The following is a 111,389-nucleotide window of genomic DNA, read 5'->3' as shown; positions in this document are numbered from 1 at the left end:
ACGCCGAGGGCATCACCTACCCGGCCGAACTACAGCGAAAACTGCAGGCGGCCCTCCAGGCCAAAGGGCCCGGTTACCGTCCCCGCACCCGCCACCTGAACCCCGACGGCAGCCCCCGATACACCAACCGCCTGATCCTCGAAGACTCCCCCTACCTGCTCCAGCACGCCCATAACCCGGTGGATTGGTATCCCTGGGGGCCGGAAGCCTTCGCAAAGGCCAAAAGGGAGGACAAGCCGGTCTTTCTCTCCATCGGCTACGCCACCTGCCACTGGTGCCACGTGATGGAGGAACAGAGCTTCGAGGACCCGGAAATCGCCGCCATCCTCAACCGCCGTTTCGTGCCGGTCAAGGTGGACCGGGAGCAGCGTCCCGACGTGGACGCCGCCTACATGAGCGCGGTCCAGCTGCTCACCGGCCACGGCGGCTGGCCCCTGTCGGCCTTCCTGACCCCGGACGGCAGGCTGTTCTTCGGCGGCACCTATTTCCCGCCGGGGCAATTCAAAACGTTGTTGCTGCGCGTCGCCGAGGCCTGGAAATCCCGGCGTCGGGAGATCGAGGCCCAGGCCGGCAGCGTCGCCGAGGAAGTGGCGCGGCTGCAGCAGCCGGAGGGGCAGGCGGAGATCGACGCATCCCTGGTTCATCGCGCCATCGACGAAATCGTCGCCCGCTTCGATCCCCGCCACGGGGGTTTTGGCGATGCCCCCAAGTTTCCCAACGAGCCGTGGCTGGCCCTGCTCATCGACGAACTGTGGCGCAGTGACGATCCCAAGGTGCTGGAAGTGGTGCGCAAGACCCTCGGCGCCATGGCCCGCGGCGGCCTCTGCGACCAGGTCGGCGGCGGCTTTCACCGTTACAGCACCGATGCCGCCTGGCAGGTGCCCCACTTCGAGAAGATGCTCTACAACCAGGCCCAGCTCGGCCGCATCTACACCCACGCCGCCGCGATCACCGGCGACCGCTTTTTCGAACGCACCGCCCGCCTAACCTTCGACTACGTCCTGCGGGAGCTGACTGCCCCCGGCGGCGGCTTCTATTCGGCCACCGACGCCGACAGCGAAGGGGAGGAGGGCAAGTTCTTCCTCTGGACCCCAGCCGAAATCCGCGCCGCCCTGCCGCCGGCCGATGCCGAGCTGGCCATCGAAGTCTTCGGCATCACCGAAGCCGGCAATTTCGAGGGCAAGAACGTGCTTCACCTGCCCCGGCCCCTGGCAGAAATCGCCCGGGCCAGGGGAATGACCGAAGACGAACTGCTGACCCGGCTCGACCATGTCCTCCAGCGGCTGTACCGGGTGCGGCAACGGCGGGTGCCGCCCCTGCGCGACGACAAGCTCGTCACCGCCTGGAACGGCATGATGATCGCCGCCCTGGCCGAGGCCGCCCGCCTGCTCCACGAACCCGAATACCTGCTCGCCGCCCGCCGCGCCGCCGATTTCCTGTGGAAGCACCACCGCCGCGGCGGCCGGCTGCTGCGCGCCTCCCTGCACGGCCGCGCCGGGGGCGACGGCCTGCAGGAGGACTACGCCTTCCTCGCCGAGGGCCTGCTGGCCCTCTACGACATGAGCGCCAATCCGCTCTGGCTCGACCGCGCCCGGGAGCTTGCCGCCACCATGCTGGCCGAGTTCTGGGACGGAGCGCAGGGCGGCTTCTTCATGAACCGCGGCGGGGAAGAGCCGCTGATGGTGCGGCCCAAGGACCTCTACGACAGCGCCCAGCCCTCCGGCAACGCCGCCGCCGCCCGGGTGCTGGCCCGCCTCCAGCGCCGCGCCCCCCGGCTGGAATACCGAACCCGCCTGCGCCGGCTGGCCGCCGCCCTCGGGCTTTCAGTTCGCCGCAGTCCCACGGGGTTCGCCTGGCTGCTGCTGGCCCTGCGCGAGTTCGAACAGGGCGAAACCGGCCCGGTGCAGTGGGCCGCCCGCGGCCATGTCCGTGTCAGCGGCTTTTTACAGAGAGGGAAAGGCGTGGTCTGGCTCAGGATCGCCGACGGCTGGCACCTCAACGGCCCGGAACCGGGCGAAGACCGCATCCCCACCCGCCTGACCCTGGACTCACCCGCCTGCGGCTGGCGCCTGGGGCCGATCGCCTATCCTCCGCCCTGGGGTGTCGAAATGCTTGACAGCCGCCGGCCGCTGTCGCTGTATCAGGGCCGGGTCGAGCTGCGTTTCCGGGCTAATCTCGGGCAGGGCCCGTTGCCGCTGAAGCTGCGGCTGCAGGCCTGCGATGACCGGCAGTGCCTGGCGCCGGAGGCGGTGCGGCTTCAGGTGCCGGCGGTTCCCTGAGTTTGTCAGAATTTTTTACATCCGTCCCGCAGGCAAATGCCCCGCGCCCAAGGCGCGTGCCAGTAGCCATCTCGAGTCTTGCCCTGACCCTGGCATGGGGTGGGGCGGAGGCGGTGCCTGTCGCCGCCGATGTAGTACTGATCGTCGACGAATCCGGCAGTATGGGTGGTGAACATGCCTGGATTCCAGACATGGTCTCGGCTCTGGAAAGCGCTCTGAAGAGTGCCGGAGTCGGGGCCGGTGCCGACCCCAACCGCTACGCTTTGGTGGGCTTCGGGAGCAGCAGCCATGATCAACCTGGCGGATTGGTGCAGGAGCCTCACAAGCACACGTCCGGCAGCGACGACTGGTTTGCGGCTTCTGGCTTCACCAATCTTGATACCCCGCTTGTCACAGATGGCGCCACCGAAGACGGCTGGGCCGGGATCGACTTTTTCTTCGACAACTACACCCCGCGGGCCAACGCAGCCCTGAACGTCATCCTCATCACCGACGAGGACCGCGACAACACCGATAACACTTTGAGCTTCGCCGGCATCCAGAACCAGCTGACCGGGGCCAACTCCCTTCTGAACGCCGTGGTCAACTGCAATTTTGCCGGACCTTCCGGGGCCGCCTTGGGGGTGGATTCCAAGCGCAACGCCTATATTGCCGACGGCAATGGCGGATTCACCAAGGAAGGGAACGGTAGCAAGTCAGGCTTCTGTGCTAGAACAACCTTTGATGACTATGTAAAGCTCGCCTGGAATACGGGCGGGGCCGCCTGGGATTTGCAAAAGCTCCGGGCCGGCGGGGTGACCGCTGACTCGTTCACGAAGGCTTTCGTGGACCTCAAGGTGGCCGAGATTCAGCAACAGCCGCCGATCGGTCAACCAACCGTCCCCGAACCCGCCACCCTGGCCCTGTTCGGCCTGGGTCTTGCCGGACTGGGCTTCGGCCGCCGCAAGGCTCAAGTGTAAAATTTTCTTTACACGAACCGACAGCGCCCGCCCTCCGGCGGGCGTTTTTTTGGGTGGTGCGCCCGGCATGGGTGCGCCCCTGCGGGTGGAAGTCCCGCCATGAGCGATTTTGAACAGCCGCAGGCTCTGGTCCCGAGGCGGGCCGGACGGGAAGAAGGGTTTGACGATGGTGACATTCGACACGGCAAGGCTCTTGAGCCCGGGCGACCGGGGCGAACCGAGCCGCAGGCAGGCAAGCCTGCCCGCTCCTCGTGGCCGGGGACGGATCCTGAGTGTCCGGGTCTTCCTCCTTGGGTGCATGAAAGCCAGCGGAAAATCAGGCTCACGGGGACTGCGATATAATAACCGGCTCGTTGATTTGGATCTTCGGTCATGCCTGCAACATCCCCTTCTTCCCGCATCGGCTTCGTCAGCCTCGGCTGCCCCAAGGCGCTGGTGGACAGCGAGCGCATCCTCACCCGCCTGCGGGCGGAAGGGTACGAGATTTCCCCCACTTACGACCAAGCCGACCTGGTGGTGGTCAACACCTGCGGTTTCATCGAGGAGGCGGTGGCCGAATCCCTGGAGGCCATCGGCGAGGCCCTGGACGAGCACGGCCGGGTGATCGTCACCGGCTGTCTGGGGGAGCGGGCCGACAGGATCCGGGAACGCTTTCCCGGCGTGCTGGAGGTGACCGGTGCCCACGACTACCAGGGGGTGATGGCGGCGGTCCACAAACACCTGCCGCCGGCCCACGACCCCTTCACCAGCCTGGTGCCCCCGGAGGGAATCCGGCTGACGCCGCGCCACTACGCCTATCTGAAGATCTCCGAGGGCTGCAACCACAAATGCACCTTCTGCATCATCCCCTCCCTGCGCGGGCCTTTGGCCAGCCGGCCCGTGGGCGAGATGCTGCGCGAGGCCGAGCGGCTGGTGACGGCGGGGGTGCGGGAGATCCTGGTGATCTCCCAGGACACCAGCGCCTACGGTGCCGATCTCAAGTATCGAGAGGACGACTGGCGCGGGCGCCGCTTCCAGACCCGCCTGACCGATCTGGCCCGGGGGCTGGGGGAGCTGGGGGTGTGGGTGCGGCTCCACTACGTCTATCCCTATCCCCATGTGGACGAGGTGATCCCCCTGATGGCCGAGGGAAAGATCCTGCCCTATCTGGACGTGCCGCTGCAGCACGCCAGCTCCCGGATTCTCAAGTTGATGAAGCGTCCGGCCGATGCCGAGGACACGCTGCGGCGGATCGAGGCGTGGCGGCGGGTGTGTCCTGACTTGGTGCTGCGCAGCACCTTCATCGTCGGTTTCCCGGGGGAAACCGAGGCCGAGTTCGAGCAGTTGCTGGACTTCCTGCGGGAGGCCCGGATCGACCGGGTGGGGGCGTTCACCTATTCCCCGGTGGAGGGAGCGGCCGCCAACGCGCTGCCCGATGCGGTGCCGGAGCAGGTCAAGGAGGAACGGCTGGCACGGCTGATGGCGCTGCAGGCGGAGATCAGCGCTGCAAAGCTGGCCGCACGGGTCGGCCGGGTGGAGACGGTGCTGGTGGACAAGGTCGGCGAAGAAGGCGCCATCGCCCGAAGCTATGGCGATGCCCCGGAAATCGACGGGGTGGTGGTAATCGAAGACGGCCGGGAGCTGCGCCCCGGCCGGTTCGTGAAGGTGGAGATCACCGCTTCCGGCGATCACGATCTGTGGGCGCGGCTTCTGCCCTGATACCGGGACCATCCCAGCAAGCCGAGGCCAGCGCCAAACAGAAAAGCTACTGGTGGTTCCGGAACCGGATCGACTTCGATCCAGTCGTTGGCGCAGGCCATCGTCCAGTGGACGTTGAATTTCTGTCCCCACAGCGAGGGATCGAAGACCGAAACGTCGATAGCGGTTTCAATCACATAATGATCGCCAGCGAATTTGCCTAACTGGGTGATCTCGTTGTCGTTGTAAAGGGCCTTCTGATAAACCATTCTGGCAGTTCCTTTGTGTTCCCCCGATTTGACAGTCGCCGGATGCGCGGATTTGTACGATGAGCTGCCGGATGGATCGTGGTTGTCAGGGGCGGTCCAGAGCCCGTAATTCCATTCGGTGACCTGATATATCTCGCCGGCTGAGCCCAGCCCGCCGCGGGGATTGCTCATATCTCCCAGGACCACGATGCCGTATTCGAAGCTGTCGTCGTCACCGAAATCGATGGCGATGTCGCCGGCGGGCCATTTACTGGAATACGGGCCCAACCCGGTCACGATGGCGACGTACAGCGTGCCACTGTCGAGTTCCACATAGATGGCTTCGGCATCGTAATTCTGGCCGCCATAGCCCGGGTTCAGGTAATTCGTGTTTTGATCCTCGATAGTGGACGAGGTCGTATTGCGTAGCGGCTGCCAGTCGCCGGCTTTGCCCTGGGGGGTGGCGATCCAGTCGTTCAGATCGCCATCAATTGTGATGGCCCGTACCGGCGTCTGCATCAACAAAAGCAACGCGGTCAGCCAGCGGATTATGTGATGGTGTTTCATTTGGCACTCCTAGAAATTCATCCTGAGTCTCTGAGTGCCCTCTATCCTCAAGTTTCAAATAAGCATGAATTATGCCGTCTTTACAACGCATTGGTTTGCTTGTAATTTTTTGCTGGCAAGCAAGCTGCTTGTCAATTTTTCTGACAATTCCTGTCCAGCTGAAACCACAGTCGTAACAGGGCGGAAATATCTTCTTCGTCATGACCCTCGGCCATCAGGCGGCGGTAGTCTGCCAGGGTCTTTTCGGTCAAAGGCAGCGGAACGTCCAGGTTTTGCGCCATCTCCCGGCAGATGTTGAGATCCTTGTGGTGCAGGGACAGCTTGAAGCCGGGCTCGAAGCTGCCGCGGATCATGGTCGGGCCGCGCTTTTCCAGGAACCAGTTGCCCGCCGCGCCCTTGGAGACCACGTCGATGACCTTGTCCAGATCCAGGCCCAGGGCGCGCCCGAAGGCCAGCGCCTCGCACACGGCCTGGTTGATGCCGGCGCATAGCACCTGGTTGACTGCCTTGGTGGCCTGTCCCGCACCCACGTCGCCCATGTGGGCGATGCGGCCGCCGACCGCTTCCAGCACCGGGCGGACCTTTTCCAGGGTGTCCGCATCGCCGCCCACCATGACCGCCAGGGTGCCGGCTCTGGCGCCCTCGACGCCGCCGGAAACCGGGGCGTCGAGAAAATCGCCGCCGCCGGCGCGGATCTTCGCCGCCGCCAGACGGGCGGTCTCGCTGCTGACGGTGGAGTAGTCGATCACCACCGTGCCCGGTCGCAGCCCCGGCAGCAGGGCGGCGATGCTTTCGAGCACGTCGGCGTTGGCGGAGACGCACAGGCAGACCACGTCACAGCGGCGGGCCAGATCGTCCGGATCGGCAGCTTTGGTCACGTCCAGTTCCTTCGCCAGCTCGGCCGCCTTGGCCGGGGTGCGGTTCCACACCGCGGTCAGCAGCCCGGCCCGGGCCAAGTTGCGGGCCATGGGGGCGCCCATGGCGCCGAGGCCGATGAAACCGGTTTGCAGCGTCATCTTCAGTCCTCCAGGTAGGTGTAGCCGTTGAGGCCGGAAACCAGTTCATTTTCGAAGGCGCGGCGCCGGGCCGGGGGCAGTTCGGCCTCGGCCAGTTTCTTGCGGAAGGCCCGTTGCAGGGCTTCGGGCGGAATGTGGACGTAGCGGAGCAGGTCGCAGGCCAGATCGCCCCGCAGCGGTTCTTTCAAATGCCAGTGGCCCTCTTCGTCCAGTTCCACGTTGACCGAGTGGGTGTCCCCGAACAGGTTGTGCATGTCGCCGAGGATTTCCTGGTAGGCGCCCACCAGGAAGAAACCGAGCAGATAGCGCTCGCCGGGGGCGATGGCGTGCAGGGCCAGGGTGGTCTCGACGCTCTGGCGGTCCACGTAGCGGTTCAGGGTGCCGTCGGAATCGCAGGTCAGGTCCATGATGCGGCCGCGGCGCGTTGGCGGCTCGTCCAGGCGCTGCAGCGGCACCACCGGGAAGATCTGGCCGATGGCCCAGGCGTCGGGCAGGGACTGGAACACCGAGAAGTTGCAGAAGACCTTGTCGGCGAGGCGGTCGTTGAGATGGTCGAGGAGGTCGCGGTGGGCGCGCAGGTGGATGTCGAGGCGTTCGCGCACCCGGCGGGCGACGATCTGGCTGAGTTGTTCGGCCTCGGCCAGCTGGGCCAGGGTGAGCTTGCCCTGGGTATAGAGGGTGCGGGCCTCCTGGAGGTCGAACCAGGCGTCGTGGAAGGTGGCCACCGGACCGTCGTGGTCGAGGCGGTCGAGGGCGCGGCGCAGGTCCGCCAGCACCGCCGGGGTGTCGTCGGTGGCCGGTGGCGGCGTGGCGGGAACCGTCTCCACCTCAGTGACGTCGGTGATCAGCACCGCGTGATGGGCGGTCAGTGACCGGCCCGATTCGGTGACGAGATCGGGATGGGGCAGATCCGCCTCGGCGCAGATCTCGGCGAAAGCGCGCACCAGGGTGTGGGCGTATTCCTCCAGGGTGTAGTTGACCGAGCAGAAGTCGTTGGAGCGCGTGCCTTCGTAGTCGACCCCCAAGCCGCCGCCGCCATCGACACAGGTGACGGGAACGCCGAGACGGCGCAGCTCGGCATAGTAACGCCCGGCCTCGCGCAAGGCCTTCTTGAGCTCGTGGATGTCGGTGACCTGGGAGCCGACGTGGAAATGCATCAGGGTGAGCCAGTCCAGGCGGCCGTGGCTTTGCAACGTTTCCACCAGGGCCAGCACCCCGGCGGGGGGCAGTCCGAACTTGGCCTTCTCGCCGCCGCTGTTCTGCCATTTGCCGGAGGTGACCGAAGCCAGCCGCAGCCGCACCCCCAGACGCGGTTCGATGCCCAGGGCCTCGCTCTCGGCCAGGATCAGGTCCAGCTCGGAGGACTTTTCCACCACGATGTGCATGTCCAGTCCCAGCTGGCGGCCGATGAGGGCCAGGCGGACGTAGGCGCGGTCCTTGTAGCCGTTGCAGATGACCCGCGTGCCCCGGGGGGCCAGCGCCAGCAGGGCCAGCAGCTCCGGTTTGCTGCCGGCCTCGAGGCCGATGCGGGGGACGGGGGCGTGGAGGATCGCCTCCACCACGCTGCGCTGCTGGTTGACCTTGATGGGATAGACCGGCGTGTAGGTTCCCCCATAGCCGTATTCGCCGCAGGCGGCGGCGAAGGCTTGCGACAGCCGTACCACCCGGTCGCGGAGGATGTCGGTGAAGCGTACCAGCACCGGCAGGGCCAGTCCCTCGCGCTCAGCGGCGGCGGCCACCTCCGCCAGGGGGATCTCGCCTCGGGCCGGATCGCGCCAGGGACGGGCGGTCAGGCGACCCTTGGCGTCGATGTCGAAATAGCCGTCGCTCCAGTGGGGGAGGGCGTAGGTCTCGCTCGTGTCCCGCAGGCTCCAGCCCATGGGCCTCAGGGCAGGTATTTGATCGCCGCGACCACCAGGCCGCCGACGGTGAGGGTGGTGGCGAAGGACCAGCGCATGAAGCGTTCGAAGCGGGCTTCCCAGCTTTCCATGTGCCGCTCCAGCGAATCCATGCGGGTTTCCATGAGCTCCATGCGCTTCTCCATGAGCTCCATGCGGTTTTCCATGAGCGCCATCCGCTTCTCGATTTGCTCGAAGCGCTTCTCGACCTGTTCGAAACGCTGTTCCATCAGCCGGAAGCCGTGCTCCATCAGCTCCCGTTGATGCTTGAGCTCCTCTTCCAGACGCACCAGCCGTTCGCGCAGTTCCAGGTCGTGCCTCACGGTGGCCTGAACCGGGGAGATCCGGGCATCGACTTCTTCGCGGATCAGCTTGCGGATCTGTTCGAGGTCTTCGTGAGCGAGCGCCATGGTGGTGACAGCGTTGAACGTTGGAGCGATTATATCAGACCGCAGGACAGGGGATTCGTGCGCTGCGGGCGGCGGTTATAATAGGCCGGATCGTTTGCAACCGAGGCCATCATGACCGACACACGCGAAAAGGAAATCGTTCTCACCGGCATCACCACCACCGGCACCCCCCACCTGGGCAACTACGTGGGCGCCATCCGGCCGGCTATCGAGGCCAGCCGTGATCCCAACGTCAAGCCGTTCTATTTCCTCGCCGACTACCATGCCCTGATCAAATGCCAGGAACCGGCGCGGATCAAACAGTCCACCCTGGAGATCGCCGCCACCTGGTTGGCGCTGGGGCTCGACACCGACAATGCGGTGTTCTACCGCCAGTCGGACGTGCCGGAGATCACCGAGCTGGCCTGGATTCTCAGCTGCGTCACCGCCAAGGGGCTGATGAACCGGGCCCACGCCTACAAGGCGGCGGTGCAGGAGAACTTAGACAAGGGGGAGAAGGACCCGGACAAGGGTATCACCATGGGGCTGTACTGCTACCCGATCCTCATGGCCGCCGATATCCTGCTGTTCAAGGCCAACAAGGTCCCGGTGGGAAAGGACCAGATCCAGCACATCGAGATGGCCCGCGACATCGCTGCCCGTTTCAATCACATCTACGGCCGCTATTTCGTGCTGCCCGAGGCGGTGATCCAGGAGGAAACCGCGGTGCTGCTGGGACTGGACGGGCGCAAGATGAGCAAAAGCTACGACAACACCATTCCGATCTTCGCCCGGGAAAAGCGCCTGCGCAAACTGATCATGAAGATCAAGACCAACTCCCTGCCGCCGGAGGCGCCCAAGGACCCGGACACCTGCACCCTGTTCAGCATCTACCAGGCCTTCGCCACCAAGGAGGAGGTCGAGGCGCTGCGCAAACGCTACCAGGAAGGCATTGCCTGGGGCGAGATGAAACAGCTGCTGTTCGAATATATCAACGCGCACATCAAGGATGCCCGGGCTCGCTATGAGGCGCTGATCCAGCATCCGGAGCGGATCGAGCAGGTGCTGCGTCAGGGCGGCGAGCGGGCGCGGGAAGTGGCCCGGCCCTTCATGCGCGAGATCCGCGAGGCGGTGGGCATCGCGCCGCTGGCCTGAGGCTATGCGATTCTGGGATCGGCTCGCCGAGGAGCGCATTCAGGAGGCCATGGCCCAGGGTGCGTTCGACGACCTTCCCGGTGCCGGAAAGCCGCTGCCGGAGGATGATTTGCCCGGAGTGCCGCCGGAATTGCGCATGGCCTACCGGATCCTCAAGAACGCCGGTTACGTCCCGGAGGAAGTGCAGCTGCGGCGTGAGATCGCCGATGTCCACCGGCTGCTGGCCGAGGGACTGGCCAGTGAATCCCTCGCCACCGACGCCCGCCGCCGCCTGAAGCTGCTCCTGCAACGGCTCGGGGAGCTGCGCGGGGGCAATCTGCTGTTGCAGGAGCGTTATCTGCAGGCGCTGGCCGAGCGCCTGGGCAACGAAGGTGAACGTTGAATTTCAGTACCGCCGGAGCCGCTGGCTGGTCTACGCGTTATAATTGATTGTTTGATCAGCGCCCTCCATCCTTGTGGGGCGGTTCCATAACCGACTTGAAGGAGTGACATGGCAGAACACGCAAGCTGGCAGCTGGGCATCGAAGGCTTCACCTACGCCGATCTCTACGACCCCCACCGTCTCAAGGATCTCGCCGCCGCCTTCGACCGTCACGTGGAGGCGCGCGATCCGGGACTGCTGCGCGAGTTCGACGAATACCGTGCCTGTCGGGGGGAGGGCATGGCACCGGAGCAGGTTTCCGACCTGCTGGTGCGCATGGCTCCTTACCTGGGGGGTTTCGTCGCCCGCCTGTTCCACATCGAGGACGCCCGCAGGCGGCAGATGGAAAAGGTGGTGGAAGAGGTGCGCACCGTGCTGCGCTACCGCGATGCCATCGTCACCAAAGCCGCGCCCAAGCGCTTCAAGCGCGAGAAACCGGAGAACTGGGACGTCGCCGCCCTCCGGGACCGTTTCCAGGCGTTGCTGGAGGCCCTGGGCGACGACCTGAAAGACCGCGAGCGGGTCGTGGCCGGGCTGGCGCTCCAGCTTCAGGATCTGAGCGAGGAAGCGGCGCGGCTGGCGGAAAGCGGTGATCTCAGCCCGCTGGAAGATCAGGTCGCCGTCCTGCGCCGGCGTCTCCAATCCCATCCCGGGGCTGCGCGCCTGTTCGCCGAAGAATTGCGACAGGAAGATGCGGCTTTGATCGAGTCGCTCCACGATCTGGTGCTGCGCTGGACCTTCGCCGCCACCCGTCATCCCGAACTGCAACGGGAAGTGGCCGGCTGGATCAGCTTCCGGACCCCGGCCCGCACCGACGTCAACCATCTGGTCCCCCACGCGCTGGTGGACAAGGGGGCCTATCAAGCCTGGGCCACGCCAGAAGGCCATTATCGCCGCCGCGATGGCTTCCACCTTACCGACAACCGCTACCGCAACCTGCGTCCGGTGCTCTACGAGGTGGACCACTGCATCTACTGCCACGAGCGCGACACCGATTCCTGCGCCAAGGGGATGCGCGACAAGAAGAAGGGCGGTTACAAGACCGGCCCCTTCGGCAACCCGGTCACCGGCTGCCCGCTGGGGGAGAAGATCTCCGAGATGCACTGGGTCAAGCGCCAGGGGGACGACATCGGCGCCCTGGCCCTGATCATGGTGGACAACCCCATGTGCCCCGGCACCGGCCACCGCATCTGCAACGAGTGCATGAAGGGCTGCATCTACCAGAAGACCGAGCCGGTCAATATCCCCGAGATCGAGACCAACGTCCTCACCGACGTCCTCCACCTGCCCTACGGTTTCGAGATCTACGACCTGTTGACCCGCTGGAACCCGCTCAACGTCAGGCGTCCCTACCAGCTGCCCTACAACGGCAAGAACGTGCTGGTGGTGGGGATGGGGCCGGCCGGCTACACCCTGGCCCACTATCTGGCCAACGAGGGCTTCGGGGTGGTCGGTGTCGACGGCCTCAAGATCGAGCCCTTGCCTAGGGAATTGGTGGGGGATCTGGAAACCCCGCCGCAGCCGATCGAGAACTTCGATACGCTCTACGAGGACCTGGCCGACCGGGTGATGCTCGGCTTCGGCGGGGTGGCCGAGTACGGCATCACCGTGCGCTGGGACAAAAACTTCCTCAAGGTGATCTACCTGAGCCTGGCGCGGCGCCGCACCTTCCGCTGCTACGGCGGGGTGCGCTTCGGCGGCACCCTGACCATCAACGAGGCCTGGGATCTGGGCTTCGACCACATCGCCATCGCTGCCGGGGCCGGCAAGCCTACCATCATCCCCCTCAAGAACAATCTCATCCGCGGCATCCGCAAGGCCTCCGATTTCCTCATGGCGCTGCAGCTGTCCGGGGCGGCCAAGTTCTCCTCCCTGGCCAACCTGCAGGTGCGCCTGCCGGCGGGGGTCATCGGCGGGGGGCTGACCGCCATCGACACCGCTACCGAGCTGATGGCCTACTATCCGGTGCAGGTGGAGAAGATCCTGCAGCGCTACGAAAAGCTGGTGGCAGAGCGGGGCGAGGAGGCCGTGCGCGGCTGTTACGACGCCGAGGAGCTGCAAATCCTCGACGAGTTCCTGGAGCACGGCCGCGCCGTCCGCGCCGAGCGTGAGCGCGCCGAGGCCGAAGGCAGGCAACCGGATTTCCTGCCGCTGCTGAACCGGTGGGGCGGGGTGACGGTGTTCTACCGCCGCGGCATGCGCAATTCGCCCGCCTACCGCGAGAACCACGAGGAAATCCGCGAGGCCCTGGAGGAGGGCATCCTCCTGGCCGAGGGCATGAGCCCCCTGGAGGCGGTGCCGGACCAGTACGGTCATCTCAAGGCAGTCAAGTTCCAGAAGATGGCCGAGGTCGACGGCCGCTGGCAGGCCACCGACGAGGTGGTGGAAGTGCCGCTGCGTACCCTGATGGTCGCCGCCGGCACCTCGCCCAACACCCTGTACGAGGAGGAGCATCCCGGCACCTTCGAGATGCAGGGCAGGTTCTACAAACCCTTCGTGCCCGAATGGGTCGATCACGTTCCGGCTCTCAAACCGGTGGAAGACGATTTCCTCTGGCCCAAGATCAGTCGGCCAGCGCCCTTCACCTCCTACCAGCGTTACGGCAAGTTCATCACCTTCTACGGCGACAACAATCCGATCTACGCCGGCAACGTGGTGCGGGCGATGGCCTCGGCCAAAGACAGCTATCCCCATATCGTGCGCCTGTTCCAGGGTGAGCTGGAAACGCTCGATCCAGCCGCCCAGCCCGAGCGCGACCGGGCCTGGGCCGGGTTCCGCGCCAAGCTGGACGATCTCCTCCTGGCCCACATCGTCGAGGTCATCCGCCTGACCCCCAACATCGTCGAGATCGTGGTCAAGGCGCCGATGGCGGCCAAGCATTTCGCTCCGGGGCAGTTCTACCGCATCCAGAACTTCGAGTCCCAGGCGCCGCTGCGCCACGGCACCCGTCTGGCGTCCGAGGGCCTGGCCCTGACCGGCGCCTGGGTGGACAAGGAACGGGGCATCGTGTCCCTGATCGTGCTGGAGATGGGCAGCTCCTCCAAGCTCTGCGGTCTGTGGCAGCCGGGCGATTCCCTGGTGGTGATGGGGGTGACCGGCGCCCCCACCGAGATCCCCTCCGGGCGCACGGTGCTGCTGGTGGGCGGTGGCCTGGGCAACGCGGTGCTGTTCTCCATCGGCAAGGCCCTGAAGGCGGCGGGCAACCAAGTGCTGTACTTCGCCGGTTACCGCAGGTCTTCTGACGTGTTCAAGGTGCGGGAGATCGAGGAGGCCTCCGACGTCATCGTCTGGGCGGTGGACGACCTTCCCGGCAACGAGCCGATCCGGCCCACCCGGCCCCAGGACAAAACCTTCAAGGGCAACATCGTCGAGGCCATGCTGGCTTACGCCAAGGGCGATCTGGGACCGACGCCGATCCACTTCGACGACGTGGATCATCTGATCGTCATCGGTTCCGACCGCATGATGAAGGCGGTCAAGGAGGCCCGCTACGGGGTCCTGGCCCCGTACCTGAAGCGGCAGCACAGCGCCATCGGCTCCATCAACTCGCCGATGCAGTGCATGCTCAAGGGCGTCTGCGGCCAGTGCCTGTGCCGCCACGTGGACCCGGAAACCGGCAGGGAATACTTCGTCTATTCCTGCTACAACCAGGATCAGGAGCTGGATCGGGTGGACTTCGACCACCTCCACGCCCGCCTGCGCCAGAACACGGTGCAGGAGAAGCTCACCGACCTGTGGCTGGATTATGTGCTGGAGAACCCGGCCGGCTGAACCGGGTCGAAGAATGTTTGTTCACAACGAGCGAGTGAAGTGGTTATGAATAGCGAGGTGACCCTGCAAGTGGAATACAAGAAATACGTCTGTGTGGTCTGCGGCTACATCTATGACGAATCCGAAGGCGACCCCGACAGCGGCCTGCCGCCGGGAACCCGTTTCGAGGACATTCCCGACGACTGGGTCTGCCCGGAATGCGGCGTGACCAAGGACGATTTCGAGCCTCTGGAGGAGTAAGTCTCAGAAAAGGCTTAACTTATCCGGGAAAATCGTTAAAATACGCCGATTGACCTGGGACTTGACAGTTTGATTCAACCTTCGGAACTAACGGGAGAGACAGCGATTTATGGTGACGATTCGTCTGGCGCGCGGCGGCGCGAAGAAACGGCCCTTCTACCACGTGGTGGTGGCTGACAAGCGGGCCAAGCGCGACGGCCGCAACATCGAGCGGCTCGGCTATTTCAACCCACTGGCCGAGGGCGGAGACGACCGCCTGCGGCTGGATATGGAACGGCTGGCGTACTGGCAGAACCAGGGCGCGCAGCTGACCGACCGGGTCAAGAGCCTGCTCAAGGAATGGCGCAAGATGCAAAGCGCCCAGCAGGAGGCTTGAGGGCGGCAGCGGATCGGGAGATCCTCCTCGGAGAGATCTCCGGTGTATTCGGTGTGCGCGGGTGGGTGAAGGTCTATTCCCACACCCAGCCGCGCGAAAACATTTTGTCCTATTCCCCCTGGCGCCTGCGCCACCGCGGTGAAACCCGCCAGGTCAGGCTGCTGGAGGGGCGGTGCCAGGGAAAGACGGTGGTGGCCCGCCTCGAGGGTGTCGAGAGCCGCGAACAGGCCGAAGCCCTGCGCGGGGCCGGGGTTTTCGTGACCCGCAGCCAGCTGCCGCCGTTGCCGGCAGGTGAATACTACTGGCACGACCTCATCGGCCTGGAAGTGCGGGATGTGGAAGGCCGGGTGCTCGGGCGGGTGATCCGCCTGATGGAAACCGGCGCCAACGACGTCCTGGTTCTGGAAGGGCCGGAAGGCCGGGAGATCCTGGTTCCCTGGATTCGCGATCGAGTCATCCGCCGGGTGGACCTGGAAGCCGGCGTGATCGAGGTGGACTGGGATCCGGATTACTGAGCCGGAAGCGGACCGATGCGTTTCGACGTCGTCACCCTGTTTCCGCAGATGATCGTGGAGGCGAGCCGCTACGGGGTGACCGGGCGGGCGCTGGAGCGGGGCCAGGCGGAACTGGTGACTTGGAATCCGCGCGATTTCACCCGCGACCGCCACCGCACCGTGGACGACCGTCCCTACGGAGGCGGTCCAGGGATGGTGATGAAGGCCGAGCCGCTGCGGGCGGCCATCCGCGCGGCGCGGGAAGCCGACGCCAGGCCAGCCCGGGTGGTCTACCTTTCGCCTCAGGGGCGGAAGCTGGATCAGGCCGCCGTCGAGACCTTCTCCCGGCGGGCACGGATGATCCTGGTGGCCGGGCGGTACGAGGGAGTAGACGAGCGCCTGGTGGAAAGCGAGATCGACGAGGAATGGTCGATCGGCGACTATGTCCTCTCCGGCGGCGAGCTGGCGGCGCTGGTGGTGATCGATGCGGTGACCCGCCTGCTGCCGGGGGTGCTGCACCACGAGGAGTCGGCGCGGCAGGATTCGCACGTGGCGGGGTTGCTGGATCATCCCCACTACACCCGCCCGGAGGAGATCGACGGCCGGCGGGTGCCGCAGGTATTGCTCAGCGGCGACCACCAGGCCATCGCCCGCTGGCGTCTCAAGCAGGCCCTGGGCCGGACCTGGCTGCGGCGGCCTGACCTGCTGGCGCGCCTGGAACTGGACGAAACCCGGCGGCAGCTTTTGGAAGAATTCAAGACAGAGATGACAACTCAAGGGGACGACGATGAGCAACATCATTGAACAACTGGAACAGGAACAGCGCGAGAAGCTGGGCAACAAACCGATTCCCGAATTCGGTCCCGGCGACACCGTGGTGGTGCAGGTCAAGGTGAAGGAAGGCAACCGGGAGCGGCTGCAGGCCTTCGAAGGAGTGGTGATCGCCAAACGCAACCGTGGCCTCAATTCTGCCTTCACAGTACGCAAGGTCTCCCACGGCGAAGGGGTCGAGCGGGTCTTCCCGCTCTACAGCCCGCTGGTGCAGGAAATCAGCGTCAAGCGCCGCGGTAAGGTGCGCCGCGCCAAGCTGTACTACCTGCGCGAACGGCGCGGCAAGGCGGCCCGCATCAAGGAAAAGATCTGAAAGCCGGCTCGCAGGTGAAAACGGGTGCCTCAGGCGCCCGTTTTTCGTAAGTGACGGCCTTTCTTCTCCGGACTCCCAGCGGTCTGCTGCAAGTCCAGGTGGAGGGCGGTGCCGTGACCGGCCTGTCGTGGCGGCCGCAGGCGGACTGCAGGGAAAGGGCGGTGGATACCGCTTCGGTTCATCGCATCCTGCAGGGGCTGCGGTATTATTTCGAAACCGATCCCGCCTGCCGTTTCGACTTTCCCCTGCGGCTTACCGGAACCCCCTTTCAGCACCGGGTCTGGGGCACGCTGCTGGGCATCCCCGCCGGCCAGGTGCGCACCTACGGCGCGTTGGCCGCGCAGCTGCGGACTTCGCCCCGGGCGGTGGCGGCCGCCTGCCGGGCCAACCCCTGTCCGGTGGTGGTGCCCTGCCACCGGGTGGTCGCCGCCACCGGGCCGGGGGGCTATTGTGGCGCCACGCGGGGTCCGCACCTTAAAATCAAGAAATGGTTGCTTGCACACGAGGGCTGGCATGGCTGAAGACAATGCGGCACTGATCCAGCGTTTCGTCGATGCCCTGTGGCTGGAGGAGGGGCTGAGCGCCAACACCCTGGCGGCCTACCGCAGCGACCTGAAGCGGTTCGCCGCCTGGCTCGACAAGCCCTTGCCCGAGGCGGGCCAGGGCGACATCGCCGCCTATCTGGGCCAGCGTCTCCACGACGGCGCCAGCCGCCGGACCAGCGCCCGCCTGTTGTCGAGCCTGCGCAAGTTCTACCGCTATCTGGTGCGCGAACGTCTGCTGGAGGCCGATCCCTGTTCCGGGATCGAATCTCCCTATCTGGGGCGCAGCCTGCCGGCTTCCCTGAGCGAGGCTGAAGTGGAGCGGCTGCTGGAGGCGCAGGACGTGACCGATCCCCTGGGACTTCGGGATCGCTGTATGCTGGAAGTCCTGTATGCCACGGGACTGCGGGTGTCGGAACTGACCGGACTGCGTTTCGAGCAGATGGATCTGCAGCAGGGGCTGGTGCGCGTCTTCGGCAAGGGCAGCAAGGAGCGGCTGGTGCCGCTGGGGGAGGAGGCGCTGGCCTGGCTGGTGCGATATCTGCAGGAGGGGCGGCCGCTGATCCTCAGGGGGCGGTCGGCGGAGGCGGTATTCGTCACCCACCGCGGCGGGGCCATGACCCGCCAGGCCTTCTGGCAGCTGATCAAGCGCTACGCCCGCAAGGCCGGCATCGACAAACCCTTGTCACCCCATACCCTGCGCCATGCCTTCGCCACCCACCTGCTCGACCACGGAGCCGATCTGCGGGTGGTGCAGCTGCTGTTGGGCCACAGCAGCCTGTCCACCACCCAGATCTATACCCATGTGGCCCAGGCGCGCCTGAAGGCGCTGCACGAGCGTTTCCATCCCCGGGGCTAGCCTGGAGTCATTCCTGGTCTTGCGGCCAGTGGATGCGGATCTTGGTCTGGTCGCGCAGCTGCTGCAGGTATTCCTTGAAGGTCAGAAGGCCGAACAGGCGGGCCAGATTGGTCCGCAGCGCCTTTTTCTCCTGCGGGGACAGCGCGGCATAATTTCCCGGCTGCACTTCGACGACCTGGATAAGCGCCTGGCGGCCGTCGGGCAGGGCAGCGCTGACGAACACGGGCCTGTCGCCGGGTTTGGGGGCTTTGAACACGGTTTCCATGACCGGGGCCAGCTCAGCCGGTGGGGCGCTGCGGGTAAGGCTGGCGGTCTTCACCTTCGTCTGGGTCTGGGCGGCCAGTTGCGCCAGGGTTTCCCCCTGCTGCAGCCGCGCCAGCCAGTCCTTGGCCTGCTGCGCCAGCTGCTGGCGGGCCTTTTGGCGTTTCAGTTCGGTGACGATCCGGTCGCGCACCTTTTCCAAAGGCAGTGACTGGGCCGGTTGGTGTTCCTTGACCCGCAGGACCACGACGGTGCCGTCGTCCAGTTCGACAGGCTCGCTGTTGTTGCCTTCGAGCACCTCCGCGCTGAAGGCGGTGGCGCGTACTTTGGAATTGGCAGCGATGCCTTCCCCTTGATCGCGGGTGAACGGGGGCGTGGTCTGGATCTTCAGTCCCAGGGCTTCTGCGGCCGGTTCCAGGCTCTGGGGGTTCTCGTAGGCGAGCTGGGCCAGTTGCTCTCCCAACTCATAGAACTTGGCTTCCGCCTTCTGGCGCTTGATCGCCTGGGCGATTTCGTCCTTGACCACTTCGAAGGGCTTGACCCTGGCCAGCTTGATCTCAGTCACCTGGATCAGGTGATAACCGAAGGGGGTTTCCACCGGTTCGGAAATCTCCCCCTTGGGCAGGGAGAAAGCGGCCTGCTCGAAATTCTTCTCCATCAGCCCCTTGCGCACGAAGCCCAGATCCCCGCCTTTGGCCTTGGAGCCGGGATCATCGGAAACTTCCTTGGCCACGTGCACGAAATCCTCACCCTGAAGCAACCGTTGGCGTACGGCCTTGGCCTTCTCCAGGGCCTGTTGTTTCTCCTCCGGAGAAGCATCCTGTTTGACTGCGATCAGGATGTGGCGGATGCGGCGTTCTTCCGGGGTGGTGAAGGCCTGTTGCTGCTCCTCGTAGTACTGGCGCAGTTCATCCTCTGTGGGCTGGATGGTCCTGGCGATGTCGTCGATGGACAGCTTGACGTATTCGACCGCCACCTTCTCGGGGGTTTGGAACTGGTCGCGGTGGGCGTTGTAATAGGCCTGGATCTCGGCGTCGCCGACCTCGATCCCTTCCTCGGGCAATGGCAGGATCAGATAGGCGATTTTGCGCTGTTGATTCTGCAGCTGATAGAAGCGCTTCGCCTCGGCTTCGGTGGCGAAGGCGGAGTCGGTGATGCTGCGGCGCAGCTGTTCCATCAGCAGGGTGCGGCGCACCTGAGCGACGAAGGCGGTGGTGGTCAGGCCCTGGCCGGCCAGCAGGCGCTGGTATTTTTCCTCGTCAAAGCGGCCGTCGGTCTGGAAGAAGGGCAGGTTGCGGATGAACTGGGCCACCTGGGCGTCGCTGACCGCCAGTTTTTTCTCCACCGCGGCCTGGAACAGCACCTCGTCGTCGATGAGGCGTTCGAGGGCCTGTTTTTTCAGTTCTTCCTCCGGATACTGATCGGCGAAGCGGGCGTACTGGTTCTCGTACAGGCGCAGGAGGTCGCGCTCGAAGAACTCCCGGTCGCCGACCACGGCGATGGGTTTCTCCCGGCCGGTGTCGAAGTAGTTCTGAATACCCCAGAGGGCGAAGGGGACGATGATGAGAATCAGGATGATCCAGGTAAAGATGCCCTGGGCGCGGTCTCGGATCGTTTGCAGCATCGGTGAATCCTTGGTTCCAAACGACGGATACAAAAAACCCCGCGGTTAAGCGGGGCTTGAAGAATATGGCGGAGCGGACGGGACTCGAACCCGCGACCCCCGGCGTGACAGGCCGGTATTCTAACCAGCTGAACTACCGCTCCGGGAACTGGTGGGTGCTGCAGGGATTGAACCTGCGACCCTCGCCTTGTAAGGGCGATGCTCTCCCAGCTGAGCTAAGCACCCCCTCAACGAGTTAATTATTGTACTGCATCTTTCAGCGTTTTGCCAGGCTTAAATGCAGGAATTTTTGCCGCCTTGATGACCATCGGCTCACCGGTGCGCGGATTGCGGCCCTGACGCTCGGCCCGCTCCTTGATGGTGAAGGTGCCGAAGCCGATCAGGGTGACGCTGTCCCCCTTCTTCAGCGCTTCGGTGACGGTGTCGATGAAGGCGTCCACGGCACGGGCGGCGTCGGCCTTGGTCAGATTGGCCTTGTCGGCAACGGCGTCGATCAATTCGGATTTGTTCATGGATCCCCCTTGAGATGAAAATTTAGCGAACGATTGCGTGCGATCAGCGGTAGGGCTTGCGCTGCCGAGGATTTATAGCAGCCTGCCCATAGCCCGTCAAGCATGGACCCGCATGGAGAACGCCTGAGCGGCCTTCCCTGGCCGTAGGCGGGCTGTTGGCCCGGAAGCGACAGGCAGAGCGTCGGCCCTCAGTGAGCCGTCACCGTTTTGGGGTTGCGCCTGCCTTTGGTCTTGGCCTGCGGGGCTTCGACCTTGGGTTCCAGTGGCGTGGGTTGGTATTCCAGCGCCTTGGCCAGCACCTCGTCGATCCAGCGGACCGGCACGATTTCCAGATTCTGCTTTATGTTTGCCGGAATCTCCGCCAGGTCCTTTTCGTTCTCCCGGGGGATGACGACGGTGCGGATACCGCCGCGGTGGGCCGCCAGCAGCTTTTCCTTCAGGCCGCCGATGGGCAGGACTTCGCCGCGCAGGGTGATCTCGCCGGTCATGGCCACGTCGCAGCGTACCGGGATGCCGGTCAGGGCCGAGACCAGGGCGGTGCACATGCCGATGCCGGCGCTGGGACCGTCCTTGGGCGTCGCCCCTTCGGGGACGTGGATGTGCATGTCCTTGGTGTGATAGAAGTCCGGGTCGATACCCAGCACTTCGGCGCGGCTGCGGACCACGGTGATGGCCGCCTGGATCGACTCCTGCATCACGTTGCCGAGCTTGCCGGTGTAGATCTGCTTGCCCTTGCCGGGAACCGCCACCGCCTCGATGGTGAGCAGTTCGCCGCCGACCTCGGTCCAGGCCAGCCCCGTGACTTGCCCTACCTGATTGGATTCCTCGGCGCGGCCGTAGCGGTAGCGGGGGACGCCCAGGTATTTCTCCAGGTTGCGGGCGGTGATCCGCACCGGCCCCTTGGTCGGTTTGGCCTGCAGATTTTTGACCACCTTGCGGCAGATCCCGGCGATCTCCCGTTCCAGGTTGCGTACCCCGGCTTCGCGGGTGTAATGGCGGATGATGTCGAGGATGGCGCCGTCGCTGAAGTGGATCTCGTCCGCCTCGAGGCCGTTCTGCCTGACCTGCTTGGGGACCAGGTAACGCTTGGCGATGGCCAGCTTCTCGTCCTCGGTATAGCCGGGCAGGCGGATGACCTCCATGCGGTCGAGCAGGGCCGGCGGGATGTTCAGGGTGTTGGCGGTGGCGATGAACATCACGTCGGAGAGGTCGAAATCCACCTCCAGGTAATGGTCGTTGAAGGCGTTGTTCTGCTCCGGATCGAGGACTTCCAGCAGGGCCGAGGCCGGATCGCCGCGGAAATCCATGGCCATCTTGTCGATCTCGTCGAGCATGAACACCGGGTTGCGCGACTTGACCTTGGCCAGATTCTGGACGATCTTGCCCGGCATCGAGCCGATGTAGGTGCGGCGATGGCCGCGGATCTCAGCCTCGTCGCGCACGCCCCCCAGGGCCATGCGCACGTACTTGCGGTTGGTGGCCTTGGCGATCGAGCGCCCCAGGGAGGTCTTGCCGACCCCGGGCGGTCCCACCAGGCAGAGGATCGGGCCTTTCATCTTTCTGACCCGCTGCTGCACCGCCAGGTATTCCAGAATCCGCTCCTTGACCTTTTCCAGGCCGTAGTGGTCGGCGTCGAGGATCTCTTCGGCCTTTTTCAGGTCGTCGCTGACCTTGGTGCGTTTCTTCCAGGGCAGGCTGACCATCCAGTCGATGTAGTTGCGCACCACGGTGGCTTCCGCCGACATGGGCGACATCATCTTGAGCTTGTTGAGCTCGGCCTCGGTCTTTTCCCGCGCTTCCTTGGGCATGCCGGCCTTGGCGATCCGCTGGGCCAGTTCCTCGATTTCGTTCGGCGCATCGTCCAACTCGCCCAGTTCCTTCTGGATCGCCTTCATCTGCTCGTTGAGATAGTACTCGCGCTGGTTCTTCTCCATCTGCTGCTTGACCCGGCCGCGGATACGCTGCTCCATCTCGAGGATGTCCACCTCGCTTTCCATTTGCAGGATCAGCTTCTCCAGGCGTTCGGCCACGTCCGCGGTTTCCAGGATGGCCTGCTTTTCCTCCAGCTTGAGGTTCATGTGCGCGGCGATGGTGTCCGCCAGCCGGCCCGGCTCGTCGATGCCGCTCAGGGAATTGAGCACTTCCGGCGGAATGCGCTTGTTGAGCTTGACGTACTGCTCGAAGGTGCTGACTGCGGTACGCATCAGCACGTCCAGTTCCTGATCGCTGCAGCTGCAATGGTCGTGGAGCGGGAGGGCGTGGGCGACGAAGGTGCTGTCGATCTCCTCGTAGCTTTCCGCCCGGCTGCGCTGGTTGCCCTCCACCAGCACCTTGACGGTGCCGTCGGGCAGCTTCAGCAGTTGCAGGATGGTGGCCAGGGTGCCGATGCGGTAGATGTCGTTGAAACCGGGATCGTCCTGTTCGGCGTCCTTCTGGGCCACCAGGAAGATCTGCTTGTTGGTGCGCATGGCCGCGTCGAGGGCCTCGATGGACTTTTTGCGGCCGACGAAAAGCGGGATGACCATGTGGGGATAGACCACCACGTCGCGCAAAGGCAGGACAGGGATGAATTGGGATGTGGTCATACGGGTACGTTTCCGAATGGTAGTGGAAGATGAGGAGAAATCGGGCCGTCTACGTTAAATATGGGCAATCGGCCGGAGAAATACAAGTTTCCGCTTAGATCGGGAAAAGCGGCGCCGGGTTCCGGCGGGTGGGGGCCGGACCCGGGCGGGTCCGGCGCAGGATGACCGTTTACTGAGCCGAGGCCCGCTGCTTGTCGTTTTCGTAGATGAGGTAGGGCTTGGAGTCGCCGTTGATGACGCTCTCGTCGATCACCACCTTGGTGATGTTGTCGCTCGAGGGCAGCTCGTACATGATGTCGAGCAGCACCGCCTCGAGAATGGTGCGCAGGCCGCGGGCGCCGGTCTTGCGTTCCATGGCCTTGCGGGCGATGGCGCGCAGGGCGTCCTCGCGGATCTCCAGTTCGCAGCCTTCCATCTCGAACAGCTTCTTGTACTGCTTGACGAGGGCGTTCTTGGGCTCGGTGAGGATGCGCACCAGGGCGTCCTCGTCCAGTTCCCGGAGGGTGGCGACCACCGGCAGGCGGCCGACGAACTCGGGGATCAGGCCGTAACGGATCAGGTCCTCGGCCTCGACCTCGGAAAGGATCTCGCCGACACTGCGGGAATCCTCCTTGCTCTTGACCTCGGCGGAAAAGCCGATGCCGCCCTTTTCCGAGCGCTGGCGGATGATCCGCTCCAGCCCGGCGAAGGCGCCGCCGCAGATGAACAGGATGTTGGAGGTATCGACCTGGAGGAACTCCTGCTGCGGGTGCTTGCGCCCGCCCTGGGGCGGCACCGAGGCGACGGTGCCCTCGATCAGTTTCAACAGCGCCTGCTGCACCCCTTCCCCGGACACGTCCCGGGTGATGGAGGGGTTGTCCGCCTTGCGGGAGATCTTGTCGATCTCGTCGATGTAAACGATGCCCGACTCGGCCCGTTCCACGTCGTAATCGCATTTCTGCAGCAGTTTCTGGATGATGTTCTCCACGTCCTCGCCCACGTAGCCGGCCTCGGTGAGGGTGGTGGCGTCGGCGATGGTGAAGGGGACGTCGAGCAGGCGCGCCAGGGTTTCCGCCAGCAGGGTCTTGCCGGAGCCGGTGGGACCGATGAGGAGGATGTTGCTTTTGGACAGCTCGACCTCGTCTTTGCGGCCGGTCTGGGTGCGCAACCGCTTGTAGTGGTTGTAGACCGCCACCGACAGGACTTTCTTGGCCTCTTCCTGGCCGATCACGTATTCGTCCAGCACCGCCTTGATTTCCTTCGGCTTGGGCAGGCGGTCGCCGCTGTCCTCCGGATTCTCCTGCAGTTCCTCGCGGATGATGTCGTTGCACAGGTCCACGCATTCATCGCAGATGAACACGGACGGACCGGCGATCAGTTTGCGGACCTCGTGCTGGCTCTTGCCGCAGAAGGAGCAGTACAGCAACTTGCCCTCTCGATCTTTACCGCGCTTGGCGTCGCTCATAGGTTACCTCGAAAAAGAATGAAAAACCGGAAATCCTCGCACGCCACGTTGGGGTCGGATAGTATCAGCATATACCCGAACGCGGGAAATTTCCAAACCCCCGCCGTCATTCCTCCTGGAGCTTGGTCCGCGAAGTCAGCACCCTGTCGATCAGACCGTATTCCAAGGCTTCCTGGCCGCTCATGAAGTAATCGCGGTCGGTGTCCTGCTGGATCTTCTCCAGCGGCTGGCCGGTGTGTTTGGCCAGGATACGGTTGAGACGGTCGCGGGTCTGCAGGATCTCGCGGGCGTGGATGTCGATGTCGCTGGCTTGACCCTGGAAGCCGCCCAGCGGCTGGTGGATCATCACCCGCGAATGGGGCAGGGCATAGCGCTTGCCTGCGGCGCCGCCCGCCAAGAGCAGGGCACCCATGCTGGCGGCCTGGCCCATGCACATGGTGCTGACGTCGGGCTTGATGAACTGCATGGTGTCGTAGATGGCAAGCCCGGCGGTGACCACCCCGCCCGGGGAGTTGATGTAGAGATGGATGTCCTTGTCGGGGTTTTCCGACTCCAGGAACAGCAGCTGGGCGACCACCAGGTTGGCCATGTGGTCCTCCACTGGACCGACCAGGAAGATCACCCGTTCCTTGAGCAGACGCGAATAGATGTCGAAGGCCCGCTCGCCCCGCGGCGTCTGTTCGATCACCATGGGGATGAGCTGGTCGAGGATGGGATTGGATGGATGTTGCATGGAGATCAGGCTGCCTGTTGTTGTTGCTGATTGATGAGATCCTGGAACTTCACCGGTTCTTCGGTGACCTTGGCGTGTTCCAGAATCCATTCGATGGCACGTTCTTCCAGTACCTGACTTTCGATCTGGGACAATTGTTCCGGGTTGTCGTAAACCCATTCGACCACCGCCTGCGGATCCTCGTAATTCTGCGCCAGTTCCTCGACCGCCTCGCGGACCTTGTCCGGATCGGCTTTCAGATCGTTGGCGCGGATCACCTCCGCCAGCAGCAGCCCCAGGGCGACCCGTTTCCTGGCGCTTTCCTTGAGGTTGTCCAGTGGCAGCTGCTCGAGCAGCTGCGGATTCTGCTTCAGGGCTTCGGCCAGCGGTTGCAGGGCGCGCTGCATTTCCTGTTTGACCAATCCTTCCGGCACCGGGATCGGGTTCTTTTCGAACAGGGCGTCCAGCACCCGTTCCTTGATCCTTTCCTTCAGGGCGGTGTGCAGCTGCCGCTCCAGGTTGGCGCGCACCTCGCGGCGGAATTCCTCCACATCGCCGCTTTCGACTCCGTATTCCTTGACGAATTCGGCATCGACCTGCGGCAGCCGGCCTTCCTCGACCTTCTCCACGTCGACCTTGAACAGCACGGTTTTGCCGGCCAGATCCTCGTCATGGTAGTCCTCCGGGAAGGTCAGTTCGAATTCCAGATGGTCGCCGGCCCTGGCGCCGATCAGCTTGTCCTCGAAGCCGGGAATCATCTTGCCGGCGCCCAGTTCGACCTCGAAGTGCTCGACCTTGCCCTCGCCGACCGGTTCGCCGTCGCGCAGAGCCTCGAAGGTGAGGGTGACCTTGTCGCCTTCCTGGGCCGGGCGGTCCACGGTCTGCCAAGTCTTCTTCTGCTCCCGCAGCTTTTCGATCATCGCCTCCACGTCGGCTTCGGTGACCTCGCAGACTGGCTTGGCGATCTCCAGTTCCTCAATGGCGGCCAGCTCGATTTCCGGATAGACCTCCAGCTCGGCCTCGAATTTGAGGCCCTTGCCTTCGGCCAGTTCCGTGGGGGTGATCTTGGGTTCGCCGGCGATCTTGAGCTCCCGGGACTCGATGGCTTCACGTAGGCCGGAGCTGATCAGATCGTAGACCACTTCCTCGCGGACCTGTTTGCCGAAACGCTGGCGGACGATGCGGGGCGGGACCTTGCCCGGTCGAAAACCGTCCACTTTCACCCGCCGGGCCAGGGATTTCAGGCGGGTGTCGACCTCGGCCTGAATTTTCTCCTCGGGGACCTCGATGGTCAGTTTGCGGCCGATGTCGGATGTGTTTTCGACGGAAATCTGCATAATGGATGTACCTCGGAATGGATCAGGTTGGTTGGAAATTGCGTGGAAAATTCGAAATGCTGCGGGGCATCAGAGGCTGTCAGATGATTGGTGCGAATGGAGAGACTCGAACTCTCACGGGACTATGCCCACTGGAACCTAAATCCAGCGCGTCTACCAATTCCGCCACATTCGCAAGGGTACGTGCCGTCCGGCTTCCGGCTGGCAGCCTGCTAGCTTAGCGGATTTCCCATGCCAGTCAAGTCCTTACCGGCGGCAGATGCAGCCCGGGGCGAAGGCGTCATCCGCTACCGCCTTGACTTCAGTCGCGGCCGGGCGCTGCGGTGGCCTGATTATCCCCGGCTGGAATCCTGGCGCCGGATCCTGCGCCGCCTCGGCATGATCGGCCGGGCCCCGGCGCGCTATGGCGGCCTGGCGTTCGGCAACGTCAGCCAGCGGGTTCCCGGTGGCTTCGTCATCAGCGCGACCCAGACCGGCGGCCGGGAGCGTCTTGCCCCCGAGGATTACTGTCTGGTCACGGCGGCGGAGATCGAGGCCAACCGCATCGTCGCCTGCGGTGTCCATCCGCCTTCCTCGGAGGCCCTGACCCATGCAGCCGTGTATCGGGCCGCCCCGCAGGTGACGGCGGTCTTCCACGGCCACAGCCCCGAAATCTGGCGCTGCGGTGAGGCGTTGGGGTTGGGGCTTACCCCGCCGACGGCCGGTTACGGAACGCCGGCGCTGGCCCGGGCGGTCATGGCCCAGGTGCGGCGCCGGCCCCAAGCCGGGGTCATCGTGATGGCCGGCCACGAGGATGGTATTCTGGCCTATGGCATCTCGTTGTCCCGGGCCGGGACCTTGCTGACGACGGTCCTGGCTCGGGCATTGACACTGGAAATAGGAGGTGAGCGATGAAGAAGTGGTTGCTGGGACTTTTGGGCGTGGCGTTTTTCGTGAACGTTGAGGCAGTTGAGACCGTCGAACAGAAAACCATCACCCTGGCAGGCGCGATAAAGGCCGCCCAGGCGGCGCAGCGGGCTTGCCAGGGAAAGGGCTATGCCGTGGCGGTGGTGGACCGCAGTGGCCAGCTGTTGGCGCTGCTGCGGGACGAGCAGGCCGGACCCCATACCATCGACAGCAGCTGGCGCAAAGCCTATACCGCCTTGACCCTGCGCCATCCGACCCACAAACTGGTGGAACGGGTGGTCAAGGATCCCAAGATCCAGGCGCTGGGCGACATGAACGAGAAGATTCTGCTGCTCGGCGGCGGCCTGCCGATTGTCGAAGCCAGGGAAGTGGTCGGTGCCATCGGAGTCGGCGGGGCGCCGGGGGCGATGCTGGACGTGGCCTGCGCCCGGGCGGGGCTGCGGGTCCTGCGCGGCAGGGACTGAAGGCATAAAAAAACAGCAGGGTGAAACGCCCTGCTGTCAAAGAGGAGGAGTATTGCACTACTGTCATGCAATGTGGGTTCGGTCATAACCGAACACGGTTACATCATAGCAACCCATGAAATCGCTGGGAATGCGACAAATTGTCGCAGGGAGACAACATCGGAAAAAAGAAATCTGCAGGGAGCGAGCTCCCTGCATCAAGAGGAGGAAATAGACTGTCTGCCGAGACAAGCGAGACAGGAGGTAATGAGCATTACCGTCGAGTTAAAGAATAGTGGTTATGGGCGGGTTTGGGAATGTGACAAATTGTCGCACCCCCTCGCCCCCCTCATCTTTATGAGCCAAGAGACCTGTCATGTTTCAGCTGCCGCTTGATTCGGCCGACGCCGCGCGCCGCAACCTGCGTTCCCTGTTTCTGCTGCGCAATCTGCTGATCATCGCCGAGCTTCTCATCATTCTGGTGACCCTCTTCGGTGTCGGCGTTCCCCTGGAAACCGATCCGCTCTTGGGCATCATCGCCATGACCGTGGCGCTCAATTGCCTGACCTGGTTCCGTCTCCAGCACGAAAGGCCGGTGACCGAGTGGGAGCTTTTCGGCCATCTGTGTCTCGATGCCGTGGGCATCACCAGCCTGTTGTACTTCGCTGGCGGGGCCACCAATCCCATGGCCTGGTTTCTGCTGCTGCCGTTGATCATCACTGCCACGGTCCTGCCCCAGCAGTTCACCTGGTTGATGATGCTGCTGACCTGTGGCTGCTATACCCTGCTGATCTTCCACTTCCACCCGCTGCCGGCGCTGCCGGTGATGGAGGTCAAGGACACCCGGCTGCTGCCGCCGGAGGAGATCGAAGGCCGGCGGTTCGAGCTGCACGCCTTCGGCACCTGGGTGGGGTTCGTCTTCAGCGCCGGGCTGGTGGCCTATTTCGTGGTGGAGATGGCCAACACCCTGCGGGAACGGGAGCGGCGCCTGGCGGAGATCCGCGAGCAGGCGCTGCGGGACGAACAGGTCATCGCTTTGGGGACCCTGGCGGCCGGCGCCGCCCACGAAATGGGCACCCCGCTGGGGACCATGGCGATCCTGCTGCAGGAGCTGCTGGAGGACTACGACCGCCCGGAAGACCGCTCCCTGCGCCAGCGGCTGCTGATCTTCAAGGACCAGATCGAGCGCTGCAAGAACGCCCTGGCGGTCATGTCCGCTTCGGCGGGCCACGCCCGCGCCGAAGGGGGCCACCGGGAGCAGGTGCGCCGGTATCTCGAATACCTGGTGGGCCAGTGGCGTCAGCAGCGTCCCGGCGCCCGCCTGAAACTCCAGCTCAACGGCGGTCCCGAAGAGGCGGCGCTGCTCGCCGAGCAGACCCTGACCCATGCGCTGCTGAACATTCTCAACAACGCCGCCGAGGTTTCGACCGAACCGGTGCTGCTGCAGGCGCGCTGGAATCACGCCTGGCTCGATCTGGCGATCATCGACTGCGGCCCCGGCATCACCCCCGATCTGCGGGAGGTGCTGGGGCGGCGGCCGGTGGCCTCGAAGAAACGCGGCCTGGGTGTCGGGCTTTTTTTGGCCTATGCCACGGTCGAGCGGCTCGGTGGCGAGATTCTGATGGAACCCATGCCGGATCAGGGCACCTGTACCCGGATCCGCCTGCCTTTGCTGACTCCCGATGAGGAGGATTCCCATGACTGACCTGCCGCGACTGCTGCTGGTGGATGACGACGAGGTGTTCTGCCAGGTGCTGGAACGGGCCCTGGGCAAACGCGGCTTCCAGGTGATCGTCGCCCGCACCCTGGAGGAGGGGCTGGCCCAGGCGACCCGCCTGACGCCGGAATACGCCGTCATCGACCTGCGTATCGGCCACGATTCCGGCCTGGTCCTGGTGCAGAAGCTCAAGGAGCTGGACGTCAACACCCGGATCGTCATGCTCACCGGCTATGCCAGCATCGCCACCGCGGTGGAGGCCATCAAGCTGGGCGCCGTCCATTACCTGACCAAGCCGGCGGATGCCGACGAGATCGTCGCTGCGCTGTACAAGGAATCCGGCGATCCCAACGTGGAGATCAAGGAAAAGCCGCTGTCGGTCAAGCGTATGGAGTGGGAATACCTGCAGAAGGTACTGATGGAACACGGCGGCAACATCTCCGCCGCCGCCCGGGCCCTGGGGATGCACCGCCGCACCCTGCAGCGCAAGCTTGACAAGCGTCCGGTGCGGGAATGACTATGGGAACGGAATAAGCGGCGTCGTTTTTGATCGCTTATCGTTCTATGCAGATAGCGTATAAGCATAGATAATACGGCCGACTGCTTCGGTATCGAAAACAAGAATCTGGAGGCTTGGAAATGGCGGATACCCTTTCCCATAAAATCGTGATCGTCGGCGGCGGCACCGCCGGGCTGGCGGTCGCATCCCATCTAAAGAAATACGACGAAACCCTGGACGTGGCCGTCCTCGAACCCAAGGACGTGCATTACTATCAGCCCGGCTGGACCCTGGTCGGCGCCGGGGAGATGAAACCCAAGGCCACCTGGCGGCCGATGAAGGAGGTCGTGCCCGACGGCGTGGTCTGGATTCAGGAGGCGGTATCCAGCTTTGATCCGGACAACAACCGCCTGACCACCGCCACGGGCAAGACGGTCGGTTACGAATACCTGGTGGTTGCGGCCGGCATCGAGATCGCCTGGGATGCGGTTCCCGGACTGCAGGAAGCCCTCAACGCCAACGTGGCCCAGTCCATCTACGACTTCGACCTGGCGCCGCGGGTGTGGGAGGCGATCAAGGGCTTCGGCGGCGGGACGGCCATCTTCACCCAGCCGAAGCCGCCGTTCAAGTGTCCCGGCGCAGCGCAGAAGATCACCTATCTGGCCGACGACGCCTGGCGCAAGCGCAACGTGCGTGGCAAGACCAAGCTGATGTTCTTCGCCGCCGCCCCCGGCATCTTCCCGGTCAAGCGCTATTCCAAAACCCTGAACGAGGTGCTGAAGCGCAAGGCGATCGAAACCCACTTCCAGCACCATCTGGTGGCCGTCGATCCGGAGAAGAAGGAGGCGACCTTCGAGCACGTGGTCACCGGCGACCGCCAGACCCACGCTTTCGACTTCCTCCACGTCACCCCGCCGATGCGGGCGCCGGCCTTCCTGAAGGAATCGCCCCTGGCAGGCGAGGGCGGCTGGGTCGATGTGGACAAACACACCCTGCGCCATGTCAAATACGCCAACGTCTACGGCCTGGGCGACTGCACCAACACCCCCAACTCCAAGACCGCCGCCGCCGCCCGCGGTCAGACCTACGTGGTGGTCAGCAACCTGGTCACCGATCTCGAAGGCGGGCAGGGCATCGCCGCCTACGACGGTTACGCCTCTTGCCCGCTGATTACCGGCTACGGCAAGCTGGTGCTGGCGGAGTTCGACTACAACCTCAAGCCCAAGGAGACCTTCCCCATCGACCAGAGCAAGGAACGCCGCAGCATGTACTGGTTCAAGAAGTACTTCCTGCCCTGGTACTACTGGAGTGTGCTCCTCAAGGGGGGTGACACGCCGATGTGGCCGCTGAGCTGAGAAGGCCCAAGGTCGGGACTGCAGCTGCCGGGAACGATCCCGGAAGCTGCGTTTGGGGATGCGGATCCGGGCGGCATCGGCTATAGTTTTCAAACGGACTAACGAGTAAAGTTGGGGGATTGTCGCTATGTCGAGATTCGTCGCCCGTACGGGGGCGCTGCTGGTATTGGGCTGGAGCCTGGCCGGGAACGGCTTCGAAGTGGTGATTCAAGGGCAGCGTCTGGTGCCGGAGGAAGACAGCCAGACCTGTATCGAAATCGCCGGTGAATATCCCGGTGTCAGGATCGAGGCCAGCGAGGCCGGCAAGGTGCCGCAGGTCTGCTACAGCGATGCCAAACGGGACATTCTCAGCATCCATAACGTGACTTTCGTGGCTTTGGCGCAACCGGGCGCCGCAGCGGCGGTATCGCCGGTGCAGGAAGTCGAAACCCGGCCGCTCGCCGAATCCGGCGACAAGGCGCAAAAACCGCTCTCCCTGCAGCCGGAAGTGGTGATCGAATTCCAGCACACCTTCCCCCCGGGCCCCAACGGACGGATCATGGCGCGGGCCAAGATCGGCGGCTTCTTCGCCACCGCCGACGGAATCGGCGTGGCCACCGGCAGCCGGCTCCGTTACGAGGGCCTGTTCATCCAGGACGGCGGTGAGGATACGATCGCCGAGCCTTTCGAGCACACGGTGGGGGAGACGATGGACTCGGCCCTGTTCGACAACAAGGCCAAGGAGCGGTATCTGATCGCCGGTCCCCGGACCCTCAAGGCCAGGCTGGGCTTTCAGTTCGCCGCCGTGGGCCAGAAGCTGACCCTGTCCCCGCGGGCCTCGGTCAGCATCGATACCGGCTCCCGCTTCGAGGACAAGCTGGAGGAGATAGAGGAGGGCATCGAGGTGCCGGGCGCCGAGTTTCCCAAGGAGACGGTACCGTCCGGGGAAGAGGAACCGCTCGATTTGGAAGAGGAGCTCAACCTCTAACGCTGGCAGCGCGGGCACAGGTAAGTGGCCCGCTGCCCCAGCGTGATGCGCTCGATGGGGGTGTGACAACGGGGGCAGGGTTGCCCCTCGCGCCCGTACACCTGCAGAGCCAGCTGGAAGTAACCCGGCTGGCCTTTGTCGTTGACGAAGTCGCGCAGGGTCGTCCCCCCCTGGACGATGGCCCGTTCCAGGACCGCCTTGACCGCCGCGGCGAGACAGTCGTAACGCCGGCGTCCGATGCGGCCGGCCGGGCGGCGGGGGTCGATGCCTGCGGCGAACAGCGCCTCGTTGGCGTAGATGTTGCCGATCCCTGCCACCACGTGCTGATCCATGAGGAATTGCTTGACCGCGCGCCGGCTGCCGCGGGAACGGCGGTATAGCCAGGCACCGTCGAAATCCGGGGACAGCGGTTCCGGTCCCAGATCCCGCAGCAGCGGATGGTCCTCAACCGGGCCCGGCCACCACAGCACCGCGCCGAAGCGGCGCGGATCGCGCAGCACCAGACTGCGGCCGTCGTCCAGGGTGAAGATGACGTGATCGTGTTTGCCGAAGGTGGCGGTGTCGGTCAGGCGCAGGCTGCCGGACATTCCCAGGTGAACGATCAGGTGACCGGTTTCCAGTTGCAACAGCAGGTATTTGCCCCGTCGCTGCAGCGCCCGGATGGTCTGGCCGCAGACCTGTCCGGCCAGACCGTCCGCAACCGGCCAGCGCAGCCGGGGCTGGCGCACCCGGACGGAAACGATGCGGCGCCCGCGCAGGTGCGGCTCGAGACCGCGCCGGGTGGTCTCGACCTCCGGCAGTTCCGGCATCAGTCCCCAGCCGCTTGAGGCGGCTGCAGCAGCCGGCGGCCGCTCTGGCCGTAGAAGTGATAACGGAGCTTCCGCTCCGGGCGCAGCAGGATCAGTTCCGGCTCCCGTTGCAGCACCAGGAAGCGGATTTCCCGCCCGTCCACCCGGATTCGGATTTCGGGTTTGCCTGTCGGGACCGGGCCTTCGAAGGGGCCGATCTGGATGGCGCGGGCCAGCCGCCATGCGTCGACCCAGCGCTGCAGGCGCTCCGGGGCCAGTTCCGGCTCGGCGCGCCAGCCGCCTTTTTCGGTCCGGGACAGATGCCAGCCGGGCAGCGCGAGTTCCTGCAGCTCGTCTTCGGGCAGCAGTCGGGTGTCGATCCAGTCGGTGGGGGGCGAGGTCAACAGGTGGAACAGGGTGTCTTCGATCAGATGGACCCGGCCGTCGGCAGTCTGGACGTAGCGGCGGAAGTCGATGGGATTCTGATTGCCGAAGCGGAAAGGCGTCTTTTCCAGCACCACTTCCGCCCGCGGGGGCTCAAGGCCGAACTTGCGCAGTTCATCCCCGCTGACCTGGTAGCTGGCCTGACTTTCGGTCTTGGGCAGCGCCAGCACCTGCTCGATACGGTAGCTGTCGGCCCGGGCCTCGTAGGGCTGGCGCATCCGCCAGCCGCCGTCGCTGCGTTCGAATACGATCCGGGTGGCGTCGTGACGCACGGTGATGTGGCGGACGGTTTTAGGATCGATGTCGGCCAGCGCCGGTTTGCGCGCCTCCTGCGGCTGGCGCTGCAGCCACCACACCCAGCCGCCGAGCCCGGCGACGAGCAGGAACAGCACCGCGATGGTGAGCCAGCCGTGACGCATCAGGCCCTCCTGCGCCGCCACCAGAGAATGCCGCCGCAGGCCAGCAGCCCCGCCGGCAGCAGGAGCAGGAAGCCGAAGGCGATCAGGGTCAGCGCCAGGGGCGAGAGGTTGAGCTGGGTGTCCGGGGCGGTGTGGGCGGGGATGTCGATGAAACGGTCCTGGTGGGTCAGCCATTGGACCGCGTTCAGCCCCAGGTCCTGATTGGCGCCGTTGCCCAGATAGGTGTTGGTGAGAAAGTCCCCGTCGCCGACGACCACGATACGCTGGCGCACCGGTTCCTTCTCGCCCTCGCGCTGGAATTCACGGGTCAGGGTCAGGCCCAGGGTCAGGGGCCCTTCGCGCTCGCCCTGGTCGGGATCGAGGCGGATCTCCCCTTCCAGGGGGCCGGTTTCGGTCCAGGTGCGCGGCAGCGTCTCGAGGAAGGGGGTGGGGTGGAACGGGGATTCGCCGCCGCTCTCCAGCGCCCGCGCCCCCGGGAACAGGCTGAGATTGCGCAGGTTGCGGGTGATCGGATGCGGCGGATACTGGGCCACCAGCACGAAGGTGGGGTCGGCGATGCCCAGGATCTGCCCGCTGGGATCGACGATGGTGCCGGGCAGGGGCTCGATCCCCAGTTGTTCGGCGAGGGGTTTGAGCCCCTTGAGGTCGCCGGGTTCCAGCAGCCACCAGAGGTTGCCGCCCTGTTCCAGGTAAGCGCGCAGCAGCTTTACCTCGCCGGGCAGGTAGGTGGTCTGGGGGCTGGCGATGACCAGGGCGGTGACACCCTCCGGTAGCTTAGGATGCTGGACCGGATTCCAGGTTTCGATCTTGAAGCCGCGCTGCTGCAGGGCGTGGCCGAACTGGCCCAGGTCGAAGTTGGCGTCCCCCAGGGGATCGCGCTCGCCGTGGCCGGTGACGAACACCAGGGTGCGCTGCTCGCTGCTGGCCAGGCGCAGCAGGGCGTTGGTGAGACCGGCTTCGCTGAGATCGGTGAGTTTTTCCCGGCGGCCCTGATATTCGATCACCAGCTCACCGTCCATGGTGATGCCCAGCTCCCGCACCTTGTCGGGGTGAAGGTCCGGATTGACGAACACCAGTGTCAGATCCGGTTTGTGGCGCTGATAGGGGGTGACTAGGTCGCGGATACGCTCGCGCACTTCCTGGTTCTCCTCCCGGGCGTAGGCGGTGATGGTCACCGGTTCCTTCAGGGTGTCGAGTACCTTGCGGCTGGCCTCGGACAGGGTGTGGCGGCCGCTGGCGGTCCAGTCCCATGCGGTCGCGTAATGCTGCGACAGCCAGCCCAGCAGGCCGATCAACCCCAGGAACAAAATCGTGAACAGCCAGTTCTGCAGGCGGATTTGCTGGTGGAGATGGCGGTCGAGCTTCATTTCTGCAGCCGGTCGTAGTCGAGACGGCGGACGCTGAGGGTCAGGAAAGCGGCGATCAACAGCACGAAGTAGCTGAGGTCGGCGCTGCTCACCAGCCCCTTGAGCAGGTTTTCGTAGTGGTGCAGCAGCGACAGGGCGCTGAGCAGTTCACCCTTTTCGGTGCCGATGGCGGCGCTCCAGTCGATGATCCACAGCAGCAGCAGGGCGCCGAAACTGCCCACCGCCGCCACCGTGGGCTGGCTCGCCAGGGTGGACAGATACAGGCCGCTGGCGGCGAAGGTGGCCAGCAGCAGGCTGAGAGCCAGGATACAGGCGGCCAGCTTGCCCCAGTCCAGATGGGTACCGAAGGCCAGCGACAGCGGCATCAGCGTGATCAGCAGGACCATGACGCCCAAAAGGCCAAGGATTCCCAGATATTTGCCGAGAATGATCTCGGTGACCGAGACCGGGGCGCCCAGCAGCAGGCTCAAGGTGCGGTTGCGGCGTTCCTCGGCGATCAGGCGCATGGTCAGCAGGGGGGTGACCAGCAGCAGGATCACCCCGGCGTTGCCGTAGAGGGGGACGACCACCAGGTCAGTGACGCCCGGGGCCTCGTGCAACATCGCTAGGCGGGGCTGGAGTTGCTGGAAATATTCCAGCTGGGCCAGGAACAGGTAGGCGAGCAGGAACTGCACCACCGCCAGGATAGACCAGGCCAGCGGCGACAGGAACAGGCTGCGCAGTTCGCGGGCGGCGATGACCAGAGTGCTCATGCGGCCTCCTGGCGGGTGATGTCCACGAAGATTTCCTCGATGGAATGGCGCACCGGCGTCAGTTCCAAAAGCCCCCAGCCCTTTTCCACCACCAAAGCGGCAAGGGCCGGGGCGGGATTGCGGTCCTTGTCGTGGAAGACTTCGTAACGGTGGCCGCCTTCCAGGGGGCGGACGTCGTGGACGCCGTTGACAGCCTGCAGGGCGGCCGGGTCCGCCGGGTCCGCGGTCACCAGGATGAGGCTGGAGGCGCGCATGTGGCGTTCCAGTTCGTCGATGGGGGCGTTGAGGGCCACCTTGCCCTGATGGACGATCATCACCCGGCTGCAAACCGCCTGCACCTCCGGGAGGATGTGGGTGGACAGCAGCACCGCGTGCTCGCGCCCCAGGTCACGGATCAGGCTGCGGATCTCGCGGATCTGGATCGGGTCGAGGCCGACGGTGGGTTCGTCCAGCACCACCACCGGCGGCGCATGCAGGATCGCCTGGGCGATGCCGACCCGCTGCTGGTAACCCTTGGACAGGTTGCCGATCAGGCGCCCGCCCACCGCCGCCAGGCCGCAGCGGGCCTTGGCTTCGTCCCGGGCGCGGATCAGCGCGGCGCCGCGCAGACCGTGGAGACGGCCGCAGTAGTTCAGGTATTCGTCCACCGTCAGCTCCCGGTACAGGGGCGGGATCTCCGGCAGGTAGCCCAGGTGGCGCTTGGCCTCCTTGGGGCGCTCGAGCAGGTCGATGCTGTTGATGCGGATCTCCCCGGCGCTGGGGGCCAGGGTGCCGCACAGCATCTGCATGGTGGTGGACTTGCCGGCGCCGTTGGGGCCGAGGAAGCCGAGGATCTCCCCCTTCTCCAGGGTCAGGGACAGGTCGGCCACGGCGCAGGTGTTGCCGTAGAAGCGGTAAAGATTTCTGGCCTCAATCAGCATTGATTTCCCGCAGCAGAGAATCGACTTCGTGGAGTAGGCGCTTGCGGTTGAACAGGAACTTCCAGCGGGCGCCGCCGCACTGGCGCCAGAGCAGGGCGGAGCGAATCCCCGCCAGCAGCAGGGCGCGGATGCGGCAGGCGTTGCTGCGTTCGCTCAGGTGCCGGCGCTCTCCGGTGATGATGATCTTCGGCCCCAGGGGGCTGATGTGCTCATGGTAGGTGTCGGCGAGAATCTCCAGCACGGTTTCGTCAAGCACACCCTGGTCGCGGGCGATCGCGGCGGCCCGCTCGACACCGGCGCGCACCCGTTTCCGGGCCTCGGTACTGGCGCTCAGCTTGCCCTGCAGCAGCATGAGCTGGGCGCTGTAACGGGCGTGTTCCGGGTCGATCTGGCCCTGGGCACCCAGCTGGCGGCGCAGTATTTCCAGGCCGGGGCGCAGATTCTTCAGGCCCCCGTAGACGTCTTCGGTGCTGGCGGCATCGACCTTGAGGGTGCTGGCGATGCTGGTGGCCATCGCGGCCTCGTCGGGCTCGCCGGTCTTTGCGACCTGCTGGACCAGATCGATGGCCTGGCTCAGGCCGGCCAGGGCGATGGCTTGATTGCGGGTGGATTGCAGCATGGCCAATAAGATACCTGTTCGACGGTGCTGGAAGCAAGATTGTCAAGCCGTGACGCCGTCGGTGCCAACGGGTAAAATACTTCGTTTGTTCGCGCTTGGGATTTCCATGACCAGATACATCTTCATCACCGGCGGGGTGGTGTCCTCCCTGGGCAAGGGCATCGCCGCCTCGTCGCTGGCGGCCATTCTCGAGGCTCGGGGCCTGAAGGTGACCCTGGCAAAGTTCGACCCTTACATCAACGTCGATCCGGGCACCATGAGCCCCTACCAGCACGGCGAGGTGTTCGTCACCGAGGACGGCGCCGAAACCGATCTGGATCTGGGCCATTACGAACGCTTCGTCTCCACCACCATGGGGCGCCGGAACAACTGGACCACCGGCCGCATCTACGAGCGCGTGATCCGCAAGGAGCGCCGCGGCGACTATCTGGGAGGAACGGTCCAGGTCATCCCCCACATCACCGACGAGATCAAGGCCGCCATCGAGGCCAGCGCCGACGGGTACGACGTGGCCCTGATCGAGATCGGCGGCACCGTGGGCGACATCGAGTCCCAGCCCTTCCTGGAGGCGATCCGCCAGCTGAGGATGGAACTGGGGCCGGGACGGTCGGTATTCGTTCACCTGACCCTGGTGCCCTATGTGCGCTCGGCCGGGGAATTGAAGACCAAGCCGACCCAGCATTCGGTCAAGGAACTGCGTGCCATCGGCATCCAGCCGGACGTGCTGCTGTGCCGCAGCGAAAAGGGGCTGCCGCGCAGCGAACGCAAGAAGATCGCCCTGTTCACCAGCGTGCCGGAGGAGGCGGTGATCTCGGCGGTGGACGCCGATTCCATCTACCGCATCCCCTTGCTGCTCCACGACCAGCGCCTGGACGAAATCGTTCTCGACAAACTCCGGCTCCAGGCCGATCCCGCCGATCTGTCGGCCTGGGAAGAGGTGGTGCGGTCCCTGGAGAACCCGGTGCACAAAGTTACGGTTGCCATCGTCGGCAAATACGTGGATCACGTGGACGCCTACAAATCCCTGCACGAGGCCTTGGTGCACGCCGGCATCCACACCCGCACCGACGTGGTGATCCGTTACGTGGATTCCGAAGACGTGGAATCCCGGGGGACGGAAGTGCTGGAGGGGTGCGACGCCATCCTGGTGCCCGGCGGGTTCGGCCAGCGCGGGGTCGAGGGCAAGATCGCCACCGCCCGCTTCGCCCGGGAGCGGAAAATTCCTTATCTGGGGATCTGCCTGGGGATGCAGGTGGCGGTGATCGAATACGCCCGCCACGTGGCCGGACTCGAAGGGGCCCACAGCACCGAGTTCGATCCCGACACCCCCCATCCGGTCATCGCCCTCATCACCGAATGGCAGGACGCCACCGGCCGCATCGAGCGCCGTGATACCAATGCCGACCTCGGCGGCACCATGCGTCTCGGGGCCCAGCCCTGCCGCCTGCTGCCTGGGACGCTGGCCCAGCGCCTGTACGGCCGGGATCTGATCCGCGAGCGCCACCGCCACCGCTACGAATTCAACAACGCCTACCGCGAGCCCCTGGAGCGGGCCGGTCTCAAGGTGTCCGGCGTGTCGGAGGACGGCAGGCTGGTGGAGATCGTCGAGATCCCCGATCATCCCTGGTTCCTCGGCTGCCAGTTCCATCCCGAATTCACTTCCACCCCGCGCCGGGGGCACCCCTTGTTCATCGGCTTTGTCCGGGCGGCCCTGGCGCACCAAGAGAGGACCGCATGCGTATGAATCTCTGTGGTTTCGAAGCGGGGCTCGACCGCCCCCTGTTTCTCATCGCCGGCCCCTGTGTGATCGAAAGCGAGCAGCTGGCCCTCAACACCGCCGGGCACCTGAAGGAGATCACCGCCCGCCTCGGGATTCCTTTCATCTACAAATCCTCCTTCGACAAGGCCAACCGCTCCTCCAAGGACAGCGTCCGCGGTCCGGGGCTGGAGAAGGGGCTGGAAATCCTCGCCGAAGTGAAGCGGCAGATCGGCGTACCGGTGCTCACCGACGTGCACGAATACACCCCACTGGCGGAGGTGGCTGCGGTGGTGGACGTGCTCCAGACGCCGGCCTTCCTGTGCCGCCAGACCGACTTCATCCAGAACGTGGCCCGCCAGGGACTGCCGGTCAACATCAAGAAAGGCCAGTTCCTGGCCCCCTGGGACATGAAGCACGTGGTCGCCAAGGCCAAGGCGGCGGGAAACGACCGCATTCTGGTGTGCGAGCGCGGCTACACCTTCGGCTACAACAATCTGGTGGTGGACATGCGTTCGCTGGCGGTGATGCGCGAGACCGGGTGTCCCGTGGTGTTCGACGCCACCCATTCGGTGCAGCTGCCGGGCGGTCGGGGGACCGCCTCCGGCGGCCAGCGCGAGTTCGTGCCGGTGCTGGCGCGGGCGGCGGTGGCCGTGGGCGTGGCCGGGGTGTTCATGGAAACCCATCCCGATCCGGACAAGGCCCTCAGCGATGGTCCCAACGCCTGGCCCCTGGACCGCATCGAGGCGCTGCTGGAAACCCTCATGGCCCTCGACGCCGTCGCCAAGCGGGGGCCGTGGCTCGAAAACACGGTTTGACAAACTAAACCCAACAAGGAGACGACATGGCCAAAATCGTAGACATTCACGCCCGAGAGATTCTCGATTCCCGCGGCAATCCCACCGTCGAGGCCGAGGTGAAGCTGGCTTCCGGCGTCATCGGCTGCGCCAAGGTGCCTTCCGGGGCTTCCACGGGCACCCGCGAGGCGGTGGAGTTGCGCGACGGCGATCCCAGGCGCTATCTGGGCAAGGGCGTGCTCAAGGCGGTCGCCAACGTCAACGGCGAGATCAAGGACGCTCTGGTGGGAATGGACGCCGCCGACCAGGCCGCCCTGGACCGCAAGATGATCGAACTGGACGGCACCGACAACAAGGGGCGCTTGGGCGCCAACGCCATCCTGGCGGTGTCCCTGGCGGCCGCCCATGCCGCCGCCCTCGACGGCAACGTGCCGCTGTATGTCTATCTCAAGGACAACGAATTCCGCCTGCCGGTGCCGATGATGAACATCATCAACGGCGGGGCCCATGCCGACAACAACGTCGATTTCCAGGAGTTCATGATCCTGCCGGTGGGTGCGCCCAGTTTTCGCGAGGCCCTGCGTTACGGCGCCGAGGTTTTCCACCACCTCAAGAGCGTGCTGAAGGCGAAAGGCTACAACACCGCTGTCGGCGACGAAGGCGGTTTCGCTCCCAACCTGTCCTCCAACGAGGAGGCCCTGCAGGTGATCCTGGAAGCCATCGACAAGGCCGGATACCGGGCCGGTGAGGACATCATGCTGGGGCTGGACGTGGCCAGCTCGGAGTTCTACCGGGACGGCAAGTACGTGCTGGCATCGGAAGGCCAAAGCTACGATTCCCAGGGGTTTGCCGACTATCTGGCCGACTGGGTCGCGCGCTATCCCATCATTTCCATCGAGGACGGCATGGCCGAGGACGATTGGGCCGGCTGGAAGATCCTCACCGACAAGCTGGCCGGCAAGATCCAGCTGGTGGGCGACGACCTGTTCGTCACCAATCCCGCGATCCTGCAGGAAGGCATCGACAGAGGCATCGCCAATTCCATCCTCATCAAGGTGAACCAGATCGGCACCCTGACCGAAACCCTGGAAGCGGTGCGCATGGCCCACGATGCCGACTACACCGCGGTGATCTCCCACCGCAGCGGCGAAACCGAGGATGTCACCATCGCCGATCTGGCGGTGGCCTGGGGTACCGGCCAGATCAAGACCGGTTCCCTGTCGCGTTCCGACCGCATCGCCAAGTACAACCGCTTGCTCAAGATCGAGGAGGAGCTGGGGGACAAGGCGGTCTATCCGGGACGCGGCGCCTTCCCGCACTTGCGGTGAGAGCGGCGGTCGTGATTCTCGCCGGACTGCTGCTGGCCCTGCAGTACCGGCTCTGGTTCGGGGACGGCGGCTTCGTCGAGAACCGCCGTCTCCAGGCCCGGGTGGGCGAGCTGCGATCCCAGGTGGCCGAGCAGGAAGAGGGCAACCGTGCCCTGGAGGCGGAGGTGCTGGACCTCAAGCGCAATCTGGCCGCGGTGGAAGAACGGGCCCGGCGCGATCTGGGGATGATCCGGCGCGGCGAAATCTATGTGATGGTGGTGCCTCAGTGAGCCTTCCGGGAGGATGGTCGTGGGAAACGGATGGAGGGGCGTACTCAGCCTGGATGGCCGAGTACCGAGCCCCCAGGGATGGGTTCACGGCGTCCCCTGAATCCGTTTCCCACGACCATCGCGAAATCGCCACGGCGCCCATAGCAACAGATTCGTGAAAGAGACATGAAGGTTCGCTGTTTCGCCGTCGTTCCCGCCGCCGGCAGCGGCAAACGCATGGGGGCGGCCGTGCCGAAGCAGTATCTGGAACTGCTCGGCAGGCCGGTGCTGCAACATACCCTGGAGCGCCTCCTGGCGGTGGCGGCGGTCGAGCGTGTCGTCGTCGCTCTGGCGGCGGATGACCCGCGCTGGCCCGCCTTGCTGGCGGCGTCCGATCCCCGGGTGATGACCACGATCGGCGGGGCCGAGCGGGGCGACTCGGTGCTGGCCGGGTTGCGGGCGTTGGCGGCGGAAGCCGGTCCCGACGACTGGGTCATGGTCCACGACGCCGCCCGTCCCTGCCTGCGCCCGGACGATGTGGAAAAGCTGCTGGCGGAGCTGAAAGGCGATCCGGTCGGCGGCATCCTGGCGTTGCCGTCGGTGGATACCCTGAAGGAAGTCGAGGGTCGCGACATCGTCGCCACCGTGGACCGCAGCCGCATCTGGCGCGCCCTGACGCCGCAACTGTTCCGCTATCGGCTGCTGACCGAGGCACTGGAACGGGCGCTTGCGGCCGGGGCGACGATCACCGACGAGGCCAGCGCGGTGGAATGGGCCGGGCGCCGTCCGAAGATCGTCGAGGGCCATCCGGGCAACATCAAGATCACCCGGCCGGAGGATCTGCCTCTGGCCGAGTTCTATCTGAGGCAATAGAGATGAACTTCCGAGTCGGACAAGGCTACGACGCCCACCGCTTTCAGCCTGGCGATCACGTCATCCTCGGTGGGGTCAAAATCCCCTTCGACAAGGGGCTGGCGGCCCATTCCGACGGCGACGTGGCCCTCCACGCCCTGTGCGACGCCCTGCTGGGGGCGGCGGCCCTGGGCGACATCGGCCGTCACTTTCCCGATACCGACGCCGCTTACAAGGGGGTGGACAGCCGCCTGTTGTTGCGGCGGGTGCGCGCGCTACTGGCGGAAAAAGGCTGGCGGCCGGTCAACGTGGATCTCACTATCGTCTGCCAGGCCCCCAGGCTGGCGCCCCACATTCCCGAGATGCAGGCCAACATCGCCGCCGATCTGGGGCTGGAGGCGGAGGCGGTCAACGTCAAGGCCACCACCACCGAGAAGATGGGCTTCGAGGGCCGCGGGGAGGGCATCTCCGCCCAGGCGGTGGCGTTGCTGGCAGGCCGTTGAAACCGCCCGCCTGTCCCCGCGCCTTCGGGCCGCCTTTGGGCCGGGCCCGGCTCAAGCAGGTGGCGGAGGATTTCCAAGTGGAGGAAATCCTCGGCTTTACGCCTTCAGGGGAAGGGGAACACGTTTTCCTGTGGGTGGAAAAACGCGGCCGCAACACCGAGGATGTGGCCGCGGAACTGGCCCGTTTCGCCGGGGTTCCACGGCGGCAGGTGTCCTATGCCGGCCTCAAGGACCGTCACGCGCTGACCTGGCAGTGGTTCTGCGTCCACTTGCCGGGCAGGCGGGAATGGCCGTGGCACGACTTCCGGGGGGACGGCTTTGCGGTGCTGCGCTGGGCCCGCAACCGCCGGCGGCTGCGCAAAGGCGCTTTGCAGGGCAACCGGTTTCGGCTGCGGCTGCGGGATTTCGACGGCGACAGGGCGGCGCTCGAAGCCCGGCTGCAGCAGATCGCCGGTCGGGGAATGCCCAATTACTTCGGTCCCCAGCGCTTCGGTCACGCGGGCGGCAACTTGGCGAAGGCGGCGGCGATGCTGCAGGGCGAAAAGGTCCGCAGCCGCCACCACCGTGGCCTGTACCTGTCAGCGGCGCGGGCGGCGATCTTCAATCAGGTGCTGGCGCTGCGGGTCGAGGCCGGCTGCTGGGAGCGGGCGCTGCCCGGCGACCTGCTCATGTTCGACGACGGCGGCACCTTTTTCCGGGCAGGCGGCATCGATGCCGAAATCGAAACGCGCGTGGCCCGGCTGGCGCTGCATCCCACAGGCCCCCTGTGGGGTGAGGGGGAGGGTGCCGCTGGAGAGGCGGGAGCCTGGGAGCGCCGGGCCGTTTCCCTGTGGCCGGAGCTGGCCGCGGCGTTGGCGCGGGAGGCCGGAATGCAGCGGCGGCCCCTGCGGGTGTGGGTGAAGGCGCTGCACTGGGGATGGGAGGAACCGGCGGCGCTGCGGCTGTCGTTCACCCTGCCGGCCGGCAGTTACGCCACCGGGCTGGTTCATGAACTGATCGAAACCGGGGAGGAGACACCGTGACCTGTGCCCATGCCTTCTGGCTGGCCCTGTTGCAGGGGCTGACCGAATTTCTGCCGATTTCCAGTTCGGCCCATCTGATTCTCGTGCCCCGCCTGCTGGGATGGGCCGATCAGGGACTGGCCTTCGATGTGGCGGTACACGTGGGCACCCTGATCGCGGTGCTGGCCTATTTCCGGCACGAGGTCGCGGTCATCGCCCTGGACTGGCTGCAGGCGCTGAAGACGCGCCGTTCCAACCCCAATGCGGTGGTGGGGTGGGGCGTTCTCATCGGCACCGTGCCGGTCGGGCTGGCGGGGCTGCTGCTCAAAGACTGGATCGAGGCGTATCTGCGCACCCCGCAGGTGATCGCCGCCGCCACCATCGTCTTCGGGCTGCTTTTGGGAATCGCCGAACGCTGGCACCGGGGGCGGCGCAGTCTGGAGCAGCTGACCTGGCGCGACGCCATGATCGTCGGTGTGTTCCAGGCGGTCGCTCTGATCCCCGGCACCTCCCGTTCCGGCATCACCATCACCGGCGCGCTGTTTCTGGGCTACGACCGTCTCAGTGCCGCGCGTTTCTCCTTTCTGCTGTCGATTCCGGTCATCCTCCTGGCCGGTGGGGTGAAAACGCTGGATCTTCTCCAGTCCGGTGGGGCGGTGAACTGGGATCTGCTGTTGCTCGGGGTCGCCACCTCGGCGCTGGCGGCCTACGGTTGCATCGGCTGGTTTCTGCGCCTGCTCGAGCGGGTCGGCATGATGCCGTTTGTCTTCTACCGGCTGCTGCTCGGCGGTGCGCTGCTCTATTTCTTCTGGCCCAGCAGCACGTAGAGGGCGCCGCTGCCGCCGTCTTTCGGCCTGGCGCTGCAGAAGGCGGTCACCTGGGGATGCCGGCGCAGCCACTGGTCGAGGGCGCTTTTCAGCACCGGTTTGAAGTCCGGCGAGCGCCAGCCCTTGCCGTGGACGATGAGGGCGCAGCGAATGCGGTCCGCCAGGCATTCGGCCAGGAAATGATCCAGCAGCGGTTTGGCCTGGGCGCGGGTGCAGCCGTGGAGATCCAGTTCGGCCCGCGGGGGGATGCGCCCCTGCTGCAGGCGCTTCAGCAGTCGCTGGTCGCTGCCGGGGCGCAGGTAGCGCAGGGTGTCGCCCAGGGACAGGGTCGGCTGCGCCTCTGTCCCCGTTTCGGGAGGCGGCTGCCGGCGGGGTGCCGGTTTGGCCGCCGGCACCGCCCGGCGCCGCTTGCCGGATGGCAGCGGCTCGATGCCGGCCACGGCCCGGCGGAACAGTTCGATGTCTTCGTCGTCGATATTCATGCCGCCAGCACGTCGATGCCGAAGCGTTTCAGCAGGGAGACCAGCTGGATTAGCGGCAGTCCTACCAGGGTATTGGGGTCATCGCCTTCGATGCGGGCGATCAGCGCGATGCCGAGTCCTTCGGACTTGAAAGCGCCGACGCAGTCGTAAGGCTGCTCGCGGCGCAGGTAATTTTCGATCTGGGCGGCGGTCAGCGGCCGCAGGTGGACCCGGCAGGTGTCCACCGCACTCAACTGGCGGCCGCTGCGGCTGTTGAGGACGCTGACGCCGGTGTGAAAGCTCAGGGTCCGGCCGGCGGCGGCCAGCAGCTGTTCCCGGGCGGTTTCGAAATCGCCGGGTTTGCTGAGTTTGCGGCCCCCGAGCAGGCCGACCTGGTCGGAACCGATGATGAGGTGTTCGGGAAACTGCGCCGCCAGGGCCCGGGCCTTGGCCGCCGCCAACCGGCTCGCCAGCTGCTCCGGGGCCTCGTTGAAGTGCGGGGTTTCGTCGATTTCCGGGGCGGCCCATTCGAAGGGCAGCCCGAGCCTGGCCAGCAGGGTGCGGCGATAGGGGGAACCGGAGGCAAGGACCAGCGGAAGCATCGTTTCATCCAAATGGACCTAAAGATATTATTTTGACAGGTTTTTGCCAAAATCGGTATCATTCCCGAATTATGCCAATGCGTTTGCCGGAATTGATCGACCCGCTTCAGTGTGTCGCCAAAGGGCGTCACTGGGTGGGTAGGTTGCCGCTGGCCCGGTTGCCCCGGCTGGTGGACATGATCACCAATCCCGACGAGGCGGTGACGGTGGATCTGCGCTTCGAGCGCCGGGACCGGGTGGCGGCCGTCACCGGTTCCGTGCGTGGCGAGCTGGAGGTGACTTGCCAGCGCTGTCTGGCGCCGCTTCGGATCGCCGTGGACAGTCCGGTCAGTCTGGGCGTGGTCACTTCCATCGAAGAGGGTGACCGGCTTCCGGATGCGTTCGAGCCGCTGTTGCTGGAGGAAGATCGGATTCCCTTCTCCGACATCGTCGAGGATGAGCTGATCCTGGCGATTCCCGACATTCCCAAGCACGCGCATTGCCGGCCTGCCAAGACCTCGTCGGCGGATGCCGGCGTGGAGGAAGCGGCGGCGGCTGACAACCCGTTCGCGGCATTGGCCCAGTTGAAGACAAAACCAGACCGACAGAGAGGTTAGAGATGGCGGTACCACAGAATCGTAAGACCCGTTCCAAGCGCGGCATGCGCCGCGCCCACGACAGCCTGAAAAACCCGGCCCTGTCCCAGGATCCGCTGACCGGGGAAACCCACCGGCGCCATCACGTCAGTCCCGATGGCTACTACCGCGGCCGCCAGGTGATCGCGGTCAAGCAGGAAGAAGAGGTGGAAGAAGAATAAGCTCGGCGGGGAAACACGGTCACGATGATGAAGCGCTCAGGGAGGGCGTTTATCCATGCCTAAACAGACGCCGGTGATCGCCATCGACGCCATGGGCGGCGATCACGGTCCGGAAGTAACCGTGCCCGCGGCGCTCGACTGCCTGCGTCAGTACCCGCAGCTGCAGCTGATCCTCGTCGGTCAGGAGTCGGTGTTGCGGGAAAGCCTGGCCGCCCACGGCCAGCCGGACCACCCCCGCCTGCGGATTCACCATGCCTCCGAGGTGGTGGCGATGGACGATCTTCCCTCCCGGGCGCTTCGCAACAAGCGGGATTCCTCCATGCGCGTCGCCCTCAACCTGGTGCGCGACGGCGAGGCCGACGCCTGTGTCAGCGCCGGCAACACCGGCGCCCTGATGGCCACGGCGCGGTTCGTGCTGAAGACGATTCCCGGCATCGACCGCCCCGCCATCATCGTCACCCTGCCGGCGGCCAAGGGTTGTACCCATATCCTTGACATGGGGGCGAACGTCGATTGCAGCGCCGAACATCTGTACCAGTTCGCCGTCATGGGCTACGAGTTGGTGCGGGCGGTGGAGAACGTCGATTCCCCCCGGGTCGGACTCCTCAACATCGGCGAGGAGGAGATCAAGGGAAACGAACAGGTCAAGCAGGCTGCCCGTCTGCTTTCCAGTTCCTACCTCAACTTCATCGGTTACGTGGAGGGCGACGACATCTTCATCGGCGAGGTGGACATCGTGGTGACCGACGGCTTCGTCGGCAACGTCGCCCTCAAGACCATCGAGGGGCTGGCGCGGCTGCTGGGCCAGGCGCTCAGGGAAGGGTTTCAGAAGAACCTCTACGCCCGGCTGGTGGGGCTGATGGCCCTGCCGGTGCTGCGCGGTTTCAAACAGCGTTTCGATCCGCGGCGTTACAACGGCGCCACCCTGCTGGGGCTGCAAGGCATCGTGATCAAGAGCCACGGCAACGCCGACCGCGCCGCCTTCGCCAACGCCATCCGCATGGCGCTTTTGGAGATCGACAAGGCTGTTCCCGAACGGATCGGTGAGCGGGTGGCCACCATTTTCGCCAATGGGGCCGGCATTCACGAAGACCTTTCCCTTACCACCCGGATAAATCGCGCATGAACCGTTACGCCCGCATCGCTGGCACCGGTAGCTATCTGCCCGCCACGGTCCGCACCAACGACGACATCTCCCGCATGGTGGATACCGCCGACGCCTGGATCGTGGAACGCACCGGAATCCGCGAGCGTCGCATCGCCGCCCCGGAGGAAACCGCCTCCAGCATGGGTGAGATCGCCGCCCGCCAGGCCATCGAGGCCGCCGGCTGGGAACCGGAGACGGTCGATCTGGTGATCATGGCCACCAGCACCCCGGACCGGATCTTTCCCAGCGCCGCGTGTCTGCTGCAGCAGCGGCTGGGAATCCGCGGCTGTCCCGCCTTCGACGTCCAGGCCGCCTGCGCCGGCTTTATCTACGCCCTCAGCATCGCCGACCAGTTCATCCGCGCCGGAAGCGCGCGCCGGGCCCTGGTGGTCGGCAGCGAGATCAACTCCCGCCTGGTGGACTGGAGCGACCGCACCACCTGTATCCTGTTCGGTGACGGCGCCGGGGCGGTGACGCTGGAGGCCGTTGATTCCCCCGGCATCCTCTCCACCCACATCCACGCCGACGGCCATTTCCACGACCTGCTCTATCTTCCCAACCCGGAGATGGGGATCAGCGGCGAGCCGCCCTACATCAGGATGCAGGGCAACGACGTGTTCAAGATTGCCGTCAACACCCTGGGGCGGATCGTGGACGAGACTTTGGCGGCCAACGGTCTGGAGAAGTCCGACGTGGACTGGCTGGTGCCCCACCAGGCCAACATCCGCATCATCGCCGCCACCGCCCGCAAGCTCAAGATGCCCATGGAACGGGTGGTGGTCACCATAGAGCGGCAGGGTAACACCTCCTCGGCCTCGGTGCCGCTGGCACTGCACGAGGCGGTCAGCGACGGCCGCATCCAGCGGGGGCAGGTGTTGCTGATGGAGGCTTTCGGCGGGGGGTTCACCTGGGGTTCCGCTTTGATCAGGTATTGAACGATGGAAGAAGAAAGACAACGTCCCGATCTGGCATTCCTGTTCCCCGGCCAGGGGTCGCAGGCGGTCGGCATGCTGCAGGATCTGGCCGCCGCCTTCCCGCAGGTCCGGGAAACCTTTGCCGAGGCTTCCGAGGCGCTGGGCTTCGATCTCTGGCGCCTGGTCCAGGAAGGGCCCGCGGAAGAACTCGATCAGACCGTCAACACCCAGCCGGCGCTGCTGGCGGCCGGCGTCGCCGTGTGGCGGGTGTGGCGGTCGCAGACGGACATCTGTCCTGCCTGGATGGCGGGCCACAGCCTGGGGGAATACACTGCCCTGGTCTGCGCCGGCTCGCTGCCGTTTGCGGACACGGTCAAACTGGTGGCCGAGCGCGGCCGCCTGATGCAGACCGCCGTTCCCGAAGGCAAGGGGGCGATGGCGGCGGTTCTCGGGCTCGAGGACCACGTGGTGGTCGGGCTGTGCCGCAGGGTGAGCGAGGAAACCGGACAGCGGGTGGCGGCGGCCAATTTCAACGCCCCCGGCCAGGTGGTGATCGCAGGAGAAACGGCCGCGGTGGAGCGTGCCTGTGAGGCCGCCAGGGAAGCGGGGGCCAAGCGCGCCCTCAAGCTGGCCGTCAGCGTGCCGTCCCACTGTGAGCTGATGAAGCCCGCGGCCGAACGCTTCGCGGCGCTGCTGGAGGCGGTTCCGGTGGAGACACCGAAGATCGCCGTGATCCACAACGTGGACGTGGGTACTCATGCGGCCCCGGAAGTCATCCGCGCCCTGCTGGCCCAACAGCTGTATTCACCGGTGCGCTGGAGCGACACCATCCGTTTCCTGCGCGATCAGGGGGTCAGCCGCTTCGTCGAGGCCGGGCCGGGCAAGGTGCTCACCGGCCTGAACAAACGTATCGTCAAGGAATGCCGGACGTTGCCGGTGTTCGATCCGGCCACGCTGGCCGCAAGCCTGGAGGAAATCCTATGACCGCCAAAATCGCCCTCGTGACCGGCGCCAGCCGCGGCATCGGCAGCGACATCGCCCTGCAACTGGCCCGGGACGGGTTCACCGTGGTGGGAACCGCCACCAGCGATGCCGGTGCCGAGCGCATCGCCGCCGCCATCCGTGAGGTGGGGGAAGGGACGGGCATGGTGCTGGATGTGACCGACGCCGCTCAGGTGCAGCAGGTTGTCGATCGTATCAACAAGGAATTCGGCGCCCCTTTGGTGCTGGTGAACAATGCCGGCATCACCCAGGACAATCTGCTGATGCGGATGAAGGACGAGGAATGGCAGTCGATCCTCGACACCAACCTGACTTCGGTCTACCGCCTCAGCAAGGCCTGCCTGCGCGGCATGATGAAGGCGCGCTGGGGGCGCATCGTCAACATCGGTTCGGTGGTGGGGGCGACCGGCAACGCCGGTCAGACCAACTACGCCGCTGCCAAGGCCGGCATGGTCGGCTTCACCAAGTCCCTGGCGAAGGAGGTGGGGTCGCGGGGCATCACCGTCAACACCGTCGCGCCCGGCTTCATCGACACCGACATGACGCGGGCGTTGCCCGAAGCCCAGCGCGAGGCGTTGCTGGGCGCGATTCCCCTGGGGCGCCTGGGCGAGGCCGAGGAGATCGCCCATGCGGTTTCCTTCCTGTGCAGCGACCGGGCCGGCTACATCACCGGCGAGACCCTGCATGTGAACGGCGGCATGTACATGCCTTGAGACCGCGGCCTGTAGCACCGGTTTTCCCTCTATCGGAGGGGGCCGGGAAGGGTCTGTCAGCGGCCAGGGAAGGCCGCGCCGGGCCTAAATTTACGGACGAATTTCGGCCCGGCAGACCCTTCCCGGCCCCCCGGAAGTGCAAATTGAGAGGTGCCAAGACTGCGGCCCATAAACATTGTGTTTGCCGGAGGCGGCCATTAAAATGCCCGCTTCCTGGTTTTTGGATCAACGACAACAAAACCGACCGAGGTAACCATTCATGAGCGATGTGGCAGAACGTGTGAAGAAGATCGTGGCGGAACAGCTGGGCGTGAAGGAAGAAATCTCCAACGACGCCTCCTTTGTCGACGATCTGGGGGCCGATTCCCTCGATACCGTAGAGCTGGTGATGGCGCTGGAGGAGGAGTTCGACTGCGAAATCCCCGACGAGGAAGCCGAAAAGATCACCACGGTTCAGGAAGCCATCGACTACATCGAAAAGCATCTGAATCAGTGAGTCTCCGCCCGCAGGTCTCCTGGGGGCTTTCATATCCAGGTGAGAGCATTGAGCGAGAGAAGGGTCGTCATTACGGGGCTGGGAATTCTTTGCCCGGTGGGAAACAGCGTCGCCGAGGCATGGGAGAACATCCTGGCCGGCAGAAGCGGCATCGGGCCGATCGAGTATTTCGACGTCAGCCAGTTCAGCACCCGCTTCGGCGGAACGGTGAAGCACTTCGACGTCACCGAATACATTCCGGCCAAGGAGGCCCGTAAGATGGATCCCTTCATCCATTACGGCATCGCCGCCGCCTGCCAGGCGTTCGACGATGCCGGGCTGGAGGTGAGCGAGGCCAACGCCGAGATGATCGGGGTGGCCATCGGCGCCGGCATCGGCGGCATCACCGGGATCGAGAACGGCCACAGCGCCTTTCTCGAGGGCGGGCCGCGGCGCATTTCCCCGTTCTTCGTGCCGGCCAACATCATCAACATGATCTCCGGCAACTTCGCCACCATGAAGGGCCTGCAGGGCCCCAATTTCGCGGTGGTTTCGGCCTGCGCCACGTCCAATCACAACATCGGCGAGGCCGCCCGTATCATCCGCACCGGTGATGCCGAGGTGATGATCGCCGGCGGCGCCGAATATCCCATTTCGCCGACCGGCTTAGGTGGATTTGCCGCCGCCCGGGCGCTGTCGCGGCGCAACGACGATCCCCAGCGGGCCAGCCGTCCCTGGGACAAGGACCGCGACGGTTTCGTGCTGTCGGAGGGGGCCGGGGTGGTGGTGCTCGAATCCCTCGAGCACGCGCGCGCCCGCGGCGCCCGCATCTACGCCGAACTGATCGGTTACGGCGCCAGCGCCGACGCCTATCACATGACCCAGCCGCCGCCCCACGGCGACGGCGCCGCCCGCTGCATGCGCCGGGCGCTGCGCAACGCCGGCATCGCCCCGGAGGCGGTGGACTACATCAACGCCCACGGCACCTCGACGCCGGCCGGGGATCTGGCCGAAACCCGGGCGATCAAGCAGGCCTTCGGCGAGGCGGCCTACCGCATCCCCGTCAGTTCCACCAAGTCGATGACCGGGCATCTGCTCGGCGCCGCCGGGGGGATCGAGGCGATCTTCACCATCCTGGCACTGCGCGACCAGGTGTTGCCGCCCACCATCAACCTGGACGAACCGGACGAGGAATGCGATCTCGACTACGTGCCGCACACGGCGCGCGAGGCCAAGGTCGAAATCGCCATTTCCAATTCCTTCGGCTTCGGCGGTACCAATTCCACTCTCATCTTCAAGCGCTTCGACGGTTGAGACTTCCGCCATGGCCGGTCCGGTCTGGATCGACGGTCGCAGGGGGGGCAGCGTCTCCGTCTGCGACCGCGGTTTCCAGTACGGCGACGGCCTGTTCGAGACCTTCCTGATCCGGGATCAACGCCCCTGCCTCTGGGAGGGTCACCTGGCGCGGCTGCGCCTGGGGTGCGAACGCCTGGGAATCCCCCTGCCGGCGCCGGCAACCCTGTGGCGGGAGGCCCTGGCCGCCTGCCGTGGCGTTGCTGCCGGCGTGCTCAAGCTGCAATTGACCCGCGGCTGCGGCGGCCGTGGTTATGCCCCGCCTGCCGATCCCCGTCCCACCCGGGTGTTCAGCCTGCACCCGCTTCCCACCGGCCTGGAAGAGAGACGCCGCCTGGGCGTGGCGGTGCGTCTCTGTCGCACCCCGTTGGGGATCAATCCGGCGCTTGCCGGGCTCAAACACTGCAACCGCCTGGAACAGGTTCTGGCCCGGCGGGAGTGGAGCGATCCGGACATTTACGAGGGCCTGATGTGCGACACCGAGGGCCGGCTGGTGGAGGGGGTGATGACCAACCTGTTCTGGCGTGAAGGAGAACGTGTCCTGACCCCCCGCCTCGACCGCTGCGGGGTGGCCGGTGTTGTGCGGCGCTGGGTGATGGATCGCCTGCGGGACTGGGGCGTCCAGGTCCTGGAAGTGCGTGCGCATCCGCAGGCTCTGCTGCAGGCGCAGGAGGCGTTTTTGACCAACAGCGTCATCGGCATCGTCCCGGTGATCCGCTGGCAGGATGCACGGGACTGGCCGGTGGGGGAAACGACACGCAGACTGCAAATGGCGTGGTCGTCATGAAACGGCTGATGTTGGGACTGGCGCTGTTGGGCCTGGTGACGGCCGGCGGGGCTGCCTGGGTATGGCACAGCTACCGTCAGGCCCTGGACCGTCCCCTAGCCTTGGAGCGGCCGCTGCGTTTCGAGGTGCGACATGGGGAATCCCTGCGCTCGGTGGCCGAGCGACTGCACCGTGAGGGTGTTCTGCCCCAGCCCCGCTGGCTGCTGTGGTGGGCCCGCCAGCGGGGGGAGGCGGCCGCCGTCCGTGCCGGCGAATACCGCCTGACTCCGGGGCTGACGCCCAAGTCCCTGCTGGCGCTGCTGGTATCCGGCAGGGTCGTCCAGCACCGCGTCACCCTGGTGGAGGGCTGGACGGTTCAGCAGGCGCTGCAGGCCCTGGTGGCGGAACCGGCCCTGCGCCATACCCTGAATGACGTTCCCCTCTCGCGACTGCTGGCGGAACTGGGGCTGCCGCCGGGACATCCGGAAGGCCGCTTCTTTCCGGATACCTACTTTTTCACCCGCGGCGCCAGCGACCGCGACATCCTGCGCCGCGCCTACCGGCGCATGGAACAGGTGCTGGCCGAGGCCTGGGCCGGCCGGGCCTCCGGGCTGCCGCTCAAGACCCCTTACGAGGCTTTGATTCTGGCTTCCATCGTCGAGAAGGAGACCGCCCGCCGTGACGAAATGCCGAAGATCGCCGGGGTCTTCATCCGCCGCCTCGAGAAAGGCATGAAACTGCAGACCGATCCCACCGTGATCTACGGTCTGGGAGCCAAGTTCGGCGGCAATCTGCGGCGTCGTGATCTCGAGACCAACACGCCTTACAACACCTACGTCCATCCCGGTTTGCCGCCGACGCCCATCGCCCTGCCGGGACGCGCCGCCATCGAGGCGGCCCTGCATCCGGCGGCGGGGAAGGCGCTGTATTTCGTCGCCAAGGGAGACGGCAGTCATTATTTTTCCGCCACCTTGCGCCAGCACAACCGCGCCGTGGCCCGTTACCAGCTGGGGCGCCGATGAAGCGCGGCCGTTTCATCACCCTGGAGGGAGGCGAGGGCGTGGGGAAGACCACCAATCTGGCCTTCATCCGGGATTTCCTCCAGCAGCAGGGAATCGAGGTGGTGGTCACCCGCGAGCCCGGCGGGGTACCGGTGGCCGAAACCCTGCGGACGCTGGTATTGGAGACGCAGGGGCTGGCGGCGGAGGCGGAGCTGCTGTTGATTTTCGCCGGCAGGGTCCAGCATTTGCGCGATCTCATCGAACCGGCCCTGGCCTCCGGGCGCTGGGTGGTGTGCGACCGCTTCGTCGATGCCAGTTATGCCTATCAGGGAGGCGGCAGGGGATTGGACTGGGAGCGGATTGAATATCTGGAGCGCTGGCTGGTAAGCCGCCAGCCGGACCTGACGCTGCTGCTCGACGCCCCGGTGGAGGTGGGGCTGGCCAGGGCCCGGGCCCGGGGGGACACCAACCGCTTCGAGGAGGAAACCGTGGGCTTTCTGGAACGGGTGCGCCAGGCCTATCTGCGCCGTTGGCGTCAGGCGCCGCAACGTATCCGCCGGGTGGATGCCACCCTGCCGCTGGCCCAGGTCCGGCAGGCGATCGCGGCGGAACTGCAACGGTTGCTGGAGCGATGAGCCTGCCGAGCTATCCCTGGCACGAGCCGGTCTGGCACCGGCTGATGGCGGGGCTGAGGCAGGGGCGGGTGCCGCCGGCCGTGCTGCTCAGCGGCCCCCGCGGCTTGGGCAAGGGGCAGCTGGCCCATGATTTTGCCGCGAAGCTGCTGTGTGAGGCGCGCACCGCCTGCGGGACCTGTGCCGCCTGCCGCCTGCTGGCCGCCGACAGCCACCCGGATCTGTGCCGCATCGCCCCGGAGCCGGGCAAGCCGTTGACCATCGACCGGATCCGCCAGCTCAGCGAGCAGTTGACCCTGACCCCCCAATACGACCGCGGGCGGCTGGTGATCGTCGAGGCGGCGGAGCGCATGAATCCGGCCGCCGCCAACGCCTTTCTCAAGACGCTGGAGGAACCGGCTCCCGATACCAGTCTGTGGCTGCTGTGCCAGCAGCCCGCCCGCCTGCCGGCGACGATCGTCAGCCGGTGTCAGCATTTCCGCCTGCGCCCGCCTCCGCCACCGGTGGGAATCGCCTGGCTGGAAACGCAGGGGATCGACCGGGTCCGGGCCGAACTGGCCCTGGCTCTCAACGCCGACGCCCCGCTGGCGGCGCTGGCCTGGCTTCAAAGCGGGGCCTTCGAGCTGCGCCAACGGCTGTTCAAAACCCTGGAAGCGCTGCTTGGTGGCCGCCGCGATCCGGTACTGCTGGCGGCCGCCTGGCAGGAGAGCCCGCTCGATGCCCTGCTCCTGCACCTGACGGCGATCGCCGCCGACTGGATCTGCCTGCGCCAGGGCGTCGGCGAAAGGCTGCGCAATCCCGACTACCGCGACTGGTTGCAGACCTGGGCGCAGCGACTAGACTTAGAGCAGATGTTCGCTTTCTGGCGGCGGTTGGTGACCTTGCGCCAAGGGGTAGAGGCGCCGCTCAACCAGCCCCTGCAGGTGGAAGCGCTGTTTCTGGAAATCCATCGGCTCCGATCATGACCAAACCGAAACCCAAACAAGGCATCCTGTCGCTCGCCATCAAGGACAAGAACGCCCTGTACGCCGCCTACATGGCGTTCCTGAACAACGGCGGCCTGTTCATACCCACCAGCCGCGAGTACCAGCTTGGGGACGAAGTCTTCATGCTCTTGAGCCTGCTCGACGAACCGGAACGGATCCCCGTGGCCGGCCGGGTGGTGTGGATCACTCCCAAAGGGGCGGAAGGCTACCGCAGCGCCGGGGTGGGGGTGGAATTCAGCGATGAGGACCAGGGCAAAACCCGCGGCAAGATCGAAACCCATCTCGCCGGCACCTTGCAATCGGAGAAGCCGACCCATACCATGTAGCCTTTTTGGATACCTGAAACAGGCCGATGCTGATCGATTCCCACTGCCATCTCGACCGTCTCGACCTCAAGCCTTTCGAGGGCGATTTCGACCGCTTCATGGCCAAGGCCCGGGAGGAAGGGATCTCCCACATGCTCTGCGTCGGCATCAACCTGCCTACCTTCGAGCGCTGCGCCGCGCTGGCGGCCCGCTATCCGGAGGAAATCTCCCTTTCCGCCGGGGAGCATCCCAACGACAGCAAGGGTCAGCCCCTCGACGTGGAGCAGTTATTGGAATACGGGCGCCGTCAGCAGGTGGTGGCCATCGGCGAGACCGGTCTCGACTATTTCCGCAGCGAGGGGGACCTGAGCTGGCAGCAGGAACGTTTCCGCCAGCACATCCAGGTCGCCAAAACGCTGCACAAACCCCTCATCGTCCACAGCCGCGCCGCCAAGGAGGACACCCTCAGGATCTGGCGGGAGGAGGGGGCGATGGATGTCGGCGGCGTGCTTCACTGCTTCGCCGAGGACTGGGACATGGCCCGCCGCGCCCTGGACCTGAACCTCTACATTTCCTTTTCCGGCATCGTCACCTTCAAGAACGCCCAGGCCATTCAGGAAGCGGCGCGCAAGGTGCCGGAGGACCGCTTCCTGATCGAAACCGATTCCCCCTATCTGGCGCCGGTTCCCTACCGCGGCAAGCCCAACTATCCCTTCTACGTCCGCAAGGTGGCGGAGAAGATCGCCGAGCTGCGGGGGACGACTTTGGAACGGGTGGGTGAAACCAGCGGGGAGAATTTTTATCGCTTGTTTTCACTCGCATTGAATAAAAAACACAAGAACTCCAGTGAATGAAGAAAGCTCAGTAAGCCGTGTCATTCGTCCGCACCATTCCAAGCTGACTGCACTGGTTCGGTTGTTGGATAATGCCGCCATATTCTTTTCTTTGGTTTTTCTTTTGGAATGGACAGGAATGCCGGTTTCGCTTCCCTACCTCTGGCTTGGACTTGGCGGAAGCGTTTTTTTCGGTTTTTTTGCCGAAGCTCTGGAAGTGTATCAATCTTGGCGAGGATCCCCTTTCTCTAGGGAGGCGCGCAGGCTGGCCTTTGCCCACCCTATTACCCACATCTTCCCCCTTCTCATAGGAATCAATGTCTTATCCGTTTTCTCTGAGGGAACTTGATCTCGGCCGCCCGGATGGCGGTCACGGCCTCCACGTAGGCGCTCAGTTTGGTCATGCCCTGCCACAGGGCTTTGGGACCGGGCGGGGGATCGTTTTTGCGCCCCAGCCAGCCGCCAAAGCCGGCCACGATGCGGACGATGGCGCCCAAATCCGGCGGCGTCGCGGGCGGCGGGGTGCGATGGTGGATGGCCCAGGCGGTCTGCCATTCTTCGACAGAGAACACCACTTCACAGCACCACTCGGGATGTTCCCGCCCGAGCGTCATCAGCATCAGGATGCGCCAAGCGACGATCAGATACAGCACCAGGGCCCGTTCCAGGCGTTCCCGGGTGCGAAGTTGCAGGGCTTCGATGCGGCAGCCGCTTTTGAGGATGCGGAAGTAGACCTCGATCCACCACCGTTTGCGGTACCATTCGATGCGCGCTCTGGCCTGTTCCAGGGTGGTGATCTTTTCGTTGGTGATCAGGCACCATTCGACCGCTTCCTGGCCTTCGGGGGGCGCCTCTTCCCGGGCCAGGATGACGGTGACTTGGGGACCCGGGCCGCTGCGGGTCTTCAGTTCGACCCGGGCGAGACGGATTGTTTGTGTGACCTGCCGGGCCGGGCGGTTGCCGCTGGCCGGCAGGTCAAAGGCGATCGTCCCCAGCACCGGCTGGGCTTCGACTGCGGCCCGCAGTTTGCCATCGAGAGGGTCGTTGAGCTTGCGGTCGTGTCGTACCCGGATCAGGTAATCGGCGGCAAAGCCCAGCTGTTCGGCCCGGTCGATCAGGGCCCGAAGGTCACCTTCGCGGTCGGCGACATACACCAGACGGGTGTCGGGCGCCAGGGCGGCCATCTCGGCCACCCGCTCATAACCTTCCACCCAACGCAGGCTTTCGGCCAGGTCCGGTTCCCCCTTGGGCAAACGCGCCCAGTGCCAGCAATCGGTCACCCCCAGGGCCACGCCCGCCTCACTGATCACCAGCGTCGGATGCAGGTACAACCCCTGACGCTGCTCGTAATTCAGCCGTCCCAACCCCGCCATCGACGGCCGCCCGGAATAATCCAGCTCGGTGGTGTCCTGCAGGCACAGCACCCGCGACTGCTGCCGGATCCGTTCCAGGGTCGGCACACTGTGGGCCCGCAACACCTCCCGAAAATCCAGCCTGGCATTGTCCAGCAGCCGGTAGGCCGCCTTGGTCTCCGCCCAGCCACCCCCGCAAACGTTGGGAACGCTCGCCATCGGATCGCTTGCCATCGCTTCTATCACCCGGCACAGCCGCCGGTTCAGGCGGGCATCGCCCAGCGCCAGGGAAAAAATTCTTGTTCAGCCCAGCTCATGTCAACGTCTATCCAAAGAAATCAATATCTTACTACCGAAGAGGGAGATGTGGGTAATAGGGTGAGAAGAGGTGATGGTTGACAGGTTTCACATCTTTCAATTAGATTGGATTGCCTTCAAGCTACACAATAAGTAGCCTGATTTTTCCGTACTTAAGCTCATGGGGAAATAAAATGAACAAAAATGCTCCAACCCTAGGCGTGCTGTTGCTGGCCGCCGTAGCAACGCCGGCCGTTTCCGAAGTGGTTCCCGGCACCGATTTAAGTGTCCATTTCGAATCAGGCCAGATTATCGGTTCAGGCCGACATATCAACATGTTGCGGGTACCGGTGATCAACGTGAAAACCGGACAGACCACTTTTTACGATGCTGCCTTCAAGTTTACTTTTGTGCCCGGCGCCGGTTTTGAATTCGAGCAGATTTCATCGGCAATCCTGTCGCCACCGTTGGCGGTCACCAATTTGGTGACAGGGTTATACAAAACGACGGATAATCAGTGTTTTGAATTGAAGGGGCCGACACAGATCGGCGCAAGGTCCCTCTATACCTTGACACCGCAGTCATCGATACCGGGTTGTTTCGGCGGAAGACTGACGGCTCAGATCGTCTCCGGTGCTGCTTCCGGACATCCGGATATTGGCGCACGAGAAATTGTGCCATTTTTAAGCGATCAGTACGTCTACGGTGTTATTTCCAACCGAGGATTTGGTCAGGATATTTCGATTAATTGGGAGGAGAACGAATTGATCGGACTGAGACAGAGTGGCGACAATCTCATCATAGGGCTGTTCAGCGAAGGCACTGACAACGAAGGAAAACCCCAGGATTTCAAAGATCCTGTGGAAACGGCAATTCTGACCCGCGTGGCCGACGAGTAACCTCGAAAACAAGGATCGAAGCCCGTTCCTTGTCTAATTTCAATCGGAGGGATGCTGTTACCGTTCATTGCGCCAGGCCAAGCCTGGAGAAGGAGGAAGTTATGTAGAAGGAAAGACATCGCTGAAACCTTCAGAGCGACCTGACAGGTGCAAGTCCTGTCCGGCCAAGGCTGGCCACCAGCCGGAACCGAGTGTTGCGTGGTCGAGGAGCGATCCCGACTGCGAAGCGTACACAGGGGGCCTGTAGGCCGCGTGATGGAGCCTCGAAAGTACGGAATGCGGAGCCGACGTTGTTGAACGGACGGAAGGCAACAGGGGTGGTGCTGTACTGGCCTGGCATCATCCCTCCGCCGGGGTCGAAGAGCGGGGCATGCAGGGCAAGGGTCGCCCAGGAACCTGGGAGGGCCCGAACACTCCCTGCGGGAAGAGCGGTGCGGGCGCCGTGTGAGAAAAGGTCCAGGCCCATCGGAGCGGTGTCCGGCCGATGGGAGCGAACGGGACACGAAGCAGGGTACCGGCGCGCGAAGGCGACGAAGCGCGCTGGGAAGGTGATCGAGCAATCGGAGCCTGCCGATAGTACCTGGGAAGTCGGGGAACCTGCCCCAAGGGACCCGATGGAGGGAAGCGGCAGGTCGGACGATGGGGCTTTCGGAGGGACAGATGGCCGGGACATCGAGCCAGGAGAACATCTCAACACGACAACGGAAGCTAGCGGAACTGGCCCGGATCGAACCGAAGCTGGAACTGACCACGATTGCCCACCACATCGACGTGGTGTGGCTGGAAGAAGCCTGGCGGCGCACCCGCAAGGACGGGGCCGCCGGGGTGGACGGCGTGACTGCATCCCAATACGCAGCCGACTTAGAGGAGAACCTGACGCGCCTGCTGGAACGGTTCAAGACCGGCCGGTATCGGGCGCCTGCGGTACGGCGCGTCCACCTTCCCAAGCCGGGAACGGGAAAGACCCGCCCGATCGGCATTCCCACGCTGGAAGACAAGGTGCTGCAACGGGCGGTGCTGATGGCGCTGGAACCCATCTTCGAGCAGGACTTTCTCGACTGCGCCTACGGGTTCCGGCCCGGACGCAGTGCCCACCAGGCCCTGGAGAGGCTATGGGGCGGGCTGATGGCCATGGGCGGTGGCTGGGTCATCGACCTGGACATCCAAAACTTCTTCGACGACGTGGACCGGGACCGGCTGCGGAACTTTCTGGGGCAGAGGGTGCGCGACGGCGTGATCTGCCGCGTGATCGGTAAATGGCTGAATGCCGGCGTCATGGAAGGCGGACAGCTTCACTACCCCGAACAAGGGACACCGCAAGGTGGGGTGATCTCCCCACTGCTGGCCAACCTCTACCTGCATCACGTGCTCGACCTGTGGTTCGAGCAGACGGTCAAACCGCGACTGCAGGGCAGCGCCTTCGAAGTCCGGTTCGCCGACGATGCGGTCCTGGTGTTCGAACGGGAAGAAGACGCCCGGCGGGTATTGGCCGTTCCGGGCAAGCGCCTGGCCAAATACGGCCTGCGCCTGCACCCGGACAAAACCCGCCTGCTCGACTTCAGAAAACCCGGACGGAAAGGCCAGAGCTTCCAATACCTGGGATTCACCCACTACTGGGGACGCTCAGGGAAAGGGCGCTGGGTCGTCAAACGCAAGACCGCCCAAGCCCGGCTCAGCCGCTCCCTGCAGGCGATCAACCACTGGTGCCGGATGCACCGCCACTGGCCGGTTGCAGACCAACAAGCGGCCCTGAGCCGCAAACTCAAGGGGCATTATGCCTACTATGGGATCGTCGGCAACAGCCAATCGCTGGCCCGCTTCCTGTACGAGGTCAGACGGCGCTGGTACAAATGGTTGTCCCGCCGCAACCGGGAACGGATGAACTGGGACCATTTTGGGCGGCTGTACAAACGATACCCACTCCCCCCACCGCGCGTGGTTCACGGAATTGCCCGTTGCGTAGCGACGCCATAGTCCGAGGAGCCGGATGCCTTAATCGGGCACGTCCGGATCTGTGGGAACCGCGGGTGAGCAATCGCCCGCGGTCACCCGGCCGGTCTTGCCAAGTGCCTGAAGATTCAGGAGAATGCGGGCATGGAAGGATTTGATCTGGACCTGAGCCGCCCACCTCCCTTGCCCGGGACGGTGGAGGAATGCCACCGGGTGATCGAAGCGCTTTGGCGGGCGCTGGGAGAATTTCAGCAGATCCAGGCGCGAGTGGAAGAACTGGAGGAACAGTTGGCCTTGGGGTCCGACAATTCCTCCCAACCACCTTCCCAGGACAGCACGAAGAAGCGCGCCGAGCGCAAGGGCAAGCGACCGACGGGACGCAAGAAAGGGGCGCAGGTGGGACATCCCAGGCACGAGCGGGCTCTGGTTCCGGCAGAAGCAGTGGACGAGGTCCGGCATTACTTTCCCCATGGCCGCTGCGAGTGCGGTGGGTCGGTGGCGGTGCGGGGATTCCGTCCCCATCAGGTGTTCGACCTGCCCGAGATTCGTTACCGGGTGGTCGAACACCGGGTGTATGAAGGCCGCTGTGGGTGTTGTGGTGAGAAGCACCAGGGGCGGCTACCGGATGAGGTGCCCCGCGGCCAGATGGGACCTGGGCTGGTGGCGTGGATTGGCTTGATGACGGGGCGCTATCACCTGTCGCTGCGGGAAGTCGAAGCGCTGCTGGAAGAACAATGGGGTCTGAAATTCAGCCTGGGGGCGATCAGCCAGAGCCAGATCCCGCTGCAGGCGTGGCTGGGTCCGGTCTACAACCAGATTGGCGAGGCGGTCAGAAAAGCGCTGATCGCCCATGCCGACGAGACCCGCCACTACCGGGGCCGCAGCATCTATTGGCTGTGGGCGCTGACGACCGGTCAGATGGCGTATTTCCTGACCCATTATTCCCGCGGCAAGGGTGCGGCCGGTGAGCTGTTGGGGGATTTCCAGGGAATCCTGGTGACCGACCGCCACGGGGCCTACAACGACCATCCCCAGGACTCACACCAATACTGCTGGGCGCATCTCATCCGCAACCTGGAACGGATCGCCGGGCGCAAGGGACAGGCCGGCGAAGATGGCGAACGCCTGCTCCGGGCCGCCCGCCTGACGGTTCACTGCGGCAAGCTCTGGCAACAGAGCCATTACCCATCCGACCGCTACCGAAGGCGATTGGAACGCCTCAAAGCCCTCTTCCGGCGCGAACTGGAACAGGCCGCCCAAAGACATGGCGACAACAAAACCGGTCGCAGCTGCCGCAAGTTGTTGGACGATTTTCCCAGGTTCTGGACCTTCCTGGACCATCCCGGCGTACCGATGACCAACAACACGGCAGAGCGTGCCCTACGCCCCTATGTCATCTGGCGCAAGACCCGTTTCTTCAGCCAGTCGCATCGCGGTGACTGCTTCCGACCCATGATCCTGTCGCTGGTCGAAACCTGCAAGCGCCTCAAGATCGGCGTCTATCAGACCCTGCGGACCATCTGCGCCCAGGGCATGGCAGAGGGCGAGGTCACCTTCCGCCTGCCCCTGCTGGAACCTCAACCACTTCCAGTGGCAAGCCCGTGAACGGTAACGAAGAAAGCTCAGTAAGCCGTGTCATTCGTCCGCACCATTCCAAGCTGACTGCACTGGTTCGGTTGTTGGATAATGCCGCCATATTCTTGTCTTTGGTTTTTCTTTTGGAATGGACAGGAATGCCGGTTTCGCTTCCCTACCTCTGGCTTGGACTTGGCGGAAGCGTTTTTTTCGGTTTTTTTGCCGAAGCTCTGGAAGTGTATCAATCTTGGCGAGGATCCCCTTTCTCTAGGGAGGCGCGCAGGCTGGCCTTTGCCTGGGTCTGTGCCATTGTAGTCCTGGTTGCTGTCTTGTTTCTTACTAAAACTGCCACTCTGTTTTCCCGTAAGATCATTCTTGTATGGTTCGTAACCGTACTGGTATTGCTCGTCGGATTATACGGCGGGCGGCGTCTGCTGCTTGCCTTCTTCCGCAACCGGGGTAGGAACAGGAAAACCGTAGCGATCGTCGGGGCGAATGCCTTGGGAAAGCGTTTGCAGGTGGCGATTGTGGAAATGCCCTGGCTGGGATACCAGTTTGTCGGGTACTATGACGACCGGGAACCGGGCCGGTTGTTGCAGTCGTGCACTCCCTTGCTGGGTGACTTGAAGAAGCTCTATGAGGATGCCCGCCATCACCGGATCGCCTGCCTCTTCATCACGTTGCCCATGAGCGCCGAGAAGCGCATCCGCAGTATCCTTGCCCATCTGGGCGACAGCACCCTATCGGTTTTCTACGTGCCCAACTTTTTCGTTTTCAATCTGCTCTATTCCCGTTGGGATATGCTGCAGGGAATTCCGGTGATCAGTGTCTATGACACCCCCTTCCGCGGCGTGGATGGTATGCTCAAACGGGCGGAAGACCTGGTTCTGGGCAGTTTGATTCTGCTGCTGATCAGCCTGCCCATGTTGATCATTGCCATTGGGGTGAAGCTGTCGTCTCCCGGGCCGGTTATCTTCAAGCAGCGCCGCTACGGTTTCAATGGCCAGGAAATTATCGTGTGGAAATTCCGTACCATGACGGTGTGCGAAGACGGTGAAGACGTGAAACAGGCCAAAAAGAACGACGCGCGGGTGACCCCCTTCGGGGCCTTTCTGCGCCGCACTTCGCTGGACGAGCTGCCCCAGTTCATCAACGTCCTCCAGGGCACCATGTCCATCGTCGGACCCCGACCCCATGCGGTGGCCCACAACGAACAGTATCGCAGACTGATTCCAGGGTACATGCTGCGCCACAAAGTCAAACCCGGCATCACCGGGTTGGCACAGATCAACGGCTTCCGGGGAGAAACCGATACGTTGGAAAAAATGGCCATGCGGGTGCGCCACGATATCGAATATATCCGCCACTGGTCCTTGTGGCTGGATCTGAAGATTATCTTTCTGACGATCTTCAAGGGATTCCGTTCGCCCAATGCCTATTGAATTGAAAAACCAAGGAGTCTACTGTGACGGCTGAAGAAAATGGCAAAAAGGTCGCCCTGATCACCGGCATCACCGGTCAGGATGGCGCTTATCTGGCAGAATTTCTGCTTTCCAGGGGTTATACCGTCCACGGTATCAAGCGTCGGGCCTCCCTGTTCAACACTGACCGCATCGATCATTTGTACCAGGATCCCCACGAGGCGGATCGTCATTTCATTCTCCACTACGGCGACCTGACCGATTCCACCAATCTCATCCGTTTGGTGCAGAAGATTCAGCCGGATGAAATTTACAATCTGGCGGCCCAAAGCCACGTGGCGGTTTCCTTCGAATCCCCGGAGTACACCGCCAATGCCGACGCCATCGGCACGCTGCGCCTACTGGAGGCTATCCGCATCCTGGGGATCGAGAAGAAAACCCGCTTTTACCAGGCCTCGACTTCCGAACTGTACGGTAAGGTCCAGGAAATTCCGCAGACGGAAACCACCCCGTTCTATCCGCGCAGTCCCTATGGAGTCGCCAAGCTTTACGGTTACTGGATCACCGTCAACTACCGTGAGGCCTACGGCCTGTATGCCTGCAATGGTATTCTGTTCAATCATGAAAGCCCCATCCGGGGGGAAACCTTCGTCACTCGCAAGATCACCAGGGGATTGGCCCGCATCAAGCTCGGGTTGCAGGCCCGCCTGTATCTGGGTAATCTCGATGCCCGCCGTGACTGGGGGCATGCAAAGGACTACGTGGAGGCCCAATGGTTAATCCTGCAGCAGCCGGAGCCGGAGGATTTCGTCATTGCCACCGGCGAGCAGCATTCCGTGCGTGAATTCGTCGAGCTCGCCTGGCAGGAATTGGGCGGGCAGATTGAATGGCGCGGACAGGGCGAGGCGGAGAAAGGTTACGACCGCGAGACAGGGGAGTGCATCGTGGCGGTGGATCCGCGCTATTTCCGCCCCGCCGAAGTTGATACCCTTCTGGGGGATCCCGCCAAGGCCCGGGAAAAACTCGGCTGGCGGCCTCGGATCACTTTCAAGGAGCTGGTTCGGGAAATGGTTCGGGAGGACTTGAAGGCGGCCGAGCGCGACGAGCTGTGCCGCAGCCGCGGGTATCGGGTGTTCAATTACCACGAGTGAGGCCGATGGAGCAGAATACTAAGATCTATGTCGCCGGCCATCGGGGCATGGTGGGTTCGGCGATCGTGCGGAGGCTGCAGCGGGAAGATAACGTTGAAATCGTCACCCGCACCCATGCCGAGCTGGACCTGACGGACCAGGCTGCGGTCAACGCCTTTTTCGCCGGCGAGAAGATCGATCAGGTCTATCTCGCGGCCGCGAAGGTGGGCGGCATCCATGCCAACAATACCTATCCAGCCGAGTTCATCTATCAGAACCTGATGATCGAGGCGAACGTCATTCATGCGGCGCACCTAAACGATGTGCAGAAGCTGCTGTTTCTCGGCTCTTCCTGCATCTATCCCAAACTGGCCGAGCAGCCGATGAGGGAAGAGGCCCTGTTGACGGGGCCGCTTGAGCCGACCAACGAGCCTTATGCCGTTGCCAAGATTGCCGGCATCAAGCTGTGCGAGAGCTACAATCGCCAATATGGTAGGGATTACCGCTCGGTCATGCCGACGAATCTCTATGGGCCGAACGACAACTTCCATCCTGAAAACTCGCATGTGATCCCGGCGCTGATGCGGCGCTTTCACGAGGCGAAGCTGCGGGGGGACCGGCAAGTGGTCGTCTGGGGGACTGGAACCCCGAGGCGCGAGTTTCTGCATGTGGACGACCTGGCCGACGCTGCGGTGTTCGTGATGAATCTGGATGAGGAAACCTATCACGCCCACACCGAGCCGATGCTTTCGCATATCAACGTGGGGACCGGCGTGGACTGCACGATTCGAGAGCTGGCCGAAGCCATGAAGGAGGTGGTCGGTTTTCAGGGCGAGATCGTCTGGGATGCGAACAAGCCCGATGGTACACCCCGGAAGCTGTTGGATGTATCGAAGCTTCATCGCCTGGGATGGAAAGCCACCATCCCGCTGAAGGCAGGATTGAAAGATACCTACGAATGGTTTTTGAAACACCAGAATGAGTTCAGGAAGTGACGAGGAAGATGGCCGAAACCAAGCAGGTAAGGACGCAATCCGGATTGGAGTTTGAGGCTCCGTGCTTCCCAGACTGCGGCGCTAGTAGTCTAATGATTGGACCGATTCCTGCTGCAGATGGATTTGCGGGCAGGGTGCTACCGAGCCCATTGGACGGAGGCAGACTTTATCGGTGTTCCGAGTGCCACCTTGGATTTCGTTGTCCCAGGCTTGGAAAGGGAGAACTGGATCGCCTTTATGCTGAAGGTCGTGAGGATACGTGGTCGCAGAAGCAAGAAGGTCGGCAAGACTGGAGAAGCACGCGCGAGTTTCTACTACAAAATTTTCCCGAAGGCGCCAGCATTCTTGATGTAGGATGTTTTGACGGTGCCTTTTTAGCTCCCTTGGTAGGGCGTTTTCAGTGTTATGGCATCGAGATCCATCCCAGCGCGAGAAAAAGGGGCGAGAGTAGAGGCATAAAAATCATTGGAGCGGATTTTTTTGAAATTCGCGGCACATTCGATTGTATCACGGCGATCGATGTCATCGAGCACGTCGAGAACCCCCGCCTTTTTCTGAAGCAAATGCTTGATCATGTTGGAAATGGAGGAAGGGTTCTGATTTCGACGGGCAATCTGGATGCCTGGACTTGGCGCCTGATGGGCGGACGCTATCTATATTGCACATGCGCCGAAAACATGGCCTTCATCTCTCCAATGTGGGCCAAGCTTCAGGCAGAACGGTATGGGCTTGAGATCGAGCATCTTTCCTTCTTTGCGCATGCAGACTATCGCTGGACTCAGTTTCTTAGGGGCTTTGCCATCAATCTCGTCTACCGTTTTCTGCCAGGTGTCATACGGCATCTCCGAAAAAAAGGTTTGGGCGGCCATGATGCGCAGCGCTTCCCTGAGTTGGCCGATTATCCTCCCCCATGGCCAGGAGCGAAGGATCACTTCCTCGTGGTGTTACGCAAACCATGAGCGCTACCCTTGCCCGCAACGCCACCGCCAATGTCCTGCAAATGGTCATTAGCGCAGTGCTGCTCTTTGCGCTCTATCGGTATATCAGTGATCGTCTAGGGATTGCAGCACTCGGAGTATGGTCGGTTGTAATCGCTACGGCATCCGCCACTCGTCTGAGCGATCTGGGGTTGAGCGCGGCAGTGACGCGCTTTGTCGCTCGGTCACTGGCCCGGGCGGAGCTTGATGAGGCGGCTCAGGTGGTTGAGGTGGCGTTTCTGAGCCTTTTAGCGGTGCTGACCCTGTTGCTTCCGTCGCTTTATCAGCCCCTTTTCTGGCTGATGCAGCATCTTTTTGAAGATGCGCATTTGCTGCAGGCTAGGGCCCTTATGCCCTATGGCTTAGTTTCCCTTGGGCTGGCGATGCTGGCTGCGGTGTTCCAGTCCGGCCTTGATGGATGTCAGCGGATGGACCTGCGTGCTGGCATGGTGATTCTTGGGCAAGGGCTGATGGTTGGGCTCGCTGTCTGGTTGATTCCCCGGTACGGTTTGATGGGGCTGGCGTGGGCCCAGATCGGCCAGGGGCTGTTCCTGCTTGTAATTGGCTGGCTCTTGTTACGGCGGACACTACCAAAGACACCCTGGATACCCTGCCGTTGGTCCTGGCGCCAGTTGCGGGGGATGCTCGCTTACGGAGTCAACGTCCAAATCGCGGGTGTGTTCATATTGCTTTTCGATCCCTTGACCAAGGCGCTGATGGTCCGTTTCGGCGGGTCCGAGGCGGTGGGCTATTTCGAAATGGCTAATCAGGTGGTGTTGAAAGTCCGTTCGCTGATCATGGCAGCCAATCGGGCAGTGGTGCCGAAGGTCGCCGAGATCGTGGAACGGTCGCCGGAACACATGCGGGAATTCTACCGGCAGAACATGCGGGCCCTTGCCTTCGTCGCCATTCCGGTCTTTGCCTTGCTCGATGTCTGGAGTGGCGGGGTGAGTTGGCTGCTGCTGGGCCGGTTGGAGCCGCAGTTCCTGCTCCTACTCCAGGTAAGCATCGGAGGTTGGTTCGCCAATCTGTTCAATGGGCCGGCCTATTTTGCCAATCTTGGCAGCGGGCGGGTCGGCTGGAATACGGTTTCCCATGTGACTATGGGAATATTGAACGGCCTGCTTGGCTGGTGGTTGGGACTGTGGTATGGTGCGGCAGGCGTGGCCTTGGCGTATGCGACTGCATTGGTGTTGGGGAGTTGGCTGTTGGTGTTCGCCTATCAAATACGGGCCGGTATCAGGTTGCACAGCATGGGGTTCGAAGGCAGCGGTGGGCTAGCCGGTGCGGGTCTGATCGCAGTTGCTGCGGCGCATCTGGCTTGGAACAGAACGGACGATGTCTGGGTGCGGTTCTCGGTCCTGCTTGCAGCTTCCCTGCTTTTGACGGCGGTTGCCTGGCGGCATCCAGTTCGGGGCTTTCTGTGGCGCCGGTTCGCGCCGGCTAGGGCGATTCGGGAGTTATAGATGGACCGCGGGATGGCAGTGCAAGCCCAAGTACCCGTATATCGGGTCCGGTACTCAAGCTGGATCGATGGGTTGCTTTTCTTTATAGGGCTGGGCTCCTTTTACCACATCAACCTCGTCGGCGAGCTGTATCCTACCGAGCTTGCGCTTGCGGCTCTGGGGCCGGTTATTTGGCTGGAGAAGCGGCGGTGGTTAGCTGCAAGACCGGTTTCCACACTGCTCCTGATGTTAGGTGTTTGGTTGTTTGCCCAAATATGCACGGATCTGATCCGCCATACACCTGCCATGGATATGGCACGCGGATGGGCGGCTATTACCGTGTTTTTTGTGGATTTTGCCGTGATTTACATGCTGGTATCCGAACGGCCCCGGCGGGTCTATCTGCTGCTGTTTGGCTATGCGCTGGGATGGCTCGTTCAGCCGATCGTGCAACCCTCCATATATTTTTCTGGAGAGCCTTGGAAGTTCGGCTTCGGATATCCGTTTACCCTACTGGTGTTCACTTGGATTGGCTGGCGGTGCGGTGCGGATATACGTAGGATGCGGCGATATGTCCCGTTTCTTCTGCTTCTTGGATTACTTTCCATCTATCTGCATGCACGGTCGCTGGGAGGTTTTACGATCTTGGCTGCGGTGCTCATTGGGTTACGCGCATCGCGCTTTGGCGAGCAGTTGCGCCAGCGCATCTCCTTCGGGAAGATGGTGGCCTTTGTGATCATTCTGGGCGTTTCCGTAACGGGGTTGAAGCAGCTCTATGGTCATGCAGCCGAACAGGGGTGGCTGGGTGAAGAGGCAAGGATGAAATATGAAATTCAAGCCACCGGTAAGCTAGGCTTACTCATCGGTGGGCGTATTGAGATGATTCCAGCGCTATTTGCCGTGATGGATTCGCCGATTATTGGCCACGGTTCATGGCCGAAGGATCCGAAATATCGGAAATACCTGCTCTTTCTTTTGGATCTCGGTTATCAGCGGGATAAAGGGCAACTCAAGTATGCCATTGAGCATTCGGATCTGATTCCTGCGCACTCGCACTTGTTGCAGGCTTGGGTATGGGCCGGCATTCTGGGGGCAGCCTTCTGGGTTTTTGTATGGATCTGGGTAGTCAAGATAGCATGGCATTCATTCCGAACGCCTAATGTCCTTTTTGCCCCCTTGGTTTTCTTGGCGTTGCTGAGCATCTGGGATGTGTTATTTTCTCCTTTTGGATCTATGACTCGGTTTGCTTGGGCCCTGAAGTTGACGGTGTTGTTTATTTCCTGGCGCTTTGTCAGGGCTGAGAAGCGGTACATGTCGCTTGCAGCGACTTCTGTATGCGTTTGAGAGGCAGGCATGAAGGTATCAATCGTCACGATCTCTTACAACCAGGCCAGATTTCTAGAAGATGCGATTCGTTCGGTACTAGAACAGGATTATCCTGATATCGAATACATTGTCATCGATCCCGGATCGACGGATGGCAGCCGTCAAATCATTGAACGATATCGGAACTGCATCGACCACATAATTTTCGAACCAGACGATGGGCCGGCTGATGGGTTAAGCAAAGGGTTCTCCTATGCAACTGGCGATATTTATGGTTTTTTGAATTCGGATGATATTTTGTTGCCTGGCGCCATATCCCGTGTTGTTGAGTTTTTCAAGAAAAATCTCGACGTTGATGTTATGACCGGGCGTTTATATATGGTTGATGATGGTCTGAACATTATAAAAACAATTCAGGGTGATGAGATCTCTCCTGTTTCTTATGTTTATTGGGGGATAAATGTGGCACAGCAAAGTACATTTTTCAGAAGAAGTGCATACCACAAGGCTGGTGGATTCAATGTCAATAATCGCACAAGCTGGGATGGAGAGTTATTTCTGAAAATGGCATTGAGTGGGTGCAAATTCAAGAAAAGCAAAGAGTTTTTGTCTGCTTTTAGGGTTCACGACAGTTCTATAACAGGTTCACAATCATTGGTAAATGAAAGTAGATATAATCATGATAGATATTTTAGAATGGTAATGGGTAGGAGTAGAAATAGTCTAGATAATATAATTTCAATTTTTTATAGGTTATTCAGGTACTTTAGGGATCCCGTAATCGCATACTGGCTTGTTTCTGCCTATGTGTATAAAATGTTTGGCATAAATAAAAGGCTCATAGTTGATTTTGGTGGACATGATGAAAATTGAGAATAAAATTTATAAATCCAGTTTAGTTACCAATCCACCGGCTCATCATTTTTTTGGTTTTCATGACCTGCCTCAGTGGAATCATGCCGGGGATATGATGCTGGCCTTGCGTGTGGATAGTATTGATCACCCGCCGCTACCAGATCAAAAGGCTGACTCAGGAGTTATTTTGTATCCTGAGCGTGAATTTATTCCAATTCATGTTACTTCGGCATTTAATTATCCCCAGGGGGCTCGCCAACAGTGGATTGGTTCATCTGATCTTTTCGTCTGCAACATCAGAAGACAAGATCATTGGGGTGCTAATGTTGTTGATGCAAGAGATAGAAAGGTTATCAATGTCTTGGATTTCCCAATACATTGTTTGGATAACCAAGGGCATCATGGGTTTTTTGTTAATTATAGCCGCCTGCATCGCTTGGGCGGGTATGGTTATGTAGGCGTTGACGATCATACAAGCTCAGAAAACATTCCAAATGATTGTGGCATATATAAGGGGGATATACGTACTAACAAATATGAGTTGCTGGTTTCTATCTTGGAGTGCGCTAGAATAGGTGCGCCAAGTTCTAGGCAGGGAGGACGTCATCATTATCTGACTCATTTGTCGCTCAGTCCCTCTGGTAATAGACTGGCATTTTTACATCGCTATCTTTTGCCGGATGGGGGACTCACTACACGCCTCATGACTGTAGGGGTTGACGGTGATGATCTTCGCGTTCTAGCAAAGGGTTTTCTCAGTCATTTCGACTGGCTGGATGACGGTCGTATCCTGATTTGGGGTCGTATTGACGAAGCCACTCGTAATCTTCGTGAGCTACCCATATTTTGGTTGCCAGGAGGGGATGTTTTGGCGAGGACGGCCAAAAAAATCCTTAAGCAATTTATAAAGCCTGGTACAGATAAAAAGTCTGGCAATGCCGCATTCTTTGCCATTGAGGATAACGAAAATCCTAATTTTCAAATCGTTGGAGCCCGTTTTCTTAAAGAAGATGGACATCCGATGGTTTGTCCAGCGGACCGGCATTGGATGGTGATAGATACTTATCCTGACAACGAGGGATGGCGTAAGCTTATGCTTTATAACATGTTTGAGGATCATGTTGTGGACCTGGGCCGTTATCAGATGATAACCAAAGCGCCTGACTGGGGAAAATGGAATCAAAACAACGCACTTCCTGGTGTTGAGCCATTGATAGTCCAATCATTTGGGGAGAAAAAATTGATCTATACACGCAGCGGATTGCATTGCGACCTTCACCCTCGTTGGCATCCTAAAGGCAAGGCGGTGGCATTTGATTCCATACACGAGGGCACAAGGCAAATTTATGTGATCGACTTTTTTAAAGATGATGGGGTTCTATGATCTGCGAAAACCAAAAAATTGGGGTAGATATTATTCAGCCCATAGTGCCCCATTATCGCGCGCCGTTGTTTGAAGGTTTGTCGAGGCTGCATAATCTTGATCTTAGCATTCAGTGTGCGGCGGAATGGCCCCCGGGTGATCGGTCCGTTGCTATGAATATAGCGGATTACTACCCTAAAAATCCTATTAAAAGCATCCCTGGTACGCCTTTTGTGTGGCAAGATAATCTTCGTTTAATCAAGGTTAAAAAGCCTGGTGATGTGCTGGTTGTATGTGGTGATCTTCATTTTATCTCCAATTGGCCGTTGATTTGGAAAGCCAAGCAATTAGGTGCAGGTCTGATTTGGTGGGGGCATCACTGGTCCGCAACCACTAATAAATGGTTATATCCTGTCCGCTTGCTACTGACGCGGATGATTGCGGATTGTGTCTTGTTATACACGCGGACTGGCAGGGATTTGTATATTGATTACGGCTTCCCTGATAATCGCGTTTTCTTTACGGGAAATACCCTTGATCTGGCGCAGATAGATAATGCACTGGCTGAAGTAACGCCGTGTAATCTGCAGGATTTCAAACGTCAACATGATCTTGGAGAAAATGTCTTGCTATTCTGTGGTGTCCTGCGTGAGAAAGCTCGGCTGGATCTACTGCTTGAAGCACTGGCGCAAATAAAGGAGTTTAATGTTCAGTTGGTAGTGATCGGGGATGGTCCATATAAGGAATATTATTATAATCTTGCTGAAGATTTAGGACTTAATGACAGCATTCTATGGGTTGGCGAGATAAGATCAGAGAAAAAACTGGTCTGGTGGTACAAGTCGGCAAGAATTTTTGTCTATCCTGGCAGTATTGGGCTTAGCCTGATGCACGCCTTCGCCTACGGATTGCCCGTGTTGACCCATAATGATATTAATAACCACATGCCGGAGATTGAGGCGTTGCGCGTTGGGATAAATGGATGGACTTATGAGGTAGGCTCGATCCAATCGTTGACTCAAGCTTTGAAGAAAGCGCTTGCTGAGGAGGATCTTTGTTCAGAAATGGGTGATCGGGCCTTTCGTATGATCCGGGAAGAATATACTATGGAGAAAATGATCACTCGTTTCTCCGAATGTATTCTAGCATGTTCACGTATGGCGCTGGCCCGGCGCTGTTAATGGGGGTTGAGACCGCCATTCTTTGAATTGGCGTCTTGTAAAATTCAAGAGGTTAAGATGTGCGGAATCGCCGCATTATTTCACTACAACAATGGGGCTAGTGTTACCCATGATTGGTTGCAATCGGTCAACCAGCGCCAGCAGCCCCGCGGTCCCGATGGCGAAGGTATCTGGATGTCTCAAGACGCGTCCATTGGTCTCGGTCACCGCCGCCTGGCGATCATCGATCTCAGCGAACGGGGCGCCCAGCCCATGGCGAGCGAAGACGGGAAGCTGCGTGTCGTCTTCAATGGCGAGATCTACAATCACCGCGAGCTGCGCGGGGATCTGGAAGCGCGCGGTCACCGCTTCTACTCCGACAGCGACACCGAGGTCCTGCTGCATCTGTACCGCGAATTCGGCACGGAAATGTGTACCCATCTGCGCGGCATGTATGCCTTTGCGCTGTGGGATGAAACCCGCCGGGGGCTCCTTCTGGCCCGTGATCCCTACGGCATCAAGCCCCTGTATTATGCCGACGATGGCCGCACCCTGCGCGCCGCCAGCCAGGTGAAGGCGCTGCTGGCGGCAGGTGGTGTGGATACTTCCCCCGAGCCCGCCGGCCATGTCGGCTTCTTCCTCTGGGGCTGCGTGCCCGAGCCTTTCACCTTGTACAAAGGTATTCGCGCTTTGGCGCCAGGTTCCACGTTATGGGTACAACGGGGCGAGAAACCGCAACATACGATCTTTTGCGACATTGTCCGTGAAATAATCCACCCGTCACCTTCCACGCGCTCGCAGGAAGCACGGGACAGCTTCGCGCAGGCGCTTGAGGACAGCGTTCGCCGCCACCTCGTGGCGGATGTGCCTGTTGGTGTGTTCCTTTCGGCCGGGCTCGATTCCACCGCCATCGCCGCCCTGGCCTCGCAACACAGCGCGGATCTGCGGACCTTTACGCTGGGTTTCGAGGAATACCGGGGCACCCAGGCCGATGAGACACCGTTGGCGGAGAGCGTGGCCCGTTCCCTGGGCGCCAGCCACACCACCCGCTGGGTCCGGGGCGGCGATTTCGAGAACGAACTCGAAACGGTGCTGAACGCCATGGACCAACCCAGCATCGACGGGGTCAACACCTATTTCGTCAGCAAGGCGGCGTCGGAAAGCGGCCTGAAAGTGGCGCTCTCGGGGTTGGGGGGAGATGAACTGCTGGGCGGCTATCCGTCCTTCCGTCATGTGCCGGCCATAAGGCGTCTGGCCGGCCCTTTCCGCCGGTTGGGTAAAGCGTTCAGAATCGTCACGCTGCCTGTCATCCGGCGATTCACTTCCCCTAAATATGCCGGATTGTTCGAGTACGGCCATTCCTACGGCGGTGCCTATCTGCTGCGGCGGGGTTTGTACATGCCCTGGGAGCTGCCCGGCGTGCTCGATCCGGATCTGCTCCGCCAGGGTTGGCGGGAACTCGACCCCGTCGCCCGGATCGATCGCCAACTGCCAACCGAAACAGCACCGTTTCCGGCGGTCGCCGCCCTGGAAAGCAGCCGTTACATGCGCAACATGCTGCTGCGAGATGCCGACTGGGCCAGCATGGCCCACTCCCTGGAAATCCGTGTGCCGCTGGTGGACCTCGATCTGCTGCGCGCGGTCGTCCCTTTCATGCACACCCCAAGCCCATTGGACAAGCAGGCGATGGCCGGCTGCGCGTGGAAGGGCAAGGTGCCGGAAGCGCTTGTCAACCGTCCCAAGACTGGCTTCTCGATTCCGGTGCGAGAATGGCTGCGCAAGGAGACCGGCAGCGGCGAACGGGGGCTGCGGTCGTGGGCGCGGTTTGTTTACCAGCAATGTCCAGGATATCCGGGAGCTTGAATTGAAAATTCTTCATGTCGTACCGTACCACTACCCTGCTACTATTTACGGCGGTCCCATCTTTAGTGTTCTGAATATGAACAACGCCTTGGCGAAATTGCATGATGTTTCGCTTCAGGTGCTCACGACGGATACTGCGGGAACCCGAAGGCTGACTGCAAAAGAAACGGATAAAGCCCAGCGATTTGGTTACCCCGTTACTTTCAGCCGGCGCTTGATGGGAGACAGCGTGGCCCCGGGGCTTGTCGTACGACTGTGGCGGAATATTCGCTGGGCAGACGCTGTGCATCTAACGGCAACCTACAGCTTTCCTACGATTCCGACGTTATTGCTTTGTCGCTTACTGAAAAAGCCTCTGGTGTGGTCCCTGCATGGCGCGTTGTTGCATGATTTTAACCGCCATCAGTTTGATTTCCAGCCCTGGTACTGGCGGGCTGTGAAGCAAGCTTGGTTGTCCGTCTGCCGCAGACTGGCGGAGCGTGATGATGTGGCGATCCATGTCACCACGGAGCAGGAACGTGAGGCATCGAAAAGGTTTTTCCCTCAGGCCAATTTTGCCGTCATCCCCAATGGAGTCGACTTGCCCTCTCGAATACCAGACCGGGCTTGGAAACCGGATGGCTGTCTAAGACTGATGTACCTGGGGCGTCTTGCACCGGTGAAAGGCGTGGAGAACCTGCTGCAGGCCATGGCGCGTCTTGGACCCGATGTGAGCCTGAAGATTTACGGTACGGGGGATGCCGACTATGTGCGCCGCCTCAAGGCACTGGCGCAAACGCTCGGCATCACTGAGCGGGCAGTGTTCATGGGACATGTGGACGGCGAGGCAAAGTCACAGGCATTTTTTGAGGCGGACGTGTGTGTGGTGCCATCCTATTCCGAAAATTTTTGCATCGTGGTCGCAGAGGCCTTGGTACATGGGGTTCCGGTGATTGTCAGTGACCGGTTGGCCTGGGAGAAAGTTGAAGAGGTAGGGTGTGGATTGGTGGCGCCAAACGATTCCGAATCTTTAGCCAGAGCCATGCAAAAAATTTCCAAGATGGAACTGGCGGTAATGGGTGAGTCCGGCAGGCGCTGGATTGAGTCTGAATATGCCTGTCCCAAAATTGCCCTGCAATTTAAATCGTTGTATGAAAGTGTGATTGCGTGTAAATAGTGAAACAAATGACACTCCATGCTCGTGCCGACAAAGAGGCGATGGACCTTACGGTTATCATTCTTACCATCAACGAAGCGATTCATATAGAACGTTGCATTCGTTCTGTTAAAGGGCTGGCCCGACAAATCTTTGTCGTCGATTCCTTTTCCACGGATAATACCATTGACATTTCTGAATCATTGGGGGCAGTGGTCACCCTATTACCCATATCTTCCCCCTTCTCATAGGAATCAATGTCTTATCCGTTTTCTCTGAGGGAACTTGATCTCAGCCGCCCGGATGGCGGTCACGGCCTCCACGTAGGCGCTCAGTTTGGTCATGCCCTGCCACAGGGCTTTGGGGCCGGGTGGGGGATCGTTCTTGCGCCCCAGCCAGCCGCCAAAGCCGGCCACGATGCGGACGATGGCGCCCAAATCCGGCGGCGTCGCGGGCGGCGGGGTGCGATGGTGGATGGCCTAGGCGGTCTGCCATTCTTCGACAGAGAACACCACTTCACAGCACCACTCGGGATGTTCCCGCCCGAGCGTCATCAGCATCAGGATGCGCCAGGCGACGATCAGATACAGCACCAGGGCCCGTTCCAGGCGTTCCCGGGTGCGAAGTTGCAGGGCTTCGATGCGGCAGCCGCTTTTGAGGATGCGGAAGTAGACCTCGATCCACCACCGTTTGCGGTACCATTCGATGCGCGCTCTGGCCTGTTCCAGGGTGGTGATTTCTTCGTTGGTGATCAGGCACCATTCGACCGCTTCCTGGCCTTCGGGGGGCGCCTCTTCCCGGGCCAGGATGACGGTGACTTGGGGACCCGGGCCGCTTCGGGTCTTCAGTTCGACCCGGGCGAGCCGGATTGTTTGTGTGACCTGCCGGGCCGGGCGGTTGCCGCCGGCCGGCAGGTCAAAGGCGATCGTCCCCAACACCGGCTGGGCTTCGACCGCGGCCCGCAGTTTGCCATCGAGGGGGTCATTGAGCTTACGGTCGTGCTGCACCCGGATCAGGTAATCGGCGGCAAAGCCCAGCTGTTCGGCCCGGTCGATCAGGGCCCGAAGGTCACCTTCGCGGTCGGCGACATACACCAGCCGGGTCTCGGGCGCCAGGGCGGCCATCTCGGCCACCCGCTCATAACCTTCCACCCAACGCAGGCTTTCGGCCAGGTCCGGTTCCCCCTTGGGCAAACGCGCCCAGTGCCAGCAGTCGGTCACCCCCAGGGCCACGCCCGCCTCACTGATCACCAGCGTCGGATGCAGGTACAACCCCTGACGCTGCTCGTAATTCAGCCGTCCCAACCCCGCCATCGACGGCCGCCCGGAATAATCCAGCTCGGTGGTGTCCTGCAGGCACAGCACCCGCGACTGCTGCCGGATCCGTTCCAGGGTCGGCACACTGTGGGCCCGCAACACCTCCCGAAAATCCAGCCTGGCATTGTCCAGCAGCCGGTAGGCCGCCTTGGTCTCCGCCCAGCCACCCCCGCAGACGTTGGGAACGCTCGCCATCGGATCGCTTGCCATCGCTTCTATCACCCGGCACAGCCGCCGGTTCAGGCGGGCATCGCCCAGCGCCAGGGAAAAAATTCTTGTTCAGCCCAGCTCATGTCAACGCCTATCCAAAGAAATCAATATCTTACTACAGGGGCGAGAGATGTGGGTAATAGGGTGGGAATAAAACTGTAATGCATCCTGAATTTCAGAATCTCGGATTGTTCCGGCTGCCTTCTGGATTTCGTGGCAGGCCTGGATGGTATGTGCAAATCTGGTGGATCGTGCAATCCACGCTGTTTGCAATGTCGCCACAATTCATGTACGGGTGGCGCAGATTTCTGCTCAGGCTTTTTGGCGCGGAAATTGGGGACAGGGTTCTAATCCGCCCTTCTGTAAGAGTTACTTATCCTTGGAAGGTTAAGATCGGTGATCGCTCATGGGTTGGCGATCACGTTGAAATCTACAGCCTTGGCGAGATTGAAATCGGCCGGGATGTGGTTATAAGCCAACGCTCGTATCTTTGCTCCGCAACCCATGATTATAAGAAAGTGTCATTTGATATGATTGCGAATAAGATCAAAATAGAAGATCAGGCATGGATCGCCACGGACGTATTTATCGCTCCGGGGGTGAAAATTGGCAGAGGCGCTTTGATAGGCGCCCGAAGCAGTGTTTTTTCAGAGATGCCGGAAGGCATGATCTGTTTTGGTTGCCCTGCGCGCCCTGTAAAGCCGCGCTTGAGGCAATCTCAGACCTAAAATTTGCCAGCGTTCGAGTTTAGTGAAACTTCTCCTGTTAGGACTCAATTTCACCCCTGAACTCACCGGCATCGGCCGCTACTCCGGTGAGATGGCTGCCTGGCTGGCGGCGCGTGGCCATCAGGTGCGGGTTATCACCGCACCGCCTTATTATCCCTCCTGGCGGGTGGGTGAAGGCTATTCGGGCTGGCGCTATCGGCGGGAGTCCCAGCAGGGGGTTGAAGTCTGGCGCTGCCCCCTGTGGGTGCCCGGGCGGCCTTCCGCCTGGAAGCGGATCGTTCATCTGGCCAGTTTCGCCGCCAGCAGCGTGCCGCCGGCGTTGTGGTGGTCGCGCTGGTGGCCGGACTGGGTGATTGCTATAGCGCCAGCCTTTCTGTCGTTGCCGGTGGCTTTGCTGGCCGCGCGGCTGGGGCGGGGGCGGTGTTGGTTGCATATTCAGGATTTCGAAATCGACGCAGCCCTGGGTCTGGGTATGTTGAATCCAGGAAAACTGGGGCGTGCCGTGCTGGGGATGGAACGTTTTCTGCTGCGCCGTTGCCAGGTGGTCTCGACCATTTCCCGCAGCATGCAGGAACGCCTGCTGGTCAAGGGGGTGCCCCCGGAAAGAACCTTTCTGCTGCCCAACTGGGCCGATGCCTCGGTCGCCCAGGATGCTGTAGGCGGGGAACGCTTCCGGGCGCGCCTGGGGCTGGATGATCGAACGCCCCTGGTGCTGTATGCCGGAAATCTGGGGAAAAAACAGGGTCTGGAAATATTGCCCCAGGTGGCGGCACGTCTGCCCCGGGTGCAGTTTGTCGTTTGCGGTCAGGGCGCGGCGGAAAAGGACTTGAAACGCGCCTGTGCCGGCTTGAGCAATATCCGCTTTCTCCCCCTGCAACCGGCGGAAGAGTTGTCTGCCATGCTGTCGGCGGCGGATGTGCATTTAGTGTTGCAGAAGAAAGGAGCGGCCGATCTGGTGATGCCTTCCAAACTGACCAATATCTTGGCCATCGGCGGCCGGGCGGTGGTCACCGCCGAGCCGGATACCGAGTTGGGCAGACTGGTGCGGGAGAATCCCGGAATCGCAGCATTGTGTCCGCCTGAGGATGCGGACAGGCTGGTGGAAGTCATTGCTCAGGTGCTTCGCCAGGCCGGATCGGAGGGACGACGCAACAAGCCGGCCATTGATTACGCACGCCGGTATCTGGATCGTGAGGCCATCCTGACGGCGTTTGAAAACAGGCTGTTGAAACATATTGGATGTTAGAATGACCCGCCATCACCCGCCGCCGGGTACTACCGGGAAACAAGACACCATCCGCAACGATCCCTTCGTCCGCGGTCTGCTGACCCGTCTGCCGGCGGAACTGCGCGACAGTTTCAGCGACGAGCAACTCCTCGGCCTCAAGATTGCGCTGGGGGCGCGGCAGTGGAAGATCCATCCGGTGGATCTGCGCGGCACGATTCCCCTGTGGCGCTGGCGTTTTTATTACGTGATCCTCTTCGGGCGCGATCGCCGCCGTCTGCCGCGCCGGATCGAGCGGATGATGCGTTGGACCGAGGCAGTGTTTCTGGGGAGCCTGGTGACGGTGGCGACGTTGTTTGGGCTGTTGGTGCTGTATCTGGTCAAGTCGGCCCTGGGGATCGACCTGATCCCGGGGTATTCCCTGGGGATCTGGAGCTGGTTCAAGGCGGAGTTTGGCGTTGGTGGCTGATTTGTTGCCAGAGATAGCCGGCGGTGGTGCGGTGAGGCTGTTGTCCAGGTTGCTGGCCCCCGATCTGTCTGGATGCGTCAATCCTGATTCCGCTGAGTTATTGCCCCTGAGGCTTGCCTACGCACAGGCCCACGGCTGTGCTTCCTTGTTGTATGTCAATCTTAAACGCCATGGGCTTCTGGCGCAATTGCCCGCCGGGGTGGTGGTTGCGCTGAAGGCGGCCTACCGTCGTGACACGGTGCGCTATCTGCGCCACCGTCACTGCCTGCTTGGAATATTGGACTTGTTCGAGCAAGCCGGCATTGAGACCCTGTTGCTCAAGGGGGCGGCGACCTTCTGCGACGGTCTGTATGGCGATCCCGGCGCCAGGCCTATGGGGGATCTCGACATTCTGGTGCCGGAGTCCCAAAAGGATCGGGCCCGGAAGGTGTTGCTGGAGAACGCTTTCCGCGAGGAATGCCCGCCGGAGGCGGTGTTAGCGGGGAACATGTTTGACCGCCGCCACCATCACCTGCCGCCGTTTTATGATGCCCGCCATCAGGTGATGATCGAGATTCATTATCGGGTTTGTTACGGCCAAGGGGATCGTATTCTTCCGGCGGAGCGGGCCTGGCGGCATCGGGAGGAGGTCGTCTGGGAGGGGCGGCGAACGGCCATTCCGGCCCCTGCCGAAAGGGTGCTGCACAACGTGCTCCACGCCCTCAAAAAGGAGTATCTGTCCGCCCGGGTCAATCTGATGCAGGTGGCGGAATTTGCCTGGCTGGCGGCGCGTTACCGGGAGCGGATCGACTGGCGGGCGCTGCTGTCCTTGTGCGAGCGCCAGGATTTTCGCACGCCGCTGCTGGCGTATGCGGTGCTTGCCGGCGAATTGTTCGGGACGAAGACGCCATTGCTGAATCAGGCCGGGCGGTGGGCGCGCTGGAACGCGCGGCGGCTGCTGATGGGGCTGCGGTTTTCGGTGCCGGCGGAAACGCCCGGTTGGCGGGAAGCGGTATGGCGCACGGCGCTGACGGTTTACTACCGCCTGAACCTGCTGCCCTGGACCTGGCGCAACGTTTGTTATGCCCCGGGCTGGCAAAACCTCCCGGCCCGGGTGGGTTGTCTGTTGTGCAAGTTGCCTGCGGGGTTGAAGGCCTGGGGCGACCCGGATTATGATTCCAGGCTGGAGCGGTTGTAGGTTGTCAGGATTTTTTACAAATTGCCTGCCGACTTGTTTTTCAAGGTCAGCGGTTGTTCTGTAACATATTGGATGTAAATAAGAAAATAAAAAAAGGAATGATTTTTGCTTGACTATAATCGGATCGATTCTGTGGGAGACTCAGCGATGAAATTGATACGTTTTTGTTTGGGGCTGGCCTTGCTGCTGGCCGGGGGCGTTGCGGGGGCGACGCCTTTGAACTGCGCGGGGAGTTATCCCTACTGCGACATCGATGGAGATACGGCAACAGGGGCCAGTGGAGTGGCCGGGGTGCCGGACGGGACCGATGTCATCACCATCTCGGAAAACGCAGTTCCGGCAGGGGTCGTGACCTATCTCGATACCGGTTCCGGAACACCGGTACCGCAGAAAAGCGGTGGTCCGGCGGCTTTGGATATGTTTTCCTTTGGTGATACGGTACGGGCGGGTGAGCTGTTCGATTTCACCCATCTGTCCCAAGCTGCCCTCAATGCCGCTTTGAGCAATTGGGGATCATCTCTAGTTGATAAATTGGTTTGGACCGTGGTGTGGAACGCCCCTTCCACCATGGCCGATCCTGCCACCGACAAGCAGCGGAACGATGTCGAGGTGCCGTGGAGCACCCTTTCCAGTGCTTTGGGACCCGGATGGCAGTTCTTCACCGACCCTCTGGTTCTGGACGAGCGGGGTGACTGGCAGGTGGATTCCTACGTCAACGGCGTTTTCATCCACGGCTGGAAGTTCACCGTGCCGGAGCCGGGCAGTCTCTTGCTGATGGGCATCGGATTGCTCGGCCTGATGGTGCGGCAGCGGATAAATATGCCATACTCAAAATGTGGATGAAGTTTTCGAGGTATCGACGATGAATCAGCAAGAAAAGAAGCAGGCCTACCAACCCCCCAGGTTGACCGAGTATGGGGGGGTCTCCCATCTGACCCTGGGGCGCACCTCCATTCCCGCCGGCGGCCCGCCGGGGCCGGGTGGAATCGGCCCCGGCGGGGGGGGGGGCTTCCAGCCGCCTTCCCCCTAGAGGGGGCCCCCAATCTTCAGGAATCCCGTGCTTGCCGCGGGATTTCTTTTTGGATTGTCGCCATGCTTGCCGGGGCGATGGCATCCAGCGCGCGGCGGATGTTTTCCTGGATGCGGGGTGTCAGGGACTGGCGGTAAACCGGAAGATCACAGCTCAGGCGGCTGAGCGTCTGAAAGCGCAGGGCTTCGGCCTGGCGACTTGGAATCTGCAGGGGGAAGCTGTTGTTGAGCAGGCTGAAAAAGGCTTCCGCAGGTGAGAGCCGTCTGATTTCCCCGTTTCCCCGCTCCAGCACGATCATGGCGCCGGGACGGCGGGGGTGCGGGTCGGTCTGCAGCGGCAGGGCGAATTTACCGGGCCGGTAACGGTCGGGATGACGGGGGCGGCGGTGCCAGCCAAGGGTTTCGATGCTGTCCTGCCACAGGCGGATTTGGGGGATGCCGGGCTGGAGGGTCAGCCTTTCCGCCTTGATGATCAGTAGATCGTCGCTGAGCAGCTGCCAGCCCCGGGATGCCAGGGCGGCGACGTAGGTGGACTTGCCGGTGCCCTGGGGGGCGAGCACCGCGAGGGTGTAACCGCCGTAGGTGGCGGCGCTGCCGTGGAGACAGACGTAGCCGAGCCGGGGCAGCATTTCCAGCAGCAGGACGTTGAGGATGATCTGCCGGACGTCCTCCGCATCCAGTTGCGGATCGGGTTGGAAATGGATCATTCCGGCCTCCGGATCAAGCCAGGCCTGTCCGGTCGCCAGCCGGAGGATCACGCCATGGCCTGCGCCGCGACAGATCCGCAGATCCGTTTTTCCCCGGGCAGGGGGTAGTCCGAGATCGAAGTCGCTGGCCAGGTTCAGGCTGTAAAGCGAATGATGGTGGATTGTCATGAACCGGCGGGTTCGATCAGCCCCTTTTCAGTCATGTGCCGGATCAGCGCCTCAAGATCCTTTTCGGCCTGTTCCGGCGAAACCTCATAGTTTTCTAGAATCCATTCCAGACATTCGCCCAGGCTGTCGCCTTGCTTCAACATCTGCCAGATCCGGGTTCCCAGATCATCGAGGCCGTAATAATAACCGTCCTCCAGGTTGAGGAGGACGGTCTCGTTTTCCAGCTGCTGAAACAGCACGTAGTCGGGGATATGGTAACGCTGTTGCCGGTTCATGAGTTCGGACTCACTGAAATGTCTTTTACGTTCCAGCCGATATCGTCCAGGGCAGCCCAGTCCAGGTCGGTTAGCTGTTTGCGCTGGCCGTTGGCGATGGTGGGGTCCATGGCCGCTTCCTGAGTCTGGCCGTTGGCCGTGCTTTGGGTGCCCTCGGCCCAGTGGCCGCCGTCGCTGGTGAGGGGCACGTTGCCGCCATAGACATTGACGGCTTGGGTTCCGGTGAACCGGCCGTTCTGGATCTGGGCATTCCAGGAAGGCGCGGTGCCGATGCCCATGACGTGGCCGATCTCGTGCAGGGCGACCGAGTAAAAATCGTAGCCGCTGAACGATTCAGTGGTACTGGGATCGTTGTCGATATACCAGTTGTTGAAGGCGTTGTTGAAGGTGATGACCCCAAGCGCGGGTTCGAATTCATTGCTGGAGGCGGTTCTTGGAGGATTGTTGCCTTCGAACCAACTGGGACCGCCCTGGCCCAGAATGCCGGACCCCAGGTCCCGGGCGCCGAGATAGATGGTGACTGTGTCCCCGGGTGATGCGCTGACTTGCACCTGTTGGTTTGGGTCGGAAGGATTGTTAATGGAGATGCTGAAACCCGAGGTATCTGCCAGGGTATCGGTGATTTGGCTTTCGTAAACGGCGGCGGCGCTGTCGAGAATGTTCTGGATGGAGGCATCGAAAAAGGAACCACCGTAAGTGTAATCGAAAGCGATGTCGAAGGCGACAGCCGGTTGGGTCAGCGTCAAGCCCAGAAACATCATAGTTTGTCGTACGGATTTCATCATTGCCTCCAAACTCAACAAATTGGATCAGTTGGATAAATCTTCCAAGCAAATTAAATGCCGGATTTCTATGTCAATGATTTTTTTCAAATCATATCGGAATGGTCTGGTACCGGGCTTTTGCGTGTAAAAAAAACTGACATTCAAGGGTGTAAAAAAAACTGACATTCAAGGGTGTAAAAAAAACTGACATTCAAGGGGCATTGGGTTCTACAGTCCCGGCAGTTGTTTCTGAGCAGCGTCCAGCTGGAATTTTACTATCGAGCAGGTAGCGCCGGGTACGGTCCGGTTGCAGGCGCAGGTTGTGGTTCAGAACCGTGCACAGCAAAGTACGTTCCTTGGGTTTCAGATAAGGATACGCCGCGGTTAGGAGGCGGAGCAGGGACCATTGCAGCTTGGTTTCCCAGGGGGCCAGCCGGAAGGCATGGTGAACGGCTTGTCGAAACAGGGAACCCACCTGTCCCTGGTGCAGGTGGGCGGTGGCGATGGCCAGCCAGATCCTGGCGTCGGCAGGCTGTGCCGCCGCTGCACGGAGCAGCTGCTGCAGGGACACGCGGTCGATTTCCGGCTGCCGCCCGTTGGTGAAAGCGTGCCGCCAATGGTTGAGGCGGGCCAGGTTGACCAGTGCCCAGGCGTTGTCCGGGGCAAGGGAAACGGCTTTTTGTTGCAGGTGGTATGTTTGCCGCCATTCGTTCCAGGGAGGGGGGGAGGTGGCCTGCCAGCTTTGTACCTTGGCAAAGGATTCGTTGCTGATGTAATCGGAGGCCGACAGGCGGAAGGCCAGCACCTGCAGAACGATCAGGGTGGGGAGGAGGACCGCCCATGACAGGCGGGGCAGGTCGGCTGACGGTTTGGCCGAAGCGGGGGTGGCGCAGACCCAGGCCAGTGCCAGCATGAGGGTGAACAGGACCGTATTGGCGGGTATCTGCAGGCTGAAATCCACGGTGGCATGCAGCAGCATCATCAGGATCGCGGTAAGCGAGGCCAGCGCCAGGGCCCGTTTCCAGGGATGGTACCCGTTCACGGTCTTGCCAAGTGCCTGAAGATTCAGGAGAATGCGGGCCATGGAAAGACTTGATCTGGACCTGAGCCGCCCACCTCCCTTGCCCGGGACGGTGGAGGAATGCCACCGGGTGATCGAAGCGCTTTGGCGGGCGCTGGGAGAATTTCAGCAGATCCAGGCGCGAGTGGAAGAACTGGAGGAACAGTTGGCCTTGGGGTCCGACAATTCCTCCCAACCACCTTCCCAGGACAGCACGAAGAAGCGCGCCGAGCGCAAGGGCAAGCGACCGACGGGACGCAAGAAAGGGGCGCAGGTGGGACATCCCAGGCACGAGCGGGCTCTGGTTCCGGCAGAAGCAGTGGACGAGGTCCGGCATTACTTTCCCCATGGCCGCTGCGAGTGCGGTGGGTCGGTGGCGGTGCGGGGATTCCGTCCCCATCAGGTGTTCGACCTGCCCGAGATTCGTTACCGGGTGGTCGAACACCGGGTGTATGAAGGCCGCTGTGGGTGTTGTGGTGAGAAGCACCAGGGGCGGCTACCGGATGAGGTTCCCCGCGGCCAGATGGGACCTGGGCTGGTGGCGTGGATTGGCTTGATGACGGGGCGCTATCACCTGTCGCTGCGGGAAGTCGAAGCGCTGCTGGAAGAACAATGGGGTCTGAAATTCAGCCTGGGGGCGATCAGCCAGAGCCAGATCCCGCTGCAGGCGTGGCTGGGTCCGGTCTACAACCAGATTGGCGAGGCGGTCAGAAAAGCGCTGATCGCCCATGCCGACGAGACCCGCCACTACCGGGGCCGCAGCATCTATTGGCTGTGGGCGCTGACGACCGATCAGATGGCGTATTTCCTGACCCATTATTCCCGCGGCAAGGGTGCGGCCGGTGAGCTGTTGGGGGATTTCCAGGGGATCCTGGTGACCGACCGCCACGGGGCCTACAACGACCATCCCCAGGACTCACACCAATACTGCTGGGCGCATCTCATCCGCAACCTGGAACGGATCGCCGGGCGCAAGGGACAGGCCGGCGAAGATGGCGAACGCCTGCTCCGGGCCGCCCGCCTGACGGTTCACTACGGCAAGCTCTGGCAACAGAGCCATTACCCATCCGACCGCTACCGAAGGCGATTGGAACGCCTCAAAGCCCTCTTCCGGCGCGAACTGGAACAGGCCGCCCAAAGACATGGCGACAACAAAACCGGTCGCAGCTGCCGCAAGTTGTTGGACGATTTTCCCAGGTTCTGGACCTTCCTGGACCATCCCGGGGTACCGATGACCAACAACACGGCAGAGCGTGCCCTACGCCCCTATGTCATCTGGCGCAAGACCAGTTTCTTCAGCCAGTCGCATCGCGGTGACTGCTTCCGACCCATGATCCTGTCGCTGGTCGAAACCTGCAAGCGCCTCAAGATCGGCGTCTATCAGACCCTGCGGACCATCTGCGCCCAGGGCATGGCAGAGGGCGAGGTCACCTTCCGCCTGCCCCTGCCGGAACCTCAACCACTTCCAGTGGCAAGCCCGTGAACGGTAACAGGGATGGCGGCTGCGCCGGAAGGCGATCCAGCTTTGCCGCAGGGAAAGGATGACCAGTGATCCAAGAATCACCATGCCGGTCAAGCCGGCCTCGGCGGCCAGTTCCAGATAGTCGTTGTGGGCATGGTCGTAAAATCCTTTGACATCCCCCTGTTTGTAGTGTGGCAGGAGGATGGCATAGGTGCCGAGGCCGGAGCCGGTCCAGAGGAAATCCTGCCAGTAGTGCAGGGTGTCGCGGGCGATCTCGTCACGTCCTTCGGTGGCTGGCGAGGTCTGTTCCATCCGTTGGGCGACCCGTTCCAGACCCACCAGAGAGCCGATGATGAAAACATCCAAGAGGATCATGCTGGCAAGCAGGATCAGGATGGCCGGTCGGGTCGGGCGGGGCCAGTGGATAAAGGCCAGGACTCCTGCCAGGTGCAGTCCGAGAAAAAAAACGGTGTTGCCCATGCGGGATCGCGAAGTGACAATACCGACGGCGATGCACAAAAGGGCGATGCGCAGCCACATCTTGCCGCTCATCAACCAGTTCAACAGATTACGCCAACCCAAGGAGACCGGCCGCTGTTTGTCCTCCAATTGGGCCAGAATCGCAGCCACGGCCACCAGGTCGGCTATCGCCAGATAATTGGCAAAATGGTTACGGTTGACGAAAGTGCCGGTGGCGGTGCCGACATAGGCGAACTTTTTGGTCAGAAACCCGAGTTCCAGCCCGGTGAGCGTCATCGCTGTTCCATACACCGCCTGTAGGGCGGCGCTGACGGTGATGACGGCGGCCAGCAGGCGTAAGCGGCGCCGGGAGTTGACCAGAACGAGGGTCAGCAAGAACCAGGCGGCGTAGCACAGGCTTTTGAGCCATTGGACGAGCGTATCGTGGGGAGAAAGGGACAGGGGCGCCCAGCGGGCGGCTGCCAGCGGGGGAAGATGCTGCAATTCAGCGGTCTTGGGTGCCAGTCGGAAAAGCAGTTCGGGGGGCAGGGGAAGAAGCTGGGTCAATCCCCAGGCCAGCCATATTCCCCAAAGCCACAAGGCGGGTTTTGCGGTCCGGATCGCGGCAGGCAGAGGGTGGCGGTGTCGCAGCTGCTGCCACAGCCAGACCTGAAGCAGAAAAAAAGTGAGTATCTCCAGCAGGCCCCAGGCTTCGGGGCGGTTGCTGGCACGGGGGAGGGGGACCCACACGAACAGGCCGAGGAAGCAATAGAACAACCAGGCGGGTGGGTGGCGGTGACTACCCGTCATGGCGACGGGCTTGTCAGGCATTCGGTCGTTGGCGGCTGGAGTTTTTCAACCGCCTGAGTTCAATGAACATTGCCGCTACTAAGATCCCCGCCAGATCGCGTTCGAAATCCGACCATGCCGGCATGCGTTCTATTGCGAAGAACTGCAGTATCTCGGTCGAGGCGGCGAACAGGGTGATGCTGAGCAGACAGATCGCCATGCGTCCATGGCTGGGCAATTTCCACAAGGCCGCCAATGTCAAAATAAAAAACACGAAGGTATGGCCCAATTTGCTGGGAGGGAAGCGGCCGAAGAAGAAATCCCGGGGATGAAATTTCGTCTCCCTGGGGCCGAAGATCATGGCGTTGACATGACGTTCCAGGTGAAGCATCCGGGACTGGATTTTTTGGTCCAGGTGACTTTTGACTGGACCTGGCATGGTGATGCCAATGAGCGTCAAAGCGACGATCAAGGCGATCACCAGAACATGAAGTTTGTCTTTGGCATTCATCGGTAGCGGAGTGATCCTGGAAGTTGAGTTGCTCAATTTCTCCTATCATCGTGGCGGGTCCGTAAAGGGTGATAGCGTTTGGCATTCATTGGATCGTCGTCCACGATCCGCCCATCGACCTCGACCCAGGCATGGGCTCTGATACCTTTTTCTTCCTTGTGGACCCCGATCCGCAATACCGCCGGATGACCATGGCGTTTCAGAAAATGTTGCAGCGCAATGCTCCTGGGGAGGCAGGTGGGACGGTAAAGATGATGGGCGGCGGCGATCTGAAAGCAGCGTACCAGGACATCCAGGGGGCGGGGCTGCCCCCGGGATGCCGGGGGGGGGAACGGCCGCCGGCGGAAGCGGGCCAGCAGCAACCGCCCCCAGGCCTCGGCAATCCAGGGGGCATGGCGCAAAACAAAGCGCAGTTTCTGCGCTCTCCTCATGGTTTTCCCATTTGAAACACCCGATCGGCCACTTCCAGGCTATGGGGGCGATGGCTGATGAGAATCACGGTTTTTTTGGCGAAGTGCTCCCGTGCCGCCTGGAGAAAACGGTGTTCCCCTTTGGGGTCGAACTGGGAAGTGGCCTCGTCCAATATCAAAATCGGCGCATCCTTGATCAGTGCCCGGGCCAGGGCGACGCGCTGACGCTGCCCTCCGGACAATCGTACTCCATCGGGACCGATTTCCGTCTCGCCCCCTTTGGGCAGCGAGGCGATCAACGCATCCAGTTGGGCGACCTCACAGGCGGCTTCCAGTTGCCTGCGATCCGCTTCCGGATTGCCATACAGGATGTTGGCGAACAGGGTGTCGTGGAACAGGCGGGTGTGCTGGCCGGCATAGGCGATTTGTTGGCGGACGCTTGCCGGGCTGCACGCAGCCAGGTTGCGGCCGTTGATGGTAATGATGCCGCTGTCAGGATCGTAGAAGCGCAGCAACAGGGCCATCAGGGTGCTTTTACCGCTGCCGTTGGGACCGATGAGGGCAACCGTGGTTCCCGCCTCGATAGGGAGTGTCAGGTCATTCAGGATCGGTGCCTGACCGGGATAGGCGAAGGATACCCGGTTAAAGAGAATATCGCCCTCGGCGTCCCGGTGGCGGAGCCGGTAACCCTGGTGTCTCTCCGCTGGGGTTTCCAGGATCGCATTCAGCCGGCGGGCGGCGGCGCTGGCCTGCTGCAATTTGCCATAGATGCCGCTTAGGGAATTGAGGGGGTAGAACAGCAGCAGGGCATACATCAGAAAGCTGAATTGCTGAGCCGTATTTAGCCGTCCGTTGACCGTTTCCAGGGCGCTCCAGGAAACGGCTGCCACCAGGGTGGCGGCGATGGCGCTCTGGATCGCCAGGGTGAATAATGCCTGCCCGATGACATAACGGCGACTGCGCTGAAAGACCTGCTGTAAGCAATCGCGGAAACGAACGTTTTCGAAATCTTCCCGGTGAAAGGCTTTGATTTCCTGAATGCGGGCAAGATTGTCGCGCGCGCAGGCGAGGGCCTCGTCGTAGCTGGTAAGGATCTGATCGGCCAGCCGGTGCAGTTTTCCTCCGAACCACCGGCTGATTCCATAACCTGTTGGTAGCAACAGGGCCAATGCCAGTCCCGGGAGGGGGGCCAAAGCGGTCAGTATGCCGGTGATCGCCAGTAAAAGCAGCGTATGAGGCAACAGGGGGGGGAGCGTGAGCGCCAGGAAACCAGCGACATGGGCAGCCTCATGGTGGAGCAGCACGCTGAGATCGCGTCGTGAATGTTGATGGAAAAAGCCCAGGGGCAATGACAGCAAATGGGCATGAATCTTTTCTTGCAACCGGGCCAGAAGGTTTTCGTGGGCTGTGCCGGTGAGGCAGGTGGCGAAGAAACTCAGCAGGTTTCGGATCAGGAGCAGCGATAGGAACAGGGTAAGGGTTTGCCAGGGTATGCTGTCTGTTTGAGGCTGCAGTAAGTCATCGGTGATGCGTCCGGCGATCCAGGGGGCGGCCAGGAGTGCCCCCTGGGCAATGCCTTGCAGCCCGACTCCCAGGGCGATGTACGGCCATACCGGACGCAGAAAGGGAATCCAGTGTCGTAAAGGGCCAAGGCGCATTATCGAACGGGACATTCACGCGCACACGGAAGACAGCAACCGGGCGGGGTTGTCGCTTACCAAACGTTTGGCTGCGGTTTCTCCGATCAGGTCAGTGGCGACGGCAAGTCCGTGGCGCAGCCCCGGAGGGCGCCGTTGAAGATTGTGACAGTCGCTGGCCAGAAAGTGGACCTGACCTGCTTGTAGAAAGACCCTGGCTGCTTCATAAGTCCGGGCACCGAAGGTTCCGGTCAGGCTGGCCGCCGTGACCTGGACCAGGCAGCCGGCATCGACGAAGGCTTCGAGTTTTCCCGGATCGGTTTGCAGAGGGCGCAGGCGTTCCGGATGCGCCAGAATCGGGCGGACACCCTGTCGGGTCAGCCAGTGAATCAGATTGATCGTGCCATGGGGAATCCGCTCGAAGGGAAGTTCCAGAAGAAAGGCGGGGTCCCCTTCCCATTGGCCGCAACAGGGCAGGGCGTTTTGCTGGACCAGCGTCAGGATATGCGGGCCTATATGCACTTCGGCGGCCAAATGGACCTCGATGGCCAGCCCGTGCTGGATGACCTGTTGCCGGAAAGCCTGAAAACGCTGTTGCAGCTCCGGCCATGGCAAATCGAAGGGGGGGCGTCCCAGGTGGGGGGTCAGCCATTGAATCCCGATTCCTTCCCTTTGGCTCATTTCAAGCATGGCCAGCGCATCTTCCGCTGTGGACGCTCCATCGTCCACACCGGGGAAGTATGTGGCTATGAATGTCAATCAGTTGTTCAGGCACTGCTAGAAGGGGCAACCTGGCCGTACTGGTAATCTCCGTAGGTCTCACCGTAGTAGCCGTGATAGCCGTAATAGGCGGCTTTTTCCAGATCCAACTGGTTGAGAACGATGCCGGTCGGCCGCTTTTCCACGGTCTGTAATCGTTTCAGGGCGGCCATCACTGAGTTGATCGGTGTATCGTCGGCCTTGACGACCATGGCGATGGCATCGCTCATGCGTGCGATGACCAACGGATCGCTGACCGCGTTGATGGGTGGGGTATCGAAGACAATGTGGGTGAAACGTTGTTTCAGTTTTGCCACCAGCTCCTGGAAGGCATGGGACGACAGCGCCTCGAGGGGGTGTGGCGGGATCATGCCGGCAGCCAAATAATAAAGGTTGCCTTCCTGCCTGTCCTGAATCAGAACCTCTTCCAACCGGGCCTCCCCCAGAAGGACCTCGGTCAGGCCTTTGGGGGATTTGGTGATAATTTCCCCCAGCCTGGGTTTGCGCAAATCGGTTTCCAATAACAAGGTGGTGTCCAGCCTGGCGAAGGCCGTGGCCAAATTGCATGCCAACGTGGTTTTTCCTTCGTTGGGTACGGAGGAAGTAATCATGATGGTCTGTGGGGGGCGGTCAAGATTGGAAAACAATACCCCGGTTCTTATGTAGTTGACAGCTTCGACAAACTTATGAGGCTGCCCATTCAGATAAACATGTTCTGGAGGCGAGCCATGCAATTCTTTGCTGTCGAGCAGGGGGGTGACGCCGAGCAGTGGCAGCCCGATTTTTTTCTCGACGTCTTCTTCCGTTTTGACCGTATTGTCCAGATATTCCCTCAGGAATGCGATCAATACCCCCAGGAATCCCCCCAGTACAGAGCCGATAAAGAGAATCTGGGCTTTCTTCGGCTTGAATGGCCTTAGGGCCGGGTGTGCCTTTTCTATGACGGTAATGTTAGGAAGGTTGTAATTGTGCTGGGCTTCCAGCTGGCGGGCTTTCTCCAACAAGTTTTCATAAAGTTCCCGTTGGGTTTTAACGTCGCGTTCCAGTTGGGCTAGCTTGAAGCTTTTGTCCTGATAGCGGATGATGGTATTTTCCTGGTCCGCGATCAATTGTTTCAATTCCCGCTCCCGCGCCCGCGCCACTTCCAGTTCCTTGCGCAGATTGGCGGCAATCTTGTCGATTTCCTGACGCAGGGCTTTACGGGCTTCCTCGAGGGCGGAATTGGCCGCGATCATTTTGGGGTGTTTGGGGCCGTAGCGCTCCGACATTTCGCGGACCGCCTGCAGGCGCTGGACTAACTGGGCCTTGAGCTGTTCGATCACCCGGTTGTTGAGTACCGAACTGACGGACTCCAGACTGGTGCCGCTGTCGAGGATCGCCTTTACCTGACGGTAGCGAACTTCCAGTTCGCTTCGTTGCGCCTGGGCCCGAACCAATTCAGCTGACAGGGATGCCAGCTTGGTTGCTGCGATTTTTTGGGAATTTTCCGTATCGATAAGGTTTTCCTGGGCCTGGAAACGCTGCAAGGCTTCTTCGGAGGCTTTCAGTTTGTCCTGCACCTCCTTGAGCTGATCCTTGAGCCACTGAGTTGCCGATTGGGTGGTCTCCATTCGGGATTCCATCGAGAACTCGATGTAGGCCTGGGCGATGGCATTGGCGATCTGGGCGGCCAAAACCGGATCCGGGGCGGTGTATTCGACGGTGATGACAGCGCTTTCCTCATCTCCGGTCACCTTGAGATTGGAAAGCAGCAGATCGACGAAAGGCGCCAGAGGGTCCATTTCCCGGATGTTTGCTCCCTTTTTTCCCCGTGTTTCCGGCAACCAGGCTTTGGGAATCCAGGCGCGCCAGTCGATTTTGGGCAGCTCAAACAGTTTTTTGCGATCGGCACCGGTAAAGGTCGGGTTATGGACCAGATCCAGCTTGCGAATGACCTTTTCGGCGATGGCTCGGCTGGCGATCAGTTCGTATTGGGTCTTGTAAAACACCCACGCCGTGTTGACCGACTGGTAAGGACCGACCTGGTCGGCAACGCGCTGCATGACCGGTTCGGCGATGAGCCGGACACGGGACTTGTAAAGGGGTTGCGCGTTGAAGGCAATCAGAAAAGCGATGAAGAGTCCCAGCAGAACGAAGGCAAGGATGCCCCATTTGTGGCGTTTGAGAATCAGCCAGTAGTCGAGGAGGTTGATTTCTTCCTCGTCGTCTGGAATGGGATGGGGCAATAAGGCGGTGTTCGGCTGGGTGTCGGCGGGCAATGGCGTCAATTTCGGGACCGGATGCTGCATAGGGCAATCTGCGCTTAAAGTGTGGTTGAATCAAAAGAAACTTTGGCCGATGGTGACGATGTCACCTGGGTGCAATGGGGTTTGCATGTCTGCATCGATCTCTTTTCGGCCTTTCTCCCGCTTCAGGGTGATGGTGCTTTTGGAGGCCCTGGGCGTCAGGCCTCCGGCCATGGCAATGGCTTTTTCCACCGTCAGGCCTTTCTCATAAGGGTAGGCTCCCGGTTTTCTGACCTCGCCGCGGATATAAATGTTGCGAAAGCGCCTGATGGAGACGGTGACGATGGGTTTATTCAGGTAGCCGTCTGCAAGGCGCCGTTCGATCTCCTTCTCGATCGCTTTGGTGGTGAGCCCGGCAACCTTGACATCCCCGATCAGAGGAAACGAGAGTATGCCGTTTGGATTGATCGGCACTTCATCGAAGCTGAGATCCGGTTCTCCAAATACCCGGATGGTCAGTACATCGCCGGGGGCGACCTGATAACTTTCGTCGTTTTCCTCTGCCAGCAGCATCGGGTCGAGCAAAAAAAAGGCGACAAGAAAACCAAGGACTTTAAGGGTTACGGGCATATTCTGGCAGTATCTGAACATGGAAGCTTATGGTGTTTGCGGCATAGTCACTAAGCCGCAAAGACGAATTACGGATGTCATGGCTGTATCCCAGACCGAGATTCAGCCAGTGCAGCATTGCATAGTTTATCTCAAGCCCGAATCTAAGGAAACGATCCTGCCGTTCCGGGCCGAACCTGTTGAAACTGTAGTCATCCTTTTCGTAAGCCGCGCTGGTTTGGATGCGGATGCGCTCGGTTGGTTCGTGTTGCAGGGTCAGGCCGATCCTGTTGGCGAGGAAAAAAGCGCTGGCAGTGCTGCCCAATTGGGGCATACGTTCGGCCCTCAGGGTGACTCTGGAATAAGTCCTGGGCTGCCAGTTGATCGAAATGCGAGCGCCAAATCCAGAAAAAGGCTTGAAGAACCGCTGGTCCTTGGGGGTACTGCGGAGGTAGCCCAGAAGGATCTCGCCCTGGGTGACGGCGCTGATTTCCCAGCTGGCCCCCTGGAAGACGTGCCATTGATCGGAATCCTGGTCGAAGGCTTTGTTCATCTGGAAATCGTTGATCTGGTACTGGAATTCGGTTACGAGCCAGGTCTTTGGCAGCACATGATAGAGCCAGGTGGCGGTGCCGGTGTGTTGGTTTCTGTCGGAGAATTCGCGCTGATTGTTCTGGAATCTTCGGGTGGCCTCCTCATAGGCCAGTTGCAGCTGGGCTGTGGCGATCCGGCGACCGTAGGTAAATTGGGCACGGAAGCGATTATCGTGCCAGCGGTTGGGTTTTGGTGGGGCGAACACCTGAGTCCCCGATATACCGGGTTGATCGTGCCCGATTTTGTAACGATCGCTCAGCTCCAGGGCCATTTTTTCCGTGGGATGAAGGCCGAAGCCGATGGACAGGGTGTGGTCCATGTAATCCTGCTCGTCCAGCACGCGATAGACCCCGTAGTTCCCCTGGTAGCGTGCATTGAGATCATAAACGACTGTGCCTGCTTTCCAGTGTAGCATAGGACGGGCCTGGAACACGGTGTCGGCTTTTTCCTGCTTCTCGCTGCGGAAGACATTGTCCAGCCAGGCATAGCCGACCCGCAACGCCGGATAGAATCCGGGGGTCAGCTGCTGCGTCTCAATCGCCAGGCCGTCCAAGGAGGCCAGCCAAAGCAGAACAAACAGGCAGATGCGCCGATAAAAATTGATGAACACCGGGCAGTTGTGAGGTTGTTGAGGGGCTTCTTTATATCCTGCGGAAGAAATGCCGTTATCGCAAACTTAGTGTAGTCTGCGACAAGGCCCGGTCCAACTGGCCTGTGTCGTTGTGAAAATGCGGCGAGAAGCGGATGCCCCCACCCCGCAGGGCGCAGATCACCTTCCGGCGGCGCAGCTGTTCGAAAAGCCGTGCCGGATCGCCCTGGCGGGGGCGGAAGGTGACGATGCCGGCGTGGCGGTCTGACGGGGTGAGCAGCTCCAGATCCGGGTCGGCCTGGATGCGTTCGATCAGCCAGGCGGCGTTGGCCAGCACCTGGCGTTCCACCGTTTCCATGCCGGTTTCCTGCAGCAGCGCCAGGCTGGCCTCCAGGGCGAAGATGCCGAGCATGTTGGGGCTGCCGCACTCGAAGCGGCGGGCGCTTGCGGCTGGCCGCCAGTCGCGGCGGTCGTAGTCGCCGGCGTGCTCCACCATGTGCCAGCCGTATTCCAGCAGTTGCAGGCGGTCGCGGGCTTCGGGCATGGTGTAGAACAGCCCCAGCCCTTCCGGGGCCAGCAGCCATTTGTGGCCGTCGGCCATGACGAAATCGGCCTGCCAGGCCTGGACGTCCGCCCGCAGGGCGCCCAGGCTCTGGATGGCATCGACGCAGAACAGGAGGCCGCGGCGGCGGCAGAATTCCCCGATGCGCTCCAGGTCCATGCGCCGTCCCGTGGCGTACTGCACCGAGCTGACGGTGAGCAGGCGGGTGCGCCGGTCCACCAGCGCGAACAGGGCCTCCTCTGCAGTTTTGCCGGCGGCAAGATCGGCCTGGCGCAGTTCCACCCCCCGGCTCCGCAGCGCCTCCCAGGGAATGCGGTTGGAGGGGAATTCCTCGTTGCTGGTGACCACGTTGTCGCCTTCGCGCCAGACCAGTCCCATGGCGACGAAGGAGATGGCCTCGGAGGTGTTTTTCACCAGGGCGATGTCGTCGCTGGAGGGGGCGTTGAGAAGCGCCTTGAGGCGCCGGCGCAGGCGGGCTTCCACCTGAAGCCATGCGGGATAGCACGCCGCCCCCTGGCGGGCGTTTTCCTCCGCGAAGGCGGCGACGGCGGCCTGGGTCCGCCTGGGCCAGGGACCCACGCCGGCGTGGTTGAGGTAGATCAGGTCGGGGTCGAGCGCGAAGGCCGGGTGGCTCATGTCAGCCTCCGCCCGCGGCGGCGGTGGTTTTCGGTGCGCCAGGGTCGGTTGGCGAGGACGAATGCTAAAGCCAGGTTGGCCAGCAGCCAGTCGCGGCCGATGAGGATCAGCGCCACCCAGGAATAGCCCCCGTAAGGTTCGGTGACGTCCTGATACAGATCTCCGGCGAGAATCAACAGCAGCACCAGGGGGACGAAGAACTTGATCAGCCCGTCCCAGTAAGCCCCGAGGCGGAACGATGAGATCCGGTTGACGTGCTCGCGCAGTAGCGGCAGCCGGAAGAACCAGCCGATGACGAGGCATTCCAGCACCCCCACCAGCACCAGACCGTAGTGGGTGAGGAAATGATCGACGATGTCGAGCCACAGCAGGCCGGCGCGGGTGGAAAAGACGATGGAGCCGAGAAGGCCGAGGATGCAGACCCCGGTCGTCAGTGGCCCCCGCGGGGCGTCGAACTTGTCCACCACCGCCGAGACGAAGGCCTCGATGATCGACACCGCCGACGACAGCCCCGCCACTACCAGGCACAGGAAGAACACCGCCCCGAACAGGTTGCCGCCGGGCATCAGCGACATCGCCTTGGGATAGGCGACGAAGGCCAGGCCGATGCTCTTGGTCACCACCTCGGCCAGCGGCTTGCCCTCGGCGCTGGCCATGAAGCCGAGCACGGCGAACACGGCGATGCCGGCGAACAGGGAGTAGCCGCAGTTGATGAAGGCGGTCAGCAGGGCGTTGCCGGTGATGTCGGCCTTGTCGGGCAGGTAGCTGGCATAAGCGATCATGATGCCGAAGCCCAGGCTCAGGGTGAAGAAGATCTGGCTGTAGGCGTCGATCCACACCTTGGGGTTGGCGAGCTTGGAGAAGTCGGGCGTGACGTAGGCTTTCAGGCCGGTCAGGGCCCCGTCCAGGGTCAGGGACCAGAACACCAGGATGGCGGTCAGCCCCAGCAGGGTGGGCATGAGGATCTTGCTGGCCAGTTCGATGCCCCGTTGCACGCCCCGATAGACGATCCACCAGCTTGAGAACCAGACGGCGATCAGGCCGTAGAGGATGGGGGTGCGGATCTCGCCCAGGTCCGCGGGGGAGTCGGACACCTGCAGGAAGCGTTTGAAGAAGAAGGCGTTGGGATCGTCCCCCCAGGCGAGACGGAAGCTGTAGAAGAAATAATCCAGGCACCAGGCGATCACCACGCTGTAGTACAGCATAATGCCGAACAGGGTCAGGCACACCGCCCACCAGCCGAGCCATTCCCAGCGCCGGCCGATCTTGGCGTAGGCCAGGGGGGCCGAGCCGATGCGTTCGTGGCCGATGGCGTATTCCAGAATCAGCAGCGGGATGCCGGCGGTCAGCAGCGCGGTGAGGTAGGGAATCAGGAAGGCGCCGCCGCCGTGTTCGTAGGCCAGATAGCTGAAGCGCCAGATGTTGCCCAGGCCGATGGCTGAGCCCACCGCCGCCATCAGAAAGCCCCACTCGCTTTTCCACTGTTCCCGCGCCATGACCCTTCCTTTCGTCCAAAACCCGAAACTTTACGGGAAAAGCTGTTGTCCGATCAAGCAGTTGACTTGGAAAAACCGCAGGCGTACAGTGCTGGTGTTGACCTTTATTAGAGGTAAGACCGATGTACGAGTTCTTCGAGGCTTTCAACACCTACGCCGCCAGCCATCCGGAAGTTCTCAAGGTCATGCACGTGCTGTTCTGGTTGCGCTGGTGGTTGCTCGTCGCCCTGATCGGCACTTTCATCTATCTGATGTGGGCCGACCGCCGCCGCTATCTGGCCGAGCAGCGCCGCAGGGACCTGCTGCTCGGGCGGGAGCCGGTATCCGGGCGTAGTCGTTTCATCGCTTGAAAACATCGTAAATCGTCCCCATAGGAAATCGACGGCCCGCATGCGGGCCGTCGTCGTTTGTCAGCGGAGGAAACGGACAGAATCATGAGCGAAACCCTGCAGAATCCGGAAACCATCGGCTTTCAGGCCGAAGCCCGTCAGGTCCTGGACCTGATGATCCATTCCCTGTACAGCAACAAGGAAGTCTTTCTGCGCGAGCTGATTTCCAACGCCGCCGACGCGGCCGAGAAGCTGCGCTTCCTGGCTTTGGGCAACGAAGGGCTGTACGAGGGCGACAGCGATCTGAAGATCTGGATCGACGTCGACAAGAACGCCCGCACCCTGACGGTGCGCGACAACGGCATCGGCATGACCCGTCAGGAGGTCGTCGACCACATCGGCACCATCGCCCGTTCCGGCACCCGCAAGTTCCTGGAGTCGCTCACCGGCGATCAGGCCAAGGACAGCCAGCTCATCGGCCAGTTCGGGGTCGGGTTCTATTCCGCCTTCATCGTCGCCGACCGGGTGACCCTGGAAACCCGCAAGGCCGGGGTGCCGGCGGAGGAGGGAGTGCGCTGGGAATCCGACGGCCGGGGGGAATACCGGATCGCCACCGTCACCCGGCCGCGGCGGGGGACGGCGGTGACCCTGCATCTGCGCGAGGGCGAGGACGAGTTTCTCGATCCGGTGCGCCTGCGCCAGCTGATCCGCAAGTTCTCCGACCACATCCCCATCCCCATCGTCATGAAGAAGGAAAGCGGCGCCGGCGAGGAGGTGGTCAACAAAGCCTCGGCCCTGTGGACCCGTCCCCGCGACGAGGTCCGCCCGGAGGAGTACGAGGAATTCTACAAGCACGTGGCCCACGACTTCGAAGGGCCGTTGGCTTGGCTCCACAGCCGGGTGGAGGGCACCAGCGACGAATACACCCTGCTGCTATACCTTCCCAAGCGCGCTCCCTTCGACCTGTGGGACCGGGAGCCCGCCCACGGAGTGAAGCTGTACGTGCGCCGAGTCTTCATCATGGAGGATCCGAAGCTGATGCCGCGTTATCTGCGCTTTGTCCGCGGCATCATCGATTCCGACAGCCTGCCCCTCAACGTCTCCCGCGAAATCCTGCAGGAGAACCGGGCCCTGGAGCGGATCCGCGCCGGGGCCGTGAAGAAGGTCCTGGGGCTGTTGGAGGATCTGGCCAAAAACGAGCCGGACAAGTACCGTACCTTCTGGCAGCAGTTCGGCACCGTGCTCAAGGAGGGGATCATCGAGGACCCGAAAAACCGCGACCGCATCGCCAGGCTGCTGCGCTTTGCCTCCACCCGGGACGAGAGCGGGGAAGTCTCCCTGGCCGACTACGTGGCGCGGATGAAGGAAGGCCAGGAAAAGATCCACTACCTGGTGGCGGAGAACGCGCAGGCGGCCAAAAACAGCCCCCATCTGGAAGTGTTCCGCCACAAGGACATCGAGGTGCTGCTGCTGTGGGAGCCGGTGGACGAGTGGCTGGTGGCCCATCTGACCGAGTTCGAGGGCAAGCCGCTGCAGTCGGTGGCCAAGGGCGAACTGGACCTGGGCCGGCTGGCCGATGACAACGAGAAAAAGGCTCAGGAAGTGGTGGCCCAGGCGTTTCAGGACACCCTGGACAGGATCCGCAAGGCTCTGGCCGGGCGGGTGGCCGACGTCAAGCTCAGCCAGCGCCTGACCGACTCGCCCGCCTGTCTGGTGCTGGACGCCTACGGCCTCAGCCGGCGCATGGAAAGCATCCTGAAAGCTTCGGGGCAGCTGGTGCCGGGTAATTCCAAACCGGTGCTGGAGATCAATCCCAAACACCCACTGGTCGAGCGCCTGCGGGATGAGCACGAGTCAAAACGTTTCGACGATCTGAGCCATTTGCTGTACGATCAGGCGGTGCTGGCCGAAGGCGGCCAGCTCGAAGATCCCGCGGCCTTCGTGCGGCGCTTCAACGCCCTGCTGCAGGAGGCCCTGGGACAAAAACAAGCAGAGACGGGAGGAGGTGAACCATGTTGAAACTGCAACCCAATATCGGCCGCAAGGACCGGCTGATCCGCATCATCGCCGGGGTCGCCATCGCCGGCGCCGGCCTGTATTTCAAGCAGTGGTGGGGGATACTCGGCCTGATTCCCATCGCCACCGCGGTGCTGCGCTGGTGTCCGGCCTACGTGCCCTTGAACATGGACACCCGCGAACCGGACGAGAAGCAGGAGGAATGCGCCGGCTGATGGCTGGCGGTGGCCAGGGAAGGCCGCCGTTTTGAAATAGCGCTTGCATAGGATGAAAAAATCCATAAAATAACCTGGACTTCAGGCGCGTAGCTCAGTGGGAGAGCACTGCCTTCACACGGCAGGGGTCGGCAGTTCAATCCTGCCCGCGCCTACCATTTCCCTCCCGCTTCTTCCCTCCCAGGATTCGCCATGACCGATCCATCCAAGATCGACCTGACACCGTCCCCCCTGCGCCGCATCCTCTGGTCCCTCGTCATGATCGCCCTGATCGCCGGCACGGGTTACGTGCTGTGGTGGGCTTATCAGCTCAAGCAGAAAGCGGTTCTGGACGAGGAAGAAGTGGCGGTGGTCGAACGACATCCTCCGGCGTCCGAAGCGAAATCCCCGGATCAGACGCCGCAGGAAGAAACCACCGGGGAGGAGGGCGCCGACGAGTTCGTCGCCCGCGCCGACACCTCGGTGGAATTCTCCCCGCCGCCGGCGGCGATCGAAGCCAGCGACGCCTGGCTTCGTAATGAACTTGCCAAGGTCAACCGCAATCCCCGCTTCAATCAGTGGTTGGCGGAAACCAACGATCTGCTGCGCAAGGCGGTGCTTCTGGCCAGCGAGGTTTCCCAGGGCAAGGTGCCGCGCAAGGCCTTCGCCTTCTGGGCGCCCGAAGACCCCTTCCGCGCCCGGGAAACGGGTGACGGGCAATACGTGATCGATCCGGCCAGCTATCACCGTTACGATCTGCTGGCGGCCGCTGTGGAAGCCTTCGACATGGAGCTGCTGTGGCGTTTGTACCAGCTCGCCGAGCCGCTGGTTGACCAGGTCTATGCCGAATTCGCCCCCCCGGGCAGCCGTTTCGAAGACACCCTGCTGAAGGCCGCCGAGCATCTGTTGCAGACGCCTCAGCCGCGCGGCGAGATCCGGCTGGTCAAGCCTTCGGTGATGTACAAGTTCGCCGATCCCAAGCTGGAGGCTTTAAGTCCGGCGCAGAAGCAATTGCTGCGGATGGGGCCGGTGAACGCCACCATCGTCAAGCATCAGCTGGGCCTGCTGCGGGGCCTGCTCCTGGCCGGATCGGAAAACAGGTCGGGTTAAGCCCCGTAAAGGGCGTAACCCGACCGGCCGTCAGCCCGCTTCCTTGGCCGCCTGGCGTTCCAGCTGGCGGATGAGATCCGGTTCCAGCCCGAGCGCTCCGGCAAGCGTATCGAGATACGCCCGTTCCTGTTCATTGGCGGTGTCGATGACCAGGCGGGAAACCAGATAGATTGCGCCGTGGTTTCCTTGGAATCGGCTTCGGCGGCGATCATGGCTTTGAGCAGGACCTGGCTGCGTTTCTCCGCTTCCTCGCCACTGAGTTGATCGACCGGTATGCCGGGTTCTTCCGGTTTGGTGGAGCGGCCGCCCAGCTTGGCTGCAAGTCCGACAAGCCGCCGGCCCAGTAGCGTGGTAATGAAAATCGGGGGTGAACCAGGCCCACCCCCGAATCAGTTTACATGACATTGCCAGGAAGATGCCGGATCGCTACGGCTTCAGCACCTCGGGCCCGATGGCCTCGACGATGGCCTGATCGACGTTCTCCAGCCAGACGAAGCGCAGTTTCTCCCGCGCTTCCTCGGGGATGTCCTCCCACTCTTTCTTGTTGCGGGCCGGCAACATCACGGTTTCGATGCCGGCCTGCAGCGCCGCCAGGACCTTTTCCTTGATGCCGCCCACCGGCAGCACCAGCCCGCGTAGGCTGATCTCGCCGGTCATGGCCACGTCCGGACGCACCGGCTTGTCGGTGAACAGGGAGACCAGGGCGACGAAGATCGCCACCCCCGCGCTGGGGCCGTCCTTGGGCGTGGCGCCGGCGGGAACGTGGACGTGGACGTCGCATTCGCTGAACACCTTGGGGTCGATCCCCATCCTGTCGCTGCGGGCCTTGACCAGGGTCAGGGCGGCCTGGGCGCTCTCTTTCATCACGTCGCCCAGGTGGCCGGTGAGGATCAGCTTGCCGTTGCCCGGGGTTTTGGTGGCTTCGATGAAGAGGATGTCACCGCCGACCGGGGTCCAGGCCAGGCCGGTGGCCACCCCCGGCACGCTGGTGCGCATCGCCACCTCGTTCTCGTAACGGGGCGGTCCGAGGATCTTCTGGATGTCGTCGGCATCGATGCGGATGTGGTCCGCCTTGCCCTCGGCGATCTGCACCGCGGCCCAGCGGAACACCGCGCCGATCTCCCGCTCCAGATTGCGCACCCCGGCCTCGCGGGTGTAATGCCGGATGATGGTGCGGATGGCTTCAGCGGTGATTTCCACCTGCTCCGGCTTCAGCCCGCAGGCCTCCAGCTGGCGCCTGACAAGGTAGCGGCGGGCGATGTGGAGCTTGTCGGTTTCGGTGTAGCCCGGAATCTCGATGAGCTCCATGCGGTCGAGAAGTGGCCGCGGGATGGTATCGAGCACGTTGGCGGTGCAGATGAACATCACCTTGCTGAGGTCGAAGGGCACGCCCAGGTAGTTGTCCACGAAGCTGGCGTTCTGCTCCGGGTCGAGCACCTCGAGCAGGGCGGCGGCCGGATCGCCGTGGAAAGCGCCCATGCCGAGCTTGTCGATCTCGTCGAGCATCATCACGCAGTTCCTGGCGCCGGCTTTGCGGATCGCCTGGATGATCTTGCCGGGCATGGCGCCGATGTAAGTACGGCGGTGGCCGCGGATTTCGGCCTCGTCATGGACGCCCCCTAAGGCGACGCGCACGAACTTGCGCCCGGTGGCCTTGGCGATGGACTGGCCCAGGGAGGTCTTGCCGACGCCCGGGGGGCCCACGAAGCACAGGATCGGCCCCTTGCCCTGGGGATTGAGCTTGCGCACCGCCAGGTATTCGAGAATGCGGCGTTTGACCTTCTCCAGGTCGTGGTGGTCTTCGTCGAGGATGCGCCGGGCCGCCTTGATGTCGAGCTTCTCCTCGGTCTCCTTCGACCAGGGCAGCTCGATGAGCCACTCCAGATAGGTGCGCAGCATGCCGTATTCGGCCTGGGACTCGTGCATCCGTTCCAGGCGCTTGAGTTCCTTGAGGGCGTGTTCCTTGACCTCCTCGGGCATGCCGGCTTCTTCGATGGCCTGGCGCAATTCCTCGATATCGGCGCCTTCCTCCTCCTCGCCCAGTTCCCTCTGGATGGTCTTGAGCTGTTCGCGCAGCAGGTATTCGCGCTGGCGCTCGTCCATGGTCTTCTTGGTGCGCTCGGAGAGCTCTTTCGACAGCTTCAGCACCTCCAGACGGTGCGCGACGTGGTCGAGGAGCTTGTCGAGGCGCTCGGCGACGTCGAGGGTCTCCAGCAGCTTCTGCTTTTCTTCGGCCTCGATGTCGATGAAGGCGGCGATCATATCCGCCAGCGTCGCCGGGTCGGTGATCTGCTGGACCGCGTTGACCAGCTCCGAGGGCGCCTGGGGCATCAGTTCCAGCAGTTCGCCGATCAATTCCTTGAGACGCACCATGCGCGCCTCCACCTCGGGCCGCTGGCTTTCCTCCGCCTCTGTGGACGTGATCGGTTCGATTTCGGCCACCAGGAAGGGATAGCCTTCCTTGAATTCTTTGACCCGGAAGCGTTCTTCCCCCTGCACCACGATGTGGTGGGTACCGTCGGGGCCGGTGACGTAACGCAGGATGGTGGCGGTGGTGCCGACGGGATGCAGGTCGCTGGGCATCGGGTTGTCGATGCCGGGGTCCTTCTGCAGCAACAGCCCCACCGGCTGTTCTGCCTTGAGCGCCTGTTGGGCCGCGGCGATGGAGCGGTCGCGGCCAATGCTCAGGGGGATGATGACCCCGGGAAACAGTACCACGTTGCGTACCGGAATGATGGGGACGGTGCCCTCGGGCAGTTGGAGTGGGGCCTTTTCGGTGTTCTGGTTCTGCGTTTCGCTCATAAGCGTGTTCCTTACGTTAGTTTACGGAATCCGAGCCGCAGGCAACCGTGGCGAAAGCTGGACTCGGCCAGCTCATAGCGCCCGGGGGGCAGGTGAATGCGGCGTTCGAAGCGGCCGTAGGGAATCTCCAGGCGGTGGATCTGCAGGGTTTCGGGGGTCACCGGCGGCGGGCGGTGACCGCTGATCCGCACCATGCCGCCCTCCAGGATGACTTCCACTTCCTCGGCGGGCACGCCGGGAAGCACCACGTTGATGTGGAGGGCGTCGAAGGTCTCGACCATGTCCACCGGGGGCTCCCAGGCCGGCAACCGGGCTCCGGAGCGCTGGATCTGAAACAGCAGCCGGTTGAAGCGCTCGGCCTTTTCCAGCATTTCGACGGCTTGCAGCCACATCCATTCGAGCGGGTCGGATCGTTGCATCGAAATCCCTCTTGGTTGGTCGTCGTGTGGGCGGTAAACCGCACCGGATTATAGAAATGGGGTCTTTGAAGGGAAAAACCAACAGTCGCTGTCGCGTTCAATGAGACGCCAACAGGCGCTCGAGTTCCCCGAGGTTGTCTTCCGGCACTTCGAGGGTGACTTTGACCCGGGCCCCGTAGTCCGCATCGAGAATGCGGGCGCCGAGCGGCGCCAGCTGACGATCCAGATGCTGGAACCGGGAGTAGTCAATTTCCGCTGTCACCGGTTGGTAGATGACGTGAGGGACGATGCGGGCCTGTTCCACTACCAGCTTGGCCGCGTGGCCGTAGGCCCGGGCCAGACCCCCGGCGCCGAGCTTGATGCCGCCGAAATAACGGATCACCGCCAGGCAGACGTTGACCAGATGCCTGCCCTGCAGATGGGCGAGGATGGGGCGGCCGGCGGTGCCGGAGGGCTCACCGGCGTCGAAGGCGCGTTCGCGCAGTCCCTGGGGGGTTTCAATGCGCCAGGCGTAGGTCAGATGGGTGGCCTGGGGATGGCGCCGGGCCAGCCCGGTCAGGAAAGCTTCCAGTTCGGTGCTGTCGGCCGTGGGGCCGATGACGGCGATGAAGCGCGAGCGTTTGATCTCGTATTCCGCCTCAGCCGGTTCGCGGACAGTGAAGACCCGGCTCATGCCAGCCCCAGACGGCGGTCGGTTTCCTCGGTGAGCCGCCACAGGGCCGGAGCGATTTCCACCGGGTATTCGGCGGCGCCGTCGAGGTTCTTGAGCGCTTCCGGCAGGCGTTGCAGCTGGGCGGCGATCCGGTCGCGGATGCCGGTCAGCGATTCCTGCGGCTGCAGGCGTTTTCCCTGCCGCATCACCGGTTGCAGCAGCGCCTGCCCTTCGAGGTGGTCGTCGGCGGTGGTGAGGACGTCGTGATCGAAGCGGCCGGCGGGATCGTAGTGGCGGAAGACCTGCTTGGCGCCGGGCCAGGTCTGCTTGCCCTTCGAAACCTTGCGCCGCGGGATGCCGGCGTATTCCTGCAGCTTGTAGGCGCAGTTGAGGTAAGGCGCGTCGCTGGCAGTGGTCAGCCTGGTGCCGACGCCGAAGCCGTCAATGGGGGCGTCGCGCAGTTCGGCGAGACGGTACTCGTCCAGATCGCCGCTGGCGAAGATACCGATCTCGGACCAGCCGGCGGCGTCCAGCCTGGCGCGCACCTGGCGGGCCAGCCCGCCCAGATCGCCGCTGTCGATCCGCACCGCCTTGATCCGGATGCCGTCTTCAGCCAGCTCCCGGGCCAGGGCGACGACCTTGTCCACGGCCTTGAGGGTGTCGTAGGTGTCGATGAGGAGGACGACGTTGTGGGGCTGCGAGCGGGCGAAGCCGCGAAAGGCGGCAAGCTCGTCGTCGTGGGCCATGATATAGGAATGGGCCATGGTGCCGAAGACGGGGATGTCGAAGCGCCGGCCGGCGAGGACGTTGGAAGTGCCGATGAAACCGGCCAGATAGGCAGCCCGGGCCGCCAGCAGGCCTGCCTCGCTGCCGTGGGCCCGGCGCAGGCCGAAGTCCACCAGGCGCTTTCCGGGGGCGGCGAGGACACAACGGACGGCCTTGGAGGCGATCAGGGTCTGGAACTGGAGCAGGTTGATGAGGCGGGTTTCCACCAGCTGGGCCTGGGGGAGGGGGGCGGTGACCCGCAGGATTGGCTCGTCGGGGAAGAAGACCGTGCCTTCCGGCATCGCATCCACGTCGCCTTCGAAGCGGAAGTTTTCCAGGGTGGCGAGGAAGCCGTCGTCGAAGAAGCCGGTCCGCTGCAGGTAGTCGAGTTCGGCGGCGGTGAAACGCAGGTTCTCCAGGTAGTCGAGGGCCTGTTCCAGACCAGCGGCGACGAGAAAATTCCGCCCGGGCGGCAGTTTGCGCACGAACAGTTCGAACACCGCGGTTTCGGCCATGCCCTCGTGCCAGTACCCCTGGAGCATGGTGAGCTGGTAGAGATCGGTGAGCAGGACCGATGCGTTCACGACAGAGCCTCAAGGGTGATGAAGCGGGCGCCGAGACGGCGCATTTCTTCCAGGGCCTTGCGTTCGTCCTCTGGGTGGACGTTGACGGCGCGGACGGCGTCGGTGAGCAGGAAGACCTCGAAGCCGTGACGGATGGCGTCGCGCACGGTGTTGAGGACGCAGTAGTCGGTGGCCAGGCCGCCGACGAACAGGCGGCGGATGCCGAGGTCTTTCAGCCTCGCGGCCAGATCGGTACCTTCGAAACCGGAATAGGCTTCCCGCTCCGGCCCGGTGGCCTTGGAAACGATGACCGTGTCTTCCGGCAGCCGGAGACCGTCGGCAAATTCCGCCCCTTTCGTGCCGGCGACGCAATGGGGCGGCCAGGGACCGCCCTGGTCGCGGAAGGAACAGTGGTTCGGCGGATGCCAGTCGCGGGTGGCGAAGACGGGAAGTCCCCGACGGGTGAACCGCTCGATGTAGCGGTTGAGCACCGGCACCACTTCGTCCCCCTCAGGCACCGGCAGGGCGCCGCCGGGGAGAAAATCCTTTTGCACATCAACGATCAGCAGGGCGTCGTGATCCTGAAGTTCGATCATGGTTCAGCGCTCGGTGAACACGGTGGCCAGTTCGACCTGGAAACCTTCCAGCAGACGGGACTGGACGGCGCCCGTCCCGCTGGCGAAGCTGATAGGTTCGTATTGGCCGTCCTTCAGCCCCAGCACGGTCAGACTGCGGTTGGCAGGATCGGCAAGCCAGAATTCGGGAATCGCAAAGCGCCGGTACAGCGCCTGTTTGGTCACATAGTCGTAGCGAACCGAGGTGGGGGAGACGATTTCCACCACCAGGTCGGGGGCGCCGAAGATGCCCCGCTCCCGGATCCGGTCCTCGTGTTCCTTGCCCACCAGGACGATATCCGGTTGCACCACGTTGTCCTCGCTGAGGATGACATCGATGGGAGCGTCATAGACGAACCCCCATTGCCGCCGGTGCACGTATTCCAGAAACAGGAATTCCAAATTGCGCGAGCAACTCTGATGGGGCACGGATGGGGCTGGTGTCATGTCACGCAGTTCTCCCTCGAGGATCTCGTAACGCCTGCCGTCGTCCAGGGCCAGATAATCGCGGTAGGTCCAGTGACGGATCGGGGTGTCATGGAGATTGGCGACCATGGGATCGTCCTCCAACGTGGGGATGCCGGTTTCTAGTATGCCGCAAACGCGGCCTTCGGTCAGCTGCGGACCTGGTCGATTACCAGTTCAACGCGGGGGTGGCCGGAAACCGCCGCGGGAGTGCTCTGTCCCTCCAGATCGCCCGGAGCCCCCTGGGCATTGCCGGACTTGGCCACCCGGGCGCCGATGATCACCTTCGGGAAGCGCGACAGTTTCAGTTGCGGCATCATCGCCATCGAGTCGTCCAGGGTGACGGTGAGCGGCAGGTCCCTGACCTGCTTGCGGACGATGGCCAGGGGCATGGGTGGCCCGGAGGCGGCCTTGGCGAAGACGTAGACCGGATCGTCGGGTTTGGCGCGGGCGGCCAGCTCCGGGGAGAGGCGCACCGTCACCTGGACCGAGGCGCCGCCGGCCGCCGGTTGCGGCGCGCTGGACTGCGGCACCTGCAGCCCGGCCTTTTGCATCATCGCCGTCAATTGCCGGTACGGCTGGCTGCCGGGGGGCATTTGCGCCAGCAGTTTGTTCCAATAGCGCTGGGCGCTGTCGCGGTCACCGGCGTGGAGGGCGGCCATGCCGGCCAGCCACAGGGCGTAGGGGTGATCGGGGTGGGTTTCAAGCACCTTGCGGATGATGGTCAGCGGCTCGCCGCTCAGGTCTCCCCCCTTGGACTGGGCCAGGGCTTCGGCGTAGCGGACCTCCAGATCGGGATTGTCCGGCGCCAGTGCCAGCGCCTTGCGGTAGGCAGCCAGAGCCTTGTCGATCCGGCCGGTGGCCTGGTAGGAGCGGGCCAGCAGCACCCAGCCTTCCAAATCGTTCGGATTGTCCTGGAGGCGGCGTTCGATCTTGGCGATCGCCTCTTCCAGCGAAGGGGGGGCGTTCTTTTGTGCCTGGGGTATGGCGCGGGGATTGAGCAGATCCGGGCGGCCGAGGCTGAAATACAGCATCATCGCCGCCAGGGGAATCAGTCCCAGGGCCAGGAATACCGGCACGATACCGTGGTAGGGGGGGCGGCTTTTCCCGCGGTTGTGCTTCTCGCTCAGGTCGAGAAGATCACGGTCCAGTTCCGCCAGCAGCTGTTCGTACTGGGCCTGGTCGATCTTGCCTTCGGCCCGTTCCTGTTCCAGTTCCCGCCGTCGCTGGCGGTGGGCAGTCAGGTTGGCCTGAAGGTCGATCTGCGTGTCCAGGCGCGGCGGGCGGCGCAGGGTCCACCAGAACAGCAGGTAGGCTGCCAGAATCAGGCCGGCGGCGATGAGCCAGAAGACAATCATGAGGATTTTTCCTCGTCCTTGAGCAATTGTTGCAGGCGTTCCCGCTCGGCGGGGGTCAGGGATGTCGGCGCTTCAGGCCGGCGGGTTCTGCCGATGCGCCACAGCAGCAGGCCGCCTACGGCCAGGGCGGCAAAGGGACCGAACCAGAGCAGGGCGGTGGTCTTTTTCACCGGCGGTTTGTAGAGCACGAAATCGCCGTAGCGCTGCACCAGGAAATCGACGATTTCGGCATCACTCTTGCCCGCCAGTAGCATGGTATAGACCTCGGAGCGCAGGTCTTCGGCCAGATCGGCGTTGGAGTCGGCCAGAGACTGGTTCTGGCACACCAGACAGCGCAGTTGTTCGATCAGATTCTGGTAGCGGCTTTCCAGCTCCGGGTTGGTAAACTGGCGCACTTCGATGCCGGCCAGTGCCGGCAGGGCCAGCGTCAGCCACAGGGCGGCGATCAGGGTTTTCATGATTGCTTCTCCAGATAAGCCACCAGCGGTCCCAGTTTTTCCTCCCAGTCCCTGGGGGTGATGGGACCGATGTGCTTGTAGCGGATGACGCCCTGCTTGTCGATGACGAAGGTTTCCGGTACGCCGTAGACGCCCCAGTCGATAGCCACCTTGCCGGCGGCGTCGAAGGCGACGGCCTGGTACGGATTGCCCAGGCGTTCGATCCACTGCAGGCCCGCCTCGCGGGTGTCCTTGTAGTCGAGGCCGTAGATCGTCACGCCCTGATCGGCCAGCTGCATCAGGAAGGCGTGCTCCTGGCGGCAGGCCACGCACCACGAGGCCCAGACGTTGAACAGACTGACCTTGCCCTGGAACTGGGCGCTGTCGAAGCGCGCCTGGGGATCGTCGAGACGGGGCAGGGTGAACTGCGGCGCTGGTTTGCCGATCAGAGGGGAGGGGACTTCGCGGGGATTGAGGGTGAGACCGACCCCCAGCAGGATCAGCAGGCCGACGAACAGTCCCAGTGGCAGCAGATACTTGAGCATGGCTAAACCGTGGCGTTGACGGTGGCGGTGGCCTGGGCGGTCACCTTGACGCTGCGGTAACGGCGGTCGGCCGCCGCCACCAGGCCGCCGGCCATCATCAGCAGACCGCCGAGCCAGATCCAGCGCACCGCCGGCTTCACATACAGGCGCACGCTCCAGGCGTCGCCTTCCAGTCGTTCGCCCAGGGCGACGTAGAGATCACGGCGCAGCCCCGGGTCGATGGCGGCTTCGGTCATGACGTTGCGCTGCACCCGGTAGAAGCGTTTCTGGGGGGTGAGGCGGGCGACCGGTTCCCCGTTCCGGGAAACCTCGAAGAGGCCTTCGTCGGCGCCGTAGTTGGGGCCGTCGAACTCCCGCACCCCCTTGAAAGTGAAGCGGTAACCGCCCAGCTCGGCGGTTTCCCCCGGCGCCAGGCGCACGGTGCGCTCGATGCTGTAGTGGTTGGAGATGCCGACGCCGATCAGAAACACCGCCAGGCCGAAGTGGGCCAGGGTCATGCCGTAGAAC

At 62.5% G+C, this 111,389-nt stretch carries 114 protein-coding genes, 4 tRNA genes and 1 pseudogene (2 of these 119 only partly in view); 70 read left to right on the top strand and 49 right to left on the bottom strand.

Features of this window, described 5'->3' with window-relative positions; all coding sequences use genetic code 11:
* The 3 genes from MCIT9_RS09935 to rimO form a co-directional block, all read left to right on the top strand.
* Window positions 1–2,279, top strand: partial view of a DUF255 domain-containing protein gene (locus tag MCIT9_RS09935; protein WP_317704729.1) — the 3' portion only. Its footprint begins 13 nt before the window's first position; 2,279 of the gene's 2,292 nt are visible here — the last part of the coding sequence; its start codon lies beyond the left edge, outside the window; its stop codon occupies window positions 2,277–2,279.
* 113 nt (window positions 2,280–2,392) lie between these two features.
* Window positions 2,393–3,238: a vWA domain-containing protein gene (locus MCIT9_RS09930; RefSeq protein ID WP_317704728.1), complete on the top strand. Its 846-nt coding sequence runs from the start codon at window positions 2,393–2,395 to the stop codon at window positions 3,236–3,238.
* Between the two features lie 372 nt (window positions 3,239–3,610).
* Window positions 3,611–4,936: a 30S ribosomal protein S12 methylthiotransferase RimO gene (rimO, locus tag MCIT9_RS09925; protein WP_317704727.1), complete on the top strand. Its 1,326-nt coding sequence runs from the start codon at window positions 3,611–3,613 to the stop codon at window positions 4,934–4,936.
* On the opposite strand, the gene MCIT9_RS09920 is transcribed toward rimO, so the two are convergent.
* The 4 genes from MCIT9_RS09920 to MCIT9_RS09905 form a co-directional block, all read right to left on the bottom strand.
* On the bottom strand, window positions 4,906–5,730 hold the full coding sequence (locus MCIT9_RS09920; protein ID WP_317704726.1) for a hypothetical protein: 825 nt from the start codon (window positions 5,728–5,730) through the stop codon (window positions 4,906–4,908). The two genes, rimO and MCIT9_RS09920, sit on opposite strands and share 31 nt — an antisense overlap.
* Before the next feature lie 131 nt (window positions 5,731–5,861).
* Window positions 5,862–6,740, bottom strand: a complete 879-nt coding sequence (locus MCIT9_RS09915) for an NAD(P)-dependent oxidoreductase (protein ID WP_317706736.1) — start codon at window positions 6,738–6,740, stop codon at window positions 5,862–5,864.
* Window positions 6,741–6,748: 8 nt separating this feature from the next.
* A complete protein-coding gene (speA, locus tag MCIT9_RS09910) occupies window positions 6,749–8,626 on the bottom strand; it encodes a biosynthetic arginine decarboxylase (RefSeq protein WP_317704725.1) in 1,878 nt (625 codons plus the stop codon).
* 5 nt (window positions 8,627–8,631) lie between these two features.
* Window positions 8,632–9,054 carry a hypothetical protein gene (locus MCIT9_RS09905; protein ID WP_317704724.1) on the bottom strand — a complete coding sequence of 141 codons (423 nt, stop codon included), beginning with the start codon at window positions 9,052–9,054 and terminating at the stop codon, window positions 8,632–8,634.
* 111 nt (window positions 9,055–9,165) lie between these two features.
* Here MCIT9_RS09905 and MCIT9_RS09900 point away from each other — a divergent pair, with 111 nt between their 5' ends.
* From MCIT9_RS09900 to xerD, 10 genes are all read left to right on the top strand, one after another.
* A complete protein-coding gene (locus tag MCIT9_RS09900) occupies window positions 9,166–10,188 on the top strand; it encodes a tryptophan--tRNA ligase (RefSeq protein WP_317704723.1) in 1,023 nt (340 codons plus the stop codon).
* A 4-nt stretch (window positions 10,189–10,192) separates the two neighbouring features.
* Window positions 10,193–10,570, top strand: coding sequence for a DnaJ family domain-containing protein (locus tag MCIT9_RS09895; protein ID WP_317704722.1), 378 nt, complete (start codon window positions 10,193–10,195; stop codon window positions 10,568–10,570).
* Between the two features lie 108 nt (window positions 10,571–10,678).
* Complete coding sequence (locus MCIT9_RS09890) at window positions 10,679–14,380, top strand: FAD-dependent oxidoreductase (RefSeq protein WP_317704721.1); 3,702 nt, start codon at window positions 10,679–10,681, stop codon at window positions 14,378–14,380.
* A gap of 45 nt (window positions 14,381–14,425) precedes the next feature.
* Window positions 14,426–14,620: a rubredoxin gene (gene rd / locus MCIT9_RS09885; RefSeq protein ID WP_317704720.1), complete on the top strand. Its 195-nt coding sequence runs from the start codon at window positions 14,426–14,428 to the stop codon at window positions 14,618–14,620.
* Window positions 14,621–14,729: 109 nt separating this feature from the next.
* Window positions 14,730–14,996, top strand: a complete 267-nt coding sequence (rpsP, locus tag MCIT9_RS09880; RefSeq protein WP_317704719.1) for a 30S ribosomal protein S16 — start codon at window positions 14,730–14,732, stop codon at window positions 14,994–14,996.
* Window positions 14,960–15,511 (top strand): ribosome maturation factor RimM, encoded by a 552-nt coding sequence (rimM, locus tag MCIT9_RS09875; protein WP_317704718.1) that lies wholly within the window; start codon window positions 14,960–14,962, stop codon window positions 15,509–15,511. Before rpsP ends, rimM begins: the two co-directional genes overlap by 37 nt.
* A gap of 15 nt (window positions 15,512–15,526) precedes the next feature.
* Window positions 15,527–16,294: a tRNA (guanosine(37)-N1)-methyltransferase TrmD gene (gene trmD / locus MCIT9_RS09870; RefSeq protein ID WP_317704717.1), complete on the top strand. Its 768-nt coding sequence runs from the start codon at window positions 15,527–15,529 to the stop codon at window positions 16,292–16,294.
* A complete protein-coding gene (gene rplS, locus MCIT9_RS09865; RefSeq protein ID WP_286292780.1) occupies window positions 16,278–16,634 on the top strand; it encodes a 50S ribosomal protein L19 in 357 nt (118 codons plus the stop codon). The genes trmD and rplS overlap by 17 nt, the downstream gene beginning before the upstream one ends.
* A 50-nt stretch (window positions 16,635–16,684) precedes the next feature.
* A complete protein-coding gene (locus MCIT9_RS09860) occupies window positions 16,685–17,155 on the top strand; it encodes a methylated-DNA--[protein]-cysteine S-methyltransferase (protein WP_317704716.1) in 471 nt (156 codons plus the stop codon).
* Window positions 17,148–18,035 carry a site-specific tyrosine recombinase XerD gene (gene xerD / locus MCIT9_RS09855; RefSeq protein ID WP_317704715.1) on the top strand — a complete coding sequence of 296 codons (888 nt, stop codon included), beginning with the start codon at window positions 17,148–17,150 and terminating at the stop codon, window positions 18,033–18,035. The genes MCIT9_RS09860 and xerD overlap by 8 nt, the downstream gene beginning before the upstream one ends.
* 7 nt (window positions 18,036–18,042) lie before the next feature.
* Here the strand turns inward: xerD and MCIT9_RS09850 are convergent, their stop codons facing one another.
* From MCIT9_RS09850 to MCIT9_RS09810, 9 genes are all read right to left on the bottom strand, one after another.
* Complete coding sequence (locus tag MCIT9_RS09850; protein ID WP_317704714.1) at window positions 18,043–19,920, bottom strand: SurA N-terminal domain-containing protein; 1,878 nt, start codon at window positions 19,918–19,920, stop codon at window positions 18,043–18,045.
* Between the two features lie 66 nt (window positions 19,921–19,986).
* Window positions 19,987–20,063, bottom strand: a tRNA-Asp gene (locus MCIT9_RS09845).
* A 6-nt stretch (window positions 20,064–20,069) separates the two neighbouring features.
* Window positions 20,070–20,145, bottom strand: a tRNA-Val gene (locus MCIT9_RS09840).
* A gap of 14 nt (window positions 20,146–20,159) precedes the next feature.
* Window positions 20,160–20,504: an HU family DNA-binding protein gene (locus tag MCIT9_RS09835; protein ID WP_317706735.1), complete on the bottom strand. Its 345-nt coding sequence runs from the start codon at window positions 20,502–20,504 to the stop codon at window positions 20,160–20,162.
* Window positions 20,505–20,620: 116 nt separating this feature from the next.
* Window positions 20,621–23,017 carry an endopeptidase La gene (gene lon / locus MCIT9_RS09830; protein ID WP_317704713.1) on the bottom strand — a complete coding sequence of 799 codons (2,397 nt, stop codon included), beginning with the start codon at window positions 23,015–23,017 and terminating at the stop codon, window positions 20,621–20,623.
* Window positions 23,018–23,186: 169 nt separating this feature from the next.
* A complete protein-coding gene (clpX, locus tag MCIT9_RS09825) occupies window positions 23,187–24,461 on the bottom strand; it encodes an ATP-dependent Clp protease ATP-binding subunit ClpX (protein WP_317704712.1) in 1,275 nt (424 codons plus the stop codon).
* A gap of 106 nt (window positions 24,462–24,567) precedes the next feature.
* Window positions 24,568–25,194, bottom strand: coding sequence for an ATP-dependent Clp endopeptidase proteolytic subunit ClpP (gene clpP / locus MCIT9_RS09820; protein ID WP_317704711.1), 627 nt, complete (start codon window positions 25,192–25,194; stop codon window positions 24,568–24,570).
* Window positions 25,195–25,199: 5 nt separating this feature from the next.
* Window positions 25,200–26,510, bottom strand: coding sequence for a trigger factor (gene tig / locus MCIT9_RS09815; protein WP_317704710.1), 1,311 nt, complete (start codon window positions 26,508–26,510; stop codon window positions 25,200–25,202).
* An 88-nt stretch (window positions 26,511–26,598) separates the two neighbouring features.
* Window positions 26,599–26,685 (bottom strand) — tRNA-Leu (locus MCIT9_RS09810).
* Window positions 26,686–26,741: 56 nt separating this feature from the next.
* Between MCIT9_RS09810 and MCIT9_RS09805 the strand changes: the two genes are divergently transcribed.
* The 6 genes from MCIT9_RS09805 to MCIT9_RS09780 all read left to right on the top strand — a co-directional run bounded on the left by MCIT9_RS09805 (window position 26,742) and on the right by MCIT9_RS09780 (window position 32,397).
* Window positions 26,742–27,404, top strand: coding sequence for a class II aldolase/adducin family protein (locus MCIT9_RS09805; protein ID WP_317704709.1), 663 nt, complete (start codon window positions 26,742–26,744; stop codon window positions 27,402–27,404).
* Complete coding sequence (locus MCIT9_RS09800; protein WP_317704708.1) at window positions 27,401–27,880, top strand: GlcG/HbpS family heme-binding protein; 480 nt, start codon at window positions 27,401–27,403, stop codon at window positions 27,878–27,880. The genes MCIT9_RS09805 and MCIT9_RS09800 overlap by 4 nt, the downstream gene beginning before the upstream one ends.
* A gap of 355 nt (window positions 27,881–28,235) precedes the next feature.
* On the top strand, window positions 28,236–29,564 hold the full coding sequence (locus MCIT9_RS09795; RefSeq protein ID WP_317704707.1) for an ATP-binding protein: 1,329 nt from the start codon (window positions 28,236–28,238) through the stop codon (window positions 29,562–29,564).
* Window positions 29,557–30,093, top strand: coding sequence for a response regulator transcription factor (locus MCIT9_RS09790; RefSeq protein WP_317704706.1), 537 nt, complete (start codon window positions 29,557–29,559; stop codon window positions 30,091–30,093). Before MCIT9_RS09795 ends, MCIT9_RS09790 begins: the two co-directional genes overlap by 8 nt.
* A gap of 122 nt (window positions 30,094–30,215) precedes the next feature.
* Window positions 30,216–31,430, top strand: a complete 1,215-nt coding sequence (locus MCIT9_RS09785; protein WP_317704705.1) for an NAD(P)/FAD-dependent oxidoreductase — start codon at window positions 30,216–30,218, stop codon at window positions 31,428–31,430.
* A 127-nt stretch (window positions 31,431–31,557) separates the two neighbouring features.
* Window positions 31,558–32,397 carry a hypothetical protein gene (locus MCIT9_RS09780; RefSeq protein WP_317704704.1) on the top strand — a complete coding sequence of 280 codons (840 nt, stop codon included), beginning with the start codon at window positions 31,558–31,560 and terminating at the stop codon, window positions 32,395–32,397.
* Here MCIT9_RS09780 and mutM read toward each other — a convergent pair.
* Genes mutM through hflD form a run of 6 tightly spaced genes read right to left on the bottom strand, consistent with a single transcriptional unit; the run spans window position 32,394 to window position 37,706 of the window.
* Complete coding sequence (gene mutM, locus MCIT9_RS09775) at window positions 32,394–33,206, bottom strand: bifunctional DNA-formamidopyrimidine glycosylase/DNA-(apurinic or apyrimidinic site) lyase (protein WP_317704703.1); 813 nt, start codon at window positions 33,204–33,206, stop codon at window positions 32,394–32,396. The genes MCIT9_RS09780 and mutM overlap by 4 nt on opposite strands.
* Window positions 33,206–34,048, bottom strand: coding sequence for a DUF4340 domain-containing protein (locus MCIT9_RS09770; RefSeq protein ID WP_317704702.1), 843 nt, complete (start codon window positions 34,046–34,048; stop codon window positions 33,206–33,208). Before MCIT9_RS09770 ends, mutM begins: the two co-directional genes overlap by 1 nt.
* Entirely contained in the window at window positions 34,048–35,415 is a 1,368-nt protein-coding gene (locus MCIT9_RS09765; protein ID WP_317704701.1) for a DUF4350 domain-containing protein, read from the bottom strand. Before MCIT9_RS09765 ends, MCIT9_RS09770 begins: the two co-directional genes overlap by 1 nt.
* Complete coding sequence (locus tag MCIT9_RS09760) at window positions 35,412–36,167, bottom strand: ABC transporter permease (protein WP_317704700.1); 756 nt, start codon at window positions 36,165–36,167, stop codon at window positions 35,412–35,414. The genes MCIT9_RS09765 and MCIT9_RS09760 overlap by 4 nt, the downstream gene beginning before the upstream one ends.
* Entirely contained in the window at window positions 36,164–37,087 is a 924-nt protein-coding gene (locus tag MCIT9_RS09755; protein WP_317704699.1) for an ABC transporter ATP-binding protein, read from the bottom strand. Before MCIT9_RS09755 ends, MCIT9_RS09760 begins: the two co-directional genes overlap by 4 nt.
* Window positions 37,077–37,706 (bottom strand): high frequency lysogenization protein HflD, encoded by a 630-nt coding sequence (gene hflD / locus MCIT9_RS09750; RefSeq protein WP_317704698.1) that lies wholly within the window; start codon window positions 37,704–37,706, stop codon window positions 37,077–37,079. Before hflD ends, MCIT9_RS09755 begins: the two co-directional genes overlap by 11 nt.
* A gap of 106 nt (window positions 37,707–37,812) precedes the next feature.
* On the opposite strand from hflD, the gene MCIT9_RS09745 reads away from it, so the two are divergent.
* The 8 genes from MCIT9_RS09745 (at window position 37,813) to MCIT9_RS09710 (ending at window position 45,018) form a co-directional block, all read left to right on the top strand.
* Window positions 37,813–39,450, top strand: coding sequence for a CTP synthase (locus MCIT9_RS09745; RefSeq protein WP_317704697.1), 1,638 nt, complete (start codon window positions 37,813–37,815; stop codon window positions 39,448–39,450).
* On the top strand, window positions 39,447–40,280 hold the full coding sequence (gene kdsA, locus MCIT9_RS09740; RefSeq protein ID WP_317706734.1) for a 3-deoxy-8-phosphooctulonate synthase: 834 nt from the start codon (window positions 39,447–39,449) through the stop codon (window positions 40,278–40,280). The genes MCIT9_RS09745 and kdsA overlap by 4 nt, the downstream gene beginning before the upstream one ends.
* A gap of 26 nt (window positions 40,281–40,306) precedes the next feature.
* Window positions 40,307–41,587 (top strand): phosphopyruvate hydratase, encoded by a 1,281-nt coding sequence (gene eno / locus MCIT9_RS09735; RefSeq protein ID WP_317704696.1) that lies wholly within the window; start codon window positions 40,307–40,309, stop codon window positions 41,585–41,587.
* A complete protein-coding gene (locus tag MCIT9_RS09730) occupies window positions 41,584–41,856 on the top strand; it encodes a septum formation initiator family protein (protein WP_317704695.1) in 273 nt (90 codons plus the stop codon). Before eno ends, MCIT9_RS09730 begins: the two co-directional genes overlap by 4 nt.
* Before the next feature lie 165 nt (window positions 41,857–42,021).
* The gene (ispD, locus tag MCIT9_RS09725) at window positions 42,022–42,708 is read left to right on the top strand and encodes a 2-C-methyl-D-erythritol 4-phosphate cytidylyltransferase (protein WP_317704694.1); all 687 of its coding nucleotides are present in this window, start codon (window positions 42,022–42,024) and stop codon (window positions 42,706–42,708) included.
* Window positions 42,709–42,710: 2 nt separating this feature from the next.
* Entirely contained in the window at window positions 42,711–43,190 is a 480-nt protein-coding gene (ispF, locus tag MCIT9_RS09720) for a 2-C-methyl-D-erythritol 2,4-cyclodiphosphate synthase (RefSeq protein WP_317704693.1), read from the top strand.
* Window positions 43,187–44,212, top strand: a complete 1,026-nt coding sequence (truD, locus tag MCIT9_RS09715; RefSeq protein WP_317704692.1) for a tRNA pseudouridine(13) synthase TruD — start codon at window positions 43,187–43,189, stop codon at window positions 44,210–44,212. The genes ispF and truD overlap by 4 nt, the downstream gene beginning before the upstream one ends.
* Window positions 44,209–45,018, top strand: a complete 810-nt coding sequence (locus MCIT9_RS09710; protein ID WP_317704691.1) for an undecaprenyl-diphosphate phosphatase — start codon at window positions 44,209–44,211, stop codon at window positions 45,016–45,018. Before truD ends, MCIT9_RS09710 begins: the two co-directional genes overlap by 4 nt.
* Here the strand turns inward: MCIT9_RS09710 and MCIT9_RS09705 are convergent.
* Window positions 44,991–45,500, bottom strand: coding sequence for a Smr/MutS family protein (locus tag MCIT9_RS09705; protein ID WP_317704690.1), 510 nt, complete (start codon window positions 45,498–45,500; stop codon window positions 44,991–44,993). The genes MCIT9_RS09710 and MCIT9_RS09705 overlap by 28 nt on opposite strands.
* Window positions 45,497–46,081, bottom strand: a complete 585-nt coding sequence (locus tag MCIT9_RS09700; protein WP_317704689.1) for a Maf family protein — start codon at window positions 46,079–46,081, stop codon at window positions 45,497–45,499. The genes MCIT9_RS09705 and MCIT9_RS09700 overlap by 4 nt, the downstream gene beginning before the upstream one ends.
* Window positions 46,082–46,152: 71 nt before the next feature.
* On the opposite strand from MCIT9_RS09700, the gene MCIT9_RS09695 reads away from it, so the two are divergent.
* The 15 genes from MCIT9_RS09695 to MCIT9_RS09625 all read left to right on the top strand — a co-directional run bounded on the left by MCIT9_RS09695 (window position 46,153) and on the right by MCIT9_RS09625 (window position 57,353).
* Window positions 46,153–46,677, top strand: a complete 525-nt coding sequence (locus MCIT9_RS09695) for a YceD family protein (protein ID WP_317704688.1) — start codon at window positions 46,153–46,155, stop codon at window positions 46,675–46,677.
* A 2-nt stretch (window positions 46,678–46,679) separates the two neighbouring features.
* Window positions 46,680–46,877: a 50S ribosomal protein L32 gene (gene rpmF / locus MCIT9_RS09690; RefSeq protein ID WP_317704687.1), complete on the top strand. Its 198-nt coding sequence runs from the start codon at window positions 46,680–46,682 to the stop codon at window positions 46,875–46,877.
* Between the two features lie 55 nt (window positions 46,878–46,932).
* Window positions 46,933–48,003 carry a phosphate acyltransferase PlsX gene (gene plsX, locus MCIT9_RS09685; protein ID WP_317704686.1) on the top strand — a complete coding sequence of 357 codons (1,071 nt, stop codon included), beginning with the start codon at window positions 46,933–46,935 and terminating at the stop codon, window positions 48,001–48,003.
* Window positions 48,000–48,959: a beta-ketoacyl-ACP synthase III gene (locus MCIT9_RS09680; RefSeq protein ID WP_317704685.1), complete on the top strand. Its 960-nt coding sequence runs from the start codon at window positions 48,000–48,002 to the stop codon at window positions 48,957–48,959. The genes plsX and MCIT9_RS09680 overlap by 4 nt, the downstream gene beginning before the upstream one ends.
* A gap of 3 nt (window positions 48,960–48,962) precedes the next feature.
* Window positions 48,963–49,922: an ACP S-malonyltransferase gene (gene fabD, locus MCIT9_RS09675; RefSeq protein ID WP_317704684.1), complete on the top strand. Its 960-nt coding sequence runs from the start codon at window positions 48,963–48,965 to the stop codon at window positions 49,920–49,922.
* Window positions 49,919–50,653, top strand: coding sequence for a 3-oxoacyl-ACP reductase FabG (fabG, locus tag MCIT9_RS09670; protein ID WP_317704683.1), 735 nt, complete (start codon window positions 49,919–49,921; stop codon window positions 50,651–50,653). Before fabD ends, fabG begins: the two co-directional genes overlap by 4 nt.
* Window positions 50,654–50,912: 259 nt before the next feature.
* Complete coding sequence (gene acpP / locus MCIT9_RS09665; RefSeq protein WP_317704682.1) at window positions 50,913–51,149, top strand: acyl carrier protein; 237 nt, start codon at window positions 50,913–50,915, stop codon at window positions 51,147–51,149.
* A 48-nt stretch (window positions 51,150–51,197) separates the two neighbouring features.
* Window positions 51,198–52,442 carry a beta-ketoacyl-ACP synthase II gene (gene fabF / locus MCIT9_RS09660; RefSeq protein ID WP_317706733.1) on the top strand — a complete coding sequence of 415 codons (1,245 nt, stop codon included), beginning with the start codon at window positions 51,198–51,200 and terminating at the stop codon, window positions 52,440–52,442.
* Between the two features lie 10 nt (window positions 52,443–52,452).
* Complete coding sequence (pabC, locus tag MCIT9_RS09655; protein WP_317704681.1) at window positions 52,453–53,268, top strand: aminodeoxychorismate lyase; 816 nt, start codon at window positions 52,453–52,455, stop codon at window positions 53,266–53,268.
* On the top strand, window positions 53,265–54,269 hold the full coding sequence (gene mltG / locus MCIT9_RS09650; RefSeq protein WP_317704680.1) for an endolytic transglycosylase MltG: 1,005 nt from the start codon (window positions 53,265–53,267) through the stop codon (window positions 54,267–54,269). Before pabC ends, mltG begins: the two co-directional genes overlap by 4 nt.
* Window positions 54,266–54,883 (top strand): dTMP kinase, encoded by a 618-nt coding sequence (gene tmk / locus MCIT9_RS09645; RefSeq protein ID WP_317704679.1) that lies wholly within the window; start codon window positions 54,266–54,268, stop codon window positions 54,881–54,883. The genes mltG and tmk overlap by 4 nt, the downstream gene beginning before the upstream one ends.
* On the top strand, window positions 54,880–55,845 hold the full coding sequence (gene holB, locus MCIT9_RS09640) for a DNA polymerase III subunit delta' (RefSeq protein WP_317704678.1): 966 nt from the start codon (window positions 54,880–54,882) through the stop codon (window positions 55,843–55,845). Before tmk ends, holB begins: the two co-directional genes overlap by 4 nt.
* Window positions 55,842–56,192: a PilZ domain-containing protein gene (locus MCIT9_RS09635; protein WP_317704677.1), complete on the top strand. Its 351-nt coding sequence runs from the start codon at window positions 55,842–55,844 to the stop codon at window positions 56,190–56,192. Before holB ends, MCIT9_RS09635 begins: the two co-directional genes overlap by 4 nt.
* Window positions 56,193–56,218: 26 nt before the next feature.
* Window positions 56,219–57,025 carry a TatD family hydrolase gene (locus MCIT9_RS09630; RefSeq protein WP_317704676.1) on the top strand — a complete coding sequence of 269 codons (807 nt, stop codon included), beginning with the start codon at window positions 56,219–56,221 and terminating at the stop codon, window positions 57,023–57,025.
* Entirely contained in the window at window positions 57,018–57,353 is a 336-nt protein-coding gene (locus MCIT9_RS09625) for a hypothetical protein (protein WP_317704675.1), read from the top strand. Before MCIT9_RS09630 ends, MCIT9_RS09625 begins: the two co-directional genes overlap by 8 nt.
* On the opposite strand, the gene MCIT9_RS09620 is transcribed toward MCIT9_RS09625, so the two are convergent.
* Complete coding sequence (locus MCIT9_RS09620; protein ID WP_317706732.1) at window positions 57,319–58,638, bottom strand: IS4 family transposase; 1,320 nt, start codon at window positions 58,636–58,638, stop codon at window positions 57,319–57,321. The genes MCIT9_RS09625 and MCIT9_RS09620 overlap by 35 nt on opposite strands.
* 209 nt (window positions 58,639–58,847) lie before the next feature.
* Here MCIT9_RS09620 and MCIT9_RS09615 point away from each other — a divergent pair, with 209 nt between their 5' ends.
* The 15 genes from MCIT9_RS09615 (at window position 58,848) to MCIT9_RS09545 (ending at window position 76,998) form a co-directional block, all read left to right on the top strand.
* On the top strand, window positions 58,848–59,552 hold the full coding sequence (locus MCIT9_RS09615) for a hypothetical protein (protein ID WP_317704674.1): 705 nt from the start codon (window positions 58,848–58,850) through the stop codon (window positions 59,550–59,552).
* A gap of 639 nt (window positions 59,553–60,191) precedes the next feature.
* Window positions 60,192–61,526, top strand: a complete 1,335-nt coding sequence (gene ltrA, locus MCIT9_RS09610; RefSeq protein ID WP_317704673.1) for a group II intron reverse transcriptase/maturase — start codon at window positions 60,192–60,194, stop codon at window positions 61,524–61,526.
* Window positions 61,527–61,646: 120 nt separating this feature from the next.
* The gene (gene tnpC, locus MCIT9_RS09605; RefSeq protein ID WP_317704672.1) at window positions 61,647–63,107 is read left to right on the top strand and encodes an IS66 family transposase; all 1,461 of its coding nucleotides are present in this window, start codon (window positions 61,647–61,649) and stop codon (window positions 63,105–63,107) included.
* Window positions 63,104–64,519: an undecaprenyl-phosphate glucose phosphotransferase gene (locus MCIT9_RS09600; RefSeq protein ID WP_317704671.1), complete on the top strand. Its 1,416-nt coding sequence runs from the start codon at window positions 63,104–63,106 to the stop codon at window positions 64,517–64,519. Before tnpC (MCIT9_RS09605) ends, MCIT9_RS09600 begins: the two co-directional genes overlap by 4 nt.
* Window positions 64,520–64,542: 23 nt before the next feature.
* Window positions 64,543–65,649, top strand: coding sequence for a GDP-mannose 4,6-dehydratase (gene gmd / locus MCIT9_RS09595; RefSeq protein WP_317704670.1), 1,107 nt, complete (start codon window positions 64,543–64,545; stop codon window positions 65,647–65,649).
* 5 nt (window positions 65,650–65,654) lie between these two features.
* Window positions 65,655–66,623 (top strand): GDP-L-fucose synthase, encoded by a 969-nt coding sequence (gene fcl / locus MCIT9_RS09590; protein ID WP_317704669.1) that lies wholly within the window; start codon window positions 65,655–65,657, stop codon window positions 66,621–66,623.
* An 8-nt stretch (window positions 66,624–66,631) separates the two neighbouring features.
* On the top strand, window positions 66,632–67,582 hold the full coding sequence (locus MCIT9_RS09585; RefSeq protein ID WP_317704668.1) for a class I SAM-dependent methyltransferase: 951 nt from the start codon (window positions 66,632–66,634) through the stop codon (window positions 67,580–67,582).
* Window positions 67,579–69,066: an oligosaccharide flippase family protein gene (locus MCIT9_RS09580; RefSeq protein ID WP_317704667.1), complete on the top strand. Its 1,488-nt coding sequence runs from the start codon at window positions 67,579–67,581 to the stop codon at window positions 69,064–69,066. Before MCIT9_RS09585 ends, MCIT9_RS09580 begins: the two co-directional genes overlap by 4 nt.
* Complete coding sequence (locus tag MCIT9_RS09575) at window positions 69,067–70,389, top strand: hypothetical protein (protein ID WP_317704666.1); 1,323 nt, start codon at window positions 69,067–69,069, stop codon at window positions 70,387–70,389.
* Between the two features lie 9 nt (window positions 70,390–70,398).
* On the top strand, window positions 70,399–71,244 hold the full coding sequence (locus MCIT9_RS09570; protein ID WP_317704665.1) for a glycosyltransferase family 2 protein: 846 nt from the start codon (window positions 70,399–70,401) through the stop codon (window positions 71,242–71,244).
* Complete coding sequence (locus tag MCIT9_RS09565; protein WP_317704664.1) at window positions 71,231–72,610, top strand: TolB-like translocation protein; 1,380 nt, start codon at window positions 71,231–71,233, stop codon at window positions 72,608–72,610. Before MCIT9_RS09570 ends, MCIT9_RS09565 begins: the two co-directional genes overlap by 14 nt.
* A complete protein-coding gene (locus MCIT9_RS09560) occupies window positions 72,607–73,770 on the top strand; it encodes a glycosyltransferase family 4 protein (RefSeq protein ID WP_317704663.1) in 1,164 nt (387 codons plus the stop codon). The genes MCIT9_RS09565 and MCIT9_RS09560 overlap by 4 nt, the downstream gene beginning before the upstream one ends.
* A gap of 57 nt (window positions 73,771–73,827) precedes the next feature.
* Window positions 73,828–75,612, top strand: a complete 1,785-nt coding sequence (gene asnB / locus MCIT9_RS09555; RefSeq protein ID WP_317704662.1) for an asparagine synthase (glutamine-hydrolyzing) — start codon at window positions 73,828–73,830, stop codon at window positions 75,610–75,612.
* Window positions 75,575–76,768: a glycosyltransferase gene (locus tag MCIT9_RS09550; protein ID WP_317704661.1), complete on the top strand. Its 1,194-nt coding sequence runs from the start codon at window positions 75,575–75,577 to the stop codon at window positions 76,766–76,768. Before asnB ends, MCIT9_RS09550 begins: the two co-directional genes overlap by 38 nt.
* Window positions 76,769–76,776: 8 nt before the next feature.
* Complete coding sequence (locus tag MCIT9_RS09545) at window positions 76,777–76,998, top strand: glycosyltransferase (RefSeq protein WP_317704660.1); 222 nt, start codon at window positions 76,777–76,779, stop codon at window positions 76,996–76,998.
* 3 nt (window positions 76,999–77,001) lie between these two features.
* Here the strand turns inward: MCIT9_RS09545 and MCIT9_RS09540 are convergent, their stop codons facing one another.
* Window positions 77,002–77,223 (bottom strand): IS4 family transposase, encoded by a 222-nt coding sequence (locus MCIT9_RS09540; RefSeq protein WP_317706731.1) that lies wholly within the window; start codon window positions 77,221–77,223, stop codon window positions 77,002–77,004.
* Between the two features lie 3 nt (window positions 77,224–77,226).
* On the bottom strand, window positions 77,227–78,321 hold the full coding sequence (locus tag MCIT9_RS09535; protein ID WP_317706730.1) for an IS4 family transposase: 1,095 nt from the start codon (window positions 78,319–78,321) through the stop codon (window positions 77,227–77,229).
* A 113-nt stretch (window positions 78,322–78,434) separates the two neighbouring features.
* Here MCIT9_RS09535 and MCIT9_RS09530 point away from each other — a divergent pair, with 113 nt between their 5' ends.
* The 6 genes from MCIT9_RS09530 (at window position 78,435) to MCIT9_RS09505 (ending at window position 82,902) form a co-directional block, all read left to right on the top strand.
* Window positions 78,435–79,001, top strand: coding sequence for a putative colanic acid biosynthesis acetyltransferase (locus MCIT9_RS09530; RefSeq protein ID WP_317704659.1), 567 nt, complete (start codon window positions 78,435–78,437; stop codon window positions 78,999–79,001).
* Window positions 79,002–79,023: 22 nt separating this feature from the next.
* Window positions 79,024–80,247 (top strand): glycosyltransferase WbuB, encoded by a 1,224-nt coding sequence (locus MCIT9_RS09525; protein ID WP_317704658.1) that lies wholly within the window; start codon window positions 79,024–79,026, stop codon window positions 80,245–80,247.
* Between the two features lies 1 nt (window position 80,248).
* On the top strand, window positions 80,249–80,695 hold the full coding sequence (locus MCIT9_RS09520) for a hypothetical protein (RefSeq protein WP_317704657.1): 447 nt from the start codon (window positions 80,249–80,251) through the stop codon (window positions 80,693–80,695).
* On the top strand, window positions 80,688–81,872 hold the full coding sequence (locus MCIT9_RS09515) for a nucleotidyltransferase domain-containing protein (protein WP_317704656.1): 1,185 nt from the start codon (window positions 80,688–80,690) through the stop codon (window positions 81,870–81,872). Before MCIT9_RS09520 ends, MCIT9_RS09515 begins: the two co-directional genes overlap by 8 nt.
* A gap of 147 nt (window positions 81,873–82,019) precedes the next feature.
* Window positions 82,020–82,715 carry a PEP-CTERM sorting domain-containing protein gene (locus MCIT9_RS09510; protein ID WP_317704655.1) on the top strand — a complete coding sequence of 232 codons (696 nt, stop codon included), beginning with the start codon at window positions 82,020–82,022 and terminating at the stop codon, window positions 82,713–82,715.
* Window positions 82,716–82,734: 19 nt separating this feature from the next.
* Window positions 82,735–82,902, top strand: coding sequence for a lasso RiPP family leader peptide-containing protein (locus tag MCIT9_RS09505; RefSeq protein WP_317704654.1), 168 nt, complete (start codon window positions 82,735–82,737; stop codon window positions 82,900–82,902).
* A gap of 16 nt (window positions 82,903–82,918) precedes the next feature.
* On the opposite strand, the gene MCIT9_RS09500 is transcribed toward MCIT9_RS09505, so the two are convergent.
* The 4 genes from MCIT9_RS09500 to MCIT9_RS09485 form a co-directional block, all read right to left on the bottom strand.
* Window positions 82,919–83,608 (bottom strand): hypothetical protein, encoded by a 690-nt coding sequence (locus tag MCIT9_RS09500; protein WP_317704653.1) that lies wholly within the window; start codon window positions 83,606–83,608, stop codon window positions 82,919–82,921.
* A gap of 164 nt (window positions 83,609–83,772) precedes the next feature.
* Window positions 83,773–84,051, bottom strand: coding sequence for a PqqD family protein (locus tag MCIT9_RS09495; RefSeq protein WP_317704652.1), 279 nt, complete (start codon window positions 84,049–84,051; stop codon window positions 83,773–83,775).
* Complete coding sequence (locus tag MCIT9_RS09490) at window positions 84,048–84,797, bottom strand: peptidase M10A and M12B matrixin and adamalysin (protein ID WP_317704651.1); 750 nt, start codon at window positions 84,795–84,797, stop codon at window positions 84,048–84,050. The genes MCIT9_RS09495 and MCIT9_RS09490 overlap by 4 nt, the downstream gene beginning before the upstream one ends.
* A 229-nt stretch (window positions 84,798–85,026) precedes the next feature.
* A complete protein-coding gene (locus MCIT9_RS09485) occupies window positions 85,027–85,899 on the bottom strand; it encodes a hypothetical protein (protein ID WP_317704650.1) in 873 nt (290 codons plus the stop codon).
* Here MCIT9_RS09485 and tnpC (MCIT9_RS09480) point away from each other — a divergent pair.
* The gene (tnpC, locus tag MCIT9_RS09480) at window positions 85,898–87,358 is read left to right on the top strand and encodes an IS66 family transposase (protein WP_317704534.1); all 1,461 of its coding nucleotides are present in this window, start codon (window positions 85,898–85,900) and stop codon (window positions 87,356–87,358) included. The genes MCIT9_RS09485 and tnpC (MCIT9_RS09480) overlap by 2 nt on opposite strands.
* A gap of 84 nt (window positions 87,359–87,442) precedes the next feature.
* On the opposite strand, the pseudogene MCIT9_RS09475 reads toward tnpC (MCIT9_RS09480), so the two are convergent.
* From MCIT9_RS09475 to MCIT9_RS09430, 10 genes and pseudogenes are all read right to left on the bottom strand, one after another.
* Window positions 87,443–87,877: pseudogene (locus MCIT9_RS09475) on the bottom strand (O-antigen ligase family protein); the annotation flags it as partial.
* Between the two features lie 742 nt (window positions 87,878–88,619).
* Window positions 88,620–89,096, bottom strand: a complete 477-nt coding sequence (locus MCIT9_RS09470; protein ID WP_317704649.1) for a VanZ family protein — start codon at window positions 89,094–89,096, stop codon at window positions 88,620–88,622.
* A 32-nt stretch (window positions 89,097–89,128) separates the two neighbouring features.
* A complete protein-coding gene (locus MCIT9_RS09465) occupies window positions 89,129–89,527 on the bottom strand; it encodes a lasso peptide biosynthesis B2 protein (protein WP_317704648.1) in 399 nt (132 codons plus the stop codon).
* Window positions 89,524–91,179, bottom strand: a complete 1,656-nt coding sequence (locus tag MCIT9_RS09460; RefSeq protein WP_317704647.1) for an ABC transporter ATP-binding protein — start codon at window positions 91,177–91,179, stop codon at window positions 89,524–89,526. The genes MCIT9_RS09465 and MCIT9_RS09460 overlap by 4 nt, the downstream gene beginning before the upstream one ends.
* Window positions 91,180–91,872, bottom strand: a complete 693-nt coding sequence (locus MCIT9_RS09455) for a tyrosine-protein phosphatase (protein WP_317706729.1) — start codon at window positions 91,870–91,872, stop codon at window positions 91,180–91,182.
* A gap of 38 nt (window positions 91,873–91,910) precedes the next feature.
* Complete coding sequence (locus MCIT9_RS09450) at window positions 91,911–94,160, bottom strand: GumC family protein (protein ID WP_317704646.1); 2,250 nt, start codon at window positions 94,158–94,160, stop codon at window positions 91,911–91,913.
* Window positions 94,161–94,220: 60 nt separating this feature from the next.
* Entirely contained in the window at window positions 94,221–94,757 is a 537-nt protein-coding gene (locus MCIT9_RS09445) for a polysaccharide biosynthesis/export family protein (protein ID WP_317704645.1), read from the bottom strand.
* Window positions 94,741–95,940: an outer membrane beta-barrel protein gene (locus MCIT9_RS09440; RefSeq protein ID WP_317704644.1), complete on the bottom strand. Its 1,200-nt coding sequence runs from the start codon at window positions 95,938–95,940 to the stop codon at window positions 94,741–94,743. Before MCIT9_RS09440 ends, MCIT9_RS09445 begins: the two co-directional genes overlap by 17 nt.
* A gap of 55 nt (window positions 95,941–95,995) precedes the next feature.
* Window positions 95,996–97,117, bottom strand: a complete 1,122-nt coding sequence (locus MCIT9_RS09435) for an aminotransferase class V-fold PLP-dependent enzyme (RefSeq protein WP_317704643.1) — start codon at window positions 97,115–97,117, stop codon at window positions 95,996–95,998.
* On the bottom strand, window positions 97,114–98,613 hold the full coding sequence (locus MCIT9_RS09430; RefSeq protein WP_317704642.1) for a sodium-dependent transporter: 1,500 nt from the start codon (window positions 98,611–98,613) through the stop codon (window positions 97,114–97,116). Before MCIT9_RS09430 ends, MCIT9_RS09435 begins: the two co-directional genes overlap by 4 nt.
* 122 nt (window positions 98,614–98,735) lie before the next feature.
* On the opposite strand from MCIT9_RS09430, the gene MCIT9_RS09425 reads away from it, so the two are divergent.
* The 5 genes from MCIT9_RS09425 to MCIT9_RS09405 all read left to right on the top strand — a co-directional run bounded on the left by MCIT9_RS09425 (window position 98,736) and on the right by MCIT9_RS09405 (window position 102,262).
* A complete protein-coding gene (locus tag MCIT9_RS09425) occupies window positions 98,736–98,963 on the top strand; it encodes a hypothetical protein (protein WP_317704641.1) in 228 nt (75 codons plus the stop codon).
* A gap of 84 nt (window positions 98,964–99,047) precedes the next feature.
* Window positions 99,048–100,961 (top strand): molecular chaperone HtpG, encoded by a 1,914-nt coding sequence (gene htpG, locus MCIT9_RS09420; RefSeq protein WP_317704640.1) that lies wholly within the window; start codon window positions 99,048–99,050, stop codon window positions 100,959–100,961.
* Window positions 100,955–101,173, top strand: a complete 219-nt coding sequence (locus MCIT9_RS09415) for a YgaP family membrane protein (protein ID WP_317704639.1) — start codon at window positions 100,955–100,957, stop codon at window positions 101,171–101,173. The genes htpG and MCIT9_RS09415 overlap by 7 nt, the downstream gene beginning before the upstream one ends.
* An 83-nt stretch (window positions 101,174–101,256) precedes the next feature.
* A tRNA-Val gene (locus tag MCIT9_RS09410) sits at window positions 101,257–101,331 on the top strand.
* A 34-nt stretch (window positions 101,332–101,365) separates the two neighbouring features.
* Window positions 101,366–102,262, top strand: coding sequence for a DUF3014 domain-containing protein (locus MCIT9_RS09405; RefSeq protein ID WP_317704638.1), 897 nt, complete (start codon window positions 101,366–101,368; stop codon window positions 102,260–102,262).
* 30 nt (window positions 102,263–102,292) lie between these two features.
* Here MCIT9_RS09405 and MCIT9_RS13705 read toward each other — a convergent pair whose 3' ends face one another.
* Complete coding sequence (locus MCIT9_RS13705) at window positions 102,293–102,409, bottom strand: hypothetical protein (RefSeq protein ID WP_422880210.1); 117 nt, start codon at window positions 102,407–102,409, stop codon at window positions 102,293–102,295.
* A gap of 23 nt (window positions 102,410–102,432) precedes the next feature.
* Here MCIT9_RS13705 and MCIT9_RS09400 point away from each other — a divergent pair, with 23 nt between their 5' ends.
* On the top strand, window positions 102,433–102,609 hold the full coding sequence (locus tag MCIT9_RS09400) for a hypothetical protein (RefSeq protein WP_317704637.1): 177 nt from the start codon (window positions 102,433–102,435) through the stop codon (window positions 102,607–102,609).
* A 79-nt stretch (window positions 102,610–102,688) separates the two neighbouring features.
* On the opposite strand, the gene lon (MCIT9_RS09395) is transcribed toward MCIT9_RS09400, so the two are convergent.
* The 10 genes from lon (MCIT9_RS09395) to MCIT9_RS09350 form a co-directional block, all read right to left on the bottom strand.
* A complete protein-coding gene (gene lon, locus MCIT9_RS09395) occupies window positions 102,689–105,064 on the bottom strand; it encodes an endopeptidase La (protein ID WP_317704636.1) in 2,376 nt (791 codons plus the stop codon).
* Between the two features lie 11 nt (window positions 105,065–105,075).
* Window positions 105,076–105,483, bottom strand: coding sequence for an Hsp20/alpha crystallin family protein (locus MCIT9_RS09390; protein ID WP_317704635.1), 408 nt, complete (start codon window positions 105,481–105,483; stop codon window positions 105,076–105,078).
* A 97-nt stretch (window positions 105,484–105,580) separates the two neighbouring features.
* A complete protein-coding gene (locus tag MCIT9_RS09385) occupies window positions 105,581–106,156 on the bottom strand; it encodes an IMPACT family protein (RefSeq protein WP_317704634.1) in 576 nt (191 codons plus the stop codon).
* Entirely contained in the window at window positions 106,153–107,484 is a 1,332-nt protein-coding gene (locus MCIT9_RS09380) for a nicotinate phosphoribosyltransferase (RefSeq protein WP_317704633.1), read from the bottom strand. Before MCIT9_RS09380 ends, MCIT9_RS09385 begins: the two co-directional genes overlap by 4 nt.
* The gene (locus MCIT9_RS09375) at window positions 107,481–108,059 is read right to left on the bottom strand and encodes a nicotinamidase (RefSeq protein WP_317704632.1); all 579 of its coding nucleotides are present in this window, start codon (window positions 108,057–108,059) and stop codon (window positions 107,481–107,483) included. The genes MCIT9_RS09380 and MCIT9_RS09375 overlap by 4 nt, the downstream gene beginning before the upstream one ends.
* Window positions 108,060–108,062: 3 nt before the next feature.
* Window positions 108,063–108,632, bottom strand: a complete 570-nt coding sequence (locus MCIT9_RS09370; protein WP_317704631.1) for a Uma2 family endonuclease — start codon at window positions 108,630–108,632, stop codon at window positions 108,063–108,065.
* A gap of 59 nt (window positions 108,633–108,691) precedes the next feature.
* Complete coding sequence (gene ccmI / locus MCIT9_RS09365) at window positions 108,692–109,900, bottom strand: c-type cytochrome biogenesis protein CcmI (protein WP_317704630.1); 1,209 nt, start codon at window positions 109,898–109,900, stop codon at window positions 108,692–108,694.
* On the bottom strand, window positions 109,897–110,358 hold the full coding sequence (locus MCIT9_RS09360; protein ID WP_317704629.1) for a cytochrome c-type biogenesis protein: 462 nt from the start codon (window positions 110,356–110,358) through the stop codon (window positions 109,897–109,899). The genes ccmI and MCIT9_RS09360 overlap by 4 nt, the downstream gene beginning before the upstream one ends.
* Window positions 110,355–110,882: a DsbE family thiol:disulfide interchange protein gene (locus MCIT9_RS09355; protein WP_317704628.1), complete on the bottom strand. Its 528-nt coding sequence runs from the start codon at window positions 110,880–110,882 to the stop codon at window positions 110,355–110,357. The genes MCIT9_RS09360 and MCIT9_RS09355 overlap by 4 nt, the downstream gene beginning before the upstream one ends.
* A gap of 2 nt (window positions 110,883–110,884) precedes the next feature.
* Window positions 110,885–111,389, bottom strand: the 3' portion of a protein-coding gene (locus MCIT9_RS09350) for a heme lyase CcmF/NrfE family subunit (protein WP_317704627.1). The gene runs 1,460 nt beyond the window's last position; the window shows 505 of its 1,965 coding nt (coding positions 1,461–1,965); the start codon falls outside the window, past its right edge; it ends in the stop codon at window positions 110,885–110,887.

The organism is Methylomarinovum caldicuralii, assembly GCF_033126985.1.
Taxonomy (GTDB): domain Bacteria; phylum Pseudomonadota; class Gammaproteobacteria; order Methylococcales; family Methylothermaceae; genus Methylohalobius; species Methylohalobius caldicuralii.
Note: the sequence above shows the minus strand (reverse complement) of the source record. Positions and strands in the feature narration are given on the sequence as shown.

Excerpts from the sequence above, each read along its gene's own strand:
- rimO (WP_317704727.1), top strand. The coding sequence starts at position 3,611 with ATGCCTGCAACATCCCCTTCTTCCCGCATCGGCTTCGTCAGCCTCGGC.
- MCIT9_RS09920 (WP_317704726.1), bottom strand. The coding sequence starts at position 5,730 with ATGAAACACCATCACATAATCCGCTGGCTGACCGCGTTGCTTTTGTTG.
- speA (WP_317704725.1), bottom strand. The coding sequence starts at position 8,626 with ATGGGCTGGAGCCTGCGGGACACGAGCGAGACCTACGCCCTCCCCCAC.
- MCIT9_RS09905 (WP_317704724.1), bottom strand. The coding sequence starts at position 9,054 with ATGGCGCTCGCTCACGAAGACCTCGAACAGATCCGCAAGCTGATCCGC.
- MCIT9_RS09900 (WP_317704723.1), top strand. The coding sequence starts at position 9,166 with ATGACCGACACACGCGAAAAGGAAATCGTTCTCACCGGCATCACCACC.
- MCIT9_RS09895 (WP_317704722.1), top strand. The coding sequence starts at position 10,193 with ATGCGATTCTGGGATCGGCTCGCCGAGGAGCGCATTCAGGAGGCCATG.
- MCIT9_RS09890 (WP_317704721.1), top strand. The coding sequence starts at position 10,679 with ATGGCAGAACACGCAAGCTGGCAGCTGGGCATCGAAGGCTTCACCTAC.
- rd (WP_317704720.1), top strand. The coding sequence starts at position 14,426 with ATGAATAGCGAGGTGACCCTGCAAGTGGAATACAAGAAATACGTCTGT.
- rpsP (WP_317704719.1), top strand. The coding sequence starts at position 14,730 with ATGGTGACGATTCGTCTGGCGCGCGGCGGCGCGAAGAAACGGCCCTTC.
- rimM (WP_317704718.1), top strand. The coding sequence starts at position 14,960 with ATGGCGCAAGATGCAAAGCGCCCAGCAGGAGGCTTGAGGGCGGCAGCG.
- trmD (WP_317704717.1), top strand. The coding sequence starts at position 15,527 with ATGCGTTTCGACGTCGTCACCCTGTTTCCGCAGATGATCGTGGAGGCG.
- rplS (WP_286292780.1), top strand. The coding sequence starts at position 16,278 with ATGAGCAACATCATTGAACAACTGGAACAGGAACAGCGCGAGAAGCTG.
- xerD (WP_317704715.1), top strand. The coding sequence starts at position 17,148 with ATGGCTGAAGACAATGCGGCACTGATCCAGCGTTTCGTCGATGCCCTG.
- MCIT9_RS09850 (WP_317704714.1), bottom strand. The coding sequence starts at position 19,920 with ATGCTGCAAACGATCCGAGACCGCGCCCAGGGCATCTTTACCTGGATC.
- lon (WP_317704713.1), bottom strand. The coding sequence starts at position 23,017 with ATGACCACATCCCAATTCATCCCTGTCCTGCCTTTGCGCGACGTGGTG.
- clpX (WP_317704712.1), bottom strand. The coding sequence starts at position 24,461 with ATGAGCGACGCCAAGCGCGGTAAAGATCGAGAGGGCAAGTTGCTGTAC.
- clpP (WP_317704711.1), bottom strand. The coding sequence starts at position 25,194 with ATGCAACATCCATCCAATCCCATCCTCGACCAGCTCATCCCCATGGTG.
- tig (WP_317704710.1), bottom strand. The coding sequence starts at position 26,510 with ATGCAGATTTCCGTCGAAAACACATCCGACATCGGCCGCAAACTGACC.
- MCIT9_RS09805 (WP_317704709.1), top strand. The coding sequence starts at position 26,742 with ATGCCAGTCAAGTCCTTACCGGCGGCAGATGCAGCCCGGGGCGAAGGC.
- MCIT9_RS09800 (WP_317704708.1), top strand. The coding sequence starts at position 27,401 with ATGAAGAAGTGGTTGCTGGGACTTTTGGGCGTGGCGTTTTTCGTGAAC.
- MCIT9_RS09795 (WP_317704707.1), top strand. The coding sequence starts at position 28,236 with ATGTTTCAGCTGCCGCTTGATTCGGCCGACGCCGCGCGCCGCAACCTG.
- MCIT9_RS09790 (WP_317704706.1), top strand. The coding sequence starts at position 29,557 with ATGACTGACCTGCCGCGACTGCTGCTGGTGGATGACGACGAGGTGTTC.
- MCIT9_RS09785 (WP_317704705.1), top strand. The coding sequence starts at position 30,216 with ATGGCGGATACCCTTTCCCATAAAATCGTGATCGTCGGCGGCGGCACC.
- MCIT9_RS09780 (WP_317704704.1), top strand. The coding sequence starts at position 31,558 with ATGTCGAGATTCGTCGCCCGTACGGGGGCGCTGCTGGTATTGGGCTGG.
- mutM (WP_317704703.1), bottom strand. The coding sequence starts at position 33,206 with ATGCCGGAACTGCCGGAGGTCGAGACCACCCGGCGCGGTCTCGAGCCG.
- MCIT9_RS09770 (WP_317704702.1), bottom strand. The coding sequence starts at position 34,048 with ATGCGTCACGGCTGGCTCACCATCGCGGTGCTGTTCCTGCTCGTCGCC.
- MCIT9_RS09765 (WP_317704701.1), bottom strand. The coding sequence starts at position 35,415 with ATGAAGCTCGACCGCCATCTCCACCAGCAAATCCGCCTGCAGAACTGG.
- MCIT9_RS09760 (WP_317704700.1), bottom strand. The coding sequence starts at position 36,167 with ATGAGCACTCTGGTCATCGCCGCCCGCGAACTGCGCAGCCTGTTCCTG.
- MCIT9_RS09755 (WP_317704699.1), bottom strand. The coding sequence starts at position 37,087 with ATGCTGATTGAGGCCAGAAATCTTTACCGCTTCTACGGCAACACCTGC.
- hflD (WP_317704698.1), bottom strand. The coding sequence starts at position 37,706 with ATGCTGCAATCCACCCGCAATCAAGCCATCGCCCTGGCCGGCCTGAGC.
- MCIT9_RS09745 (WP_317704697.1), top strand. The coding sequence starts at position 37,813 with ATGACCAGATACATCTTCATCACCGGCGGGGTGGTGTCCTCCCTGGGC.
- kdsA (WP_317706734.1), top strand. The coding sequence starts at position 39,447 with ATGAATCTCTGTGGTTTCGAAGCGGGGCTCGACCGCCCCCTGTTTCTC.
- eno (WP_317704696.1), top strand. The coding sequence starts at position 40,307 with ATGGCCAAAATCGTAGACATTCACGCCCGAGAGATTCTCGATTCCCGC.
- ispD (WP_317704694.1), top strand. The coding sequence starts at position 42,022 with ATGAAGGTTCGCTGTTTCGCCGTCGTTCCCGCCGCCGGCAGCGGCAAA.
- ispF (WP_317704693.1), top strand. The coding sequence starts at position 42,711 with ATGAACTTCCGAGTCGGACAAGGCTACGACGCCCACCGCTTTCAGCCT.
- MCIT9_RS09705 (WP_317704690.1), bottom strand. The coding sequence starts at position 45,500 with ATGAATATCGACGACGAAGACATCGAACTGTTCCGCCGGGCCGTGGCC.
- MCIT9_RS09700 (WP_317704689.1), bottom strand. The coding sequence starts at position 46,081 with ATGCTTCCGCTGGTCCTTGCCTCCGGTTCCCCCTATCGCCGCACCCTG.
- MCIT9_RS09695 (WP_317704688.1), top strand. The coding sequence starts at position 46,153 with ATGCCAATGCGTTTGCCGGAATTGATCGACCCGCTTCAGTGTGTCGCC.
- rpmF (WP_317704687.1), top strand. The coding sequence starts at position 46,680 with ATGGCGGTACCACAGAATCGTAAGACCCGTTCCAAGCGCGGCATGCGC.
- plsX (WP_317704686.1), top strand. The coding sequence starts at position 46,933 with ATGCCTAAACAGACGCCGGTGATCGCCATCGACGCCATGGGCGGCGAT.
- MCIT9_RS09680 (WP_317704685.1), top strand. The coding sequence starts at position 48,000 with ATGAACCGTTACGCCCGCATCGCTGGCACCGGTAGCTATCTGCCCGCC.
- fabD (WP_317704684.1), top strand. The coding sequence starts at position 48,963 with ATGGAAGAAGAAAGACAACGTCCCGATCTGGCATTCCTGTTCCCCGGC.
- fabG (WP_317704683.1), top strand. The coding sequence starts at position 49,919 with ATGACCGCCAAAATCGCCCTCGTGACCGGCGCCAGCCGCGGCATCGGC.
- acpP (WP_317704682.1), top strand. The coding sequence starts at position 50,913 with ATGAGCGATGTGGCAGAACGTGTGAAGAAGATCGTGGCGGAACAGCTG.
- pabC (WP_317704681.1), top strand. The coding sequence starts at position 52,453 with ATGGCCGGTCCGGTCTGGATCGACGGTCGCAGGGGGGGCAGCGTCTCC.
- mltG (WP_317704680.1), top strand. The coding sequence starts at position 53,265 with ATGAAACGGCTGATGTTGGGACTGGCGCTGTTGGGCCTGGTGACGGCC.
- tmk (WP_317704679.1), top strand. The coding sequence starts at position 54,266 with ATGAAGCGCGGCCGTTTCATCACCCTGGAGGGAGGCGAGGGCGTGGGG.
- holB (WP_317704678.1), top strand. The coding sequence starts at position 54,880 with ATGAGCCTGCCGAGCTATCCCTGGCACGAGCCGGTCTGGCACCGGCTG.
- MCIT9_RS09635 (WP_317704677.1), top strand. The coding sequence starts at position 55,842 with ATGACCAAACCGAAACCCAAACAAGGCATCCTGTCGCTCGCCATCAAG.
- MCIT9_RS09630 (WP_317704676.1), top strand. The coding sequence starts at position 56,219 with ATGCTGATCGATTCCCACTGCCATCTCGACCGTCTCGACCTCAAGCCT.
- MCIT9_RS09615 (WP_317704674.1), top strand. The coding sequence starts at position 58,848 with ATGAACAAAAATGCTCCAACCCTAGGCGTGCTGTTGCTGGCCGCCGTA.
- ltrA (WP_317704673.1), top strand. The coding sequence starts at position 60,192 with ATGGGGCTTTCGGAGGGACAGATGGCCGGGACATCGAGCCAGGAGAAC.
- tnpC (WP_317704672.1), top strand. The coding sequence starts at position 61,647 with ATGGAAGGATTTGATCTGGACCTGAGCCGCCCACCTCCCTTGCCCGGG.
- fcl (WP_317704669.1), top strand. The coding sequence starts at position 65,655 with ATGGAGCAGAATACTAAGATCTATGTCGCCGGCCATCGGGGCATGGTG.
- MCIT9_RS09585 (WP_317704668.1), top strand. The coding sequence starts at position 66,632 with ATGGCCGAAACCAAGCAGGTAAGGACGCAATCCGGATTGGAGTTTGAG.
- MCIT9_RS09580 (WP_317704667.1), top strand. The coding sequence starts at position 67,579 with ATGAGCGCTACCCTTGCCCGCAACGCCACCGCCAATGTCCTGCAAATG.
- MCIT9_RS09575 (WP_317704666.1), top strand. The coding sequence starts at position 69,067 with ATGGACCGCGGGATGGCAGTGCAAGCCCAAGTACCCGTATATCGGGTC.
- MCIT9_RS09570 (WP_317704665.1), top strand. The coding sequence starts at position 70,399 with ATGAAGGTATCAATCGTCACGATCTCTTACAACCAGGCCAGATTTCTA.
- MCIT9_RS09565 (WP_317704664.1), top strand. The coding sequence starts at position 71,231 with ATGATGAAAATTGAGAATAAAATTTATAAATCCAGTTTAGTTACCAAT.
- MCIT9_RS09560 (WP_317704663.1), top strand. The coding sequence starts at position 72,607 with ATGATCTGCGAAAACCAAAAAATTGGGGTAGATATTATTCAGCCCATA.
- asnB (WP_317704662.1), top strand. The coding sequence starts at position 73,828 with ATGTGCGGAATCGCCGCATTATTTCACTACAACAATGGGGCTAGTGTT.
- MCIT9_RS09545 (WP_317704660.1), top strand. The coding sequence starts at position 76,777 with ATGACACTCCATGCTCGTGCCGACAAAGAGGCGATGGACCTTACGGTT.
- MCIT9_RS09530 (WP_317704659.1), top strand. The coding sequence starts at position 78,435 with ATGCATCCTGAATTTCAGAATCTCGGATTGTTCCGGCTGCCTTCTGGA.
- MCIT9_RS09520 (WP_317704657.1), top strand. The coding sequence starts at position 80,249 with ATGACCCGCCATCACCCGCCGCCGGGTACTACCGGGAAACAAGACACC.
- MCIT9_RS09510 (WP_317704655.1), top strand. The coding sequence starts at position 82,020 with ATGAAATTGATACGTTTTTGTTTGGGGCTGGCCTTGCTGCTGGCCGGG.
- MCIT9_RS09505 (WP_317704654.1), top strand. The coding sequence starts at position 82,735 with ATGAATCAGCAAGAAAAGAAGCAGGCCTACCAACCCCCCAGGTTGACC.
- MCIT9_RS09500 (WP_317704653.1), bottom strand. The coding sequence starts at position 83,608 with ATGATCCATTTCCAACCCGATCCGCAACTGGATGCGGAGGACGTCCGG.
- MCIT9_RS09495 (WP_317704652.1), bottom strand. The coding sequence starts at position 84,051 with ATGAACCGGCAACAGCGTTACCATATCCCCGACTACGTGCTGTTTCAG.
- tnpC (WP_317704534.1), top strand. The coding sequence starts at position 85,898 with ATGGAAAGACTTGATCTGGACCTGAGCCGCCCACCTCCCTTGCCCGGG.
- MCIT9_RS09485 (WP_317704650.1), bottom strand. The coding sequence starts at position 85,899 with ATGGCCCGCATTCTCCTGAATCTTCAGGCACTTGGCAAGACCGTGAAC.
- MCIT9_RS09470 (WP_317704649.1), bottom strand. The coding sequence starts at position 89,096 with ATGAATGCCAAAGACAAACTTCATGTTCTGGTGATCGCCTTGATCGTC.
- MCIT9_RS09465 (WP_317704648.1), bottom strand. The coding sequence starts at position 89,527 with ATGAGGAGAGCGCAGAAACTGCGCTTTGTTTTGCGCCATGCCCCCTGG.
- MCIT9_RS09460 (WP_317704647.1), bottom strand. The coding sequence starts at position 91,179 with ATGTCCCGTTCGATAATGCGCCTTGGCCCTTTACGACACTGGATTCCC.
- MCIT9_RS09445 (WP_317704645.1), bottom strand. The coding sequence starts at position 94,757 with ATGCCCGTAACCCTTAAAGTCCTTGGTTTTCTTGTCGCCTTTTTTTTG.
- MCIT9_RS09435 (WP_317704643.1), bottom strand. The coding sequence starts at position 97,117 with ATGAGCCACCCGGCCTTCGCGCTCGACCCCGACCTGATCTACCTCAAC.
- MCIT9_RS09430 (WP_317704642.1), bottom strand. The coding sequence starts at position 98,613 with ATGGCGCGGGAACAGTGGAAAAGCGAGTGGGGCTTTCTGATGGCGGCG.
- MCIT9_RS09425 (WP_317704641.1), top strand. The coding sequence starts at position 98,736 with ATGTACGAGTTCTTCGAGGCTTTCAACACCTACGCCGCCAGCCATCCG.
- htpG (WP_317704640.1), top strand. The coding sequence starts at position 99,048 with ATGAGCGAAACCCTGCAGAATCCGGAAACCATCGGCTTTCAGGCCGAA.
- MCIT9_RS09415 (WP_317704639.1), top strand. The coding sequence starts at position 100,955 with ATGTTGAAACTGCAACCCAATATCGGCCGCAAGGACCGGCTGATCCGC.
- MCIT9_RS09405 (WP_317704638.1), top strand. The coding sequence starts at position 101,366 with ATGACCGATCCATCCAAGATCGACCTGACACCGTCCCCCCTGCGCCGC.
- lon (WP_317704636.1), bottom strand. The coding sequence starts at position 105,064 with ATGAGCGAAACGCAGAACCAGAACACCGAAAAGGCCCCACTCCAACTG.
- MCIT9_RS09390 (WP_317704635.1), bottom strand. The coding sequence starts at position 105,483 with ATGCAACGATCCGACCCGCTCGAATGGATGTGGCTGCAAGCCGTCGAA.
- MCIT9_RS09385 (WP_317704634.1), bottom strand. The coding sequence starts at position 106,156 with ATGAGCCGGGTCTTCACTGTCCGCGAACCGGCTGAGGCGGAATACGAG.
- MCIT9_RS09375 (WP_317704632.1), bottom strand. The coding sequence starts at position 108,059 with ATGATCGAACTTCAGGATCACGACGCCCTGCTGATCGTTGATGTGCAA.
- MCIT9_RS09370 (WP_317704631.1), bottom strand. The coding sequence starts at position 108,632 with ATGGTCGCCAATCTCCATGACACCCCGATCCGTCACTGGACCTACCGC.
- ccmI (WP_317704630.1), bottom strand. The coding sequence starts at position 109,900 with ATGATTGTCTTCTGGCTCATCGCCGCCGGCCTGATTCTGGCAGCCTAC.
- MCIT9_RS09360 (WP_317704629.1), bottom strand. The coding sequence starts at position 110,358 with ATGAAAACCCTGATCGCCGCCCTGTGGCTGACGCTGGCCCTGCCGGCA.
- MCIT9_RS09355 (WP_317704628.1), bottom strand. The coding sequence starts at position 110,882 with ATGCTCAAGTATCTGCTGCCACTGGGACTGTTCGTCGGCCTGCTGATC.